This is a genomic window from Beggiatoa leptomitoformis (assembly GCF_001305575.3).
In the GTDB taxonomy this organism is placed as follows: domain Bacteria; phylum Pseudomonadota; class Gammaproteobacteria; order Beggiatoales; family Beggiatoaceae; genus Beggiatoa; species Beggiatoa leptomitoformis.
The window spans coordinates 2,422,204-2,537,546 of sequence record NZ_CP012373.2 but is presented as its reverse complement, the minus strand read 5'-3'; the positions used below and the strand labels follow the sequence as shown (position 1 = coordinate 2,537,546).

96 protein-coding genes, 1 tRNA gene and 1 other RNA gene (1 of these 98 running past the window's edge) are annotated in these 115,343 nt (G+C 40.9%); 40 read left to right on the top strand and 58 right to left on the bottom strand.

Features of this window, described 5'->3' with window-relative positions; genetic code table 11:
- The 3 genes in view from AL038_RS10590 to AL038_RS10580 are tightly spaced (at most 6 nt apart) and all read left to right on the top strand, a layout consistent with a single transcriptional unit that may run on beyond the window.
- Positions 1-35, top strand: partial view of a peptide chain release factor 3 gene (locus AL038_RS10590; RefSeq protein WP_062152614.1) — the 3' end only. It extends 1,549 nt beyond the left edge of the window; only the last 35 of its 1,584 coding nucleotides appear in the window; its start codon lies off the left edge, out of view; its stop codon occupies positions 33-35.
- A gap of 6 nt (positions 36-41) precedes the next feature.
- A complete protein-coding gene (locus tag AL038_RS10585; RefSeq protein ID WP_062152612.1) occupies positions 42-677 on the top strand; it encodes a DUF599 domain-containing protein in 636 nt (211 codons plus the stop codon).
- A 2-nt stretch (positions 678-679) separates the two neighbouring features.
- A complete protein-coding gene (locus tag AL038_RS10580; protein ID WP_083991498.1) occupies positions 680-1,426 on the top strand; it encodes an RNA methyltransferase in 747 nt (248 codons plus the stop codon).
- Positions 1,427-1,766: 340 nt separating this feature from the next.
- On the opposite strand, the gene AL038_RS10575 is transcribed toward AL038_RS10580, so the two are convergent.
- Both AL038_RS10575 and AL038_RS10570 read right to left on the bottom strand, forming a co-directional pair.
- Entirely contained in the window at positions 1,767-2,495 is a 729-nt protein-coding gene (locus AL038_RS10575) for a type I phosphoribosyltransferase (protein ID WP_062152610.1), read from the bottom strand.
- A 152-nt stretch (positions 2,496-2,647) separates the two neighbouring features.
- The gene (locus AL038_RS10570; RefSeq protein WP_145917092.1) at positions 2,648-3,292 is read right to left on the bottom strand and encodes a hypothetical protein; all 645 of its coding nucleotides are present in this window, start codon (positions 3,290-3,292) and stop codon (positions 2,648-2,650) included.
- Positions 3,293-3,317: 25 nt separating this feature from the next.
- On the opposite strand from AL038_RS10570, the gene AL038_RS10565 reads away from it, so the two are divergent.
- The 6 genes from AL038_RS10565 (at position 3,318) to AL038_RS10540 (ending at position 9,117) form a co-directional block, all read left to right on the top strand.
- Positions 3,318-4,400 (top strand): glycosyltransferase family 9 protein, encoded by a 1,083-nt coding sequence (locus AL038_RS10565; protein WP_062152606.1) that lies wholly within the window; start codon positions 3,318-3,320, stop codon positions 4,398-4,400.
- 239 nt (positions 4,401-4,639) lie between these two features.
- Positions 4,640-5,572, top strand: a complete 933-nt coding sequence (locus AL038_RS10560) for an ATP-binding cassette domain-containing protein (RefSeq protein WP_062152604.1) — start codon at positions 4,640-4,642, stop codon at positions 5,570-5,572.
- On the top strand, positions 5,565-6,356 hold the full coding sequence (locus AL038_RS10555; RefSeq protein ID WP_062152602.1) for an ABC transporter permease: 792 nt from the start codon (positions 5,565-5,567) through the stop codon (positions 6,354-6,356). The genes AL038_RS10560 and AL038_RS10555 overlap by 8 nt, the downstream gene beginning before the upstream one ends.
- Positions 6,357-6,540: 184 nt before the next feature.
- Positions 6,541-7,983: a M48 family metalloprotease gene (locus AL038_RS10550; protein ID WP_062152600.1), complete on the top strand. Its 1,443-nt coding sequence runs from the start codon at positions 6,541-6,543 to the stop codon at positions 7,981-7,983.
- Between the two features lie 137 nt (positions 7,984-8,120).
- Positions 8,121-8,615, top strand: coding sequence for a J domain-containing protein (locus AL038_RS10545; RefSeq protein ID WP_062152598.1), 495 nt, complete (start codon positions 8,121-8,123; stop codon positions 8,613-8,615).
- Between the two features lie 82 nt (positions 8,616-8,697).
- Positions 8,698-9,117 (top strand): hypothetical protein, encoded by a 420-nt coding sequence (locus tag AL038_RS10540; protein ID WP_062152596.1) that lies wholly within the window; start codon positions 8,698-8,700, stop codon positions 9,115-9,117.
- 119 nt (positions 9,118-9,236) lie between these two features.
- Here the strand turns inward: AL038_RS10540 and AL038_RS10535 are convergent, their stop codons facing one another.
- The 3 genes from AL038_RS10535 to AL038_RS10525 form a co-directional block, all read right to left on the bottom strand.
- Positions 9,237-9,647: a hypothetical protein gene (locus AL038_RS10535; RefSeq protein ID WP_062152594.1), complete on the bottom strand. Its 411-nt coding sequence runs from the start codon at positions 9,645-9,647 to the stop codon at positions 9,237-9,239.
- A gap of 33 nt (positions 9,648-9,680) precedes the next feature.
- Positions 9,681-11,825 (bottom strand): nitric oxide reductase activation protein NorD, encoded by a 2,145-nt coding sequence (locus tag AL038_RS10530; protein ID WP_062152592.1) that lies wholly within the window; start codon positions 11,823-11,825, stop codon positions 9,681-9,683.
- Between the two features lie 523 nt (positions 11,826-12,348).
- On the bottom strand, positions 12,349-12,807 hold the full coding sequence (locus AL038_RS10525) for a winged helix-turn-helix transcriptional regulator (protein WP_062152588.1): 459 nt from the start codon (positions 12,805-12,807) through the stop codon (positions 12,349-12,351).
- Positions 12,808-12,913: 106 nt separating this feature from the next.
- Here AL038_RS10525 and AL038_RS10520 point away from each other — a divergent pair, with 106 nt between their 5' ends.
- Positions 12,914-13,729, top strand: a complete 816-nt coding sequence (locus tag AL038_RS10520; protein ID WP_062152586.1) for an oxidoreductase — start codon at positions 12,914-12,916, stop codon at positions 13,727-13,729.
- An 800-nt stretch (positions 13,730-14,529) separates the two neighbouring features.
- Here the strand turns inward: AL038_RS10520 and AL038_RS10515 are convergent.
- Positions 14,530-15,372, bottom strand: coding sequence for an Npun_R2479 family HD domain-containing metalloprotein (locus tag AL038_RS10515; protein ID WP_062152584.1), 843 nt, complete (start codon positions 15,370-15,372; stop codon positions 14,530-14,532).
- A gap of 154 nt (positions 15,373-15,526) precedes the next feature.
- Positions 15,527-16,381, bottom strand: a complete 855-nt coding sequence (locus AL038_RS10510) for a pentapeptide repeat-containing protein (RefSeq protein ID WP_062152582.1) — start codon at positions 16,379-16,381, stop codon at positions 15,527-15,529.
- Between the two features lie 107 nt (positions 16,382-16,488).
- On the opposite strand from AL038_RS10510, the gene cyaY reads away from it, so the two are divergent.
- From cyaY to AL038_RS10495, 3 genes are read left to right on the top strand one after another with little or no spacing between them, the layout of a single operon-like run.
- Positions 16,489-16,818 (top strand): iron donor protein CyaY, encoded by a 330-nt coding sequence (gene cyaY, locus AL038_RS10505; protein WP_062152580.1) that lies wholly within the window; start codon positions 16,489-16,491, stop codon positions 16,816-16,818.
- A gap of 1 nt (position 16,819) precedes the next feature.
- Positions 16,820-17,578, top strand: coding sequence for a glycosyltransferase family 2 protein (locus AL038_RS10500; protein ID WP_062152578.1), 759 nt, complete (start codon positions 16,820-16,822; stop codon positions 17,576-17,578).
- The gene (locus AL038_RS10495; protein WP_062152576.1) at positions 17,559-18,407 is read left to right on the top strand and encodes a glycosyltransferase family 2 protein; all 849 of its coding nucleotides are present in this window, start codon (positions 17,559-17,561) and stop codon (positions 18,405-18,407) included. Before AL038_RS10500 ends, AL038_RS10495 begins: the two co-directional genes overlap by 20 nt.
- Here AL038_RS10495 and AL038_RS10490 read toward each other — a convergent pair.
- The 16 genes from AL038_RS10490 to sodB all read right to left on the bottom strand — a co-directional run bounded on the left by AL038_RS10490 (position 18,343) and on the right by sodB (position 34,553).
- Entirely contained in the window at positions 18,343-19,359 is a 1,017-nt protein-coding gene (locus AL038_RS10490) for a hypothetical protein (RefSeq protein ID WP_062152574.1), read from the bottom strand. The two genes, AL038_RS10495 and AL038_RS10490, sit on opposite strands and share 65 nt — an antisense overlap.
- A gap of 285 nt (positions 19,360-19,644) precedes the next feature.
- Positions 19,645-20,790 carry an MFS transporter gene (locus tag AL038_RS10485; protein ID WP_062152572.1) on the bottom strand — a complete coding sequence of 382 codons (1,146 nt, stop codon included), beginning with the start codon at positions 20,788-20,790 and terminating at the stop codon, positions 19,645-19,647.
- A 197-nt stretch (positions 20,791-20,987) separates the two neighbouring features.
- On the bottom strand, positions 20,988-23,594 hold the full coding sequence (gene alaS, locus AL038_RS10480) for an alanine--tRNA ligase (protein WP_062152570.1): 2,607 nt from the start codon (positions 23,592-23,594) through the stop codon (positions 20,988-20,990).
- 788 nt (positions 23,595-24,382) lie between these two features.
- Positions 24,383-24,715: a hypothetical protein gene (locus tag AL038_RS10475; protein WP_062152568.1), complete on the bottom strand. Its 333-nt coding sequence runs from the start codon at positions 24,713-24,715 to the stop codon at positions 24,383-24,385.
- Between the two features lie 24 nt (positions 24,716-24,739).
- Positions 24,740-25,021, bottom strand: coding sequence for a hypothetical protein (locus AL038_RS19005; protein ID WP_474117485.1), 282 nt, complete (start codon positions 25,019-25,021; stop codon positions 24,740-24,742).
- Between the two features lie 38 nt (positions 25,022-25,059).
- Positions 25,060-25,500 (bottom strand): pentapeptide repeat-containing protein, encoded by a 441-nt coding sequence (locus tag AL038_RS10470; protein WP_083991496.1) that lies wholly within the window; start codon positions 25,498-25,500, stop codon positions 25,060-25,062.
- 254 nt (positions 25,501-25,754) lie between these two features.
- Entirely contained in the window at positions 25,755-26,225 is a 471-nt protein-coding gene (locus AL038_RS18560; protein ID WP_106405025.1) for a transposase, read from the bottom strand.
- Between the two features lies 1 nt (position 26,226).
- On the bottom strand, positions 26,227-26,451 hold the full coding sequence (locus tag AL038_RS18555; protein ID WP_236839372.1) for an IS630 transposase-related protein: 225 nt from the start codon (positions 26,449-26,451) through the stop codon (positions 26,227-26,229).
- Positions 26,429-26,569 (bottom strand): hypothetical protein, encoded by a 141-nt coding sequence (locus tag AL038_RS18550; protein WP_236839371.1) that lies wholly within the window; start codon positions 26,567-26,569, stop codon positions 26,429-26,431. The genes AL038_RS18555 and AL038_RS18550 overlap by 23 nt, the downstream gene beginning before the upstream one ends.
- Before the next feature lie 53 nt (positions 26,570-26,622).
- Positions 26,623-27,093, bottom strand: a complete 471-nt coding sequence (locus AL038_RS18545) for an IS630 family transposase (RefSeq protein WP_106405021.1) — start codon at positions 27,091-27,093, stop codon at positions 26,623-26,625.
- Positions 27,080-27,445, bottom strand: coding sequence for an IS630 transposase-related protein (locus tag AL038_RS18540; protein ID WP_062152565.1), 366 nt, complete (start codon positions 27,443-27,445; stop codon positions 27,080-27,082). Before AL038_RS18540 ends, AL038_RS18545 begins: the two co-directional genes overlap by 14 nt.
- 262 nt (positions 27,446-27,707) lie before the next feature.
- A complete protein-coding gene (locus AL038_RS10445) occupies positions 27,708-28,271 on the bottom strand; it encodes a hypothetical protein (RefSeq protein ID WP_062152563.1) in 564 nt (187 codons plus the stop codon).
- 375 nt (positions 28,272-28,646) lie between these two features.
- Entirely contained in the window at positions 28,647-30,719 is a 2,073-nt protein-coding gene (gene gspD, locus AL038_RS10440; protein ID WP_236839370.1) for a type II secretion system secretin GspD, read from the bottom strand.
- Between the two features lie 213 nt (positions 30,720-30,932).
- The gene (locus AL038_RS10435) at positions 30,933-31,325 is read right to left on the bottom strand and encodes a c-type cytochrome (protein ID WP_066246128.1); all 393 of its coding nucleotides are present in this window, start codon (positions 31,323-31,325) and stop codon (positions 30,933-30,935) included.
- A 138-nt stretch (positions 31,326-31,463) separates the two neighbouring features.
- A complete protein-coding gene (locus tag AL038_RS10430) occupies positions 31,464-33,863 on the bottom strand; it encodes a CHAT domain-containing protein (protein ID WP_062152558.1) in 2,400 nt (799 codons plus the stop codon).
- A gap of 111 nt (positions 33,864-33,974) precedes the next feature.
- Positions 33,975-34,553, bottom strand: a complete 579-nt coding sequence (gene sodB / locus AL038_RS10425; protein ID WP_062152556.1) for a superoxide dismutase [Fe] — start codon at positions 34,551-34,553, stop codon at positions 33,975-33,977.
- A 129-nt stretch (positions 34,554-34,682) separates the two neighbouring features.
- Here sodB and argE point away from each other — a divergent pair, with 129 nt between their 5' ends.
- The 6 genes from argE (at position 34,683) to AL038_RS10395 (ending at position 40,604) form a co-directional block, all read left to right on the top strand.
- Complete coding sequence (gene argE, locus AL038_RS10420; RefSeq protein ID WP_062152554.1) at positions 34,683-35,834, top strand: acetylornithine deacetylase; 1,152 nt, start codon at positions 34,683-34,685, stop codon at positions 35,832-35,834.
- A gap of 9 nt (positions 35,835-35,843) precedes the next feature.
- Positions 35,844-36,377 carry a gamma carbonic anhydrase family protein gene (locus tag AL038_RS10415; RefSeq protein ID WP_101539192.1) on the top strand — a complete coding sequence of 178 codons (534 nt, stop codon included), beginning with the start codon at positions 35,844-35,846 and terminating at the stop codon, positions 36,375-36,377.
- 169 nt (positions 36,378-36,546) lie between these two features.
- Positions 36,547-36,637 (top strand) — tRNA-Ser (locus AL038_RS10410).
- A gap of 16 nt (positions 36,638-36,653) precedes the next feature.
- An RNA gene (ffs, locus tag AL038_RS10405) (signal recognition particle sRNA small type) lies at positions 36,654-36,749 on the top strand.
- A 120-nt stretch (positions 36,750-36,869) separates the two neighbouring features.
- Positions 36,870-38,510, top strand: coding sequence for a DNA polymerase III subunit gamma/tau (dnaX, locus tag AL038_RS10400; RefSeq protein ID WP_062152549.1), 1,641 nt, complete (start codon positions 36,870-36,872; stop codon positions 38,508-38,510).
- A 327-nt stretch (positions 38,511-38,837) separates the two neighbouring features.
- Complete coding sequence (locus tag AL038_RS10395; protein WP_062152547.1) at positions 38,838-40,604, top strand: BatD family protein; 1,767 nt, start codon at positions 38,838-38,840, stop codon at positions 40,602-40,604.
- A gap of 110 nt (positions 40,605-40,714) precedes the next feature.
- Here AL038_RS10395 and AL038_RS10390 read toward each other — a convergent pair whose 3' ends face one another.
- Positions 40,715-46,843, bottom strand: coding sequence for an AAA family ATPase (locus AL038_RS10390; RefSeq protein WP_062152545.1), 6,129 nt, complete (start codon positions 46,841-46,843; stop codon positions 40,715-40,717).
- 577 nt (positions 46,844-47,420) lie between these two features.
- Between AL038_RS10390 and AL038_RS10385 the strand changes: the two genes are divergently transcribed.
- Both AL038_RS10385 and AL038_RS10380 read left to right on the top strand, forming a co-directional pair.
- The gene (locus tag AL038_RS10385; RefSeq protein ID WP_062152543.1) at positions 47,421-49,316 is read left to right on the top strand and encodes a di-heme-cytochrome C peroxidase; all 1,896 of its coding nucleotides are present in this window, start codon (positions 47,421-47,423) and stop codon (positions 49,314-49,316) included.
- A complete protein-coding gene (locus tag AL038_RS10380) occupies positions 49,307-50,962 on the top strand; it encodes a lipoxygenase family protein (protein ID WP_062152541.1) in 1,656 nt (551 codons plus the stop codon). The genes AL038_RS10385 and AL038_RS10380 overlap by 10 nt, the downstream gene beginning before the upstream one ends.
- A 46-nt stretch (positions 50,963-51,008) precedes the next feature.
- On the opposite strand, the gene AL038_RS10375 is transcribed toward AL038_RS10380, so the two are convergent.
- Positions 51,009-52,031: an aminoglycoside phosphotransferase family protein gene (locus AL038_RS10375; protein WP_062152538.1), complete on the bottom strand. Its 1,023-nt coding sequence runs from the start codon at positions 52,029-52,031 to the stop codon at positions 51,009-51,011.
- Between the two features lie 69 nt (positions 52,032-52,100).
- Here AL038_RS10375 and AL038_RS10370 point away from each other — a divergent pair, with 69 nt between their 5' ends.
- Positions 52,101-52,868: an exodeoxyribonuclease III gene (locus AL038_RS10370; protein WP_062152536.1), complete on the top strand. Its 768-nt coding sequence runs from the start codon at positions 52,101-52,103 to the stop codon at positions 52,866-52,868.
- A 46-nt stretch (positions 52,869-52,914) separates the two neighbouring features.
- Here the strand turns inward: AL038_RS10370 and AL038_RS10365 are convergent, their stop codons facing one another.
- On the bottom strand, positions 52,915-53,745 hold the full coding sequence (locus tag AL038_RS10365) for an Rpn family recombination-promoting nuclease/putative transposase (RefSeq protein ID WP_062152534.1): 831 nt from the start codon (positions 53,743-53,745) through the stop codon (positions 52,915-52,917).
- Between the two features lie 10 nt (positions 53,746-53,755).
- Positions 53,756-54,559 carry a PD-(D/E)XK nuclease family transposase gene (locus AL038_RS10360; protein WP_062152532.1) on the bottom strand — a complete coding sequence of 268 codons (804 nt, stop codon included), beginning with the start codon at positions 54,557-54,559 and terminating at the stop codon, positions 53,756-53,758.
- A 467-nt stretch (positions 54,560-55,026) separates the two neighbouring features.
- Between AL038_RS10360 and hrcA the strand changes: the two genes are divergently transcribed.
- The 5 genes from hrcA (at position 55,027) to dapB (ending at position 61,314) form a co-directional block, all read left to right on the top strand.
- Entirely contained in the window at positions 55,027-56,082 is a 1,056-nt protein-coding gene (gene hrcA, locus AL038_RS10355; protein WP_062152530.1) for a heat-inducible transcriptional repressor HrcA, read from the top strand.
- 193 nt (positions 56,083-56,275) lie between these two features.
- A complete protein-coding gene (gene grpE, locus AL038_RS10350) occupies positions 56,276-56,896 on the top strand; it encodes a nucleotide exchange factor GrpE (protein ID WP_066246127.1) in 621 nt (206 codons plus the stop codon).
- A gap of 250 nt (positions 56,897-57,146) precedes the next feature.
- Positions 57,147-59,075 (top strand): molecular chaperone DnaK, encoded by a 1,929-nt coding sequence (dnaK, locus tag AL038_RS10345; RefSeq protein ID WP_062152527.1) that lies wholly within the window; start codon positions 57,147-57,149, stop codon positions 59,073-59,075.
- A gap of 202 nt (positions 59,076-59,277) precedes the next feature.
- On the top strand, positions 59,278-60,399 hold the full coding sequence (dnaJ, locus tag AL038_RS10340) for a molecular chaperone DnaJ (protein ID WP_062152525.1): 1,122 nt from the start codon (positions 59,278-59,280) through the stop codon (positions 60,397-60,399).
- A gap of 111 nt (positions 60,400-60,510) precedes the next feature.
- Positions 60,511-61,314: a 4-hydroxy-tetrahydrodipicolinate reductase gene (gene dapB, locus AL038_RS10335; RefSeq protein WP_062152523.1), complete on the top strand. Its 804-nt coding sequence runs from the start codon at positions 60,511-60,513 to the stop codon at positions 61,312-61,314.
- A gap of 98 nt (positions 61,315-61,412) precedes the next feature.
- Here dapB and queE read toward each other — a convergent pair whose 3' ends face one another.
- Positions 61,413-62,054, bottom strand: coding sequence for a 7-carboxy-7-deazaguanine synthase (gene queE, locus AL038_RS10330; RefSeq protein ID WP_062152521.1), 642 nt, complete (start codon positions 62,052-62,054; stop codon positions 61,413-61,415).
- A 92-nt stretch (positions 62,055-62,146) separates the two neighbouring features.
- Here queE and AL038_RS10325 point away from each other — a divergent pair, with 92 nt between their 5' ends.
- Complete coding sequence (locus tag AL038_RS10325) at positions 62,147-63,772, top strand: hypothetical protein (RefSeq protein ID WP_145917091.1); 1,626 nt, start codon at positions 62,147-62,149, stop codon at positions 63,770-63,772.
- A 7-nt stretch (positions 63,773-63,779) separates the two neighbouring features.
- Here the strand turns inward: AL038_RS10325 and AL038_RS10320 are convergent, their stop codons facing one another.
- The 3 genes from AL038_RS10320 to AL038_RS10310 are packed head-to-tail and all read right to left on the bottom strand — an operon-like array spanning position 63,780 to position 65,633.
- Positions 63,780-64,514 carry an ABC transporter ATP-binding protein gene (locus AL038_RS10320; RefSeq protein ID WP_062152517.1) on the bottom strand — a complete coding sequence of 245 codons (735 nt, stop codon included), beginning with the start codon at positions 64,512-64,514 and terminating at the stop codon, positions 63,780-63,782.
- A gap of 2 nt (positions 64,515-64,516) precedes the next feature.
- Positions 64,517-65,260 carry a hypothetical protein gene (locus tag AL038_RS10315; RefSeq protein WP_062152515.1) on the bottom strand — a complete coding sequence of 248 codons (744 nt, stop codon included), beginning with the start codon at positions 65,258-65,260 and terminating at the stop codon, positions 64,517-64,519.
- A gap of 31 nt (positions 65,261-65,291) precedes the next feature.
- Positions 65,292-65,633: a DMT family protein gene (locus AL038_RS10310; protein WP_101539194.1), complete on the bottom strand. Its 342-nt coding sequence runs from the start codon at positions 65,631-65,633 to the stop codon at positions 65,292-65,294.
- A gap of 470 nt (positions 65,634-66,103) precedes the next feature.
- On the opposite strand from AL038_RS10310, the gene rpmE reads away from it, so the two are divergent.
- The 3 genes from rpmE (at position 66,104) to AL038_RS10295 (ending at position 69,301) form a co-directional block, all read left to right on the top strand.
- A complete protein-coding gene (gene rpmE, locus AL038_RS10305) occupies positions 66,104-66,313 on the top strand; it encodes a 50S ribosomal protein L31 (protein ID WP_062152511.1) in 210 nt (69 codons plus the stop codon).
- Positions 66,314-66,476: 163 nt separating this feature from the next.
- Entirely contained in the window at positions 66,477-67,166 is a 690-nt protein-coding gene (trmB, locus tag AL038_RS10300; protein WP_062152509.1) for a tRNA (guanosine(46)-N7)-methyltransferase TrmB, read from the top strand.
- Between the two features lie 125 nt (positions 67,167-67,291).
- On the top strand, positions 67,292-69,301 hold the full coding sequence (locus tag AL038_RS10295) for a PhoX family protein (protein WP_083991495.1): 2,010 nt from the start codon (positions 67,292-67,294) through the stop codon (positions 69,299-69,301).
- A 268-nt stretch (positions 69,302-69,569) separates the two neighbouring features.
- Here AL038_RS10295 and metW read toward each other — a convergent pair whose 3' ends face one another.
- The 3 genes from metW to AL038_RS10280 all read right to left on the bottom strand — a co-directional run bounded on the left by metW (position 69,570) and on the right by AL038_RS10280 (position 72,500).
- A complete protein-coding gene (gene metW / locus AL038_RS10290) occupies positions 69,570-70,172 on the bottom strand; it encodes a methionine biosynthesis protein MetW (protein ID WP_062152507.1) in 603 nt (200 codons plus the stop codon).
- A gap of 14 nt (positions 70,173-70,186) precedes the next feature.
- Complete coding sequence (gene metX / locus AL038_RS10285; protein ID WP_062152505.1) at positions 70,187-71,323, bottom strand: homoserine O-succinyltransferase MetX; 1,137 nt, start codon at positions 71,321-71,323, stop codon at positions 70,187-70,189.
- Positions 71,324-71,705: 382 nt separating this feature from the next.
- The gene (locus AL038_RS10280; RefSeq protein ID WP_083991494.1) at positions 71,706-72,500 is read right to left on the bottom strand and encodes a dienelactone hydrolase family protein; all 795 of its coding nucleotides are present in this window, start codon (positions 72,498-72,500) and stop codon (positions 71,706-71,708) included.
- Positions 72,501-72,563: 63 nt separating this feature from the next.
- Here AL038_RS10280 and AL038_RS10275 point away from each other — a divergent pair, with 63 nt between their 5' ends.
- Positions 72,564-73,433, top strand: coding sequence for an NAD-dependent epimerase/dehydratase family protein (locus AL038_RS10275; RefSeq protein ID WP_062152503.1), 870 nt, complete (start codon positions 72,564-72,566; stop codon positions 73,431-73,433).
- Positions 73,434-73,563: 130 nt separating this feature from the next.
- Here the strand turns inward: AL038_RS10275 and hypD are convergent, their stop codons facing one another.
- The 5 genes from hypD to AL038_RS10250 all read right to left on the bottom strand — a co-directional run bounded on the left by hypD (position 73,564) and on the right by AL038_RS10250 (position 78,442).
- Entirely contained in the window at positions 73,564-74,658 is a 1,095-nt protein-coding gene (hypD, locus tag AL038_RS10270; protein WP_062152501.1) for a hydrogenase formation protein HypD, read from the bottom strand.
- A gap of 111 nt (positions 74,659-74,769) precedes the next feature.
- Positions 74,770-75,528 (bottom strand): pyridoxine 5'-phosphate synthase, encoded by a 759-nt coding sequence (gene pdxJ, locus AL038_RS10265; RefSeq protein ID WP_062152499.1) that lies wholly within the window; start codon positions 75,526-75,528, stop codon positions 74,770-74,772.
- Positions 75,529-75,751: 223 nt separating this feature from the next.
- Positions 75,752-77,143 carry a TolC family outer membrane protein gene (locus AL038_RS10260; protein WP_062152497.1) on the bottom strand — a complete coding sequence of 464 codons (1,392 nt, stop codon included), beginning with the start codon at positions 77,141-77,143 and terminating at the stop codon, positions 75,752-75,754.
- 241 nt (positions 77,144-77,384) lie between these two features.
- Positions 77,385-77,717: a rhodanese-like domain-containing protein gene (locus AL038_RS10255; protein ID WP_062152495.1), complete on the bottom strand. Its 333-nt coding sequence runs from the start codon at positions 77,715-77,717 to the stop codon at positions 77,385-77,387.
- 59 nt (positions 77,718-77,776) lie between these two features.
- A complete protein-coding gene (locus AL038_RS10250) occupies positions 77,777-78,442 on the bottom strand; it encodes a protein-L-isoaspartate O-methyltransferase family protein (protein ID WP_201800075.1) in 666 nt (221 codons plus the stop codon).
- 188 nt (positions 78,443-78,630) lie between these two features.
- Here AL038_RS10250 and AL038_RS10245 point away from each other — a divergent pair, with 188 nt between their 5' ends.
- From AL038_RS10245 to AL038_RS10235, 3 genes are all read left to right on the top strand, one after another.
- On the top strand, positions 78,631-79,311 hold the full coding sequence (locus AL038_RS10245) for a hypothetical protein (RefSeq protein ID WP_062152491.1): 681 nt from the start codon (positions 78,631-78,633) through the stop codon (positions 79,309-79,311).
- Positions 79,312-79,575: 264 nt separating this feature from the next.
- A complete protein-coding gene (locus AL038_RS10240) occupies positions 79,576-80,046 on the top strand; it encodes a bacteriohemerythrin (RefSeq protein ID WP_062152489.1) in 471 nt (156 codons plus the stop codon).
- A gap of 212 nt (positions 80,047-80,258) precedes the next feature.
- Positions 80,259-80,732, top strand: coding sequence for a MarR family winged helix-turn-helix transcriptional regulator (locus AL038_RS10235; protein WP_062152487.1), 474 nt, complete (start codon positions 80,259-80,261; stop codon positions 80,730-80,732).
- Between the two features lie 82 nt (positions 80,733-80,814).
- Here the strand turns inward: AL038_RS10235 and AL038_RS10230 are convergent, their stop codons facing one another.
- A complete protein-coding gene (locus AL038_RS10230) occupies positions 80,815-81,852 on the bottom strand; it encodes a CapA family protein (protein WP_062152485.1) in 1,038 nt (345 codons plus the stop codon).
- On the bottom strand, positions 81,853-83,721 hold the full coding sequence (locus tag AL038_RS10225; protein ID WP_062152483.1) for an NlpC/P60 family protein: 1,869 nt from the start codon (positions 83,719-83,721) through the stop codon (positions 81,853-81,855). It lies immediately after the preceding gene.
- Positions 83,722-84,068: 347 nt separating this feature from the next.
- Between AL038_RS10225 and AL038_RS10220 the strand changes: the two genes are divergently transcribed.
- Positions 84,069-84,503 carry a globin domain-containing protein gene (locus tag AL038_RS10220; RefSeq protein WP_062152481.1) on the top strand — a complete coding sequence of 145 codons (435 nt, stop codon included), beginning with the start codon at positions 84,069-84,071 and terminating at the stop codon, positions 84,501-84,503.
- Between the two features lie 65 nt (positions 84,504-84,568).
- On the opposite strand, the gene AL038_RS10215 is transcribed toward AL038_RS10220, so the two are convergent.
- Entirely contained in the window at positions 84,569-86,398 is a 1,830-nt protein-coding gene (locus AL038_RS10215) for an Hsp70 family protein (RefSeq protein WP_062152479.1), read from the bottom strand.
- Positions 86,395-86,937, bottom strand: coding sequence for a DUF2760 domain-containing protein (locus AL038_RS10210; RefSeq protein WP_062152477.1), 543 nt, complete (start codon positions 86,935-86,937; stop codon positions 86,395-86,397). The genes AL038_RS10215 and AL038_RS10210 overlap by 4 nt, the downstream gene beginning before the upstream one ends.
- Before the next feature lie 228 nt (positions 86,938-87,165).
- Between AL038_RS10210 and ubiH the strand changes: the two genes are divergently transcribed.
- The 4 genes from ubiH to AL038_RS10190 all read left to right on the top strand — a co-directional run bounded on the left by ubiH (position 87,166) and on the right by AL038_RS10190 (position 91,147).
- On the top strand, positions 87,166-88,395 hold the full coding sequence (ubiH, locus tag AL038_RS10205) for a 2-octaprenyl-6-methoxyphenyl hydroxylase (protein WP_062152475.1): 1,230 nt from the start codon (positions 87,166-87,168) through the stop codon (positions 88,393-88,395).
- Positions 88,396-88,864: 469 nt separating this feature from the next.
- Positions 88,865-90,058 carry a DUF481 domain-containing protein gene (locus tag AL038_RS10200; protein WP_062152473.1) on the top strand — a complete coding sequence of 398 codons (1,194 nt, stop codon included), beginning with the start codon at positions 88,865-88,867 and terminating at the stop codon, positions 90,056-90,058.
- A gap of 109 nt (positions 90,059-90,167) precedes the next feature.
- Positions 90,168-90,488 (top strand): (2Fe-2S) ferredoxin domain-containing protein, encoded by a 321-nt coding sequence (locus AL038_RS10195; protein ID WP_062152470.1) that lies wholly within the window; start codon positions 90,168-90,170, stop codon positions 90,486-90,488.
- Positions 90,485-91,147, top strand: a complete 663-nt coding sequence (locus tag AL038_RS10190; protein ID WP_062152468.1) for an alpha/beta hydrolase — start codon at positions 90,485-90,487, stop codon at positions 91,145-91,147. Before AL038_RS10195 ends, AL038_RS10190 begins: the two co-directional genes overlap by 4 nt.
- 27 nt (positions 91,148-91,174) lie before the next feature.
- On the opposite strand, the gene AL038_RS10185 is transcribed toward AL038_RS10190, so the two are convergent.
- From AL038_RS10185 to trpE, 15 genes are all read right to left on the bottom strand, one after another.
- Positions 91,175-91,666 (bottom strand): chemotaxis protein CheW, encoded by a 492-nt coding sequence (locus AL038_RS10185; protein ID WP_062152466.1) that lies wholly within the window; start codon positions 91,664-91,666, stop codon positions 91,175-91,177.
- A 15-nt stretch (positions 91,667-91,681) separates the two neighbouring features.
- A complete protein-coding gene (locus AL038_RS10180; protein WP_062152464.1) occupies positions 91,682-92,233 on the bottom strand; it encodes a hypothetical protein in 552 nt (183 codons plus the stop codon).
- Complete coding sequence (locus AL038_RS10175; RefSeq protein ID WP_062152462.1) at positions 92,233-101,241, bottom strand: response regulator; 9,009 nt, start codon at positions 101,239-101,241, stop codon at positions 92,233-92,235. The genes AL038_RS10180 and AL038_RS10175 overlap by 1 nt, the downstream gene beginning before the upstream one ends.
- A 146-nt stretch (positions 101,242-101,387) precedes the next feature.
- On the bottom strand, positions 101,388-103,934 hold the full coding sequence (locus tag AL038_RS10170; protein WP_062152460.1) for a methyl-accepting chemotaxis protein: 2,547 nt from the start codon (positions 103,932-103,934) through the stop codon (positions 101,388-101,390).
- An 84-nt stretch (positions 103,935-104,018) separates the two neighbouring features.
- Positions 104,019-104,543, bottom strand: a complete 525-nt coding sequence (locus AL038_RS10165; RefSeq protein WP_062152458.1) for a chemotaxis protein CheW — start codon at positions 104,541-104,543, stop codon at positions 104,019-104,021.
- Positions 104,544-104,556: 13 nt separating this feature from the next.
- Positions 104,557-105,675, bottom strand: coding sequence for an ABC transporter substrate-binding protein (locus tag AL038_RS10160; RefSeq protein ID WP_062152455.1), 1,119 nt, complete (start codon positions 105,673-105,675; stop codon positions 104,557-104,559).
- Between the two features lie 317 nt (positions 105,676-105,992).
- Positions 105,993-106,358 (bottom strand): response regulator, encoded by a 366-nt coding sequence (locus AL038_RS10155; RefSeq protein ID WP_002691300.1) that lies wholly within the window; start codon positions 106,356-106,358, stop codon positions 105,993-105,995.
- Positions 106,359-106,501: 143 nt separating this feature from the next.
- Entirely contained in the window at positions 106,502-107,320 is an 819-nt protein-coding gene (locus AL038_RS10150; RefSeq protein ID WP_062152453.1) for a response regulator, read from the bottom strand.
- Between the two features lie 112 nt (positions 107,321-107,432).
- Positions 107,433-108,212, bottom strand: a complete 780-nt coding sequence (zapD, locus tag AL038_RS10145) for a cell division protein ZapD (protein ID WP_062152451.1) — start codon at positions 108,210-108,212, stop codon at positions 107,433-107,435.
- 28 nt (positions 108,213-108,240) lie between these two features.
- On the bottom strand, positions 108,241-108,861 hold the full coding sequence (gene coaE, locus AL038_RS10140; RefSeq protein WP_062152449.1) for a dephospho-CoA kinase: 621 nt from the start codon (positions 108,859-108,861) through the stop codon (positions 108,241-108,243).
- Positions 108,858-109,757, bottom strand: coding sequence for a prepilin peptidase (locus tag AL038_RS10135; RefSeq protein WP_062152447.1), 900 nt, complete (start codon positions 109,755-109,757; stop codon positions 108,858-108,860). Before AL038_RS10135 ends, coaE begins: the two co-directional genes overlap by 4 nt.
- 5 nt (positions 109,758-109,762) lie before the next feature.
- Complete coding sequence (locus AL038_RS10130; protein ID WP_062152445.1) at positions 109,763-111,025, bottom strand: type II secretion system F family protein; 1,263 nt, start codon at positions 111,023-111,025, stop codon at positions 109,763-109,765.
- Positions 111,026-111,031: 6 nt separating this feature from the next.
- Positions 111,032-112,756 (bottom strand): type IV-A pilus assembly ATPase PilB, encoded by a 1,725-nt coding sequence (gene pilB / locus AL038_RS10125; protein WP_062152443.1) that lies wholly within the window; start codon positions 112,754-112,756, stop codon positions 111,032-111,034.
- Between the two features lie 328 nt (positions 112,757-113,084).
- Positions 113,085-113,669: an anthranilate synthase component II gene (locus AL038_RS10120; RefSeq protein WP_201800074.1), complete on the bottom strand. Its 585-nt coding sequence runs from the start codon at positions 113,667-113,669 to the stop codon at positions 113,085-113,087.
- Positions 113,670-113,688: 19 nt separating this feature from the next.
- Positions 113,689-115,173, bottom strand: coding sequence for an anthranilate synthase component I (gene trpE / locus AL038_RS10115; protein WP_062152441.1), 1,485 nt, complete (start codon positions 115,171-115,173; stop codon positions 113,689-113,691).
- Between the last annotated feature and the right edge of the window lie 170 nt (positions 115,174-115,343).

The following is a 115,343-nucleotide window of genomic DNA, read 5'->3' as shown; positions in this document are numbered from 1 at the left end:
AAGGGGTGCAATTTTTAGCAACGCGAGAACATTAACAATAGATGGACGGTTTAGACGTTTCTTTTACATTGCTCGCGTTTGTACTGGTAGTTGCGTATCACCTCTACTTGTACATCCGCATTAACCATACGCCGCATGTCGTTAGATTTAGTAAAATAAACATGTTACGGATTTTGTGGGTTGATAGCGTGTTGGGGGGGAAAAAAGACGTGATGGTTGTGCAAACCTTGCGCAATTGGATTATGTCTAGTTCTTTTCTTGCTTCCACCGCGATTATTATTGCCTTGGGCATTTTAAATATGGCCCTAACCGCAGAGCAACAAAAACATACGCCAGAAGCCTTATGGATTATGAAGTTATCTCTACTGGCGATTAATTTCTTTTTAGGGTTTTTGAATTTTGCCCTAGCGGTTAGGCTTTATAATCATCTGGCTTTTTTGCTCAATATTCCGCTCAATGACGCAACCTACACCGATTTCCGCCAATTTGTGATTAAAACACTTAACCGTACCGCTTATTATTACAACGTTGGAATGCGACATTATTACTTTTCCATTCCCTTAGCCTTATGGTTATTAGGTGGCTTCTGGCTACTGTTAGGAACGCTTGTTTTAGTTTTCACCCTTTACCGCCTAGATTTTGGTGGTAATGACATGCAATGGCTACAAACCGAATAACTATGCCTACTTCTTTAGATATTTTGCTCCGTCGTTTACACATCGTCATGGTTGGCACAACACACCCCGGTAATATAGGTTCTGCTGCCCGTGCCATGAAAACCATGAACGTTTCCCAATTAGTCTTGGTAGAACCGCTTAAATTTCCCTCTGCTGAAGCGACTGCATTAGCGTCAGGGGCAAGCGATATTTTGCAAAATGCGCAGGTGTGCGATTCTTTAGAAGCGGGATTAAAGGATTGTCGCTTGGTTTTTGGCTGTAGTGCGCGCCCGCGCAGTGTGGCATGGCCAACACTTAGCCCTGAAGCCTGTATCGAAAAAGCGTTAGAGTCGGGAGAAAATTGCGCGATAGTGTTTGGACGGGAGCATTCAGGTTTAAGCAATGCAGAATTAGACCGTTGTCATTATTTGGTACAAATCCCCTCTAATCCTGATTATGCGTCGTTAAACATTGCAAGTGCGGTACAAATTTTATGTTATGAAGCCCGCCGCCAAGCAAGCTTATTAACTGCAACACCCAGTATTGCCATTAAAAATGAAATTCCGCTAGCTTCTGCTGAGGAATTAGCACGGCTTTACGAGCATTTAGAGCAAACGTTGATAGATATAAATTTTTTAGACCCAGAAAAACCCAAGCGTTTAATGCGTAAATTGCAACGTTTTCTTAATAAGGCACAACCAAATCAATCTGAGGTTAATATTTTGCGTGGAATTTTGACAGCCGCGCAGGTACAGGGGAAAAAAAGCTAGGTTTTCTTTGGTAAAGGTTTTAAAAGTTGAAAAAGTGATAGCGAAAGGCTTAGGATATTTGCGGGGAACATTACGTTTTGCTACTGAATTTTATTTTTGAACATTTAAAAAAGAAAGGCCCACAAGAAGAATCTTATGAGCCTTTCTAAATTTCAAAACCTAATTTGTTAGCCGATACCTAACCAAAAACGATACTTAACCCTTATGGTTTGACCCGTTCACAGTGCTAGCTCGGACCCACTGAGGCGAACCTCAGCTTCATTTTTATAGACCACAGGGCATATATATGGTCTTAGGTTTTAATTAAACACTAAAAGATAATTTCTGTCAATGAAGAGGATTATAACTTGCTGAACAAACAGATACCCTCAATGTGAGCGTTAGGATACAACTCTCTTAAAAGGTTGACTGCTGCACTTAAAGTACTACCTGATGCAACTAAATCATCTACAACAATGATTCGTAAAAGAGTCATGGATATTTCTGGCGAATGTAAACTAAGTTTTAGTGGGTTAATATACGCCCGAGATTTTATATCAACATTTTTCATAGAAAACATCTTGCCTTTAACTTTTCCCAAGCGAGCTATCAATTGCTCAATGGAGCGACATTCTTTCTTAGAAAGCAAAGAGTTTTGGAGTAAATCTTCAAGCTCTGATGAAACTTCATCAATTGTTTTTTTCTGAAATAAATTATTCAAAATAAGTACTTGATTATTCATTCTACGTGCTATTCTCCTTGCTATAATTAACGCTATGGGATGCGATGAAGGCATTGGCACGATAATATCGGCTGATTTTTGTCCAAGAATCTTTTCAAGCAATACATAAAAACTTCCCAAAAACTTAGTAAGTTCTCTCCTTGAGATAGAATATCCATCTTTCCCCTTTAAAGCGTAAATTAATGGGTTTCCATCCCCTGATGATGATTTTCTGCGTTGGAATATACATGAAATTTTACACCCAGTAATTTCATGCTCCATAGGAATTTGTTCTATATTAGTATTTACTAAACGATTGTGCGTGGCATTAAAAGTAACAACTTTATTTGGTGAAACATCAATTCCCATAGAAAACCTTTATAAATTAAGCCACTGACGATATAATTTGATTTACATAATGTTGTAGCCATATCCCTGACTAACTCAGGCTTGCTGTACAACTCACAGAAACCCTTAGCAAGCACAAGCTATTATTAATGTGGGCGAATGATGGCGATGAGCTACGGTTGTATCTGTTTTAACGCATTCATGGCTTCCTGTTTTTCCCAATCATCTGTTAAACGGGTAAGCATTTTTTCATAATATTTTACGGGGTTCGTTAAGTCTTTATCATCAGTGCTATATTCGCCTGTTGTGACATTCAAGCGAAATTGCACATATTTTTCCTCAAATAATGGCGTGTTATACGGTAACCAACGGTCAGTAGTGATGCGTAAATGCTCGGCATCTTCCCAACGTTCCATATCAATGCTACCGGGATAGGGATTAATACTATAACGGGCTTCTACTGCTTGGTTTTCTAATAAGGGCTGAAGCGGAAAAACATCAAGCGCGGGATGCCCTTCACCTGCGGAAGCGATTGCTATCCAGTGTTCCGTTGGCGAAATTTCAAACGCCGTTACACCGTAAAAAGACGCAGGAATATCTAGCTTGACTGTGAAAGATTGCGCGCTGAATAAAAACCAGTGCGATTCTTGGTCAGTTCGTAACACGCATAATTGTTTACAAGTGTTTTCGTGTGTGACCGCTCGACAAGTCAGGCTTGAAAAAGGCGCGGGTAAAGTAGCGGTTTCGCATGTTGCATAAACCGCAGTAGAGAGAAAAAAGCATAAACTAAAACAGAGTTGTGATATAAGAGGCATCATTTTTCCCTTCATAGATATGTGAGTTATGAAGTTTTCTGCACAAAAAATTCTATTAATCGCCACACGCCAAATTGGTGATGTGTTGCTGGTCACGCCCTTGCTACGGTCATTACGACTCGCCTATCCGACTGCGCAGATTGATGTGTTAGTTTTTCGGGGGAAGGAGGGCATTTTAAACGGTAATCCTGATTATCAAACTTTATTAACCATTGCCGAGCGTCCATCATGGCGCGAACATTTGGCATTGTTAGCCCGTATTACCCGTCGTTATGATTTGGCAGTTTCTACGTTAGCGGGTGATAGACCTATATTTTATAGTTTGCTCGCTGCCCCTTGTCGAGTATCCATTGTGCCACCGTTAGATAAAAAATCAGCATGGAAACGTTGGATAACACAGGGCTGGACAGTATTAGACGACGAGCAAACTCACACCGTCACCCAAAACTTACGCCTAACTGATGTGTTGGCAATCCCGCGTCAGTATGCGGTGGTCGCGCCTACTTTGCCTAGTGATACGGCAACATTAAGCCGTTGTTTACCCTTTGCATGGCAAGCTGAAGCCTACGCTGTTTTACATTTATTGCCGATGTGGCGTTATAAACGCTGGACATTAACAGGTTGGGCAGCATTGGCGGAATATCTAACACAGCGCGGTTTACGGGTTGTGTTGACAGGTGGCGGGGGAAAGGCAGAATTGGACTATTTACAAACTGCTTTGCAAACCATGCCCGCAACGGTTGTTAATCTCGCAGGACAATTGCAATTTTCTGAAGTAGCAACATTGTTACGTCATGCCTGCATTTATGTAGGACCTGATACCGCTGTTACCCACTTAGCTGCCGCTGTTGGTGTGCCAACTGTAGCATTATATGGGGCGACAAATCCTGTTAAATGGTCGCCTTTTCCAGCAGAATATCAAGCAGATGTGCCACCTTTTGCAAAAAAAGGTTCACAACGATGTGGTAATGTATTTCTAGTACAAGGGGCGGGCGAGTGTGTTCCTTGCCATCAAGAAGGTTGTGAACGACATCGTGAGAGTTATAGCCGTTGTTTAGATACTTTAGAACCTGCAACCGTGATTCAAGCTGTACAAACAATGCTTGTTTGAGATTGCCTAAGTTCTATTACAGATGGGCTTTAGTTTTCATGGATAACACTGTTTACAACTGGGGTATCCGTCCTACTTTTACAAAATGGTTGCAGGATTTCTATAACTAACCGCATTAATTTTTTTACTTTTATACGCTGTTAATTCCGTCGCTTTTGATTTAGTCAGGCTTTTTTAAATGAATAGCCGCGTCGGAAAATACACTTATCCTCTTATTACTTTTATGATTTACATTCACTATGTCTGAATATCCCGTCGTTGTCGCTGCCGAGCAGTTAAGCAAGATGTATGGACAACAATCTGTTGTAAAATCTATTAATTTTAATGTTTATCAAGGCGAATGTTGTGGCATTTTAGGCCCTAATGGCGCGGGGAAAACAACAACGTTACGCATGTTAATCGGTAGTACGCCCCCGAGTGGTGGACGTTTAACAGTATTAGGCGCGACAATTCCCGACCAAGCGCGCGAAATGCGCGCCCGTATTGGCGTTGTACCGCAACAAGATAATCTTGACCCCGATTTTAGCGTGACCCGTAATTTAGAAATTTATGGCAGTTATTTCGGCTTGAGTCAGGCAATGTTACAAGCCAGAATTCCCGAAATTTTAGAATTTGCCTCGCTGCAACATAAAGCTAATGCACTGATTAATATGCTCTCTGGTGGAATGCAGCGGCGATTATCCCTTGCCCGTGCCTTGATTAATCAGCCCGAATTATTAGTGTTGGACGAACCCACGACAGGGCTAGACCCACAAGCACGGCAATTAATCTGGCAACGCCTACGCCGTTTAAAAAATGATGGGCTAACGATTATCTTAACCACACACTATATGGAAGAAGCAGAAAGGCTGTGTGATAGATTGATTATTATGGATAATGGTAAAATTCTTGACCAAGGTTCACCACGTGATTTAATTGAACGCTATATAGAACCGCAAGTGGTAGAAGTTCATGGCGTGGATGTGCAACAGTGGCACGACCAAGTTGGTAAAACTGCACCATTGCGTAGTGAACAAGTGGGCGACACGTGGTTTTATTATGGACGTGGGCAAGCCATCACGCAGTTATTACAAACCCTAGAAAATCGGCAAGCCTTGCGTTACTTGCATCGTCCAGCCAGTTTAGAAGATGTTTTTTTAAAATTAACGGGGCGGGAGTTGCGCGATGATTAGTGCATTAATACGATTATGGTTCAGTTTTCTTCAAGGGCGTTGGCGTGCTATCTGGTCACGACACACGCGCGTATGGCTAAAACTATTTTTACCGTCATTACTGGCAAATTTTGGCGAACCGTTGTTTTACCTTGTCGCACTGGGTTATGGATTAGGGCATTTCGTTGGAAAAATTGGTGATTTACCCTACGTGGTTTTTCTTGCGTCGGGCATGGTATGTAGTAGCGGTATGCAAACAGCGACATTTGAAGGTTTATACTCTGCATATACCCGTATGGCGGTACAACGCACATGGGAAGGCATGTTAGCCACGCCATTGGATATTGAAGATATTATTCTAGGTGAAGCGGCATGGGCAGCAACAAAAGGCCTACTTGGCGTTAGCTCAATCCTGCTGGTTGCGACGTTACTGGGGATGGTCAGCAGTTGGCAAGCCTTGTGGATTTTACCCTTAATGATACTGGTAGGCGCGTGTTTTGGTGCAATGGCGTTAATTGTAACCACACTAGCAAAGAGCTACGATTTTTTTCTGTATTACGTGACCTTGCTGTTAACCCCAATGACATTATTAAGTGGTATTTTCTTTCCATTTAACAGCTTACCGCCAATTATCCAAACGGGTGCATATTATTTCCCTTTAGTCCACGCGGTTGAATTGGTACGGCCGTTAATGACAGGGCAAGCGGTAACACATATTATTTTGCACTTATTCGTTATTGTTTTTTACTGTATTTGTGCCTTGTGGATAGCCAGTTATTTATTGCGGAAACGTTTATATAGTTAATCGGTTAGTGGCAGAAAATAGGATGGAAAATGACAACAGATTACAAAAGAAGTCTTTTTCATCCTGTTTGACACGCTCAAAAACACCATACCCGCCCCTACACTTTTTCCGCACTATTGAAAAGCCTACTCCGCATAATTATTGATATTCAATTAATCATTCATTTCTTGGGTTTTTATCCTCTATGCAACGGCAAACCTTATTTGCATTTCTACTCACAGTTCTCTCACTGCCACTATATGCAATTGATTTACCTGATATAGGTGCATCAACAGATACGGCATTATCCCCAATAGAAGAACAACGTTTAGGGGATAGTGCCATGCGTCAGTTACGGCGAGAAGTTGAAGTGATAGATGATTTAGAAATCAACAACTATATTAATGCGTTGGGTAATAATCTCGCAGCAGTTAGCGATATGCCAGAACAACGGTTTACTTTTTTTGTGGTTAAGTCCCCCATTATCAATGCGTTTGCAATTCCGGGCGGATATATAGGCATACACAGTGGCTTGATTTTACAAACGCAAGATGAGGGTGAATTAGCGTCTGTCATCGGACACGAAATCGCGCATGTGACGCAACGGCATATTGCACGAAGCATTGAAACTGCGGGTAAATTTTCATTACCTGCAATGGCTGCCATGATTGCAGGAATGATTGTTGCGACGAAAAACCCTGAAATTGGACAAGCGGCTGTTGCAACGATTGCAGCGGGAAATATTCAAATGCAAATCAATTTTACCCGTGTACATGAGCAAGAAGCCGACCGCGTTGGTATGCAGATTTTATCCGCCGCAGGGTTTGACCCGCGCAGTATGCCTGCATTTTTTGAGCAATTACAAAATTCTAGCCGTTATTATGGTACTGAAGTACCCGAATTTTTACGGACACATCCTGTAACAACCTCACGGATAGCCGAATCACGCGACCGTGCAGAGCAATATCCAAAACACGTAGTCACTAATAATCCGTTATATCACCTCATGCGTGCAAAACTCTTAGTAGTTACCGACAATAACCCACGTGACTTATTGAAAAAACTGCAAAAAAATCTTACTGAAGGGCGTTTTCGTGATGAGCGTGCGGTGCATTATGCACTTGCCTTAACCCTATTAAAAAGCCAACAAATAGAGGGAATACAAGCGCATATTGATTGGCTGCTTAAGCATGATACTGACCGCGTTGCTTACCATTTATTACAAGCGGATTTAGCTTTATTACAAAACAAACCTGCAGTTGCCTTGCAACTCTATGAACAAGCACTGACTATTTACCCCGCTGACCAATTGTTAGGCATTCGCTTTGCAGAAACCCTACTCCGTCAAGGACAAGCCGCCAAAGCAAAAACGATTTTATTAACCTTATCATCAACGGGGAATAATCCCTATTATTACCGTTTATTAGCACAAGCCTATCAAGATACAGGCTCCCCCGCAGAAGCAGGATTAACCCTTGCGGAAAACCTCTATTTGCAAGGTAAAACCCAACTTGCTTTAGCGCAATTAAAACAAGTGAGTCGTTTACCCGATTTATCACCCTATTTAAATGCAAGAATTACAGAACGTTATAGCGAATTAGAAACAGAGTTTGAAGCAGAAAAGGAAGCAGAAAAAGAAGCACACTGATTTTTTTATAAATTAAGGTGTTGTGACGCATTTGAAACAGGTTATTGTCCCCACTTTGAAATAACTAACGTCAATGATTTTATAGTATCATATAGAATTAATATCGTTAGGATGCGTGGCAATACTGGGGTAACTGAATGGACAAAAATTACTATGAAATACTCGGCATTAGCCCTGACACTGACCAATCTCTCATTAAAGCGGCTGCGCAATTAAAAGCTAACACCATTAACGAGGCTTTTCGCCAATTAAACGATACTGAAAAACAGCATAATCAGGCAAGTATTCAAGCACAAGTTAATGAAATTAATGAAGCATTTCGGGTGTTAAATGATGTTGAACAACGTAAGATGTATGATGCACAACGCATTAACAAACAATATGGTTCAGTATCAAAGCGACAGTTGCCTGATGCCAAGCAAACGGTAAAACAACAGACGACACAAACGGGTGTATTGAGCCATCTTTTAGAAAGAATGACCATTACCCCGCCTGCATTCAAAGATGTTGTTATCTTTGCCATTGCGTTATTATTCTTCTTATATATGCTCAGCGGTTTATTTGTAAACCCGCAAGGTCCCAACGAACCCAGTGAATTAAACTTGGGTGCTATGCAGAAAAAAAGACCGTAATACCTTAATTTTTTAACGTGACTCAAAAAATAGCCATTATTATTGTCAATGACTTTCTAACCTGTAAGGAAACATAGTTGTTATGCAAAACGCCCGTTTAATTATGTACCATAAACAGTCAACCAGTGCTAAGACACTGTTTTTAAATGTTAATGGCACGGTGTGCGCTTTTGATGGCTTACCCCCATTAGCCGAGCTGATTGACAATGGAAAAACGGCACCGCAAGTCTTAGTACATCCTGCACAATTATTAACTGATGCAGAAAAACAACTGGGTATGCCCGCAGGTAGTTTAGTTATCGATAGCGAATTCCATGCGTATGTTGATGTTCCTAATGGACCATTCAGCATTTTCTTAGCCCGTTTTACCGCAACCGACCCCCCACGCGACGCAGTTGCACCGCATAACGCGCGTTTTATCAGCATTATGGAAGCACGCAATTTACCGCCCGCAGAATTGGAGTTGTTAAGAAAAGCCTACTCGACAATTATGGAAGGTTAAAAAAGTACGTTTGTGTCGGGTGAGTTAGGCATGTATTACACCTTGTTTTAAATAAACTTGCGTTAGTAGTGCGTTTAGCGATGCTAACGCACCCTACCATAGCGAGTGTTGTAGCCGATTTATTCCTCTTCGTCCTGCATGGTTCTTTCTATTTCTTCTTGAATCCAATAACGAATTTTTGCTTCCTCTTTACGTGAAAGCCGTTCTACGCCCAACATCCAACGATACGTTGCAGAAAAAGGTAACATGGGCAAACAAACTAATACACCAAAAAATGCAATAAGCCCTGCAATTGTATAAATAGCCGTTGTATCAGGTTGTTCTGGTAGGCTTAAATGTAAAACTTTTAAAATTCCCACATCTTGTAATAAACTGCTCGCTTCAGGATAAAAAGCAGGAATATTATAAGCAATCACCGCGCAGACAAGCGCAACGCCTGCAATATAAATATCGGCAAATAACCGAATCAGTAAAAAAAATACATAAATGCTGACAATAACCAGCAAGGCAACAATCATCGGTTCATCCACTATATAATCCTCTATGAGCAGTCCGTTAATTTTTTAAGTCGTTAATCTTCTATAAACATCAGCAACTTTCATCGGTAATTGTTCTACTTTATCTATCACTGCATAATTAACAACCCCATACATATAAGGCAAATACGTTTTTGCTTGGCTGTCAATCGTGATACAAAAAGGATGTATGCCGATTTTTTTGGCTTCTAACAAGGCTTGGCGTGTGTCTTCTAACCCATAAACACCCCGATAATTTTCGCCTTCATCGTCGGGTCTGCCATCAGACAGGGTAATTAATAAACGTATATGTGCGTCAACTTCTGATAAACAATGGGTTAAATGACGAATAGCAACACCCATACGTGTATATTCCTGCGCGCTGATTCCGCTAATGCGTTGCTGTACGGTTGTATTATACGGTTCATCAAACCGTTTGATGGGGAAAATTTCACACCGTTTGCGGGTTGCACCCGAAAAACCATAAATTGCATAACGGTCGCCCAATAATTCCAAGACATCGCACAATAACACCAAACTTTCACGCTCTGCCAAATTAATCCAACCCTTGGTTGAACCACTCATATCTATCATTAACATTACCGCAATATCACGCTCTACACGCCGTAAATGTGTAAAAACCCGCTGGCTCATTTCATGCCCTGCTTGCGCGTCGGTATAGGCGGTTATTAAGGCTTCTAAATCAATATCTTCACCATAAGATTGTCGACGTTGCCATTGATTACCACCGCGTAACGCCTCAAAAGTTCGACGTAAATTTGCCAATAATCCCTTATATTTACAACGGGTTTCTTGAATAAAATTGTCTTGTTTTAAGGCAACATCAACCTCGCGTAAACTGCACCAATCCTTATGATAACGCTGGCGTTGATAATTCCATTCGGGATAAGAAAAAATCTGTTGTGCGGTATCGGCTAAATCACGATGTTTTTTCTCAGGATTTAAAAAATCAGGTTCTCCCTGTCCCGCACCTGCAGGAATTAGCCAGTAATCGGGTGGAATTTCACCATAATCCTGTTTAATTGAAGCAATAATATCTTGTAATTCTGGAATATTTGGCGCGCCTTCTCCTTGCATGGTCAACAAATTTTGCAAAGTGCGCTCCGTTAGCGTCGGTTGTTGTTCAATCATTGGTTGCGCGTTTAATTGTGCGCCATCATCCGTATTTTGTGGCTGCTCAGGGTGTTTATGTAACAATTCAGCCAGCGCATTTTGCAAGGCTTTTTTCTCATGCACCTTGCGCAAATTTATAACCCGTTCAACTTGCTCAGGCAATAACACACCTTGATAAGCAACGGGTTCAGGAACTGCCCATGTGTGAATCTCATTTAAAATAAAATAGCTATCTTCTACTGTCGCATTCGGTTCAGCCAACCGTGCTGCAATGGTTTCCCACCCTGTTGGAATGACAGGCTCATTCAATAACTGTAGTAAGCGTTGCATATCACGATGTAAGCCTGAGAGTTCCCTTGCAATACAAGCATCTAATCGTAACCGTTCTAGTGTATGAAACAAGCGGATAGCTTTTTCACGGTGTGGAAATTGTTCACTTGCCGTGATTAAACTTAATTGCCATGTACCAAACCATGTTTGCGCCCATAAATGCGCAGCCGTCGCTTTATAAAGCAGGAAATTGAGGGTTTTATCATCAAAACGATGGATAGAAGCGGGTAAAAACAAGGTTTCTGTGTCAGTAAAGGCAACATCGCCATGTTCCATTTTTAAAGCACGCCCATCCAAACCGATAATAAAATGTTGTAACACACTTTGTATTTGTACTAACGGCAAACCCATATTATTTAAGCGGTATTGTTGCGCAAATTGTCCCAACGCATTGAGTTGGTCTAGGGCTTTATTCAAACCTTCTTTATCGTAGGTTTCGATAACAGCGGTAATCCATTCCTCTACCCCGTTTTCATCCATTAATGTCAGCGCATACGCCACTTGATGAATAAATTCATACGCTAACTCCATATTTTGCCGACTGACCACACGCACCCATTCCACCACCCAATCTTGTTGTGGACGTGGCAAGTTGGCTAATACTTTAACCGCATCATCTAGTTGACGGTGTGCCATGAGAATCAAACCGACGTATTCATTCAAGATTTCTTGCAACTGTTTTGCGGTAAGCGGGTGATGTAAACCGTGCATGACATCCAACCAGTTCATTAAGTGATGAATAATGCTTCTTAAGATAACGTATTTTACAGGGTCTTTAAATCAAACAGGATAACGAAACGTCTGAATCAGAATTTAGCGTATTGATAAGGCAAAATAGGATAATGATGCAAAATATTTCCCTCTCAAACCCGCATAAAGGGGAGATATTTTATTTGATGGAGAGATGTTATAGAACCGATTTGAAGTCTAAGATAAAACGTAACTCAAGTAGCCTAACTGATGCAGAATGGGCAGTGATTGAACCACTCTTAAATGCGTCATTGCCCAAGAAAAAACTTACCTGTCCTCATAAATGGCTGTCATTGGGTTGACCTTTCTAAAGACTTCCATTCAATCATTTATTGGCATTATAAACAATGGAGGACTTCGGGGGTTATCGATAAACCGATGACAGGCATTAATGCTAAACTGAAACTGTGTTTTATCAGACTGATGATTAAACGAATCGTTTCTTCTTAAGCATTTCAAATCGGTTCTATACAAGACACCCAAGTTAGCGCATCGATCGTGTTCAGTCTTTTGTCAACTCATCACAATCTGGTATGACAATACGTATCGGGCGAGTTCCGATTTTTTTCCCCGTCATTTCATCGATGACAACGGGTTTAATCCTTACCCCTGTTTCGGCATCTAAAAGCTGTATCAACTTGCCCTCTCCCCGATATTGGTCGCCCCACGCACCAATCATAATAAGCACTGGTAAAAAATCGCGTCCTGCGACCGTCAGTAGATATTCCTCACGCGGCGGGTGTTCTGAATAAAGCCGTTTTTCCAACAATCCTTCCTCCGTCAGTGTCGTCAGCCGTTTGGTTAAAATCGTGGGGGCGATGCCTAAATTTTTCCGAAATTGGTCAAAACGCGTAAGACCAAAATGGGCATCTCGCAGAATTAACATGCTCCAAGCATCACCGATTAGAGCTAGGCAACGGGCAATTGGGCAGGGGTTTTCACAACTATTTTTACTGTTCATATCATTTTAGTAGTGACTTGGTTTCAAATTAATAGTAACATGGCTTTTGTTACTTTTAAATTGATAGTAACACTTCAACTGTAAACAATCCACACTGAGATTTAACATGAACAATAACACTATGAAAGTTGCTCTCGTCACAGGTGCATCAACAGGCATTGGACTAGCAACCGCTAAAGCACTTAAACAAGCAGGATACCGAGTATTTGGCACCAGTCGCAGGTCGTTTGCCGAAAATTCCGACGGCATTACGATGTTGGTTTGCGATGTGACCAGCGAAACGTCTGTGCAAAACATGGTTGCTGAAGTTTTACAGCAAACAGGACGCATCGACTTGTTGGTTAATAATGCAGGTGTTGGTTTGCTGGCGGGGGCAGAAGAATCCTCTACTGCACAGGCTCAAGCCTTATTTGAGGTGAACGTTTTTGGCATTACCCGCGTGACGAATGCGGTGTTGCCCACAATGCGTCAGCAAAAGAAAGGTAGAATCATCAATATGAGTTCCGTTTTGGGATTGATACCAGCTCCTTATAGTGCCTTGTACAGTGCAACGAAACATGCAGTCGAAGGCTATTCTGAATCGCTAGACCATGAACTGCGAACTTTTGGCATTCGGGTGGTATTGGTTGAGCCTGCAATGACGCGAACTGCGTTTGAAGAAAATATCACCAGACCTGACCAACCGCTTCCCATCTATAACGCAGCGCGTACTGTCATGGAAGCCGTCATACGGGACGGGGTGAATACAGGAGATTCCCCAGAGATTGTGGCAAAGACCATTGTAAAAGCAGCGACAGCGATAACACCTAAAAGACGCTATACCGCTGGAAAACTTGCCTACCAACTTCGCTTTTTCCGCCGCTTTTTGCCCGAAGGGATATTCGACAAAAACCTGCGGAAGGCTTTCAAACTGCCTGTCTGAAGTGCATCCTCAACATAACACAACGGTTAGTTATGGCTGGTATAAAGCAAGTGCTTCCAGCCAATACCTCATGTAAGCGACTGAACATCAATGCAGTTCTAAATCCCCGCACTTTAGAACTTGTCTATCATAACCTGAGTTCGGAATAAGGAAGGCAAACCCGCTAATATCTGAGAAAATATAAAACCGCTACATTCCATATTTTTCAACGAGCTTGCCTACCATGAATTTAACACGATTGTTTTCCTCGTTCCCACGCTCTAGCGTGGGAATGCCTACCGCGTCGCTCCAGCGGCGTGGATTGCTGAACTAGTCGATACAAATCGATTACTAACACAACTTATTGCTTTTCATGATTTATCACAACACGCTGAGGAATAAAATTCATTTGAGAATTCTTTTGCTCGTTACCAAGCTCTGCTTGGCTGGTACTTGAACGCCCCATGCTTAAGTCCGCTTGTACTCGGCAAGCAGAGCTGGTAAGACAGGCTTTGTACCCGTGAAAGCAAGATGGGTAGTAGAACGTTCTAATGCTTGGGCGTTGTAAGTCATTGGTTAAGAATCTTGAATGGACTCTTGAGAATGCTAAATTGAAACCGTGTTTTATCAGACTGATGATTAAATGAATCGTCTCTTTTTAAACATTTCAAATGGGTTCTATATCACTATGTTTATATTGAATAGAATGCTTGACTTTCCCCCGTAAAGGGGGGAAATAAGAGGGAATCTTTTTTATTTGTTTTTTGGCACTACTGAAAAAGCGGTTAAAGTTCTAAAAACATAGACGCTGACGATTTTAATCACCGTACATCAAATTCTGCATGTTCTGAAGAAAAAACATGCGAATATAGATTTGCAATCCATTGTTTTCCTTCCTGTGTTACACGTAAATAGCGTAATCCGTCTTGAATATAATGGCTAACCATATCCCAGTAAAATGCAGGGTAACTGGTGCGTAAATCGTTAGGGGATGTGTAATTTAATTTTTCGTTAATGCCTGTTTCTTGAAATTCATAAAATAAAGCAGGTAATTTACGTAAATAATTCGGGTCGGCTAATTGTCCAATTAAATCCGCTGCCCGCACTAATCCGGGGTAGGAACTGGTGTTTTGATGGTCGGTATCGTTTGGCACGGGAAAGCGGGTTAATTCAATATTTGCCGCGATAACTTCAGCATCTATAACAGAATTTCCTCCAAAGCGTTCACGAATAAATAATTTACCTCTGTCAACGTGATAAGGTGACATGGCGGCATCTGTTGAGCCTGCGGGTAATTGTGCCATTTCGTTACGAATACCCGTTGTGTAATAGCCGTCTTTATCATCTCGACAAATACCACGTACATGTCCAATATCATGACATAAGAGGGAAATAATAAAGTTAAGCCAATCACGATGGGATACACCACCATCTCTAATATGTTTACCGCGTAAAATCTCTTGTCCGACCAGCGTTACCATTATGGTATGTTCCATATTGTGATAAAGCGCGTCACTGTTAGCAAAATGCTCTAGTGCCATACGTCCTGCCCACGCAATAATAGAACCGTTACCAGATTCTAAACTGCCATAATTCCGACGATAAGCAACCTCAAGTTTTTCAACAAAGGCATCAATAACAAGTTCTGTGGGATTAAACAGCATAATGGTTAAGTCCCTATGTTTGTGGTTTGGCGTGAAAAATGGCTGGTAAATAATAGGGTTAAGTATAAATGCGGACGGATAGATATTACTGTTTATTATAAGACACTATAGAAAAAACGGTAGGTTAGTAATATACCTTTCTGTATCGTCAATCTCAACGGATGCAACTCCATTGTGGTTTATCCGCAACAGTTATCGCAAAGCAAGCCCCTTGTAGATTTGCCCCTTGTAAACGGGCTTTTTGTATATCACTTTCACGGCTGAATAACGCGTCTTGTAAATTGGTTTTGTTTAAATTTGCGTCCGTTAAATCCGCCTCGCGTAAATCCGCTTTTTGCAAGTCTGCACCGCGTAAATCTGCTTCACGTAAATTAGCCCGACGTAAATCTGCGTTGGTGAGAAATGCACCGCGTAAGTCCGCTTTTTGTAAAATCGCCCAACTTAATTGCGTATTTTCTAAATTGGACTCACTCATTTTTGCTTGTGTAAAATTTGCACCGCGTAAATCGGCTTTTGTTAATAAGGCATTCCGTAAATCAGCCGCAGTAAAAATGGCTAGACTGGCTTTTATATTTTCTAGTTGTGCATTTTTTAAATCAGCTTGTTGTAAATTGGCTTTGGTTAAAACGGCAGCGGTTAAATCCGCATCGCTTAAATCGGCTTGCATCAGTTGCGCATGGGATAATTGGGCGTTGCTTAATTCAACACGACGTAAATCCGCATGGGTTAAAATCGCAGCGGTTAAAACGGCACGGCTTAAATCGGCTCCGCGTAAGTCCGCACGGCTCAAATTCGCTTGGGTTAAATTGGCTTGATGCAAGTTGCTGGTCATCAACACCGTTTCTTGCAGATTGGCATGTGCTAAATTGAGTTGTTGAAAATCCTTGCCTTGCAAATCGCAACGCACGCATTCATACCCATGTTGCAAACCCGTTTCTGCTGCTTGTAACGTAGATGAATGGTGCGTTATCACGATAAATACAATGTAGGAAAATAGCGTTTTCCACATAAATATTTTCCTCATACTTAAAGAATACAGAATGGTAAAATTGTAATCAGCAAAATTTATACCATAGCATGAATAATTTTTTCCAATGATTCTGAGAGGATATTCCCATGACAAGTTCAGCGTATGAACAGCTTGCTGAAGAAACTTTATTCGCCATAGAAGAAGCCGTTGAATCTTGCGGTGTAGAAATTGATTATGAAAACAATGGCGGTATTCTCACTTTAACCTTCCTCAATGGTTCTAAAATTATTATTAATCGTCAGCCGCCCGTTCAACAATTGTGGGTCGCTGCGAAAGCGGGCGGATTTCATTTCAATTATTCCGCAGACGCTCAACATTGGATAACTGATGATGGGCAAGCACAAGAATTATTTAGTTTTTTAAGCCAACTTTGTTCAGCACAAGCGGGCGAGCCTGTTACGTTGGTTTGTGAGTAAAATGCTCTCCGTTATTCTGATTACTAAAAATGCTGCACCACATATTGATAGATGCTTAACGGCGGTGCGTTGGGCGGACGAAATTATTGTTGTTGATAGCGGCAGTACTGATGACACACTTATTCGTTGCTCGGCTTACACTAAGCACGTTTTTATTCATACGGATTGGCAAGGCTTTGGTGTACAAAAAAATCGGGCATTGCAGTATGCAACGGGAGATTGGGTATTATCCGTAGATGCGGATGAAGAGGTAACACCAATATTGCAACAAGCAATATTAGAAGCTATGCAAAATCAATCTTATAGTGCATGGCAACTGCCGCGTTTGTCTCGCTATTGTGGGCGATGGATGCGACATGGCGGTTGGTATCCTGATTATGTCACTCGTCTGTTTAAACGAGGCACTGCACAATTTTCTAATGATTTAGTGCATGAAAAGTTAATGGTTTCTCAAGGAAAAATCGGTCAGTTGACTACACCGTTATTGCATTATTCTTTTGCAAACCTAGAAGAAGTCTTGCAAAAAATAAATGCGTATTCTAGTGCGAGTGCGCAAATGCAGTTTGCGCGTGGTAAACAGGGGGGGTTGGGTAAGGCGATTTTACACGCGCTATGGACGTTTATTCGTACTTATATCATCAGATTAGGCTTTTTAGAGGGACGCGAGGGCTTTATGTTAGCGGTCTCTAATGCGGAAGGCACTTATTACCGTTATTTAAAACTATATTATTATCAGCATAATGTATCCGATAAAACCTAGTATCATCATCACGACTTACAATCGTCCCGATGCGTTGCAACAAGTTTTACATGCCTGTGCGCAACAACAAGGGGTTGATGTAAGGCATTTAGAAATCATCATTGCGGATGATGGTTCTCATATAGCAACAACAGAATTAATCAATAGCTTACGTCCTCGCTTGCCTTATCAACTAAAACACAGTTGGCAAGCAGATAACGGCTTTCGCGCGGGGATGGCGCGCAATCGTGCTGTCGCTTTAGCAACGGGAAATTATTTAATTTTTTTAGATGGTGATTGTCTTCCGCGTTCAGATTTTGTTGCACAACATCTTCAATTAGCCGAACAAAACTGGTTTGTTGCGGGTAATCGTGTATTGCTTAACCCAGTGTTTACAGAAGCTATTTTGCAGCAAGCAATTCAATTACCCGATAATTTATGGCAATGGTGGCGGGTTTATTTACAGGGTGCAATGAATCGTTTTTTACCCTTATTGACACTGCCATTACCAAATGCGTGGCGTAAATGGCACTGCAAGCGTTGGCAAGGAGCAAAAACTTGTAATCTGGCGATGTGGCGCGCAGATTTTTTTGCGGTTAATGGTTTTGATGAGCTATTTCAAGGCTGGGGACATGAGGATGCTGATTTAGTTGTGCGTTTGATTCGTGCAGGGGTGCAACGTAAAGAAGGACGGTTTGCAGTGCCTGTATTCCATTTGTGGCATCCAGAACAGGATAGAAGTCAAGAACCTGCAAATATTGCTCGTTTGCAAGCCATTCTAACAGCTACGACGACGGTGGCGACGGTGGGCGTAAATCAGTATCTGTCTCCTCCTTCGTCAATGGCTTAGCAGGTTTTTCACCAAATTGGTTTTTTAACGCCTCATTTGCACTAACAAAGGGAATAATCGGGCTTTCAATAATGGGCGAGCGTCGTAAACGGCGTTGTTTTAATTTTGCCCATTTGGTTAATATAGTGTTTTTAATGTATATTCCTGCTTTTTTAAGGCTGTCATAGAATAATTGCCAGCGACTAATGCCCATCATTTCATTAAATTGTGCTTCCCACTTTTTTGTGCGTTCTGTAATGTTTAAATGTTTGTCTTGACGCACAGAAAACTTACGCGCGAAATATTCAAGTAGGGCGTAAGGTCGGGTATGATTTTGAATAGTTTGAATTAATGCCATCGTTTCCGCAACGGTTAAACTCAGTTTCTGTCGTTTAACCAATTCAGTGATGATGTCGTTACGGGTTAAGCTCGGTAACGTCATTTCTTGCAGATTAAGCCATGATTGGCGGTAAAACTCGCCTTCTAAAAAAATATTGCCTAAGTGATGCGGTTGTTGGGTGACACAAATTAACATCATATTATTGTGTTGGCGCATGGTATTTAAATTATCAAAAAACTTTAATTTATATTTTTTATCTAATGTAGGGTTATTTAATAACTGGTCAAAATTGGCTAGTAAGATAATCAAGTAATGATTGGTTTTTTCGAATAAGCGAATGATGTCCCATAATTCTGTGGCAACAGGTTTATCCGCTTTATAATGATTGTCGACTTGTTGCCAAAGATTTGCGATTAATTTGTCATAATTTTCTTTATATACCGCCATATCGGCTAATAAAACTTGTGTCTCTTCTGGACGACAGCGTTTTATGTCTGCTAATAAACGTCTTTTTCCTTGTCCCACTTCACCGATTAAATTAATTGCAATGCCATTTTTACCTTTACGTTGAAACGTATTAAGGAGTTGTTCTGTAAAGTGTGGGCGTAAACAGTGTACATAGCGGTCTGTCATGGTAATTAGTTAGCAGTCGTAAAAAGTGTGCAATTAATAGGATTTACAGTGTAACAAAGAATCCATCATGATTGAGTGATTGCAATATTTTTCTGTATAAAAGGATGGATTGCAAGAAGGATACCAGTATAAATAATCGTAGGGAAAACCGAATAATGGATGCAAGCCTAGCCAGTGTTATTTTATCTTCTCGTTAAAACGGCAAAACGTGCCGAATCAGAATTTACTAAATTATTAGGAGATTAAAAATATCTAACGCTAAAAAATCCTGATGCAAACCGTCTTTTAAATTTCTTCTAACCCCCAAAAACACAGTAAAACCGCAATACAACAGAGCAACGCAGCCAATGTAAAGCTAGTTTGCGCACCCAGTAATGACCAACTGTAACCGCTTAACCATGTTCCTACCGCGCCACCCGCGCCAAACCCTAAACCACTATAGAGTGCTTGCCCCCGACTGCGGGTATTGCCGATAAAGTAATGGTGCATAAATTGAACGGCAACCCCATGATAAATCCCAAAACTAGCTGCGTGGAAAAGTTGCGTAAAAAGAATAATCATTATGCTATCAACATAATATCCCATTAATAACCAACGAATAGCCGTTAAAATAAAACAGAAAATAAACAGGCTTTTTAAACGAAAACGTTGTAGTAAATGATGCATTACCCAAAAAACTAATACTTCTGCAAAGACACTTAACGCCCATAAATAACCAATTATTTCACGGGTATAATAATGCTCCTCTAAGTAAATAGTAAAAAAGGTGTAGTACGGTGCATGACTTGCCTGCATCAGAAAAAACGCGATGATTAAGACAATAATCGGTCTTTTTTTTAAGATGTGACGAAATAAAGTTGGTATTGTTGATGATGTTACTGAGGGCAAGCTATTCGCGGGCGGGGCGGGAACAAAAAGGCTGGCCAGAAAAATGATAGCAAATAATCCTGTGAGAATATAAGGCAATAATGCAATACCGTATTGTTTTAACAAATAGCCCGTTAATATGACAGTGATAATAAACCCAATTGAACCCCATAAACGAATTCGTGTGTATTGATGGCTTTGGTTGCCTAAATGCGCAAGTGTTGTGACTTCCATTTGTGGAATACTGGCATTCCAGAAAAAGCTAAATACAGTCATGATAAAAACCAACCAAGCATAACTTTGCGCGTAAAAAACCCCTGTAAAACAGAGCAGGGCGCAAAATGTTCCTAAGCGAATCAAACGGACATGTTGTCCTGTATGGTCAGCAATCCAACTCCATAAAGTGGGCGCAACAATTTTAGTCGCCATTGGAATAGCCATGAGTTGTCCAATGGTTTGTGCGTCAAATGCTAGGGTGTGTAAATACAAGCTCCAGTAAGGCATTAACGCCCCTAAACTGGCAAAATAAAATAGGTAAAAACTGGATAATCGCCAGTAAAGCATGAGTATCTCACACAAGATAAAAAATTAAGGGGATTAGAAAGAATTTGAGGGGAAACGCGGATTCAGACCATCTATAAGAAAACAGATAACACCGCTCAACGCGGTGGTATCCTTGCTAATTTAACCTATTATCATCATCTTTAGGATGCTGAAAATCTTCTCAATCCTGATTCAAACAGGCTTTAAATAGACCGTTTTTACAGTCTTTCCTGTACCCAACCCACGACGCTATTCAACGCCGCTGGTAAATGGCTGGGGTCACTTCCGCCTGCTTGTGCCATGTCAGGACGACCGCCACCTTTTCCACCCACTTGTTGCGCGACATGGTTTACTAATTCGCCTGCTTTAACCTTATTCATTACATCTGCCGTAACACCCGCAACTAACGAGACTTTATCATCCTTTACGGAGGCTAATACAATAACCGCAGAAGCCAATTTATTTTTTAACTGGTCTAAGGTATCACGTAATTGTTTAACATCTACGTTATCTAAACGGTGCGCTAAAACATGCACGCCATTAATTTCTGTCGCTTGTCCTGCTAAATCATCACCTTGACTACTGGCGAGTTTACTTTGTAAGCGAGAAAGTTCTTTTTCACCCTGACGCACTTGCTCCAATAATTGTTGCAAGCGGGTTTCTAAGCTATCACGCCCCGTTTTTAACGTGCTTAATACATGATTTAAATGGTTTTCAGTTTCCGTAACCCATGCCAGCGTTTGCGTGCCTGTAATCGCCTCAATCCGTCGCACACCTGCCGCAACACCCGATTCAGACAGAATTTTAAACAGTCCAATATCACCAACACGTTGCACATGTGTTCCACCACAGAGTTCTACAGAAAAATTATCCGCCATTGACAACACACGTACATCATCCTCATATTTTTCACCAAATAACGCCATCGCGCCACTTTTTACAGCATCATCCAAATTCATAACCTGTGTTTGTACACTGGTATTATTTAAGATTTTTTCATTAACGATATGCTCTATCGTGGCGAGCTGTTTGGCTGTAATCGGTTCAAAATGCGCGAAGTCAAAGCGCAGACGGTCAGTATCAACCGATGAACCCTTTTGTTTAACATGCTCACCTAAAACTTGGCGCAATGCGGCATGTAATAAATGGGTTGCGGAATGATTACGCGCAGTGGATTGACGCGCTGTTACGTCGATTTGTGCGTGTAATTTATCCCCTTTATGCACAATACCTGTTTTGAGCGTGCCAATGTGTGCATTAGCATGTCCGATTTTTTGGGTATCTGTGACAATAAACAGCGCAGTTGCGTTATTTAACTGTCCTTTATCCCCCACTTGACCGCCAGATTCAGCATAAAAGGGTGTACTGTCTAAGATAATTTGCCCTGTTTGTCCCGCGCTCAACTGTTCAACTTCATGTCCTTCAAAGAATAACGCCGTTATCGTGCTATCCCCTGCAACGCTGTTGTAGCCTATAAAAACACTTTGACAATCAGCAGTAAGAGCGACATTAGACAAATCAACTTTAAAATGTCCTGCCTCGCGCGCACGGGTGCGTTGCTCAGTCATGCACCGTTCAAAACCTTCCATGTCGATGCTCAACTCATGTTCACGAGCGACATCAGCCGTTAAATCGGTAGGAAAACCATAAGTATCATACAGTTTAAAAACAACATCACCTGCAATGATGGTTTTACCATTCAAATGCTGCATGGCCTCATTGAGTAACACCATGCCATGGCTTAAGGTTTCAGCGAAGCGTTCTTCTTCTTGTTTTAATAAACGACCGACTAAATCCGTCGCTTTACGTAATTCAGGATATGCCGCGCCCATTTCTGTATCCAATGCAGGCACAAGGCGATAAAAAAACGGTTCGTGTAATCCTAATTTATAACCGTGTCGTACAGCGCGACGAATAATCCGCCGCAACACATAACCGCGCCCCTCATTAGAAGGGATAACCCCATCCACGATTAAAAAAGCGCAGGCACGAATATGGTCAGCAATGACACGCAGAGAACTATTTTCATAATCCACCCGATTTGCGACCGTGCCAACGGCTTTTAATAAAGACTGGAATAAATCAATTTCATAATTAGAATGAACATGTTGCAGAACTGCGGCAAGACGTTCTAAGCCCATACCCGTATCAACTGAAGGATGTGGCAAAGGGGTTAATGCGCCGCTAGTGTCGCGGTTAAACTGCATAAAAACCAAATTCCAAATTTCGATATAACGGTCGCCATCTTCATCAGGGCTACCGGGGGGGCCGCCGAAAATGCCTTCACCATGATCATAGAAAATCTCACTACAAGGCCCACAAGGTCCAGTATCGCCCATCATCCAAAAATTAGAATGTTTACCACAGCGTGAAAAGCGCGTCGGGTCAACTTTCATTTCTTTCAACCAAATATCTTCGGCTTCCCTATCCTCTTCATAAACCGTTACCCAGAGTTTTTCAGGCGGTAAACCCAATTCCTTAGTTAAAAACTCCCAAGCAAATTGAATTGCTTCACGTTTAAAATAATCGCCAAAGCTAAAATTACCCAACATTTCAAAAAACGTATGATGCCGCGCGGTATAACCAACATTTTCTAAATCATTATGCTTGCCCCCTGCACGCACACACCGCTGACAAGTAACCGCCCGCTTATAATCACGCTTTTCTAAACCTAAGAACGTATCTTTAAATTGCACCATGCCTGCATTGGTGAATAACAAAGTAGGGTCGTTACCGGGGACTAAAGGACTACTAGAAACAATGGTATGTCCTTTAGAAGCAAAATAATTGAGAAATTGTTGGCGTAATTCGATGACACTAATCATGGTTATTGAAATCTTAGTTTGTTGGGTAAAGTAGCAATATTACCTTAAAATACTGAATTTGTGATTCTGGATATACAAGTAGGTACGAAATTCATCTAAAACAGACCGCTTGTAACCACCAAGTAGGGTAAGCATCGCCCATTATTCACATGCCAAATGCCCAAATTTTGATGGGCAATGTCCACCCTATCTTGTAACAGGGATAGAATAAACACTTTTAGCGAGCGCGTGGAGTGGATGGAAAATCAACAGTAATGTTTTAGACATTTCTAATCCTAAATATGTGGATAAGTGAGATAATTGTATTTAACTCAATTAGCTACTTGATAAGGAAGTACAAGCATATTATCAGCAATTGTAACAGATTAAATTTCTTGCTTCACGGGAGGATATTTTAAAAGAAAGCGGATAACGGCAAGATTTTAGCCTTGTGAAAGACGGAAAAACCCGCTCAGGGACACAAGACTATAAATGTCGATAATGCGGTAGGTGTTACCATTTTTAAGAATATAATCAGGAATATTCGCTTTTGAGGCATAGACAAATCTGGCAACAATTTCTCCATTATCATCTAATTGCGCAACAGGTTTGAGTTTACCTTGATAGATAAACCCTTGTGTTAATACGCCATTGACTTTTTTACCAACACGACGGTTTTTCGCGTCGATGACGTATTCGATGGTTTTTGTGGGGAGTATGTAAGGTGGGCATTGCTAACGCTACTTGTAAGTGGTTGGAGATAACACAGTAGCCAGCATAGAATGCGTTACGCGGTGTAAACACACACCTTATGCTTGAGCATTTCTATTGACATGTTCTAGTAGGAAAATAATATCAATTTTTAGCCCATCTGTTGCATCAGCTAACATCAAGAAAAACTCTTCATCTGGTACTCTTACAACCTTATTGCGGGCTAGTTCTAGTTGGAAATTAGCAATCCTATGCAATAATTCATTGTATCTCCTAAGTTTACTTGGTTCATCAACAAGGTTTGTGCCTGCCCTATAAGTACCTCTGGCAAACATTGAGACAAAAACTAAAAGGCTGCTTAACCACACAACTTTTTGATATTGAGATTTTTTTATAAAAGAGGCAAACTCTACCTCCCAATATTTAGTCATGGATAATCTCACAAGGTAACGTATTTATATCAATCCCCCTTTATTTAGGCATTGTGCAATTGCACCTGTTTGTGCATCGATGATTAAGCACGGACTGCCTAAATGGTCGGAAATGACGCGGTAGGTATTGCCGTTTTTGAGAATGTAATCAGGAATATTCGCTTTTGAGGCATAGACAAATCTGGCAACAATTTCTCCATGACCATCTAATTGCGCAACAGGTTTTAACTTACCTTGATAGATAAAATCTTGTGTTAGAACACCATTGACTTTTTTACCGACTCGACGGTTTTTGGCATCGATGATGTATTCAATGGTTTTGGTGGAAAGTCCACCCTACTAGGCTATAGCTTATATCCATTGGGTAGGGTGGTGTGTTTATCAAACATCACATTGTCTAATATTACCTTATCAAAGGTAGCCGTAGAAAAATCTACAGAGCTAATGTCTGTTTTATGCAACACGTTATCTCGTAAAAACAAGGTTTCTCTTAAAGTTGCTTGAAAAAACTTAGTTTCTTTCAAATCCACACCATAAAAACGAGATTTATCCCATTTTGTTAAAGAAAAGTCTGTACGGAAAAGAATCACATCATAAAACTCAACATTAATAAAGATTGCATTTCTAAAATTTATTTCTAGCATTATACACCCTTCAAAAATAACATTTTCTATCCGAATATTTTCTAAATTAAGGCTGTCAATTTCCCCGCCCTCAAATATACAGTTGCACAAATTCAACCCATATAGATTGATTTCGCATAAATTAGTTTGATAGTACATCATATTTTTCCTGAGTTATGTACACTAATAGTGAATAAAAAAATCATGAGGATATTTAATTATCCATGCTCTATAATTCATGCAACTGTTAAAATGTTTTATCCTAATAACTTTCGTACTAAACTATCTAACTTGTTGTCTATCTTAAACCAGCCACTCCGATAATGAGCGTTGGTATACATACTTCAGGAAGTAAAGCACATGCTCCTACAGCAACGATTCCCGTTCCAACATATAGAAACAGTACTATAAAAAGATTAAATAGAATTCAGTAAAAAGAGCTCATCAATAGAACAATATTGTTGTTTACGGAGAGTCTTAGCCTGAACCCATTTATGCTCAATAGGATTTAAATCCGGCGAATAAGGCGGTAAATATTCCAAGAGATGCCCCGCGTCTAAAATAGCTTGCTGAATGTCGCTACGTTTATGAAAAGTGGCGTTATCCATCACAATCACAGAATTCTGAGGGAGTTTAGGAAGTAAGTCTTGGGTTATCCAAGCGAAAAAGACATCGGAATTAATCGCCCCAGAAACTAAAGAGACGGTTAATAAACAAAAATTGAGCAAAGCCCCGATGACATTGGTACGTCCCTTTGCATTCCAGTCTTGCGTGCCAAAGCAACGTTTGCCGATAGGTGCATAACCAAAACGGCGTGGCATATCATGAGCAAAACCACTTTCATCGATGAAAACAATTTGCCTATCAGATTGTTTATAACGATTCATTTTATCTTGAAAGACTTGCCGTGCTTCGGGGTTGGCTTTGGGATGTTTGAGGGTTTTTTTTACGGCTAATCCCTAGACGTTTTAATGCATGGCGAATCCCGCCTTCCGTAATCCCAAAACGGGCTGCGCGTTCATAATGGTAAGCATTGGGATATAATGCAACATCTTGTTTTAGGGCTTCCATGTCTATTTTAGTTGGTCTGTTACGTGTTCCTTTGGCTTCCAATACTTTGCTCCACCTGACGAATGGCTATTTGAAAGCGTTTCGCTACCGCTGCTAGGGTCAGATTTTCTTCTTGTTTCACTTTTAATACTTTACAACGGAAATCTGTTGAATAGGTCATTTCTTATTCTCTTTTTAAGGGACGGTTACTATAGCAACAGTACTATAAAAAGATTAAATAGAATTCAGTAAAAAGAGCTCATCAATAGAACAATGTTGTTGTTTACGGAGAGTCTTAGCCTGAGCCCATTTATGCTCAATAGGATTTAAATCAGGCGAATAAGGCGGTAAATATTCCAAGAGATGCCCAGCGTCTAAAATAGCCTGCTGAATGTCACTACGTTTATGAAAAGTGGCGTTATCCATCACAATCACAGAATTCTGAGGGAGTTTAGGAAGTAAGTCTTGGGTTATCCAAGCGAAAAAGACATCGGAATTAATCGCCCCAGAAACTAAAGAGACCGTTAATAAACAAAAATTGAGCAAAGCCCCGATGACATTAGTACGTCCCTTTGCATTCCAATCTTGCGTGCCAGAGCAACGTTTGCCGATAGGGGCATAACCAAAACGGCGTGGCATATCATGAGCAAAACCACTTTCATCGATAAAAACAATTTGCCTATCAGATTGTTTATAACGGTTCATTTTGTTTTGAAAGACTTGCCGTGCTTCGGGGTTGGCTTTGGGATGTTTGAGGGTTTTTTTTACGGCTAATCCCTAGACGTTTTAACGCATGGCGAATTCCTCCCTCAGTTATTCCAAACCGTACTGCGCGTTCATAATGGTAAGCATCTGGATATAACTCTACATCTTGTTTTAGGGCTTCCATGTCTATTTTAGTTGGTCTGTTACGTGTCCCTTTGGCTTCTAATACTTTGCTCCACCTGACGACGCTTGCGATGGCTATCTGAAAGCGTTTCGCTACCGCTGCTAGGGTGAGATTTTCTTCTTGTTTCACTTTTAATACTTTTCTACGGAAATCTATTGAATAGGTCATTTCTTATCCTCTTTTTAAAATACGGTTACTATATAGTTTTTGAGACATAAACGAATCTAGCAATTAAATTGCTTTGTCCATCGAGTTACGTAACAGGTTTGAGTTTGTCTTAATAGATAAAACCTTGTATTAGTATGCCTTGTTTGACTTCAATTAAGCGTCTTGTGGGGTCGTAGCTAATGGTGACGTATATTAAAAATCATCAAAAAGAGGAGATCAAAGAAGGATGTGATTTTCTAATTTCTTTAATATTATTTAATATTCAATGACTTTCCAACGATTTCGTTTTTAGCTTTACAATTTGTTCAATCTGCAAATAATTTTCTGCGGTACAAAACAGGGCGATATTTTCTGTCCAAGCACCACGCAATAAAATCGTGTGTCGTTGCGGTTGATAGGATACTTTACGAATCCGTTGCCAGTTGAGAAAAACAGATTGTCTTGATTGTGCTAGTAATCCTGCTCCCACAACAGTAGGTTTGCCAGATAATAAGCCAAAAATAACCGTAATCGTATTAATCAGGTGATTCTTCTTCGTTTGTTGTGTTTGTGTATAACATCTCACGCCTTTGTCATCTAAGGTGAATTCAACCGCATATTGTCCGCGATATACCATTATTAAAAACAGCCATGTTAAAAAAAATAATGTGCCTATCAGCCCCAGTGCGTACAGGGTATAAATACTATTTCCTGAAACTATTAGAACCATAAGAATCAATAAGCTAAAAGGAATACCAATGGCTATCCCTAATTGTTGGATGATGACAGGATGACGAAAAATAGGTACGTCAATTCGCCACATCTGTTTTTCTGTTTTTCTGTTCATCGTTTTTGCCTTTTGTTTTGTTTGAACGTTTAATGCGTAAACGATTTTACTTTTTAGCTATTTTTAGTAATTATCCGAGTCGGTTTGTGTTAAATCAATTTTATGGGTTGCCGTTTTGCCCTTTTTGAATTTGCCGTTGTACGGGAAGATAGTTTATTTTTTGGTAGTTGAGGGTGATAAGTTTGCCCCGTTTATGATTATATTGAATCAGTTATCAGTGTTGCTAGCTATTTGTCAATCATGGATATTAATCTTGTTGCGAACCATGGCAGATTGATGCAAAAAGACCTGACAGGTTTTTAAAACTTGTCAGGTCTTTGTTTTATTTATGTCATTTATTTGTAAGATTTTGCCAAATTCAGGTTAGTTTGTAGCTTATTGCAGTAATTGATGTGCAGGAAATACTTGTTGTGTGCCTTCTGCTGTGCCAGGTAGGATGGTTAAAAACTCGTTCATGTCGGGTAAAACGGGAACTTCTTTTGGGGAAATAAGGTGGTTGTTTGCTTCTTTTTCCCGTTGTTCTAGTTGTTGTGTCCGCATGTACGCATATTTTCCTCCGCTGACCATCGCGCCTTTTTCATCATTGCGTATGATAACAGGGCGTAAAAAAACCATAAGGTTTTTTCTGACTTTTTGTGTGCTTTGAGAGCGGAATAGCGCGCCAACAAGGGGTAAATCACCTAAACCGGGTACTTTTTGCATTGTTTGTTGCAGGTTTTCGTCAATTAATCCACCAAGAACTATCATGTTGCCATCTTCAACCATTACGGTTGTTTTAATTGTGCGTTTATTGGTCACAATATCGGCCGTTGTTACGGAGCTACGGGTAATACTGGAGACTTCTTGTTCAATATCTAACTTAACAGCATTACCTTCATTTATTTGGGGTTTAACTTTGAGTTTTAGGCCAACATCTTCGCGTTGAATGGTTTGAAAAGGATTGGAAACACTGCTGGAACTGCCTGTATTGCTGTATTGTCCTGTAATAAAAGGGACATTTTGTCCTACAACAATTTCTGCTTCTTGGTTGTCTAAGGTTAGTAATGAGGGGGTGGATAAGACATTGCTGTCAGTATCTGTGGATAATGCGCGAACTAATAGGCCTATGTTAAATGTGTTGCTATTGAATATGCCGAGTCCTAAAAATGAGCCTGTTAAGTCAACACTGCTTAAGCTTGAACTGCTGCCATTTTGATAGCTATCTACGGCTGATGCGAGGGAGCTTAAGCTAGGGCCTGCATTGCTGAAGTTGGATAATCCAATGGGGCCGTTTTCTTTACCGTACATGAACCATTGTACGCCTAGTTCGTTTGAAATATCGGCAGAAACTTCTGCAATGATGGCTTCTACTAGTACTTGAGCGCGACGCACGTCTAGTTGACGAATAACGGCTTGTAAATTTAGTAACACTGAGGGGGCGGCTGTAATCACTAAGCTATTTGTGCTGGGGTCTGCTTGGATACTGGTTTTTATGGTTTGCCCTGTGTTGTTGCCATTGTTATTGTTGTTGCTGTTGGTATTGGCGAGTAGGTTTGTAGAAACAGGTGTGGTTGAGGGTTGTCCTTGTCCTGTTTGCGTTGTGGTTGCAATAATACCGTCACTCATGCCTTGTAATACTTTGGCTAGTTCTTCTGCTCGGGCATAGTGTAAATATACAACTTGTGTATTTCCAACGGTTTCTATGGATGTATCTAAATGTGCAACTAATGTTCTTATGCGTAGGCGAGTTGCACTGTCGCCGCTAATTAGTAGGCTGTTTGTGCGTTCGTCAGCAATAATGCTGGTGGTGTCTGGCGTACCTGCGGCGGTTGAGGCGGCGGAGTTTTTTTGTTCTAGGGATGTAATGACTCGCGCTGTTTCTGCTGCTGATGCGTGTTGTAAGACGATGATATCAACGTCTTGTTGGGGGGATGTGTCTATACGTTCCACAATGTGTAGTAATCGATTTACATTGTCTGCACGGTCGGACACGATAATTGTGTTGTTGCTAGGATAAGCAACTAGATGTCCTTGTTGTGGAATAAGCGGGCGCAGTAATGGAATTAATTGTGCGGCTGAGACATGTTTTAGGGAAATAACTTTAGTAATTAAGGTATCCCCTTGAATATCGTCTAACCCTGAGACAACAGGGGTATTTTCGGACTTTGCCAGTGAGTCGGGTAAGATTTTAGTCACTTTTCCTGATTCTACGGCTGCGTATCCATGCACGCTTAGAATAGATAGAAATACTTGATAAACTTGTTCACTATTCATAGGGCTATTAGATACGACTGTAACGTTGGCTTTAACCCGAGGGTCAACGATAAATGTTTTACCTGTAATTTCTGCAACAGTATCAATTAGCACGTTAATATCCATATCTCGAAAATTTAACGTGACTTGTTGCGCGGTAAGCGGCAGGGAAAAACAAATTAACAAGCAGAATAAATAATAATGGATGAGGCGCATGTTCACAGGTACACACAAGAACGGATAAAAATCCGTATTTGTAGGTCAGAGATAAGCAAGATGTTACAAGCAGGTGAGTTATCGTTCACTGTTGTACATATATAAGGGTGACAGCAAGTCGTAAAACCTGCGTGAAAGCGTTAGTAAAACGTTCTTTCACGCAGTCTAACAAAAAAATTGGCCCGACTTGTTTAAAAAATGTTAATCAGTTATTTATTTTTTGACTTCTGCACCTTTAGCGTCAGCAGCTGCTAAAGATAAAATCCAATGCACAATGGTTGCGGCATCTTCATCGGTTAAAGTCGGGTTAGGGGGCATAGGTACTTGACCCCAAACTAAATCAGCGGCTTTGCCTTCTTTGGCTTGTTTCATTAAGCGGGCAACAGTTGCTTCATCAGCTCCTTTGTATTTTTCAGCTACTTCTTTGTAAGCAGGCCCTAATACTTTGGTGTCCACTTGATGACAGGTTAAGCAAATATAGCCCTTGTCTTGGATTAATTTGGTTGCTTCCTCTGTGGTTGCGACTTTGGCGGTGTCTGCGGCAATCACAGACCCTGTGCTAAACATCGCTAAACTTAAACAAGTCGCTGTAAAAATAGAACGCATTAGATTTATTCTCCTGTAATCATTATTGTCTAAAACAGCATAGTAACAGTTCTCGTGCAATGATTGAGAACAATAGAATTATAGACATTTCACTTGCATTGGGAAACATGCGGTTTATTGAATAGTTTAATTCAGTTTTTACAGCCATCCTCCAATCAATAAAAAGGCTGCCCAATAGTATGGATGATGATAATAACGATATTTTTTATCGGTTATCATCCGTTTTTGTGCTAACTGTAGGGCTTTTGCTTTAGTAATATGAGGGGGTTGTAATTGTGTGTAAAATTCAATTAACACGAGTGGTGTTGCTTCATCGTCCACTTTCCACAAACTGGCTAATGCACTTTTCACACCTGCTTTTAAAGCGACACCAGCTAAACCCAATGCTGCGCGGTCATCACCCATTGCGGTTTCACAAGCACTTAAGGTCAATAGCTCTATTGGTGTATTGTTGACCCGTGCTAATGTCATTAAGTCATTTAATTGGCTTAAGTTTAATCTGTCATCATAAGTTAAAATAAAAGTATTGTTTAACTGTTTGTTAAATTGTCCATGCGAAGCAATATGTACAATGGAGTAGTCTCCTGCACTTAATGCACTACGTAACTTAGGAATAGAAAAGTCTTTATTTAAGAGTGGGGGTGGGCTGCTATAAAGCTGTTGAATGGTTTCTACTTCATACTTGGTACAGGGTAACGCCGAAAAATTTTGTACACTGTCAGATAATCCACTGAGTAATATTTTATTTTTAACCCGATGTTCTTGTGCATTATTCAAACATAAACTGGGCGTAATACCTAACGCAAATTGTTCTACTAAATAATTTTTTCCATCGTGCAACGCGGCAAAAGGTAAGGTTCTTAAAATACCTTCAGGAACAATAATTAATGTATCTATATTGTGCAGTTCTTGTGTAAAGGGTGCAATTAACCATTGATGTAAACGTTGTGCATATTCAAAAAAGCTAGCAGGTGGGGAGGAAATCATCGTATCTTCAACAAGAAGGCGCAAAGGTTCACAACGGCTTGAGTTGGCTTCTTCCATCCCACGAATACGTTGTTTTGCTTGGGGATTATCACGCAGGGGGCTAGAAAAATAACTAACGGTGTCGTGTAGATTTTTTTCGGTGACGGCAACAGTTGCTTGATGAATACCCGTTGTTGTGGTTAGTAATAATTCTAAACGGTCAACTAGTGGGATTAAATATAAAATAGCGGTGTGTGAGTCAATTAATTGGTCGGCTGAGGTGCATTCTGTCTGTTGTGTAATACAACTATCTTGATAATAATCTTGTAATTCAAAGTTTTTATAAGTTTCTATCGCTTGACGCGCTTCAATCAAAGTGGTTTGGCGTTGTGTGTCTGTTTCCTGCTTTGCCTGTTTTAACAATAAATCCGCTAATTCAAAATAAACGGGCGCGACTCGTTCGCGAATACTATCGGTAATCGCGCAATACCCTTTTGTTGCAATTTGTTGTTGTACAGGGGTAAATTCAGCAATTGCCGCTCGATAAATATCTATCGCTTCTTTGTACAGCTCTTGCTGACGTAATAAGTGTCCTAATTTCCATAACCATAAGTATAGTAATGTATTTTCTTGTGTTTGTTGCGCGTGAAAAACGGCTTGTCGAAACAGTTGTAAGGCTTCGGTATTTTGGGCAACTGACTGATAAAGTTCACCTAATGAACCGTCAGCATAGGCTTGAGCGTAGGCATTATGCAGTGTATTTGCTAATTGTTGAGCGCGATATAAGGCTTGATAGGCTTGTTGTAACAAGTGTTTAGCTGCGACAGACTCGGCAGGAAATTCTTGACGTAATGCTTGCGCGAGTTTTCCTAAAGAGATTAGCGCGAAGATTTCACTATATTGGTCTTGCCAATGATTGGTTTGTTGTAAAGCCGTTTCTAAAAGCTGCAAACTGTGTTGCAAGGCTTCTTCTGTGGTATCAAATTGGTCTATGGTTTCCTTCTCTAATAAAAATTGTTTTTGGGCTTTATTAATTAAAATTTTTGTCTGCATCTCTTGTAAAACACGAGAATCACCACCTTTATTACGTAATAATTCAATCGCTTCTGTATAATTTTTTAACGCTGTTTCAAAATCTAAATTAGCACTAAACAAATTAGCAGACTGATTTAGGACTTCTGCTAATAAGTCCACATCGTTCAACTGTCGCGCTAAAACCAATGCTTGTGTATTGTACTGCGATGCTTTTTTAAAATAATCAATGCCTTGTGCTAGATTTAATTTACTGATTTCATTATATAAATTAATTTTTAACGGAATATCAAATAATTCACTGCCTTGCTTTAAGGCTTGTTCAACTAATTCAATGGCTTGATTGTAATTACCTAGCTGTCGATAAGCCTTTATCAGTTGTATCATGATGGCAACTTGTTCGTGGTTATCAGAACTTATGTCTAACGCGCTTTTCCACTGTTGAATTGCCTCAGCATATTGTCCTTGTTGAAAGGCTTGTTGACCGATGACAAAAGGGGACAATGCTGTATTAACAATCAAAATGAATGCAAATATCATAATAATCACCGTTAGTGCAAGCAGTTAGGATAACTAGCCTTGTTCCATAAAAAAAACCCTTAGACTTTATTATCGCCTAAAGGTTCTATATCCTGCGTTAAAACAATAAATTTACTTTAAATTGCTTGCTACAAAATCCCAATTCACGAGATTCCAAAAGGATTCTACATATTTAGGACGTGCGTTGCGATAATCTACATAATACGCATGTTCCCACACATCACAGGTTAATAATGCGGTATCGCCCGCAGTCATTGGGGTTGCCGCGTTGCTGGTGCTGACAAGGGCTAAACTGCCATCGGCTTTTTGTACTAACCATGCCCAACCAGAACCAAAGGTTGTAATTGCCGTTTGGGTGAACTTTTCTTTAAATTCGGCAAAAGAATTAAATTGTTTATTAATCGCTTCAGCCAATTTGCCAGTGGGTTCGTTACCGCCTTTAGGGCTTAAGCAATGCCAATAAAATGTGTGATTCCACACTTGCGCGGCATTATTAAACAGACCACCTGACGATTTTTTGATAATCTCTTCAAGGCTTAAGTTTTCAAACTCAGTACCACGAATCAGATTATTCAGATTGGTAACGTAAGTTTGGTGATGTTTACCATAATGAAACTCTAACGTTTCCTTAGAAATATGTGGCGCGAGTGCGTCCATTGCATAGGGGAGTTCGGGCAGTTTATGTTCCATGTGTGAATCCTTTACCAGTGAATGGAAAATCCGATGTAAAAACTTGTTTCAGGATGTAGCTTAAGCCACAATCAACAGTGTAAACAATCATTCAGTATTGGTCTATTTCTTACCGTTTTCAAGGTTCTCATGTCATTCATCCTCCCGTCGCTCTTTTCGCTTACTCATCAACTGGTTGCCTTACCTTCTGTCAGTTCCGCTAGTCCGCAATTTGACCAAAGTAATCGGGCGGTTATTGAGCTGTTAGCCAGTTGGTGTGCGTCTTTAGGGTTTCGCTGCGAAATATTGCCCGTTAATCCTGCATTAGATAAATACAATCTCGTTGCAACGTTGGGTACGGGCGCGGGCGGTTTAGTTCTCGCAGGGCATACTGACACCGTACCGTATGACTTGGGACGTTGGCAAACAGACCCGTTTCAATTGGTTGAGAAAGATAATCGTTGGTATGGTTTAGGCACAACCGATATGAAGGCGTTTTTTGCGATGGTGTTGCAAGCGGTGCAAGATTTATCGCTAAAACAACCTAAAAATCCATTAATTCTGATTGCTACCGCTGATGAAGAGTCGACAATGGCAGGTGCGCGGGCTTTAGCGAAAGCAGGTTATCCGAAAGCCCGTTATGCACTCATCGGTGAGCCGACAGGTTTGCGCCCTGTTCGTTTACATAAAGGCATTTTTATGGAATCGATACGTCTTATCGGTTCATCAGGACATTCCAGCAATCCTGCTTTAGGTAACAATGCGTTAGAAGGTATGTATCGAGTGTTAGGCGAGTTAATTCGCTGGCGCGAAACGTTACAAGCGACTTATCAGAATCCAAATTTTCTCGTTCCTGTGCCGACCTTGAATTTAGGGCATATACACGGGGGCGATAATCCCAATCGAATTTGTGCCGATTGCGAATTACATATCGATTTACGTCCTTTACCAACGATGAAACTCAATGAATTACGGCAAGAACTTCATGCACGGGTTCGGTCAGTCATTGCGGATACAGGATTAACAGTTGAGTTTAAAGCCTTATTTGAAGGTATTGCCGCAATGGAAACACCCGCAACCGCAGACATTGTGCGTTTGGCAGAAAAATTAACCCATCACAGCGCGACAGGAGTCGCTTTTGGCACAGAAGCCCCGTATTTGCAACAACTGGGAATGGAAACGATTATTTTAGGTGCGGGGGATATTGAACAAGCGCATCAACCTGATGAATATTTAGGCACAGACCGTATAGTGCCTATGCTCAATATTTTAAAACAAACCATTCAACATTTTTGCTTGTAGGAGGAAATCATGCTTTACACCCTAGAAGAGCGACACGTGCAATTAATCGGCAACAGTCATTTTATTGCGGATAATGCAACGGTTATTGGCTCAGTTATTTTACATAATCAGGTTAGTATTTGGTTTAACGTGGTGATTCGCGGCGATAATGACCCTATTGTGATTGGTGAAGATACGAATATTCAAGACGGTTCAGTTTTACACACGGACAAAGGCGTACCACTGACAATAGGTAAAGGCGTGACAGTAGGACATTTAGCGATGTTACATGGCTGTACAATAGGCGATAACAGTTTAATTGGTATTAATGCTGTCATTTTGAATCATGCGAATATTGGTAAAAACTGCATTATTGGTGCGAATGCGTTAATTCCTGAAGGGAAAGTTATCCCTGATAATTCACTAGTGGTTGGCAGTCCGGGACAAGTTAAACGTCAATTAACGGATGCAGAGCTTGTTGGTTTACAACAATCAGCTAAACATTATGTTGAAAACTTTAAACGGTATTTATCGGGGTTACGGCTGGAAGGGGATAAAAGTTAAAAATAAGTCTATATCAGGGTGCATTTAGCTACGTCTTTTGTGCTGTCATGCACTTTCATCTTTGTCTGATGGACATAAAATAGTATCTTTACAATTGTGCTGGTGAACTGCTATACTTCTTCGCTCAATTCGTTTAAGCAATTGTCTTAGCTAATTGATATTCCAATTAGGAGAGGTGTCCGAGCGGTTTAAGGAGCACGCCTGGAAAGTGTGTGTACGTTTATCGCGTACCGAGGGTTCGAATCCCTCTCTCTCCGCCAGTTTCTATGGTGACCATGTTGGTTCCCTCGCATCATGAAGTTATAAACCCTGTCAGGTCCGGAAGGAAGCAGCAGTAGTAATCGAGTGAGTGCCGTGGTGTAGCTGGCGTGGTTGCCACCCCCCGTTTTATCCTTGTCTTTGTTCCCCTCAACACTTATTCTGTAACAATTCATGGCGTGTTGTTTGCCTGTTGCACAACACGGATTCCTGATTTTGTTTAAAGGATAAATAATGGCTTATCAAGTTCTTGCACGTAAGTGGCGACCGCATAAATTCCCCGAAATGGTAGGACAAACCCATGTAGTCAGGGCTTTGACAAATGCGCTTGATAATGACCGGTTACACCATGCTTATTTGTTTACAGGCACACGTGGTGTAGGGAAAACCACCATTGCACGTATTTTTGCAAAATCGCTCAATTGCGAAACGCATGGGGTTAGCTCTCATCCGTGTGGCACTTGTAATACCTGTAGAGAAGTGGATGAAGGACGATTTGTTGATTTAATTGAAGTTGATGCCGCTTCACGCACCCGTGTAGAAGATACGCGCGACATTTTAGAAAATGTCCAATACGCGCCTACTCGTGGACGTTACAAAGTTTATTTAATAGATGAAGTCCACATGCTCAGCACGGGCAGTTTTAACGCACTGTTAAAAACCCTAGAAGAACCCCCACCCCACGTTAAATTTTTACTCGCAACAACCGACCCGCAAAAACTACCCGCGACGGTTTTATCACGTTGTTTACAGTTTAATCTTAAACGCCTAGCTGCTGAACATATTGCTCAACATTTAGAAAATATTCTAACAACAGAAGCCATTCCTTTTGAAATACCTGCTTTGCAATTATTAGCGGTTGCGGCAGATGGCAGTTTACGCGACGCACTCAGTTTGCTAGACCAATCGATAGCCTACAGTGGTGGTAGTGTTAATACAGACGATATACGGACTATGTTAGGTACATTAGACCAACATATTGTTGTTGCTATTGTACAAGCTTTAGCTGATAACGATGCCGCAGGGTTATTACAACAAATTGCACAAGTTGCTGAACAAAACCCTGACTTTATGCACTTATTAGCAGATTTGCTCTCGTTTTTACAACGAATTGCGATTGCGCAAGTTGTCCCAGAAACGGTAGATATGATGCAAAGTGACAGCCCAGCAATCGTTGCACTCGCAAAACAACTTAGCCCCGAAGATGTACAATTATTTTATCAAATTGCGTTGTTAGGACGGCGCGATTTACCGCTTGCCCCTGAGGCACGCAGTGGTTTTGAAATGATAGCCTTACGCATGATAGCCTTTCGTCCTGAAGGATTTGGCAGTTTGCCTGCTACGCGTACCAGCACACCACCCCGTCCACAACCAACAACGCCTACACCTGTTCAATCCTCACCCGTACAATCCACACCCGCATCATCAGCGAGTTCTAACCTATCCGCTGTACAGCCTCCAAATAACGCGGTTGCTGTATTAACTGAACCTGTTGCATTGACGAATGCCGAAGAATGGACACAAATTTTACAAACATTGGCTATTCAGGGGTTTGTTAAACAATTAGCCGTTAATTGTGCTTTTGAGAAACGTGACGGTAATTTAATTCATTTAGTCTTAGCTAACTCTAATCAAGCGTTGGCTAATCAATCAAGTAAGTTAGAACAGGCATTACAACAACATTGTGATGCTAATATTCATTTACGCATTCGAGTTGGTGAATTATCAGGCGATACGCCTGCACTACAGCAAAAACGTCAACAAGCTGAAAACGAAAAACAAATACATGAAGATATTCATAACGACCCTTTTGTACAAGCTGTGCAAGAACATTTTAGCGGCCAAGTGCGTCGTATTACTAAGCATGTGAGCTAATTTGATTTTATGATTAAATAATGCAAAATAAATCAAACTAATCATTGCAATATCCTACGGAAGTTTAAGAAATTCTTAATTTTTCATCTTAAAAATAGTGTTAGTTTTAATGCAGATAATCCTACCAAAACACTATTTTTTGCAATAACACACTATTTCCCCTTGTAATGACTGATTAACGAAGTTTAATCTTGCATTCATCCCGCTGACAACCAAATACTTGTAAAATTTACTGAACTTTTCCACTAAATGAGAATATTTTATTCATTTAAGTAAAGAAAATAACAGGTTTAAGATTTTGTCTTGTTCAACAAGTGGGTATTAATAATGTTTATAACAGCAAATAAAGGGATTATGTTCAAACAAATAGGCTGGCTTTGGATATTGTTTTTCTATAGTGCTTATGGCTTTGCTGAGGGGATTGATGTCGACATTAACCGCCAACAAATTCAGGAAAATGAATCGTTTGAGGTAACATTTACGGCAACAGGAAATGTTGGCACACCTGATTTTAAACCACTTAGTCAAGACTTTGAGATTTTAAGCCAAGCACAAAGCAATCAAGTCACTATGATTAATCGCGATTATACCAACCAGATGATATGGCGATTAACACTCATGCCAAAACATAAAGGGGTATTAACCATTCCTGAAATTGATTTTGGTAACACCCATAGTTCTGCCACGCAAATTACCGTAACCGCAGAAGCTGCTAGTAATAGCAATGACGATAAAAATCAAACCTTGTTTTTAGAGGTAGATGTCGAACCAAAAACAGCCTATGTACAATCACAAATTATTTATACTTTACGCCTATTTCGCTCGATTGATATTGCCAATGCCAGTTTAACTGATTTAAAAATTGGTGAGGGTGATGCCGTTGTACAACGCTTAGGGGAAGATATTACCTATCGTACGCAACGAAATAATAAACAATATGCTGTTGTAGAGCGCAAATATGCTATTTTTCCACAAAAAAGTGGTACGTTACATATTGAACCTTTAACACTACAAGCACAGTTATTAGATGCTAACCGCTATTCGCGTTCTACGTTTGATAGTTTTTTTACACAAACAACAGGGACAACGAAAAAAATTACGTCGGATGCGGTGGATGTGACGGTGCAACCCATACCCAGCGATTTTACAGGGCAACAATGGCTACCTGCAAAACAATTGGTATTACAAGAAGATTGGTCGCCTAATCCCCCAAAATTTAAAGTGGGCGAACCCGTTACACGCACGATTACTTTAAACGCGAATGGTCTAACCGCAGGGCAATTACCAACATTAATGAATACGGGACATTTACCCGTCGAGTTAAAAGCCTATCCTGATCAGGCAAAACCTAATGAACAGATGACAAGTAGCGGTGTTATTAGCTCTCGCCAAGAAAAAATAGCAATGATTCCCTCTAAAGCAGGTAGTTATACACTACCCGCGATTTCAATCCCTTGGTGGAATACCAACACAAATCAATTAGAAACCGCTACATTACCCGCTCAAACCATTGAAGTAGCACCTAGTGCAGAAGCGACAACAAATCCTGCACCGATTGTGCAACCGACATCCGTTAACGCGACCCCTCAAGCAACGCCCGTTGCACCCACACCTGCACCCGTGATTGCGCCATCCTCAACACCTGCGCTAACAACGGTTACAGTTGAATCTTCTTTCTGGCAATGGGTGAGTGGGTGTTTAGCCCTTGGTTGGTTCTTAACTTTGTTGGTATGGGCATGGACACGTCATCAAGCGCAACAAGTCCGTCAAACAAACGGGCAGAAAAAACCGCTTTATTTGCTACAACAAGCCTGTCGTTTTAATGATGCCATTCAAGCTAAAACGGCATTGTTAGCATGGGCAAAAACGCATTGGCAAGACCGCCCCCCCGTGAGTTTAGGCGATATTGGGGTGCGTTGTGGCGAACCTATTCAGCATGAAGTGCAAACGTTAAATCGCTTGTTATATAGCCAACAAATCACTGAATGGCAAGGAAATACGCTATGGGAGGCAGTACAAGCCTATTTAAGAACACAAACGCAACGAAAATCTGTCCAAACAACAGAAACGTTAGCCCCTTTATTTAAATTATAGCGTTAGCTAGCATTCTGTTATTTATTAGAAATTGAGGAGGTTAGCCCTCCTCAATTTTTATCTATCTAAAAATCCTGTAAATCCTGACTCAAACAACGGGAGTGTTTATTCTATCTTTTTGCACGGAATTCTTTCGCTTTTTTTAGTGCCGCTTCTAAGTCAACGGGTAACACCGGTTTAGCAATATAATCTTGCATACCCGCAGCAAAACACTTTTCACGGTCTTCCTTCATAGCATTCGCGGTCATTGCAATAATCCATGGACGTTCTGCAACTTTCCATGTGTCATTAATTATTTTGGTTGCTTCTAATCCATCCATTTTAGGCATTTGCATATCCATGAAGATAATATCATAGAGTTTTTTATGTAAAGCCTCTATCGCATCAAACCCATCCACCGCCTCATCAGCACGATAGCCTAATTTTTTTAGTTGTAACATCCCCACTTTACGATTCACAACATTATCGTCCACCAGTAAAATTTCTAATGACTCTGTTGGTGATTGTATTGTGGGTAAAATAGATTTCGCTATTGGTACAGGATTTTCCTGCATTGTAGTCTGCTCCATCAATTGTAAACAGAGGTCTAATAAGCGTTTAGGACGGATGGGTTTCGTCAAACAAGCCGCAAACGCTGCTTGGCGTTGTTGTTTGCTACACAAATTGGCTAGGGCAATCCGTGGGCAATTTGGTAATACCTGTATTGGTGTTGAGACATTGTTAATATCCATTATGGCAAGGTCTATTGAAGTTTCAGGCGTAGGAACCGCCGTCAAAACGTGCATTCCCCAGCGTTGTGCCTGCGCCTGTAATAAATGTTGATTACTGGGCAACATATCCAGCAATAACAAGGTTTTTCCCGCTAACTGTGGATGCGGTTCATAAAGGATTTGCTGTGGCTGATTATTTGTGACGGGAACGCGAATGGTAAAATGAAACGATGAGCCGACATTCTCCTTGCTTTCTACCCAAATACGCCCTTGCATTAATTCACTCAGGTGTTTACTAATCGTTAGTCCTAACCCTGTTCCACCATATTTGCGTGTAGTAGATTCATCAGCTTGATTAAATGATTGAAATAATCTAGCTATCTTGTCTTTTGAAATACCGATGCCCGTATCTTGTACCGTAAATTGAATTTGTTGCAGTTTGTCATCTATGCGTTGTGCTTGCACATAAATGTTAATTTCCCCCTGTTCTGTAAATTTAAAGGCATTACTCAATAAATTAACAAGAATCTGTTGTAGTCTTGTGCTGTCTCCAATGATACTTTGAGGAACAGTATCTGCGAAAAAATAGATTAAATTCAGTGGTTTTTCAACTATTTTACCACTGGTTAAATTCAGCGCATTTTCTACACAGTCACGCAAATCAAACTCGCGTTGTTCTAAAACAAGTTTTTTGGCTTCAATTTTAGAAAAGTCTAAAATATCGTTAATTAACGTTAATAAAGTATTGCTACTGGTGCGTATCGTACTTAAATATTCTTGTTGTTCTTCATCCAGTTGTGTTCCTTCTAAAATATTAGCCATGCCAATAATAGCATTCATGGGGGTACGAATTTCATGGCTCATATTCGCTAAAAATGCAGATTTAGATTCTGTCGCGGTGAGGGCTTCTTGACGTGCAATGGCTAATTTCTGGTTTTCTATTTCTAATTGCTGGTTTAGATTTTGAATGGCTTGATTAGCATGTGCTAATTTTTCTGTACGTTGATTTACTTTTTCTTCAAGACTGGCGTATAAACGCGCGTTTTCTATAGAAATTGCTAACTGATTAGCCAGTAACTGCACTAATGCTAAACGGTCAGCCGTAAAGACGGCATTACTAAGATTATTTTCTAAGTAAATAATGGCAACTAATTTTCCTTGATTTAAGACAGGACTACATAAGATAGATTTTATTTTTTGGGCTTTTATATAGCTATCGGTATTATAAAGATTATCCTCGCAAGCATTGTCTAAAATTTTCGCTTGGCGTGTGTGGATAACTTGTTGAATAAGGGTAACAGGGACGACGGGAATTTCTCCATCCGTGGTTTTTTTTAGTGGATGAGAAGCGGTAATAGCCAGACTTTGCGTATTACTGTGTGCTTCTATAAACCATTGTGCGTTTTTTTCTAGTAATAACATGCCATGTTGCGCGCCCGCGTTTTCCATCACGATGGTAATGAGTTTTTTTAGTAAGCGGTCAAGTTGAATTTCTTCTGATAAACTGCGGGAGGCTTTGATAATAGAGCTTAAATCTAAGCTATCTGATGCACTACTCCGTCGAGTATTGTTCGTATTAACCGTTGTGCGTGTTTGTGAAATCGTGAGCGATTTTACAGAAACCCCTAAACTTAATTCAGGATAGCGACTTTTTAATAAATCTAACTTAGCCGTTGCGCCCCAAAGTTGGTATAGATAAAACGCCTCTTTGATATAGGTTGAGGCAATATTATTGTCTGCTTTAGTCTGCCAAAAATAGGCATAACGTTCACAAATTAACCCTTCTTCTTGGCGATAATGATGCTTTTTAGCCAACTCTATCGCTTGTTTATAGTAACGCATCGCCTTTAGCTCATCCCCCTTCAATCTTGCTTGTTCTGCTTGAATAAAAGCATAGCGATGCGCATTATTGCTGGGCGCGTGTTTTGCCCATTTTTTTATTTTTTTAATATCTTGTTCTAGCCCTTTAAGCTGTTGGGCAGTGGGTTTTTTGCCTATTTGCAGTAATGCTAAGCGTGACAACGCGCCATAAAAGTGAAACACGGTGCTGTGAAACATGGAGGCAATCCCCATCGTATTGACTTTTTCTGCATAGCTTACCGCTAATTCATATTGTTCAAACCAATAGCACAATATCATTTTATGCACATACAAAAAGGCTAATGCTGTAATATCATTAGCTTGTGTGTGTATAGGTAACATACGGGTTTCATCATAAACATCACCAACCAGTAACCAAGGTTGATGTGGATTAGCACCGCGAAAATTTGAAATGGTTTGTAAAACAATTTGATTGTAATACAAAGGTGTTTGTTGTTGAATTTGGTCAATGGCCGTAACATATTTTGCGGTTTCTTGAAAAAGTTCTTCTAAAGGCAGTCCTGCAAAAAAACTGTAATTGCAGTACATAAAAATGGAATAGCCCGCAAATTCTAATTCTCCCGTATCAACGCCTACTTGATAGGCTTCTAGTAAAGGCGCGAGCGTTTCTCTAAGTGGGGCTTCCCAGTGCCAAACGAAGTTGTAAACCATAAAATAAGTACGACATTTCAATTCATTCGCATTAAAATCATCCAAGACTTGTAACGCCAGTTTACCAAAACGATGCCCTGTACTAATTTCTCCCACTACCCCGCATAAAATCAGCCCATAGCTCGCATACGCAAAGGCAGAAATTGGGCTGTTTCCCCGTTGTACAGAAAAACTCATTAATTTGATGGAGGTCAAAATCATTTGTTTTGTATCTGCAATATACGCGGCGGAATAAATGCGATTCATAATGCGCATAACAGCTAAGTCATGCGGATTTGTTGTGACAGGCAGACGGCTTAATTTTTCAATTTTTTTGCCCAATAACATAAAACGGGCGCGATAAACATCATGTAATACATGAAACATCGTTGGTTTTTTTGGAAAAGAAACGCCCAGCATTTGCAAGACATCTAATGCTAACTCAATGGCTTTTAACGGCTGATTTTGTGCCATAAAGGCTTGAATCTGAATTTCATAGATTCGCACGCGGTCTAACAAATTATGTGATTGTTGTAAAACCAACTGCGCCCACTGATTCATTCGGGAATAGTCGCCGTTTAAAAAAGCTACCTCTGTTACTTCTACATATAAATCAAGACTTAAATGATAATGTGTATCCCAGCTATTGGGGGGTAAAAGGGTTAATCCATGTTGTAAATAGGAGAGTGCGGGTTCATAAGCGGCGGCACTTTTTGCAGTTTTCCCTGCATTAAGATTTAATTCGGCTAAATGATGGCGTTCTTCTACAGAGTCAATCAGTTTTTCGGCAATATTCAGATGATTAACAATTTCAAATAAATGTTCTTCTAATTCTATTTTTGAACTGTTTGCTAATAGTAATCGCCCAACCTGTAAATGGGTTGCTACTTTTTGTGTGTCATCAATTAACGAGTAGGCGGCTTGTTGTACACGGTCGTGAATAAAGCGATAGAGCGGAATCAACATTTCTATGGGTTGTTCGTCCGCTATTTCTGTTGCAGTTTGAGTATATTTTGTTTGATTAACAAATTTATAAATATTTCCTAATGGAAGTATTAATTCTTCTCTCAATGCCAGCCATAATTCTTCTGCGGTCTCCATGAGAGATTTTTGATTGACAATCGCAAGTGTTTTTAAATCAAATTGATTACCAATACAAGCCGCCAATTCTAAAACAGCTTGACTATTTGCAGGTTGTTGTTGGATTTTTTTAACCATTAAATCAATGACATTATCGCTAATAGCGGCTTGTTGCATTTGTTCTATATGCCATTGCCAAATCCCTTGTTGTTTGTCAAAAGTAATCGCCCCGCTTTGATGAAAAGCATGGAGTAATTGATTTAAAAAGAAAGGATTACCTAATGTTTTTTCCCAACACAGTTGTGCAAAGGGAATGACTTCTATAGGCGTAGATTTTAGGCTATCGGCAACCAGTTGCATGACATGTGGTAACGCCAGTGGTTTCAGGGTGATAAAGTTTACAGTAGCTTGTTGTTGTTCAATATTTTTTAGCGTGAGCATCAAGGGATGAAACTCATCGACTTCGTTATCTCGATAAGCACCAATAATAAAGAGGTGTCGCTGTTTATTATCATCCATGAGGAGTTCTAATAATTGCAGCGTTGCTGTATCAGCCCATTGCAAGTCATCAAAAAAAATCACAAAGGGATGTACTGAAGAAAAGGCACGGATAAAATTTTGTAAAACGAGATTAAAGCGGTTGCGCGTTGCACTGGGTGATAGCTCAGGGACGGGTGCTTGTTTGCCGATAATTTGTTCAATTTCGGGTACAACATCGATTAATATTTGTCCGTTAGGCCCTAGATAAATAGATAATTTTTCTCGCCATGTTTCAAGCTGACTATCGCTTTCTGTCAGTAATTGGCGGACTAATCCTCGAAAGGCTTGGAATAAAGAATCATAAGGAATATTCCGTTTAAATTGGTCAAATTTACCACTGATAAAATAGCCGTGTTTTTTGACAAACGGTTTATGCACTTCACGAACGAGTGCAGATTTACCAATTCCTGAATAACCCGCAATCAACATCAATTCTTTCTGACCATTACTGACACAGTCGAAACTATTTAATAACATTTCAATTTCTGTTTCACGTCCATATAGTTTTTCAGGAATTTGAAAGTAACTGGATGCGTCTTTAGTGCCGATGGTAAAGGTTTCAATACGTCCTGTGGTTTGGAGTTGTGTTAAGCATTGTTGTAAATCGACTTGTAAGCCAAAAGCACTTTGATATCGATTTTCTGCCGTTTTTTCCAATAATCGCATAATTATTGATGATAAAACGTAAGGAATATGCGGATTTATCTCAATAGGGGCTTGTGGTAATTTGGCAATATGGCAATGCACCCATTCCATTGCATCGTTTGCTTTAAAAGGTAAACATCCAGTCAACACTTCATACCATGTTATTCCTAAAGAATATAAGTCAGTACGATAGTCAACACTGCGATTCATGCGTCCTGTTTGTTCGGGCGAGATGTAGCAAAGATTGCCTTCTAAGGTATCTAAATTACAAATTTCTTGAGTTTCACGGGATAATTCGGTTGCAATTTCAAAATCAATTAGTTGTACTTGTTCGGTTTTAGGATTAATGATGATATTAGAAGGGTTAATATCCTTGTGCATAATATTTCGTTGATGTAATTCACCGATAATATCTGTTAGTTGAATAGCAAACTGTAAGAATTTATGAATATCTGTTTTATAGTTTGTTGATAACTGACTTAATGCACAACCGCCAATATCTTCTAATATCATTGCCCAACTATTTTTATAGGGTTGTAATTCATAGGCGCGAATAAAACCGGGGTAATTAAGACTAAGTGTTAAATGATATTCACGTTGAAATTGTGCAGTTTCTCTGGGGGAAGGATGTGGATTGCTCAATACTTTACAAATAATGGGCAATTGGTCGGTATTACGGTATCCGCGATAAATTTGTGTGTAAATGCTATCAGATAATTTTTCAAGCAAAGTATAACCCGCTATTGAAAGCATAATTTCCCCAATACAACATTAAAAATAATTAGTTAAGAATGGAAATAAGTAACTCGTTCCACCATGTTTATCAAATTCTGTACCAACGAAGCATATTTTTTAAAACTAATCAATTTAGTAATTAGCCATGAGATGATAATTGAGATGTGTTTCTAGTCGTTATTGTTTGGTTTAATTTTTTATTACCCTACAAACAATCATAATTAGTAAAAAGACTGTTTGCAAAGAATTTTTCATGTTTTAAGAGAATTCTAAAAATAAAGCGTTATTCATCCTATAAATATATATTTATATTGAAATTTGTTTTATTTTTATTTAATATAATGATTCCATTTATATTTATTGTAATGGTAAAGTTTACTTTCCTAAAAACAAGCAGAATAAAAAATACTTGTAATTTAGCCACAATAAATATTTTTTTTAAAAGTAAGGAGGGCGTTATTTGGCGTGATTATTATCTTGGCATGACTTAATTAATTTTTTATGAATTAACGCAGTATCAAGGCTTTATTGGAAAACGGTATGAGATTGGGGTATTAATCTATTTTTATTAACGGTGTACTGTGGAGAGGTCTATATGCGTTTATCTTGTCGACGATTATTGTTGTTTTTATTATTGATTGCGTTAGTTATTGGTTTTTATTGGGCTAAGTCTTGGTATGAAAGTGAAGTGGGTGTCCCTGCTTACCAAGCGGTTGATAAAATTGTTTCTTTAGAACAAGGTTGGTCAGCAGAAAATATTGATTGGTATCACTATTCAACACAGGGCAGTACTTTTTTTCTAAAAGATAGTTGGTTTCTTGCATTAGAACAACCTGTTCCTTCTTTATTTTTTTCCGCCGCGCCTTTCCGTGATAAAGCCTATTTAGGTTCTTATGGTTTTTTGTTTGATCCTGAGAAAACACCGTACAATAAAGAGGGCTTACCTATTGGTTTTACAATAGATAATAATTTTGTTGACCCACTGACACAAGAGAAAATGCGGGTTGTTGGTTTGAGTTGTGCCGCTTGTCATACAGGACAACTGAACTATAAAGGAACGGGTGTCCGAATTGAGGGTGGACAAAGCATGGCGAACTTTTCTAAGTTTCAAAATGCGTTAGGTTTTGCAATGTTATTAAATTACTATGACCCGTTTCGTTTTGATCGCTTTGCTAAAAATGTTTTAGGCGCGGATTACAGTAAAGAAAATAAGACGAAACTCAAAGAAGAATTTTATGTACGGCTACAAAGCATTTTGAAGCAAGGTAAGTTAGACAAACAATATGCTTCAACCACTATTGAGGGATTTGGACGCTTAGATGCGTTAAACCGTATTGGTAATTTTGTTTTTGGATTTGAATTATATGAAGGTAATTACCGCACTGTTGATGCCCCTGTTACGTTTCCTTTTTTATGGGGAATTTCTTGGTTTGATTGGGTGCAGTATAACGGTTCAGTAATGCAACCCATGACCCGCAATGCAGGGGAAGCCTTAGGTGTTTTTGCGCCAATTAATTTAAAAGATGCCAAGCAGGGTTTTTTTCAATCAACATTGGCTGTTGAAAATTTATATCAATTTGAAAAGCTGATTGGTGGGGAAAAACCTTTCGAAGGTCTAAAAGCCCCTGTTTGGCCCGAAAATGTTTTCGGCGCGATTGACCAAACCAAAGCCAGTAAAGGTGCAACTTTATATCGTGAAAAATGTATGAGTTGTCATTTACCACCTGTTACATCAGATGAAATTTGCCAAGCAAAATATTGGACTGCGCCAAATAAATGGGGCTTACGCTTCCTAAAACTGACTATGGTTAATGTGGATTTATTAGGCACTGATAGCCAAGTTGTTACCGATTGGGCGCAACGGTTTGTAGAAACCAAGCAATTGGGTTTAGGGGTGGTAAAAGCAGAACAAGGCTTACCCCTCACTGTTGAAAATGCAGTGAATATAAAATACCAAGCCCTTGGATTAACTCAAGCGCAACAGGATGAATACAATGGTAAACGTGAAAATAAAGTACGTTCTCCCTTGTGTTATAAAGCGCGTCCACTGGAAGGTGTTTGGGCAACGCCGCCATTTTTACACAATGGCTCTGTGCCTAATTTGTATCAATTACTTTCTCCCGTTGCAGAAAGAGCAAAAACTTTCTATCTGAGTAGTCAAGAATTTGACCCGCAGTCTATCGGCTACAATACAGATTATGTTGCTAAGGGATTTCAATTAGATACAACATTAGTTGGTAATCATAATACAGGGCATGAATTCCGTTCTTTAAGCAAAGAAGAGCAGCAAGGTTGGAATGGGCAGTATCCGTATAACGGCGTTTTAGGCGCGGAATTGACTGAGCAGGAACGCTGGGAATTAATTGAATATTTAAAAACGCTCAAATCCCGTGATTTAAATCAACAAACTGCCGCATGTCCTACGCCAATAGATGACACGGTTGTTGTCAACAGCTATGCAAACACAGGAGTTGTAGATACATGTCAATAGTAGCCAGTTTACCGACCCCAGCCGAGACGGCAAAACGTCAAACGTATTTGGAAAAAATGCGCGAAGCCTATGCGTATCAATATAGTTATAACAATACGTTTGCAACCATCATCAAATTGCCTGATGCGGAAAAACCTGATTGTGCCTATCAATTCGGTACGTTTAAAAATCTCAGTGGTTTGATTCCTAGTTTACCGCGTATTTTAGCAACTCAATTAAAACAATGGTTTAAACGTCCAATTACAAGCTATGAGGATTATCTGTTTTTTGGGCGTTCCTCGTTTCCTGATACCCGTTTTATTGATAATTTTCAAAGTGATGAGTATTTCGGGTTGCAGCGTGTTATTGGCATTAATCATGTAGTTTTACAAGGGGCATCAGCAACAAACCCTTTGCCTGATAATCTGGCGTTGACACGGATTAAACAAGTTTTTCCCCAAATAACGGCAGGCGATATATTTGAAAATGCCCTTGCTAATCGGCGGTTATATTATGCTAACTATGCGATGTTACAGGGTTTAGTTGATAATCCCGGTGAATATGCAGGACGTAAACAATATGTTACCGCGCCCATTGTTCTTTTATATCGTCAAGCAACGGGTGCATTACATCCCATTGCCATTCAATTAAATCAAATTCCCAGTGAAAACAATCCTGTTTTCACGCCTTTAGATAAACTTGCATGGGTTGCAGCAAAACTATACGCCCAAGTTGCTGATGTGAATTATCAAGAATTAGTCACACACGCAACGCGCATTCACTACCTTGTAGAAAGTTTTATTCTCGCAACACATCGCGAGTTATATAAAACCCATCCTGTGTTTTTACTGCTCAAACCACACCTTACTTACACGCTAAGTGTTAATAATCATCATTTGTTTTTAAAAGACAAAAAAGGTGTCCCCGGTGATTTTGGTGCGCAACTCGCGGGTAATTATGATGCAATGGTTGAACTAATGGCGAATGCCTTTAAAACATACGACTTTAGCGAACATGCCTTGCCCGTTGATATTGCAAAACGTGAGGTAGATACACCCGATTTATTTTATCCCTATGCCGCTGAAGGGCGAAAAATTTGGGATATAATACAAGCCTTTGTTCTTGATTACTTAAATCTGTACTATCCTAATGCCAAAATATTGGCAGAAGATAGCGAGATTCAAACGTGGGCGCGGGTGATGTCAGACGATGACGGCATGAGAATCAAAGGTTTTCCTGCACACTTTGACACAGTAGAAGCCCTTGCCCAAGCGGTAGGACAAATTATTTTCACCACGACTGCGCATCACTCAAGTGTTCATTATCCACAGTATTTATTTTCGGGGTTTACACCAGCAATGCCTTTTGCAGCTTACGCGCCTGCGCCAACCAGCTTGCATTGCGATTTAATCAATCAGGAATACTTACTAGAAGCACTCCCACTGCGTCAACCCTCTATGATACAAGCGTTTATTTTTTACCTAACGAATTTTAGAATAGGGCGTATAGGACAATACAAACTAGAGGCGAAAGCACAAACGTTGGTCACGCATTATCAACAAGAACTTGCCACGTTATCCGCTCAACTGACAACTGAGGATACGCGTAGAACTTATCCATACATTTATCTCAATCCAGCGTATATTCCTAATTCTGTAATGGTTTAACGTATATTTTAACGAGTAGGTGCGAATTTATTCGCACCTAACGCATTTATTCCCCCAGCCGCAATAATGCCAAAAAATTCGGATTTGAACCTAAATTTTCATCTATACCATGCTGTTCTAGCCAGCTTTTTAACGATTGCAATACGGGTGCAGACAACCCGCTTGTCAATAAACGCAGTAAACGCGGTAAATGCTGTAAATACTGTTTTTTCCCATCACGTTTAAACAAACGCACAAAAATTCCCAATACTTTACAATGTCGTTGCACCCCTAACACGCGATACCAGCTATCAAATACAACACGGTCTAATTGTGGAAAGGCTTGATAATAACGCTCACGCAACAATTGGCTTAGATTATCAGGGACATCTCGGCGGGCATCCTCCAATAAAGACACTAAATCATAAGGACTTGCACCTAATAAAGCATCCTGAAAATCTAACAAACCGCAACATTGCACGCCCTTGCGTTCTGCTAACTGCATCAAATTATCCACATGATAATCTCGCAATACTAGGGTGATAGGTGGCGGGGGTAATGCCTCTAAAATCGTCTGCCAACATTGCAAATAACTTTCCTGTATTGCTGTTGTTGTTTCTCGCCCCAACACCGCAGGCAAGAACCAATCAGCCAACAACGCTGCCTCCGCTAATAAGCGTTGCGTATCATACGCGGGCAATGCAATCGCCTTTGCTTGCGGATGTTGATGTAATGCAATCAACGCATCCACTGCATTTGTATAAAGCGGTAGTGGTGCAACCCCCTGATTTAATAAGCAGGTAAACGTCGCATCACCAAAATCTTCAAGCAATAAAAAACCCTGTTCACTGTCTGCGTGTAATACCTGTGGCGCGCTTAACTGCAAAGCACACAAATGTTGCGCAATCTGCACAAACGGGCGCACATCCTCACGTTCTGGTGGCGCATCCATGAGCAACACACGGCTGTTGCCTTGTTGTAAGCGGAAGTAACGACGAAACGACGCATCAAATGGCAACGCTATTATTTGCGCATGTTCCCATCCATGTTGTGCTAAAAAAGAGAGACGTTGTTGTGTGCGAATATCCATGCTTGATAGCCTTCATAAGAGGTGATGTAATGCGAATAATAATTTTCCAAGGTAACAAACAATCAGACAATGCGTATTATTACTTTAAATTTGAATGGTATCCGCGCTGCGGCAAAAAAAGGTTTTTTTGACTGGTTAGCCCTGCAACAAGCCGATATAGTCTGCTTACAGGAAATCAAAGCCCAACCCGAACAACTCACCGACAGCCTTTTTCACCCACAAGGGTATTATTGCTACTACCATGCAGCAGAGAAAAAGGGCTATAGCGGGGTTGCATTATATGCACGTCGCCGACCTGATGCAGTACAAACAGGTATAGGCTGGGCAGATATAGACATAGAAGGGCGTTATTTAGAAGCGCGTTTTGGTGATTTGCGTGTCATTTCACTCTACATGCACTCAGGCTCATCAGGGGAAGCACGGCAGGCGTTAAAATTCAGCTTTATGGCGCGTTTTCTCCCTCACTTAGAAACCCTACGCCAAGAAAATCAATCTACAATTATTTGTGGTGACTGGAATATTGCGCATAAACCAATAGATTTAAAAAACTGGAAAGGTAACATAAAAAACTCAGGATTTTTACCTGAAGAACGCGCATGGATGGATAAACTCCTCACTGAAACAGGCTATACAGACGCATTTCGTGTAGTCAATCCTGATGCAGAACAATATACATGGTGGTCAAATCGCGGACAAGCATGGGCAAAAAATGTTGGTTGGCGGATTGATTATCACGTCATTAGCGACAGCCTAAAAAACAGCGTACAAACCGCAAAAATTTACACAGAACAGCGTTTTTCCGACCATGCTCCTGTGATTATTGATTATAGTATTTGAAAAAACACAAACAGATTTGCCAGATTGTATTAATTGGATACAAGCATTAATGCAACGCTGACAAGTCTGTAGCGGTTAACCCTGTATATCTTAATACGGTTTCAACAAGCATTCCGTCCGCTAACATAGCGCGTGCGGTTTCCAAACGAGCTTGTTTATCACCCTCTTCTTTTCCTATTTGTAAGCCCTCTTCCATACCTTCCTCCTTAAACCGCTGTTTTGCCTTTTCCCATGCAGCTTCATCCTTAATTTGCGCAAGCATGTCTCTATCAATATTCAGTTTACGAATAATGTCTAAAATCGCTTGGAACATCTTTTCTGAATAATTATTTTCTTCTAGTTTGCCGTCTAATGAATCTTCTATCAGCTCTAACCACCGTTTGATTTTTGGCGGGGTTTTATCATTCACCAAGCGCGGACAAAGAAAGACTAAACGATGTGGATAAATGGATAATTTACGTCCACGTTCATCCGTTGGGTTCATATCACTGACGGCACAACTAAAGTCGACACTGCCGTCACGCGGAACACTGGTTAAAACAACGATGGTGTAAACGGTTCGTTCAAAATTATATTCTTGAAAACTGCCTATCTGTTCGACCAAACTCACCAGATGGTAGTATAAAAAACGGTCAAAAAAGTCTTCTTCTTTGATATGTTGAATTTCAACAACAATCCGTTGTTCTATGTCCTCAGCGAATAAATCATATTTGCTACGCACAAACCCGACGGGATTAGGATATTCATATTCGGCATGAACTTTATCAATATGAATATTAATGTCTAATACATCATTAACAAATTGGGTAAAGGTTTCAGGTTGACCAAAAGCTTGCTTAAATATCGCACCGTATTTTAGGGGGACAACTTCTATCACAAGGAAACTCCTATGGTATTTTGAACAAAGCGGATAAATCAGCCACGGCTAATCCTGTTAATTCTGCGGTTTCTTCCAGACTGAAGCCTTTTTCGCGTAGTTTTCGTGCGGTTTCTAAGCGGGCTTCTTCCATACCTTCTTCCTTAAACCGCTGTTTTGCCTTTTCCCATGCAGCTTCATCCTTAATTTGCGCAAGTATGTCTCTATCGATATTCAGTTTACGAATAATGTCTAAAATTGCTTGAAACATCTTTTCTGAATAATTATTTTCTTCTAATTTGCCATCTAATGAATCTTCTATTAACTCTAACCACCGTTTGATTTTTGGCGGCGTTTTATCATTCACCAAGCGAGGACAAAGAAAGACTAAACGATGTGGATAAATAGATAATTTGCGTCCACGTTCATCCGTTGGATTCATATCACTGACGGCACAACTAAAGTCGACACTGCCATCACGTGGAACACTGGTTAAAACAACGATGGTGTAAACGGTTCGTTCAAAATTATATTCTTGAAAACTGCCTATCTGTTCGACCAAACTCACCAGATGGTAGTATAAAAAACGGTCAAAAAAGTCTTCTTCTTTGATATGTTGAATTTCAACGACAATCCGTTGTTCTATATCCTCAGCAAATAAATCATATTTGCTACGCACAAATCCGACGGGATTAGGATATTCATATTCGGTATGAACTTTATCAATATGAATATTAATATCTAATACATCATTAACAAATTGGGTAAAGGTTTCAGGTTGACCAAAAGCTTGCTTAAATATCGCGCCGTATTTTAGGGGGACAACTTCTATCATTTTGGAGTCTCTTCGGTGGTTTTTTTCTGTGTGTCATGTTTGGAAGCAATAACGGAATTCATACTTTTATCTTTGATGTAGCGTCGCAGAATTTCTAGTTTGAGGTGCTTTTTTTCGTTTCTCCAATGAGTTTCGATTTTTCCTGTTCATAATAATCTATCGTATTGTTTAGCGTCACCGCCCCAGCAATCATCACATACAAACCTGTCCGCAATGTAAATCGTTTATGGGATAAATATAATATTATTTTAATCAATAGGTTAAATTTTTTTAGCAAAATAAAAAAACAGCCTTGATAACCTTGATTCAGACAGTCTCGTATTATGACGATAATTACTTGCCTATTGAACCTGTAACCTTTACCCTTACTTTATATAGTCATAATGTCATCGCGTGGGTGTTTCCTCCCCATAAAAAACATCCTCATTTAGCAACAAACAGACTTGATAAACCATTTACTTCATACCATGCCGAAGGTTACGCATGAGCAGATTAACGACCGCGCTCAACGACTTTTAAAAATCCTAATTGACCGCTATATTCGTGATGGTCAACCCGTAGGTTCTCGCACGCTGTCTAAAGACAGTGATTTAGATTTAAGTCCTGCAACCATCCGTAATGTGATGGCTGATTTGGAGGAAATGGGCTTGGTGTTTTCGCCACATACTTCAGCAGGACGGATTCCGACCGTGCGCGGTTATCGTGTTTTTGTCGATAGCCTATTGCAAGTTAAGCAGCTCAGTAATGACGAAGAAAGCCAGTTAAGGCGCATGTTTAAAAATGATGCTCGTGGTTTTGACAGTCAACGCTTATTCGAAAAGGCTTCCCATTTACTTTCTGAAGTCACACACCTGACTAGCGTTATCATGCTGCCGCGTCGTCAGACTAAAGCCCTACGGCATGTTGAATTTTTATCCCTTTCTAAACAACGAGTTTTAGCAATTTTAGTTATCAATGAACATGAAGTGCAAAACCGTATTATCCACACCAGTCGCCCTTATAGCGCGGCAGAATTAGAAAGTGCTGCCAATTATTTGAATGCCGCTTTTGCAGGTAAAGACATAAACCGCGTGCGCCAAGACCTTGTTGGTGAAATGCGTAAAGCGCGGCAAGATTTAGATAATCTGATGGAAACCGCCATTGAAATGGCAGATAAAACCTTTTCTAATCAAGAAGAAGATAAACCCGATTTTGTGGTAGCAGGGCAAACACATTTGATGGACATTGCCGAGTTATCCACAAATATCGATAAACTTCGCCATTTATTTACCGCGTTTAACCAAAAATGCGACATCCTCCACCTGCTTGACCAAGCCATTAATGCGCAAGGCATACAAATTTTTATTGGTGAAGAATCGGGCTATGACGTATTTGACGACTGTAGCGTGATTACCTCGCCTTACAAGGTCGACGGCTCGGTAATAGGCGTATTAGGGGTGATAGGACCTACTCGCATGGCATACGAGCGCGTTATACCCATTGTTGACTTAACTGCAAAACTCCTTAGCTCTGCCTTGAAGTAAACGAATTTATCCCTACTTATTGCGGTTAATCACATTTTATTAAATAAAGCACACGCTGGTGCAAATACCTGCACACATTTACGTTTTTTTTAAATTTTTTTTGCGAATAACCTCGCACCCGCGTTTTATCCCTTCACAAAGGGATATTTAAAATGACAACGTAATTAAGACTAGCTAATACTTGGAGTAACGAATGACAACCACAGTAAATGACAAGACAATCCCGTCAGAAAACCAAGATGCACTGGTTACCGAATCGGCAACTGTCATTGAAAACGATGCCCCAGCATTAGACATTGATGCACAACCGACTAATACTGACTCAGCCCCTCCTTTAACGGTTGAAGAATTAAACCGTCAACTTATCGAAGCAACTCGCAAAGCAGAAGAAAACTGGGATGCACTGCTTAGACAAAAGGCAGAGTTTGATAACATGCGGAAACGGATGGAACGCGACATCGACAACGCCCGCAAATACGCCTTAGAAAAGTTTGCTACCGAATTATTGCCGATTAAAGACAGTATGGAATTAGGCATAGAAGCCACACAAAATACTGATGCGACACTCAATGCTATTGCAGAAGGGATGGAGCTGACGCTAAAAATGTTAGCGGGCGCATTAGAAAAGGCAGGCATTCAAGAAATTCACCCCCAAAATGAAAAATTCAATCCGCAATTTCATGAAGCAATGGCAATGCAACCTGTGCCAAATGTAGAAGATAACACCGTTATTTTCGTTCATCAAAAAGGCTACCAATTGAATGATCGTTTATTAAGACCTGCAAGAGTCGTTGTTGCTAAAGCCGCAAAATAAATAATTGTCTGCATCAGAATTCACAGAATTGACCAAGCAGTTGAGATTAAATAACTTATTTTTAAGTCATTATCTTAAAATAACGCGCTTGAATATTGATGCAGACAATAAACCAAGATTTAACCGAAAAACCACTAATAGGGCATTTTATAAAAATACTTTTTTCTTGAAAAAAATATCCTTGCCCTTATATCGTCTAACAGAAAAAAACTAATTATACTCAAATAATTAAACAGGAGATTACAGAATCATGGGTAAAATTATTGGTATCGACTTAGGTACGACCAATTCATGCGTTGCCGTTATGGAAGGTAAAAGCGTACGTGTTATTGAAAACAGCGAAGGTGCGAGAACCACACCCTCTATCATTGCTTATGCGGATGATAATGAAGTTTTAGTGGGACAATCAGCCAAACGCCAAGCTGTCACCAATCCACAAAATACCTTGTATGCGGTAAAACGCTTAATTGGACGCAAATTTAAAGACAAAGTCGTCCAACGTGATTTAGATATTGTCCCTTACAAAATCATGGAAGCCGACAATGGCGATGCATGGATTGAAGTAAAAGGCAAAAAAATGGCACCGCCTGAAATTTCTGCCCGTGTTCTCATGAAGATGAAGAAAACCGCAGAAGACTATTTAGGCGAAACCGTTAAAGAAGCCGTTATCACGGTACCCGCTTATTTTAACGACTCCCAACGTCAAGCAACCAAAGATGCAGGACGAATTGCTGGTTTAGAAGTTAAGCGAATTATTAACGAACCCACTGCGGCGGCCCTTGCTTATGGCATGGACAAAAAACGCGGTGATGCCAAAATTGCTGTTTACGACTTGGGCGGAGGTACATTTGATATTTCCATCATCGAAATTGCCGAGGTCGATGGCGAACAACAATTTGAAGTGTTATCCACCAATGGCGACACTTTCTTAGGCGGTGAAGATTTCGACTTACGTATCATTGACTTTTTAGTTGATGAATTTAAAAAAGACACGGGCATTAACCTGAAAAATGACCCCTTAGCATTGCAACGGTTAAAAGAATCCGCTGAGAAGGCAAAAATTGAATTGTCTTCTAGCCAACAAACTGATGTAAATTTGCCCTACATTACGGCAGATGCTTCAGGTCCTAAACACATGAATTTGAAACTGACTCGCGCGAAGTTAGAATCTTTAGTAGAAGATTTAATCGAGCGGACAGTCGAACCCTGCAAAATCGCGCTGAAAGACTCAGGTTTAAGCACCAGCCAAATCGACGAAGTCATTCTCGTTGGCGGTCAAACCCGTATGCCCAAAGTGCAAGACCGTGTTAAAGACCTGTTTGGCAAAGAAGCCCGTAAAGATGTCAACCCTGATGAAGCGGTTGCTGTTGGTGCGGCAGTACAAGGTGCTGTTTTATCAGGTGAAGTGAAAGACGTGTTACTGTTAGATGTCACGCCTTTATCATTAGGGATTGAAACCATGGGCGGTGTGATGACCAAAATCATCCCCAAAAACACCACCATTCCAACCAAAGCATCACAAGTATTCTCAACCGCTGACGACAATCAACCTGCGGTGACTGTGCATGTGTTGCAAGGTGAACGGGAAATGGCATCAGCCAACAAATCCCTAGAAAAATTTGACTTAAAGGACATTCCGTTAGCACCACGCGGCGTTCCTCAAATTGAAGTCGCTTTTGATATTGATGCGAATGGGATTTTACACGTCTCTGCTAAAGACAAAGCCACAGGCAAGGCACAATCTATCCAAATCAAAGCTTCTAGCGGATTAGATGAGAACGAAATTCAACGCATGGTAAAAGATGCAGAAGCCCATGCCGCAGAAGACCAAAGATTTCACGAGTTAGTCAATGCCCGTAACCAAGCAGATAATATGGTTCATTCCATTAGCAAGACTTTGAAAGACCTTGAGGGCAAAGTTGACACGAATGAAAAGACAGCCATTGAAGCGGCAATGGAATCCTTAAAAGAAGCCATGAAAGGCGACAATAAGGATGATATTGAAGCCAAAACGCAAACACTTGCAGAATTATCGGGTAAACTGGCAGAAAAAGCCTACCAACAAACAGGTGGTGCAGAAGGGGGCGATGGCTTTACCGACGCGGCCAAAAAAGCCTCAGCAAATAATGACGGTGTTGTTGATGCTGAGTTTGAAGAAGTCAAAGGCGACAAGAAATAAATTGTGTCGGTAAACTGACGACGAAGCGCATTACTTACCTCCAAAAGTTAAGTAGTGCGCTTTATTATTTTCACTGTAATGTGATTTTAAGAGAATCATTGTCGATGCGGATTTATCCGCACCCGAGAACCTAAACCCCCTTTAATTCGTGCGAATTCATTCGCGCCTATTTAACCCCACCTAGCCGAACACACTCGCTACCATGTCAAAACGAGATTATTACGAAGTTCTGGGCGTACAAAAAAACGCCAGTGAAGACGAACTCAAAAAAGCCTATCGCCGTTTGGCGATGAAATTTCACCCCGACCGCAATCCTGATAGTGCTGATGCGGAAGACAAATTTAAAGAAGCGAAAGAGGCCTATGAGATTTTATCCGACCCTCAAAAACGCGCAGCTTACAACCAATTTGGACATGCAGGCGTTGATGCTTCTATGGGCGGTGGTGGTGGCAGTGGATTTGGTGGCGGTTTTGATTTTGGCGATATTTTTGAAAGTGTTTTTGGTGGAAATGGTAACCGTGGTGGCAGTCGTGCCTTTCGTGGGTCTGACTTACGCTATGACTTAACCATCACCTTAGAAGAAGCGGTTAATGGAACTGATGTTAAAATTCGTATTCCGACACTCGTAGAATGCGATACCTGTCATGGTTCAGGGGCAAAACCCGGTACAAGCCCTGTTACTTGTAGCCATTGCGGTGGTGCAGGACAAGTCCGCATGACTTCTGGGTTTTTCTCCGTACAACAAACATGTCCCTATTGTCGCGGAGTAGGCAAAATTATTGAAACGCCTTGTTCTACCTGTCACGGTGCGGGACGCATTAAAGATACTAAAACGTTATCTGTTAAAGTGCCTGCTGGTGTGGACACAGGTGACCGCATTCGTTTATCGGGTGAAGGGGAATCTGGTGTTAATGATGGGGCTGCAGGAGACTTGTATGTACAAATTAATGTCCGTCCGCACTCTATTTTTACCCGTGAAAACAGTAGTTTATTTTGTGAAGTACCGATTAGTATAGTGACGGCTGCACTGGGGGGGGAATTAGAAGCCCCAACATTGGATGGTCGTGTAACCCTCAAAATTCCTTCAGGAACACAAACAGGACAAACTTTCCGCATTCGTGGCAAAGGGGTTAAACCCGTTCGTGGTGGAAGTGTTGGAGATTTGCATTGCCGTGTTGTGGTAGAAACCCCTGTTAGTCTCACCAGTCGACAAAAAGAATTGTTAGAGGAATTCGGCAACACGTTGGAATCAACTCATCATCGTCCGCAAGAAACTTCATGGCTAGGTCGCGTCAAACAGTTTTTTGAAGATATGAAGCTGTAAATACCCCTTAATCTCAATTAAATTAGTGTTTAGCAGTTAATGACTAGAAATATTGAGATTAAGCTTAGGAATCAGTTAAATAACAATGTCTGAAGATAGCGAGAAACGGAAATGATCAAGATAGCCATTGCAGGCGCAGCGGGGCGCATGGGTAAAAACCTGATTGAAGCAACGCAACAGCACCCTGAAACCATTTTAGCCGCTGCACTTGAGCATCCCGCCAGCACTTTATTGGGCGCAGATGCGGGGGAATTGGCTGGCGTTGGAAAATTGAGTGTTACAATCAAGAGTGAGTTACCACAAGTACTTGACCAATTTGATGTATTAATTGATTTTACGCGCCCCGAGGTCACATTGGCAAATTTGGCTTATTGTCGCCAAGCAAAAAAACGTATCGTTATTGGAACGACGGGTTTTTCCGCCGAACAAAAAGCCTTAATTACTGAAGCTGCACAAGATATTGCGATTGTTTTCGCTCCGAATATGAGTATTGGTGTTAATTTAAGCCTGAAACTGTTGGAAATGGCGGCGAAAGTTTTAGGTGATAGCGTGGATATTGAAGTAATAGAAGCTCATCACCGCCATAAAATCGATGCACCTTCTGGTACTGCCTTACGGATGGGTGAAGTTGTCGCCCAAACCTTAGGACGGGATTTAAAAACTTGTGCAGTATATGCCCGCGAAGGCATTACAGGGGAGCGCGACCGTCAAACCATCGGTTTTCAAACTATCCGTGCGGGGGATATTGTTGGCGAGCATACGGTTATGTTTGCTGATGTTGGTGAGCGGATTGAAATCACTCATAAAGCGTCTAGTCGTATGACCTTTGCAAAAGGTGCTGTACGTGCTGCTGCATGGTTGACACAGAAAGAACAAGGTCTATTTGATATGCAGGATGTGTTAGGCTTTAAATAACCTAAGTTTAGGGTGTGTTAGGGATTTTTTTGTGCCGTAACACACCGTAGCCTTCCTGTTAAAGGCGTGTACACTAATGTCGTTTGCCATTAGTTACCTTATGGAATCCCAATTAATTTATGGGTTTGTAAACATAATCGCCATTGTGGATGGTCTAAACAATATTGAATAGCAAGTTGGGTGTTGTGATGGTGGGCATTGCCGTCCATGGGCTGTAGAAAAAAGTGTTGAAAGTCTAGGTCGATAAATTGTTCTGGTAGCGCATCTTCTTGTGGGTAAACAAGTTTTAGCTCGTGTCCTGCAGTTAAAATTAACGGGGCGCGTGCTTTAGGACTGACACAAATCCAATCTATGCCTGTGGGTGCGGTTTGAGTGCCATTGGTTTCTATTGCAATATTAAAGTTTGCTTGATGTAAAGCGGTTATTAATGCGTTATCTATTTGTAATAAGGGTTCTCCGCCCGTGCAAACGACATAAGGCTGTGCGTGAATGTTATTTTTTGCTTGCCATGTTTGTGTAATGGCGGTTACTAGGTCTTCAGCCGTTGTGAATTTCCCCCCACCCGTTCCCGTTGTGCCATTAAAATCGGTATCACAAAATTGACAAAGTGCTGTCGCTCTATCTGCTTCATTACCCGACCATAAATTACATCCCGCAAAGCGACAAAAAACAGCGGCTCTGCCTGTTTGTGCCCCTTCCCCTTGTAAAGTATAAAAAATTTCTTTTACATGATAAGTCATGGTGATTCTTACATCTCAGTTTAGGTCGCTTGTTTTTCAAAGCGGTTTTTGATTATGCTTGTTACCCTTCTTTTTCGCTTATTGCGCCACTTATGCCCGCTATTTTACGTTCCCCACTTGTTCAAGTCTGTTGCTTAATCACCCTTTTTTGTGTCGTGTGGATGAGTGGATGGTTGCCAGCCGTTACCCTCACTTTTCATGATGATGATGCACATGTTATGCGAGTCGCTTTAAGTTATGCGTGGCATACATTTTTAACCAATCCTGCCGCGTATCAAGAGTTATCTACAGCACATTATATGCCTTGGGTATTATGGAGTTATCAGATAGATTTGTGGTTAGCAGGCGATGCAAATCCGCTGGTTTTTTTGATTCATCAAGCACTGTCATTAAGTATTCTTATCAGTTTAATCAGTGTATTAGCATGGCGTGTTGCAGAACGGTATTCTGCGGGCATGATTGCCTTATTATTATTGCTAACCCACCCCACACTGTTTCAGTTGTTGACGGAAAATTACACCCGCCATTATGTTGAAGGGGGAATTAGTATCACCTTGTCAACCTTAGGATTATTGCAGTGGTGGCAAACAGCGCGGGCGCGGTGGTGGTGGTTATGCTTAGGATTTTATGCCTTAGCCGTCTTAGCAAAGGAAATTTATTTAATTGTTCCGCTGCTGTATTTCTGGTTACCACAATTTAGTTTTTCGTGGACAAATATCAAGCGTATTTCAGGGCTGATGTTTGGCTATTTTTGTGTTGCTGTAGCCTATTTATTTTTACGACAAATGATGTTGAGTACGGTTGGCGGTGGTATGGAAGGGATTGCACTGCTGCCATTACTAGTGGAAGTATGGCAAGGTTTAGCGCAGGTAACACAGTGGTTTGTTGAACAGAATGTAGCGGTTTTAGTGGCAGTGGTCTGCGCGGTGGTATTTGGAAAGTCGCGCTTTGCTGTCGTCTTATGGTTAATTATTACCTTGATTTTTCTCATGTTCCCTGCGGTTTTTGCCCCGCATTTGTGGCGTAGTCCTAGCGAACATGCTGCCCGAATTTTGTTGTTAAGCTATCTATTTTTAACGCTTTTTTCTGCGGTGCAATTGGCAAAAAGTCCTATTATTCATAGGGTAAGTTTTATTTATTCAGGAATTATCCTGCTTTTTCTTTGGGGCGTGTTTGTTGCGGTACAAAATCATACCTATGCGCAAAAAGCGGAAAACTCAACGAATCAGTTGATTGTTAATGCTTTATTAGCGTCACCACCTGTTTATGACGCACTTGTCGCACCTAAAGGTTTTGTGATGGGAGAATTGCATTGGACGGTACGTTATTTTCGTGGCAGTAGCCCCGAATTATTGTGGCTTGAACAAGATACGATACAACGCCTTCAGACGGGCAAGACGGTTGGGTATATTGATGAGGGCTGTCATTGTTTAAAACGCTTAGAAACCACGCCACAACAGTGTCGTGTGTATTTACCTAGCGATGCAATTCAAGCCATTTTTCGTTATGAACCCTCAGGACAATTAATGTGGGATATTCAGTTAAATGGGCGTAAGGGAGAGGCTGGAGTATTTTTTCTTGACCGTCAGCATGTAGCTCCCTTGCGGGCGTTTACAGCGCGTGTGAGTCGGGCGCGACAGGGAGAAGAATATCGGTTTTATTTTACAGGGGATAATGGTGAATGTTGGGTCAGTCCTATTCAAAAAATAGTTTTTTAACCTAGCGTTAGGTAATAGCATTTAAATAGGCTTGTTCTATGTCGGTGCTGTTAAAACGGGCGCAACATTCCGCAGGTGTACCAATAAAGCGCAATTGTCCCGCGTGTAGTATTGCCATACGGTCGCACAAATTTTCTACATCAACGAGTAAATGGGTGCTAAAAAAAAGAGTTGTGCCTTGTGCTTTTAGGTTGAGTAAATAGCGTTTTAGATAAGCACGGGCTTTAGGGTCTAGACCGCTCATCGGCTCATCCATGACAAGCAATTTTTTGTCGGCTGAAAAACAAGCGGCTAGTCCTAATTTTTGTGCCATGCCTTTGGAATAGCTTTTAATGGGTTGTTGTAGGGCGATACTGTTTAGGTCTAGTGCTTGACAGAGCTTTTCTATCTTATTTTTATCATATAGCTGCCCGTGTAGGCGTGCCATATAGTGTAAAAAACCTTGTCCTGTTAGAAAGACGGGTGGCGCGAAATGTTCAGGAAAAAAGGCAAGATGTTGACGAGCAATCGGTTTAGTGTGGGTGTGATTAAATAAGCGAATAGTGCCATGATTAATTGCACAAAAATCTAATAGACTTTTGATGAGCGTTGTTTTTCCCGCACCATTAACGCCTACTAATCCAAAAAACTCACCTTGCTTGACTTGTAAGTTAATATCTGTAAACACGGGTTGTGTTGGGGAATATTGTTTACAAACCTCTTTAAATTCAAGAATAAATGTGTCAGCCGTTGAAACTGTCATGATTATTTAGCGACATCGACTTGTAGCACACACATGGAGTCTCCAGCCGCGACACATTTGCTACGACGAACACATATTTTCGGCAACGTAGCACTTTGATTAAGTAAGCCTTGTACTATGCCGCTAATCACATAACAACGTTCTTGGTCTAAGCCCAATAACAATTTGAGTTTACCACGCGGTGCATTGACAAAATCGGAGCGAATGAGATATAAGGCATTGTTTTTTATTTCTGTTTCGACAAAATTACCTAATGCGGGGACAACAACCTGACGTAAAGCGTCATCAATTGATGTTTGTGTAAATAGTATGTCGGTATATTCTTCTGAGAGTAAACAGCCAATTTGTTCGCCAAACTGGGTGGATTTTTGTTCACGTTCTTTGCTTTTCAAGCCACTTTCAAACTGTTGAATCAGTTCAATAGCTCTGGGGGTTTGCCAAAATTTAACAATGTTATCAACACTGGGTGATTCTGGTTGCAAGATGTTTTCGGGGTTTTTCACCACAGAGGATTCAATTTTAACAACGGCATGTACACCCGGTATGGTGATGAGATGCGTTTGTAATTCGGGTGAAACTTCTCCCGTTGCTTCTAACGTTAATATATTTTCGCTTTGGTCAGCATTACTAACTAAACGGTGTTTCTGATATTTAAGTCCTGATTCTAGCAAAAGGGCGACCGTATGTCCTAATACACCGGGATTTGCATCAACGCTGAGGGTAATGGCAACTTTGGGTTTATTCATTGTTTTTCTCCTCCACTCTAAACTTATTGTTTTAACTGCGAAAAATAAAATATACCGCACCAATTAAACATAATGCTGCCCATAAATAGTCTAATTTTAAGGGTTGTTGCATATAAAACAGGGAAAACGGCACAAAAACTGTTAGTGTAATAAATTCTTGTAATATTTTTAACTGTGATAAATTAAATTCTGTATAACCAATGCGATTAGCAGGCACTTGTAGTAAATATTCAAATAATGCCACCCCCCAACTTAATAATGCCGCGATATACCAAGGATGACTATTCAAGTGTTTTAAATGGGCGTACCACGCAAATGTCATGAATACATTGGATAAACTAAGTAGGATAACGGTTTGAAAAATAACGGGCATATTAATACTATTTAGTATGTGACACTAGGAATGATTAAGACTAGCCATGATACGCATGGTCGGAAACATAAATTTTTCCAACCAGTTACATAATAAAGTAAGGGTCGTCCATCAATGGAAATGCGATATGTTGGTATCGTTTTAAATATTGAACTTCATAATGCGTCGCTGAGTTGCACCAGAGACGTGGAACAGTAGCAGAAAGCGATATTGATTATATAACGTATTCCGCGCTTGATTGCTAGTTTAGTGCAGTCTATATTCAATCATCGTGAAACGATAAAAGCTTAAAATATTAACCGTTCATCCAGTTGGGACATTGTAAAATCACAGTTTAATCATACAAACAGACTATTTTTATTCACCGATAAATAACTTGCTGTTTACGGGTAATATCATTAGAATATATTGCCGTTTTGTTTACCCATTAAAACCACACCCAGCGATAAAAATTGAGGTTTTTAGTTATTATGAAGCCCGAGATTCATCCCACCTACACAGAAATCAATGTCACGTGTAGCTGTGGTAATACTTTTAAAACCCGTTCTACTACTAAAAAAGATTTGCACCTTGACGTGTGTTCTGCTTGCCATCCCTTTTACACTGGTAAGCAAAAGATTTTAGATACGGGCGGTCGTGTTGATAAATTCCGTCGCAAATATGGTAATAAAGCCGCTTAATCAGCACATGTATGTGCCTATAACGGCTGTTAATTCCTGCCATTGTGTTTTTCCCGGTTGTCGTTCCTTATTGCTAATGGATATTATTGAACATTTCCAGTGAGCCGGGAAAAATCCTACACAGTTTTTATACTGTGTCACTTCACGCTACATTGTTTAAGTCATGCAACCGCTCACCAATATCCGTAGTTTTGTCCGCCGTAATGGGCGCATGACTCCCTCACAACAACTTGCTTATACTAACTTATGGTCACGCTACGGTGTTGACCCTGTTGGTGTACTCGATTTAAACGACTTATTTGCACGCTCCCAACCCAAACATTTAGAAATTGGGTTCGGTATGGGCGATGCCTTACTAGAAATGGCGCAACAACATCCTGAAAATGACTATTTAGGAATTGATGTACATTTACCCGGTTTTGGCAAAGTGTTAAAACAAATCGAGGCGGAGAATATCACTAATATCCGTCTTTTTAATGGCGATGCCGTTTTACTACTGCAAAATCATATCGCTTTAGCCAGTTTGGACACCGTTTATCTTTTTTTCCCCGACCCTTGGCATAAAAAACGCCATAATAAACGTCGTTTAGTACAAGCTGCTTTTGTCGAACTGTTAGCCAGTCGCCTAACAACAGAAGGTATTTTTCATTTGGCAACGGATTGGCAAGATTACGCTGAACAAATGTTACAAGTGATGGAAGCAAGCCCACAATTTCAGAATATGACCGCACCAAACAGCTACGCGCCCCGCCCTGCTGACCGTCCCTTAACCAAATTCGAACAACGTGGACATCGTCACGGACATGGTGTTTGGGATTTGCTCTACAAAAAAACAACCCCATCAATATTCTAACGAATAGAAAATACTGATTATTTTTCTTTTTGTCATGTTACTGTCATCAGACTGTCAACGTTATTTCATACGCCTGTGCTAGCTTAAGCCGTCCTTAAGAACCCCGTTTAGCACGAGCAAACACTATGAAAGATAAACAATTTGATGATTTACCCGCAGAAATTGGCAACCCTCATCCTAATAATCCCCATTTTAACGATATATTAGAAATTCGCTTATCCCGTCGCCAAGTATTACAAGGTGGTTTAGGATTTGCGATGGTTTCCATGTTTGGCATGAGCCTCGCGGGTTGTAACGATGATAATGACGAAGAAGATTTACCCAGTTTAGGCTTTAAATCCGTTCCTATTAGCACAGAAGATAAACATGTTGTTCCTGACGGTTACACTGCAAAAGTTCTATACCGTTGGGGTGACCCTGTGTCCGATGGTGCAGCTTTCCGTATAGATGCCTCCAATACTGCGGCTGAACAAATGGTACAAGCGGGCGCGCATCACGATGGTATGCACTATTTCCCCATAGACCAACTGACAGGCGGTAACTCCTCCTCTCAAGGACTATTGGTTATGAATCATGAGTATATAGATGATGCAATCCTCCACACAACAGGTGGCTATCGAGATGACAAAGCAGGCTATACAATAGAAAAAACTAATAAAGAAATGGCCGCACATGGCGTTAGCGTCATTGAAGTGCGTAAAAGTGGCAGTGATTGGAGCGTTGTACGTCCCTCTTCCTATGGTCGTCGGATTACCACCCACACACCAATGACCATAAGTGGCGCGGCAGCAGGGTCACGCCTACTACAAACCAGTGCAGACCCAACAGGGCGAGAAGTGATAGGCACACTAAATAACTGCGCTAATGGCACAACTCCTTGGGGTACTTATTTAACCTGCGAAGAAAACTATCAAAACTATTTTATTATCCCCAATGCCAGCGAATTGACTGCAGAAATGCAAGCCATTGTTAGCCGTGACCGCGTCAGCAGTAGCGGAACAAATTACTCATGGGAAGTACACTACGACCGCTTTAACATCAACAAAGAACCCCATGAAGTTAATCGTTTCGGCTGGGTAGTCGAAATAGACCCTTTTGACCCAACTTCCAAACCTATCAAACGCACCGCTTTAGGACGTTTCAGCCACGAAAACGCCGCACATGTACTGGCTAATGACAATCGCGTTGTTGTCTATTTAGGTGACGATAAAACCAACGAATTTATCTACAAATTCATCAGTAATCGTGCTTATGACAAAAATAACCGTGCCGCTAATATGGCAGTGGGTACAGGTATTTTAGACGACGGCATTCTATACGTTGCCCAATACAAGGCTGACGGTACAGGCGTTTGGTTACCCCTGATTTACGGACAAAACGGCTTAACGGCTGAAAATGGCTTTGCTGACCAAGCTGAAGTGTTAATCAAAGCCCGTGCGGCAGCAACACTAGTCGGCGCAACCCCAATGGATAGACCAGAATGGGTTGCCATTAACCCCAAAAACAAACAAGTTTACGTTACCCTTACCAACAATTCTGGACGCGGTACAACCAACAATCCCGCAACCGATGCCGCGAATCCACGTGCAAAAAACATCATGGGACATATTTTACGTTGGTCAGAAACCAACAATGACCCAGCTGCTTTAACCCTGAAATGGGATATATACGTATTAGCAGGCAATCCCGCCAGTACCGTTGCTGAAAATCAAGGCAACATCAAAGGCGATATTTTTGCCTGTCCTGATGGCTTATGGTTTGATAACAGCGGACGCTTATGGATTGAAACAGACATGAGTGATACTGTCATGTTAGATGGGGAAATGGCAGCATTTGGCAATAATCAAATGTTAGCCTCAGACCCAACAACAGGCGAAATTCGTCGTTTCTTCACAGGTCCTATTGGTTGCGAAGTCACAGGAATAATTAGCACCCCCGACCAAAAAACACTGTTTATTAATGTGCAACATCCCGGTGATGTGCCAAAAGGGCTACAAGCACAATTAGGCACAACCCGTCCCACCCCCGCAAATCCACACGTTGCAAGTAACTGGCCCGATTTTGACCCTAATGGTCGTCCACGTTCTTCTACCATTGTGATTACAAAGGGGAATGGCGGGAAGATTGGGACTTAAGGGATTTGATTGGTTTTATGATAGGTGATAGGTACGAATAAAAACTCGTACCTATAATATCTCTTTGATTAACAGTCCTATTAGAACAGTTGGGGCGATGATAGCTTATTCATCCACTATGTGTTTTACATAAGATGAAGAGTTCGAACTCTATCAGTAAATCGATAAAATTGCTTATCCAAATAAAATTAAAGAGATTATTGAACTAATGAAAAATAAATTTTTCATTTTATAGATAACACTCAAAAAAAGCAGTGTTATCCATTTTTTAGCGTTGCCGACAAAACCGATACAAGGCAATTTCTGCAAATAAATTCGGCAATATCCGCATTCCTGTTCGTGGGCGATGATAACGGTCAACCGCAGCGCGTTGTAAAATGGTTACGCCTAGTTCTTCACATAATTTTTCAAAGTCATACAGTGTACATAAATGAATGTTTTCTGTGTTATACCAAGGGTTTGGTAATGCTTCAGAAACGGGCATTCGTCCGCCAAAAAATAAGGATAGGCGACATTCCCAATGACCAAAATTGGGAAAGGCTATAATTCCTTCCCGTCCTACCCGTAACATTTCCTGTAATAGCAAATCAGGGCGATGTATTGCCTGCAACGTTTCTGACATGATGACATAATCAAAGCTGTTATCGGTAAAATCCGATAGACCTTGATTTAAATCGGTATGGATGACATTCACCCCTTTTTCTATGCAATGGACAATTTTATTGTCGTCAATTTCCAAGCCATAGCCCGTTACTTGTCGCTCTTCATGCAGTTGTGCTAGTAAAGTACCGTCGCCACAACCTAAGTCTAAAACATGGGAATTGGGTTTAATCCATTGACCAATTAATGCTAAATCTGTACGTAACTCCATTTTATTCTCCCCCTTTATATTTCAATACGTTGCATATAAGCACGGAAGATTTGTTGGTAGAGGGGGATAGGCATTAAAAACGCATCATGCCCATCATCAGCTTTGATTTCGGCATAGCTGACTTGTTTTTTATTATCGAGTAAGGCTTTAACAATTTCGCGGGAACGGGCGGGTGAAAAACGCCAATCACTGGTAAACGCCGCAATTAAAAATTGGGCTTTTACATTGGCGAAGGCTTGGGCTAAATCGTGGTTGTGTTCACTGGCGGGGTCAAAATAGTCTAGGGCTTTTGTCATTAATAAATAGGTGTTTGCATCAAAACGGTCGACGAATGAATGTCCTTGGTAGCGTAGGTAGCTTTCAATTTGAAATTCAACATCAAAGCTAAAATTTAGTTTTCCTTCGCGCAGTTCGCGTCCGAATTTTGCCCGCATGGAGTCATCGGATAAATAGGTGATATGTCCTAGCATCCGCGCTAACATTAGTCCTTGACGTGGAATAACATTTTTTTCGTAATAATGCCCTGCATGAAAATCGGGGTCGGTCATGATGGCTTGGCGAGCAACTTCATTAAACGCGATATTTTGCGCGGACAGTTTTGGCGCGGCGGCAATGGCAACGCAATGGCGCACACGGTCTGGATAATCAATTGTCCATTGTAGTGCTTGCATACCGCCTAAACTGCCACCAACCACAGCAGCCCATTGGTGAATGCCTAGTACGTCGCTTAATTGGGCTTGTGCATTAACCCAATCGCGTACGGTTATGATTGGAAAATCAGGGCCAAACGGTTTTCCTGTCTCGGGATTGAGACTTGTTGGTCCTGTTGAGCCTTTACAACCACCTAAATTATTTAAGCAAACGACAAAAAAGCGTGTCGTATCTATGGGTTTACCTATGCCTATCGCGCTATCCCACCAGCCCGGTTTTTTATCTTGTGTGCTGTGATAACCCGCAGCATGGTGGTCGCCACTCAGTGCATGGCAAATTAGTACGGCATTGGAGCGGTTTGCATTGAGTTGTCCATAGGTCTCATAAATAATATCGTAACGTGGCAAAGTACGCCCACAGTCTAACGTTAAAGGCGCGTCAAAATGGAGCGTTTGCGGCGTTACTAACCCAATGGAGTCAGATGGAAAAGTGTCTGCCATTTAGCCAAAAGTCCTGTTTTTGTCGGTAGTGGTGGATTAAAGTCAGCAATGGGCTGACCGTTTCACTTACCATTATAAACGCACCGCGACGGACTATCTTAGAAAAATGATGACAAAAGCATGACAGTGAGATGTTGTAGAGCGGACTGGGCTTGGGTGTGAAAGAACATTAAGGTGTTGCTAATAGGGGGCTGGGTTAGCTCTTTTTGCAATGCGTTTCTTTGGTCAATAAGTGGGACGGATAACACTGTTTGAAGTGGTGTTATCCGTATTACTTTTTATTTTTTAATGCGAAGAATTTTGCTTTAGATAGTCTCCCATTGGGGAAATGACTTGTCTTTGCTTCTTTGGCATTAGTAAATTTTTATTGACGATACTCGGGTTATTTAGGAAAAATTTCGGCGAAGAAGTTATCCATCATGAGGTAAGCACGGGTTGCAACTTTTTCGTTGTAATGTGCGCCTTCCATATTTGCGAGTGGGTCAGAAAAGGAGTGAACCGCGCCGCCAAAACTGACTAGTTGCCAATCGGTTTTCGCATCACGCATTTCTTTGGTGAATGTATCTACTTGTTCGGGGGGAACATAGGGGTCATTCGCGCCATGTAGGACTAATATTTTTGCCTTAATTTGTTTTGCATCTGCCAGATTGGGGGTGTCTAGGTTGCCATGAAATGAGACGACACCTGCGATGTCAGCCCCGCTGCGTGCTAGTTCTAAGACTGTTCCACCGCCAAAACAATAGCCAACTGCCGCGAGTTTGTTAATATCAAGCGGACTTGTGTCAGCTTGTGCTTTTAGCATTGTTAGGGCTTGGTTTATCCGCTCGCGCATCATGTGTCGATCGTCACGAACCGTTTTTGCCGCTACACCCGCTTCGTCCATGTTTTTTGGGCGAATATCAACACCATACATGTCTGTCATAAGAACAACATAGCCTTTGGCGGCGATTTTTTTCGCGTCAGCTAATGCGGCTTCTGTAGGGCCTAACCAGTTGGGAACCATCACAACCCCCGGACGTTTTGTGGTATCCGTTGCTTCATAAACGAGGGTGCTTTCAAATTGTTTGTCGCCTATTTTATATTGCACCGTTTTTGTTAATAATTCTGCCATCACGTTCTGCATGAGTAATGCAGATAGTAGTATGGTAAGTAATCCTACAGTTTGTTTTATACGCATGTAATGACTCCCTTGTTATGAATAATAATATAGCCTCAATAACCTTAATCGAATATGCACACTATGTCTATTAATCCAACACATGCGCTTGTTACTGGTGCAACTAATCAAATCGGTCATTTTTTGTTACCACGTTTGCAGCAGGCGGGATGGGAGATAACCGCGATTAGTCGTCATCCGCCATTGCATAGTACACATTGGCAACAGCTAGATTTACGGGGGGCGCATTTATCTATTTTAAAACCAACGGTGTTGTTTCACATCGCGCCATTGGGGTTATTGCCCGATTTATTAGTTCAATTACCTGATGATGCGCCGTTGCTTCGAGTTATTACATTTAGTTCTACGAGCCGTTTTACAAAATTGAATTCGCCTAATCCAAAAGAGCAGCAGGTTGTTACCGAGCTAACACAAGCAGAAGAGAACATCATTGAACAATGCCAGCGTCGTCAGCTCCCTTATACATTATTTCGTCCAACATTGGTTTATGGGTGTGGATTAGATAAGAACATTTCGTTTATTGTACAATTTATTCAACGGTTTGGTTTTTTTCCATTGGTAGGGAAAGGGAATGGATTGCGTCAGCCTGTTCATGCGGATGATTTGGCATTAGCTTGTTTACAGGTTGTTAATAATAAGGCTACTTTTGATAAAAGTTATAATCTTAGCGGTGGACAGACATTAAGTTATCGAGCAATGGTTGAGCATATTTTTTATGTGTTGCACAAAAAACCGCGAATTATAACGATTCCTGAAAGGCTATTTAGTTTTTTAGCGAATAGCATACGGATTTTTCCTGCTTTTCGTCATTTATCAGGCACGATGGTGACGCGGATGAAGCAGGATTTATGTTTTTCATACACGGAGGCAAGCGATGATTTTGCTTATCAGCCACGGGCTTTTGTGGGTAGTCAGTTTTTAACTGAGGCATGATATTTGTTTGAGTTAGGATTCATCGCTTCTACGTGTGATTATCGTCGGTGCGTTAGTGTTGTGTAACACGTTGTTGATGCACTAACACACTTTATTAAACTGACAATAAACTTTGATATTGAAACAGTTTTCACACGGTTGCAGGTTGGCGAACACCACCAGACCACCAAATACGACATGCCCCTTCATCAGAGACCATGCAAGGCCCGATGGGATGGCGTGGTGCGCAGGCAGTGCCATACAAACGACATTGATTTGGGTATATCTTGCCTAAAACAACGCTTGCGCAATCACAGCCTGCAGGCATTTGTCCTGCACGTAGTCGGGATTCATTGGCGTAGTTTGGAAAGTGTAGGCGGGCATCGTGTTGGCTGTCTTTTAGGGCAAATCCTGAGTGCGGTATGATGCCTATACCCCGCCAATTAGCATCGACAATGTCCATTGTTTCGATGAGATAGCGTTGTGCTGTTTGATTGCCTGTAGGAGTGACTAATTGTGGATAACAATTGTCTAAAAAGTAATGATGACTGCTGTATTGACGTAAGGTAGAGTAAAACGCAGCAAGTAAACTTTCAGGGGTAAAACCCGCAATTGCACAGGGTAGTTGATGTTGTGTAACGATAAATGCCCATTCTTGCGCACCCATAATTGTTGCAACATGTCCGGGGGCAACCAGTGCATGAAAAACGGCTTGTTTTGTTTCCAATAACATGGCAACAGCAGGATAAGTCAAGCGTCCAGAAAGTAGGATGTATAAATTATCAGGAATTCCTTGTGCAAGTAGTGCAGCAACAGGGGCCATTGTCGTTTCAAAGCCTGCGGCGAAGAAAACAACTGGTTTTTCCCTATTTTGTTGGGCAATGTGTAGGGCTTCCATTGGCGAGGCTATCGGGCGAATATCACCACCAAGTGCTTTCGCTTGTTCTAGTGAGCGGGCTTCGGTTTTGCTCACATTAATAGGCACTCGTAGCATGTCACCAAAAGCGACTAAAATGACTTTATCGCGTAATGCTAATTGAATAGCGGCATAAATATCTTCTTCAGGACAGATACAGACAGGACAACCCGGACCGGGGATGAGTTCTATTTGTGGCGGTAGTGCGCCCCGAATGCCCGCTGCGGTAATTGAGCGTTCATGTCCACCACAGATATTCATGATTTTTAAAGGGGTGGAAATGGGGAGCGCGCGGATTTTTTCTAACCATTGTTGGGCAGTGAGTGACATAGAAGAGTCTGCAAGGTATCTAGGGAAAAGAGAGGGCGTATCCATTCGCCACGACATCAATAGCGTAGTACTAAATGTAATGTTTAGCACTGCCCATCATTATTAAGGCACTTATTGGGAACGGGCTTCTATCATCAACCGTTTCATCTCGCGCACCGCTTCGCTAAATCCAGAAAAAATCGCGCGCGCAACAATGGCATGTCCAATATTCAACTCTGATAATGCAGGAATCGCCGCAATGGCTCGGACATTGTGATAGTGCAACCCATGCCCCGCATTAACTTGTAAACCCAATGCTATTCCCCGTTCAGTGGCAATTTTAATCCGTTCAAGTTCTTGCTGTTGCGCGTAAGTTGTGGGTGCATCCGCATACGCACCTGTATGCAGTTCGATAACGGGTGCACCTGCTTCGGCGGCGGCTTCTACTTGTGTGATGTCGGGGTCTATGAAGAGGGAGACTTTTGCACCTGAACGATGCAGTTGTTGACAGGCTTCTTGTACTCGTGACAATTGTCCGCGAATATCTAGGCCGCCTTCTGTGGTCAATTCGGTTCTTTTCTCGGGGACTAAGCAGACATCTTGAGGGCGTACTTGTTCCGCAAAATCTAGCATTATGGTAGTTATTGCCATTTCTAAATTAATGTGTGTTGTCGTTACTTCTTTTAAAATAAGGACATCACGCTCTTTAATATGCCGACGGTCTTCACGTAAATGGAGCGTAATAAAATCCGCGCCTGCTTGTTCCGCCAATAATGCGGCTTGAATAGGATCGGGATAAATAGTGCCACGTGCTTGGCGTAGCGTTGCAACGTGGTCAATATTCACGCCTAAATAAATGGGTTGCCTTGGAGTGGGTAAAACAGCGTTCATAACCTGTAAATTCCAATAAATTTTAAAATGAATAGTTTAAGTTGACAGGGTAAATAATATTGGTTTGATAGACATCAAGTATAAAATCAAAAAACCCATCAGATACGTCTATCTGATAGGTCTTATGGTTACATGATTAGGTTAAGATTTTACCTGTTAAACCATTATGATAAGCAAATTCATACCATTTAGGCGTTATGCCAGTTTGCAGGTAAAATAATAACTATTTTTTCGCAGATGACTTTTTAGTTGTTTCTTTCTCGGTCTTTTTCTCTGTGGTTGCAGGTTCTGCCACTTGAGAGGGGGTTGTCAACCAATTGTTAATCGCGACTAAATCTTCTAAGCGCAGTAAACCTGCGGATTGTTTTAATGTAACCGTGCTTAAAACATATTGATAACGTGACTGTGAGTAATTGCGTTGTGCGTCTAATAAGTCACGTCGTGCATTGAGGACATCTACGGATGTTCTTGTTCCAACATCAAAACCTGTTTCAATGGCTTCTAATGCAGTAAGTGCAGATTCAACCGCTTGACGGCTGGCTTTAACCCGACTAATGCCTGATAGGACGTTTAAATAATTGGTGTGGGTTTGGTTTTGAATAGAACGGCGTACTTGTTCTAAACGGTCTAATTCTTGAACGTAGCGTTGTTGGGCTTCACGAATTTTGGAACGTATTGCTCCGCCTTCGTACAAGGAATAACTCAGGGAAACACCAATGGAATTATTTGTGCGCATACCATTAGATTCATCACCACGAACTGTATCGTTATAAGCATGTTGTGCGGTTAAATCTACGGTTGGCAAATTACCTGCTCGTTGCCGTTCTACTTCTTGGCGTGCATTTTCTATGGTTGCGAGTTGTACGATGACTTGTGGATTTTGCTCTAATGCAGTTTTTGTCCACGCATCAATGTCTTGTGGGTCTGGTGGTAATAAGGGCGTGTCTGCCTTCAGTGTCGCCAATAGTTTATGATAGCTACCTGTAATTTCTCTCAGGGATTCATAGGATTGGTCAACTGTATTTTGTGCCGTAATTTCATCAGAAACAGCTTGGTCAAAGCCTGATTGTGCTTCTTTTACGTCAGTAATCGCGATTAAACCTACATCAAAACGTTGTTGCGTTTGGTCTAATTGACGACGAAAGGCTTCTCGCGCACTACGGGTAAAACGTAAATTATCTTCTGCATTAAGAATGGTAAAGTAGGCAGAAGATAAGCGTTGAATCAAGGCTTGCTGTTGACTGGCAAAGGATTCTTCGGCAATTTTAACGCCAATATCAGCTTGTTCTAACAGAATTTGACGGTCACGACGGTACAGTGGATAGCTGAGAGAAACCGAATAGCCTAATGCAGTTCTTTCAGTGTCGCTTCCGCTCATCCAATTTTCTGTATTCCAGCTTTCGGTTGCATCTGCACCTAATACCACTTGTGGTAATAAGCTGGCTTGAGCTTGTGGTTTTGCTTCTAAGGCAATTAAGCGGTCAGAACCAGATACTTTAAGTTGTGCATCATTTTCTTTGGCTAAAGCATATAAATCTAAAAGGGTTTCTGCCTGTATCGCAGGGACGACCAAACAACTGGTAAGCAGTAAATAGCTGAGTCGTTTATACATCATTATCGACACTCCATATTAAAAATTGCGAATATTCTTGAATAGCTTGTCATAAGATATTTGCATTTACAGGGCAATTCAATGGATATTAGCATTGTTATGCCATCATCAAATCTTGTAAAACGTAAACAGTACTTATGCGGACATGACTAGCATAAATAAAATTTGACGATTCGTCAAAATACTTCAAAAAGTCAATATATGACAAGATGCCATACAGGTCATAAATAATATCTCGTCTGTTCTAGTAAGTTGGCATGTTGTGGTCGACTTCTTGTGCCCAAGCGGCAACGCCCCCAACGAGGTTGATAATATCTTTAAATCCAACACGTTCTAAAAACCAACCTACTTGTTGGCTACGTACGCCATGATGACAAATAACGACAATTTCTTGTTGGCGGTCTAATGTACTCAATTGATTGGGCAATGTCCCCATAGGGATTAATACCGCATTGTCTAAATGACAAATTTGATATTCCCAAGGTTCTCGGACATCAAGCAACAAAGGTAAAGGACTGTTTTCAATTACCTGTTGTTCTAAGTAGGCTTTTAATTGTGGGGGACTTAACTGGCGCATTATGGTGTATGTAAAACAGGCAACACAAAAGCGGTTTCATGTTGCCTTATGATGAAGATTTATAGAACAAAACGGCTGGGTTGGGGAGCATTGAGCAACGCAGGAATGTCAGTTTCAAAAATATAATCTGTCATCCACTCTTTATCGCTTAAGCGGGTAATAACGCGCGCTTGCATAATTGGGGATTCGCCAACAATGGCAAATAACCGCCCACCAATTTTTAATTGTTCTTGCCAATAAGGTTTTAATAACGGTAAAGACCCTGTTAAGGCAATGACATCATAGCGTTTATCTTGTTTCCAACCATTGGCCGCATCACCTGTTTCTAACGTGACATTGTTTAATCCTAATGCGTGCAATTTCTCAGCGGTGGTTTTGGTAAATTCTTCAAAAATATCAACGCTATCTACTTTATCAGCTAACTTTGCTAATAGAGCTGTTAAATACCCATTTCCTGTGCCGATTTCTAACACAGTATCATTGCTATCTAAAAGTAAGGATTGTGCGATACGTCCTTGAACTTTAGGGGATAACATGACTTGTTCATGTGCAAGGGGGATGGATATATCTGCAAAAGCTAACACGCTATAAGTAGCGGGGACAAATAATTCGCGCGGGGTTTGTGTCATCGCGTCGAGTACACGCGGGTCTAACACATCCCAAGGACGAACTTGTTGCTCTATCATATTAAAGCGAGCTTGTTCAACATTCATTGATGACATCATACCGTTCCTGTCTAAAAGTGCCTCGTCAAACTGTTGTGTATTATATAGCGTTATCAAAAGTGCAGGTAGAAAAAGATATACTTTATCTGGTAAGCCCCAAAAAATTTTTGCTCACGACGGATTTTAAATTATTCAGCCGTATAAAAAAGTACATTTCCCTTAAAATTACAATTGAGGAGCATTAAATCATGCACTTGCAATACGTGAAAAATCTATTATTCGTCTGCTTATTAGTCTGGCAAAGCAGTAGTTTTGCTGCAATTAATGGTGTCTGGATAGACAATAACAGTAACTATTGGTTACTCATGCAAGATACCAAAAATCAGGTCATTGGTGTACAAATAGAGTCTGATTTATCAGGAACAACCACTTTTTTAGGTTTGCTGGATAATCAACAATTGTCTTTGCAAAGCCTTACTAGTGATGATGTAGTCACCGCAACGCTCAATGATACAGAAACGCATTTTTCTGGCACGGTCACAGAGCCTAATAATAGCTATCCGATTGAAGCCGATTTAATTTTAGCCTACGAAGGTGGGCAATATGATGGGGTTTGGCAAACCAGCTTAGACCATTATCTTGCTTATGTAACGGTTAATTCAAATAATACCACCGTGGCAATGGTCATTGATGTGCTGATTGATCCTGATGGTACGCTCACCAGCGATATATTTGTAGGAAACGTTCGTGAGGGAAGTTTTACAGGAACTTCTTTAAAAGAGTTGACTAAAACACTGCGTTTAGTTTTTACAAATACTCCTGTAACAGGTAGTTATATTATCCTCACTAACGAACGCCCTCCTAAAACAGAGACACAGGATTTTACAGCAACCCAAATTTTTACCATTCAACAATCATCGGTGAATTAAATAGATGGTCGTGGTAAATGATACCTCCCTCTTTGAAAAAAGAGGGATATCTTGAAAAAAATAGACCTCTTCAATGCCCTTTTTTAAAGGGAGAATCTTTTTCATCCTGCATTTTTTATTACGACCTAGTCATTATTTTTGTGTTTTTTGCTGGCATAATAACTGCACAGATTCAGGAAATTGCGTTTTTTCCCTTAAGGTAAAGTGCAATTTCCTGATTTTATTTATGGTTACTTAAGCTGAATGAGCAAGGAGAACAATAATATGAAGCCATTGGTGGAGTGGACAGACGAACTTAGTGTTGGCGTTCAAGAAATTGACGAGCAACATAAAATTCTCGTTGGTCTGGTTAATCGCATGTATGAAGCGATTGTAAAACGCACGGATAAAGATGAAATCAAACGGGTATTAGATGAACTTGCCCAATACACGGTTATCCATTTTGCCGTAGAAGAAAGCCTGATGCGGATTTTTGATTATCCTGAATACGAAAATCACAAAAAGCATCATGAAGAACTGACAAAGCAAGTTTTTGACTTACAAAAAAAAGTTGCGACAGGAGAAGGAACGGTCAGTATAGAAGTATTACACTTTCTGCGTCATTGGCTTACCCATCATATTTTACAAGATGATAAAAAATATGGTCCATTCTTATTAGGCAAGGGTTTAAAACCCTCTTGGTCAGAAAAAACGTGGGTTGGCAAAATTTGGGAATATATTCACCCGCATAAATAATTCGACTATTTTCAACGCAATATTTAGGTGCGAATGGATGCGCACTTAATCTTCTTTTCATTCTCCGCTGTAATAATTTTATTTTATAATTAATATATTAGTAAGTTCCCTCACTTTCACTGTTTCCACTGCTTAGTGAAAAACTTGCCAAATCACAAAATCGTGTTAAGGTATTACCTTAATCCAGTACAGTTTTAACTAGAACTAATAAAATGAAAAACCCAGATACTACACAATCCGCTTATACCAGCAAAATGGCGGCTGGAGAACGCTTTTTGGACGTTATGCGCGAGTTAGTTTATACTTATCAGGCGATTACATCAAATGCAGCAAAACATATTGCAGCGTTTGATTTAACACCTGCTCAATTTGATATCATCGCAACCTTGGGAAATACCAATGGGATGACATTCAAAGAGTTAGGCGAGAAAACGTTAATTACGAAAGGAACATTGACGGGCGTTATCGACCGTTTAGAACAAAAAGGATTGGTAAAACGCATTGCGGGGACAGCAGACAGGCGCACTTTATATGCGGTACTAACCCCTGAAGGGGAAGCAGTTTTTGAAAAGGCATTTCCCGCACACATTGCCTATATAAAACAGTTTTTCGAAAAACAGACGTGTGCAGAACAACAAATATTAATCCAGCATTTAAAACAACTACGGACTTTTTTTGTTGACTAATCTGTAGGAAAAACAGAAACATTTGTTCAGTCGTACCCAAGAAATCAATATAAACAATGCTTGTGTAGCACGACTCAGCACATTATGGTTGGGTAATTATTCCCGTTGAACTGAAATTCAAACGGCTTTCAGGAAAATCTGTTTTTGTAAGCGATTGAATTAACTTGTAAGCAGTTTGCTCTGAATCCAATGTAACGGGACTACGTTTAGTTTGTTGAGTAGAAACGACTTTTGCTTGAATAAATTGCCCGTTTTTATCAACATCAACTTTAATCAACGGGGAAACACCATTGACACCTTTGACATTAAAAGGGCCATAAGTACAAAAATTCCCCAAACTATAAGCAATAAAACGGTTTTTATACACTTCAACCGCACGGGTTACATGAGGGCCTTGCCCGAAAACCACATCTGCACCCGCATCAACCACGGCATGTGCAAACGCATACACATTGCCCCGATTTTCACTATAAAACGTTTCTGATTGACGGGTTACATGTTGATGCGCACTGCCTTCTGCACCGCCATGAAAAGAGATAATCACAATATCATTATCCTGTGCTAATTGTGCAACCAGTCGTTTAGCCGCAGGAATATCGCGTAAATCCATGACGTTATTATTAGGTGCAAAGGCAGCAAAACCATAACGTACCCCATTCCTTGTAAAACTGGTAGAGGGGACAGATTCAAAACCAGCCGCATTAATTCCCTTTTGTTTTAACACTTTTAGGGTATTTTGCATTCCTAACGTGCCAAAATCACCAACATGATTGTTAGCAATGCTAACGACATCAAAACCCGCAGTGACGAGATTATCAATCAAATATTCGGGCATCCGAAAAGAGAAACAGTTATTACAACTGACTTTGCCCGTCGCGCCACCCTCATTTAAAACGACCCCTTCTAAATTTCCAAACGTCACATCAGCGTTACTTAATAAGGTTTGAACATTGGCTAACAATTCCTTGCCATTATTGGGTGGGAGGTCATCTTGTGGATAATTTGTCCCGAGCATCATATCCCCTACACCAATAATACTAACTGTATCTTGTGCGTTACTTTGTGGGCTAATACAAATAGATAAGCAGAGTATGAGGGTTTGTAGGGGTTTTTGAAACATTTAGTTGCGTCCTCCACCGATAAAATAACGGCTGTAGTATTTGTCGCTTAAGCTGGTAATCGTAACAGGTTTATTAGTCGCTTCTGCATGGATAAATTTATCCCCTCCCATGTAAATGCCAACGTGGTCAACACGGCTACCACTGCGGACACGGAAAAAGACTAAATCCCCCGGTTTCAAGTTAGACTTACCCACAGGACGACTGCTTTGATACTGCTCATGTGCTGTACGAGGAACACGAATGCCCACTTTATGGTAGTTGTAATAAACAAAACCACTACAATCAAATCCAGAAGGCGTTGTACCGCCGTAACGATAAGGCGTACCCAATAAACCTTGTGCATTTTTTAGGGCTGTTTTAAGGCGTAAATCACCAGTTGGATAGTTTTCTACATAGTTATCAACAATAGGTGTTTTGGGTGCAACGGTCGCAGGCTTTAACAAATAGGTATTATTTGCTTTTACTTCAGCCTGTTTTTTCGCTTGTTGCTGATTGGTATTCAGGTTTAATTTTGCTGTCAACAATGAAGGTTGTTTAGGAACGGGAATAGGCTTAGGTTTTATCAGCGGTTCACCCGCTTTGAACCAACTGAGAATGCTATTCTCATCCTCTTGTTGTAATGCCCATGCAGAACTATTAGCAACCCGTTGCCAGACTAGCGATTTTTTGTTAATCGTTGTGTTTCTTTCTGTGGTTTGTGCAGCGAGTTGTGAGGATTTACCGTGACAGGTTTTTTCCCCTAATTGTTGTAACAACGCGCTAAATTGTGTAACGCTTTCATTTGTCGGTTTGTAATAAACGGCTTCGCCTGTGCGACTGAGTTGGCGGACGGCGTACAGTGGTTTTCCTTGTGTGACAAACTCAACAGCGAGAATATCCCCTTCTTCGGTGGACTCCCCCGCAACATATTGGGTATAAAATACTTTAAACGTATCACCTTGCTTAATTTCTTTAACATTCAATTGTTCAGGAAATACCTGTTTTACCAATTGTAAAAGCAGACGATTGGACAATCCTGCTTGTTTACCCGCATCAAACAAGGTGTTATTACCGATACAACCCTGTGTAAAAACCACTTGAGTATTAATATCGCGTTTAATCACGGTTTTCGTAAAGCCTTCTTCACCTCGGGAAATATGTAACTCACTGCTAAAATCTAAATCAACAATTAAATCTTCAACATTACCATTAACATCACGGCGGATTCGTACTTCTTGCCCCGGTTGTAAAGCGTTGAGTTTGCCTGCTTGCTCACCTAAATCTAGAATTTCATGCAATTGACCGCGATTGAGTTGATAACGCACAAAAATTGTTGATAGCGTGTCGCCTTCACTGATATTCAAGTCTAGCCAAGGCGATTCAGGGGCTTCTGCAATTTCTAAGTTGTGCGTGTCTTCCTCTTCACCATCATCATCTGTGCTGGGTGCTGCATTTTGATAATCCCAATCAGTGGGTAAAACGGTCAAAGCGGGAATAAATAAATCAGCAAGTTCGGTGGGTATTGGCTCATTGAGTAGAGCGGTTTCTTCATCGGTGGGTGTTGCGTGTTCTGGCGTTTTTGTTGAAAAAATGTCATTTTGTAACGACTTGGCGAATTGATGAATGCTACTATTCGGTTCGTATAACGCGCCTGTACTCGTTAGCCACCATCCCATAGAAACTAACATGCTAACCGTTAAAATAGCGGTCTTAGGGCGTTTAAATTTACGTTTACGGACACCCTTTTCAAGGCTAAATTCATACCCTGCGAGGGAGATAGGTAATTCTGGTTGATCATGAAAATGTTGTCGCCACCATTGGGCAAATCGACCAGATAACGTATGACGTGTTTTAAACAAGTCCTTTGAATTGACTTTTAAACCATTCATTGGCTTAACCTCTGATCCTAGTGATTGTTTATAACCCATTTTCTTGTACACCATAAGTTCCGAAAGCAATACAGGAAAATAACGAAAACGTTCACGTTAGTCAATATAGAAATACAGGAACGTCCTCATTGACAGGTTTGTTTTTTGGTCTGTCAAAATCTACAGCATTTTCTATGCACAGTTTAACCATTTATGATTCAATAGGATAATCTTTTTCTTTCCCTTATGAGAAATAAGGGTTTTAAACTTGAGCTAACATTATAAAATACAATAAGTAGGGATAAATATTTTTAATAAACGTGACGCGATTCGTTTTGTTAATGTTGCAGTCATTTTGAGGAGGAAACATGTTAAACGCATCATGTGTTCGATTAGTTTGTCAGTCTTGGGAAAAACTCTCCCCAACGCCGACAGAGGGAGTGGCATTAGGCAAACAATTTTATACTAATTTGTTCAAACTCGACCCTAGTTTACAAGAGATGTTTAGAGGGAGCATGACGGAGCAAAATCTGCGCTTTATTCACATCATGGATACTATTGTTAATGCAATTGATAAAGTAGATGCGTTGGTTGCTGTGGTTGAACGGTTAGGTGTGCGTCATGTGGGTTATGGCGTACAAGAGGAAGATTATATCGTGTTTGGTAACGCACTGTTAACGACTATTGAACAGGGCTTAGGGGATGATTGCACGCCTGAAATAATAGATGCTTGGTCTGTGACGTATAAAACACTGGCGGATTTAATGAAAAAAGGGGCTGAAGCAGCCTCTAGCGTCGTTTAAAGCCAACCTGACAGGTTTTAGAAACCTGTCGGGATTATCTAAAAAATTTAGAAAATTTCGTATTTTTACCTTTCTCTTATACTTAACTCTACTTGCCAACGTTCATTCCCTGTACGTGGCATGGCTTCTAAACATAAGATACCCAATTCATTAACACTCGCTCTTAAACGGATAGGGACAACTTCACCCGTTTTGCGCCCTTCTGCAGGTAAATTGGCTTCAATTTCAGCTAATTCAAGCAACTCTTCCGCGCCCCATGTTTCCAATAATGTGCCAACGGCATCCTCACGGCGCACGGATGAACCAAAAAAGCGAAACCGCACGGCTTCTCCTACCACTAAACCAAATTCTTGAGGCGGTAAGTCTGCACTTGTTCCCTCTTCCATGCCAAAAGGAGCAACACATAATGCTTGTATTGGTGGTTCTAATCCCGGCACAGCGGGCATAGAACCTTCAATTCCCACATAATACGCATTTGCCAATCCACCGCGAATCCGCACGCCATGCCCTTGACGTACATAGCTATAGTAGGCAGCACCCTGTCCAACCGCTAAATCTAAATCACTACCCGTTAAAACCCGCACAGGCTCGGCATTTTCTCCTGCTAACCATGTATTTAACACCTGCAACAACCGTTCTGTCAGTGTATTTGCTTTAAATACGCCACCGTTCAATAAAATGGCGGTTGGATGTAAAAAACTGGCTGCCTCATGGGTTGGAAAACCTGTTAATTCCGCCGTTGCATGGGTTTGGCGGCTTAAGAAACTGGCTAAATGTCGTGTAACGCTTGCATCTTGTGCATACGGCAAGCCTAATGTTGTTAATGCGGCGCGTGGACGAGAAACAGGACGTGCAGAAGCAGGAACTTCAGGGAAAAAACCATTGATAAGGGTTTGTGTTACCTCGGCGCGGGTTAATTCTGTTCGTAATGTTCCGCCGATTAAACGTGAGCCACGACTCGGCACAATCACGGGTACATTGTCTAAATTCGCATCCGCTAAAATACGTTCTTTTGCCACTCGACAGCCATGCATTAAGGCTTGAATTTGCCAGTTTTCTAAAGTTTTTCCTTCGGTTGCCAATTTCGCTTTTAACACGTAGGCAAGGGCTAAGTCCATGTTATCCCCGCCTAGTAAAATGTGGTCACCAACAGCAATGCGGTTTAAAACTAAGTTTCCCTCGCTCTCTGTCACCGCAATTAACGAAAAGTCTGTTGTACCGCCACCCATGTCAACTACAAGAATAATATCGCCAACTTTAATCTGTTTACGCCATTCTCCTTGTGTCGCTTGAATCCAGTTATATAATGCCGCTTGCGGTTCTTCTAACAAGACCGCATGACTCATGCCTGCTAATTGTGTCGCTTCTGAGGTTAATTCCCGCGCGGCGGGGTCAAAAGAGGCTGGAATTGTAATGGTGAGGGTTTGTGTCTCTAAAGGGGCATCAGGATGGGTAAAATCCCACACTTGGCGCAAATACTGAAGATAATGTACGCTAGCCTGTAAAGGCGAAAATTTAGCGACTTCTTCAGGTGCATCTAGGGGTAAAAAAGGGGCGTGGCAATCTACACCTGTATGACATAACCAGCTTTTCGCACTAGAAACAAGGCGAATGGGGGTCGTAATGCCTAATTGTCGCGCAAACTCTCCTGTAATCACGGTTGTTTGTGCATTCCAAGGCAAGGTTAATTCCTGCGGATTCATTTCATCAGGATGTGGAAGATAGATAAAAGAAGGCAACATCGAGCGATTATCCACCGTTCCAGCACTGACTAGCTGCGGAATGGTTAAAACCTGCTGAATCACTTGTTCACCATCGGACAGGCTCAAGTCAACCGCTGATATAATACAGTGCGTTGTTCCCAAATCGATACCAACAGCATAACGCGGATTCATAATTCAACCTCTGCAGGAACGATAATATTTAAATCATGACCTTCAATGACTTTCGGTAAATTGACAGCACTAACTTCCCACCCACGATGAATCAATTCTCCCGTAAAAGGGGGACTGCCAACGACATTTCCGACTAAACGCATACGACGGGTATCGAAACCTGCTTGTAAAGTAATGCGACTTTCTTCATTTTCTGGACGAATGGCTTGAATTGTGAAGTATTTATGCAAGACTTTACGACTGCCTTCATGAATCACCCGTGCAGCGGCACCAATATCGGCATCGGAGTAGTTAGCAATATTTTCCTCAATAAAATCAATAAAGCGTGCGTCTGCTTGCAGTAGTCCAAGTAATTGCAGTGCTGCATCGGGATTAGATTCTTTTAATATTGTCGTCGGTGTAACGGATTGCAGGGGGGGTTCTGTGGGTAAAGTGGGATTTACTAAAAACTGTTGTGCTTGTTGCGCAAATTTATCATCAGTAGCCGTTTGAAAAAACAGTTTGATAGCTAACGATAAACGATGAATAAACGAAGCCATTTCTTGTCCCTGTTTTGTGGTTTATACGGAGTTTTATAACATGTTATCGGGCTTATTATACTGTGAATTAGGGAAGGCTTAAAAAGTGTCGAGGGGCATAACGGCTGAGTTTTTTAGTGCTGATAAAGATAACTTATATAAGATACAATGGGGTAAAACCGTATTTGAGTATTAAGTTAATAAATATTCGAAAACGGCAAATTTTATGATAAAAATCACGGAGGCGTAATGACAACTTTATATGATTTAGTAATTATCGGCGGTGGTTTAGTGGGGACGAGCCTCGCCTGTGCGTTACGCCACACGCCCTTAAAAATTGCACTTGTTGAAGCCAATGAATGGATAACGACATCAGGCAAATCTCATTATGATGACCGTGTATTAGCCTTGACACATACATCACAACGGATTTTACAAGGGTTACAAGTTTGGCAAACCATTGCACCCGCCATAACACCCATTCAACAAATTCATGTCTCCGAACAGGGCGGTTTTGGGATGACGCGCCTAAATGCTAAAACAGCCCAATTGCCTGCGCTAGGTTATACCATTCGTGCCAAACAATTAAGCCAAGCATTACAACAAGCAGTGAGTCAAACATCGCAGACAGTTTTCGCGCCCGCGCAGGTTACGCAGGTCTGTTTTAATGAACAATACATTGAATTACAACTACAACATCAAGCCCAAACCCAGCTTTTACAAACTCGATTGCTAGTCATTGCTGAGGGTGGGCAGTCTAAGATACGTGATTATGTAGGAATTGAAGCACATGAGTCTGCGTATGGGCAAACCGCGATTACTTGCAATGTTACCTTGTCACAAGCGCATCATCATATCGCCTATGAACGATTTACGCCAACAGGCCCTTTAGCCTTATTACCCTTAGAAAATAGAGATTGCTCGTTAATTTGGACGGTTAGTAGTGACGATACCGTGCGCGCTTTAGCGTTAAACGATGCTGATTTTTTACAGGTAATACAACAGGCTTTTGGTTGGCGGGCGGGGCAATTTATTCACACAGGGCAACGTGTAGCATATCCATTGCGTTTAGTTCGTACTGAATCTAGCGACTATCCACGTTTGACCGTTATCGGTAATGCAGCACATACTTTACATCCTATTGCAGGACAAGGATTTAATTTAGGATTACGTGATGTTGCCAGTTTAGCACAAGCCATTATTGAGACATTGCAAGCAGGAAATGTAGATATTGGTGATATAACGACGTTAGACTGCTACCAGCAGTATCAACAACCCGACCAAAATCGTGTAACTACACTGACTAATCAAATGGTTAAAGTTTTTTCTAATGATTTTTTCCCATTACAAGTTGCACGTAATTTAGGAATCTTAACGGTTGATGCTATTCCACTGTTAAAACAAATTGTTATTCAGCAAATGACGGGGTTAAATGGGCATCCATCGCGTTTATTAATGGGAATGCCGCTAACCATGTGAAACAATATAGTTTGTTTAATCACTTAAAAAATATAATAATAGTTTTATTAAAAATAAAAAGGCTATCTATTTGGATAGCTTTTTTTATGCCAAAAATATGATATATAAACGCATATAAAATGAAATTATCAAAGAAATAGCTAAAAATAAAAATTTATATAAATTATGTATTGTTTTATCTTGAATTATTACATTTAAGCGAATTAAAAGAAACGAAAGCTAAAAACTCAGGTATAATTGCCCAATGTATCTATGATGATAAATAAGCATATTTTAGTGTTTTTATTTTTAACTTATTATTTAATAAGCTATTTATTAAAAACTGAGATTAAATAGTGGAAGCATTTGTCTTTATTATAAATATAAATGACTGAATGGTAGGGCGACGACTATTGCGTAATATCATGATGAATACTAAAAAAACATGACCTATCTACTTTTTTATCTGAACTTTTTTGAGAATGTACTAATGAAAATAAAAACTTTTACGCGGATGACAACGGTTGCACTACTCATTAGTAGTTCTGTTGCTTCCGCTATTGAGCTAACGGATTACGTGTCTCCAGACAGTTTTTTTCAACAATCTTATTTAAGTGGTAGTTTTAACTTAAATAGCGGTAATCAAGACCAAACCAGCTATAACGGCACATTCGCTGGTTCTTATGACATGACTTACAGTACCTTACCTTTTGTTTGGAATGTTGCTGCTGATGCTCGGACAGACTTTAGTCGTGGTAAAGAAAGTGATGCCTCCACGGAAAAAGGTTATGATGTTTTTGCCAGTACGACTGCGGATAAATACTTTAATAACAACAGCTTATTATTTGGATTTGGTTCTGCTGACTTAGGCTATCGTCGTTTGTTTGGTTCAGATGAGGCAGATGACCCTTTTGCAAAATTGGGCGTTGGGGTTGGTTATGGTCGTATTTACAATGCAACCCCGTTGGCTAAAGCCATTCGTATTGTTGAAGACCTTGTTAAATATAAGGTATTAGCCAGTGAACCCTCTACAAAAGGTTACATGGAATTAGCGGGTGTGATTGATCGCGAATCCGAGTTTATCAGCAAATACAGTTTGAAAGAGTACAAAAAATACTGGGTTGAAGCGATGGAAGAAGTATTGCATCGTGACGGGGTTTTAAAAACCGAGTCACTTGGTGCATTAGGCGTTATTCGTATTCAAGAAATTCTGTTCGATGAACGGATTAATCAGCGTAAACATGGTTGGGTTGTGAGAGGCGGGGTTGGTTATATTGCATCTAACTATGATGGTAGCGATTCTGACCCCTCTTTAGATGTGATATTCGAGTATGGTTTGCCTATCGGTTTGCAATGGCAGTTAATCGAGAGGGCGGAATACTCCACTATTCTGAGTGGTGATATAGGGCATAGAATTCGTAACGTTCTGAGTCTGACTTATGAAATCACAGATGCGATTGACTGGGAAAATGAATGGGAATTGGATTATTTAAAACCAACCGATACTCCACCAGACCAGATTGTGTCTAATACACTGTCTTCTACACTCCGTTATTATTTATCTAATCGGTTAAGTGCTGATTTAACCCTTGAATTACGTAGAATTGATGATGACATCGATGATAATGGTAATGATAAAACTGACAAAGCATTGCTGTTTGGCATTTCTTATCGATTAAATTAATCCATTTACGCATTAAAATGGGTTGATTAAGGCGCGCTAGTGAGGCAAATTAGACTGGCGCGCCTTTATTTTTGTGTTATTTTCTATTTTTTTGTAAGGATTTCACATAATGAGTGAAGATTATTTTCGTTACCATGTTTTTTTCTGTACGAATCAACGTGAGCAGGGTAAAGAGTGTTGTCAGAATCATAACGCAACTGCTATGCGTGATTATATGAAGCAGAAAGTAAAAACCTTAGGTCTTGCAGGCAAAGAAAATGTACGGGTTAATGCGGCTGGCTGTTTAGACCGTTGTGAGTTAGGCCCTGTGTTGGTTATATATCCTCAAGGTGTGTGGTACACCTTTGTTGATAGCTCAGATATAGATGAAATTATTGAAGAACATTTGCAAAATGGACGTATTGTTGAACGCTTGAGATTATCTGTATGACACACCATCTTCATCATCATTGTAAACCCCAACAATTATTAATCCCCGCGCCAGCAGGTCAGTTAGAAGTGCAAATGAGCTGTCCTAAGCATCCACAAGACCCAAGTCATACGCCGTATATCGTTGTGTGTCATCCTAACCCTGTACAGGGGGGGGCGATGACAAATAAAGTTGTTTATATGTTGGCTAGTACATTTAATGCGATGGGATTGGGGGTAGTACGGTTTAACTTTCGCGGTGTAGGTAAAAGTACAGGTACTTATGATCATGGCGATGGTGAAACCGATGATTTGCGGGCGGTTGTGCAGTGGTTAAAAACAGAATATGCGCCAACAGAATTATGGCTTGCAGGATTTTCTTTTGGTAGTTATGTTGCCTTACGCGCCCATGAAGAATTAGGTGCGAAACGGCTATTGTTGGTCGCGCCTGCGGTTGGACGGTTTAATTTTGAGAATTTGAAGTTAAGCAATATCCCCACGATGATTATTCAAGGGGGACAAGATGAGGTAATTGTGCCTGATGATGTTTTACGGTGGATGCGTAGCCAATCTTATCAACCACAGCTACATTGGATGGATGAAGCCGACCATTTCTTTCATAGTCGTTTAAATGAGTTGCGTGATGCTATTATTGATAAATGGGGACGGCATCTCGTTTAGAATTAACTGTTTAAGATTAATAATGGGCTATTGCGGTGTTATCTTTGGGAATGTTAGGTGTCGAACAGTGGGTGAAAACAAGCGCGCCAAATCAATAATAGGGATAATGGTGTGATCTATATTAAAACAGGCAATGGCTAATGGTTGCCAATGTTGTAAGTGTTGCGGTAATGCGCAGGCTTGTTCATCCGTCACAAAAATGCCTATCGGTAAACTGGCGAGGTGAACCCCAGCATAACCAATATTCGCCAAGTTTTTTTGATAAACAGCGATACCCACAATCTCTTGTTGTGCGCGAAAAATTTTCTGTCCTTCCAATAAACTCGGCACATCTAAGACGGGTAATAAACGGTTTTGCCAGACTAACACTTCATCACAGTAGTGTGGGGTATAGGGAACTTCAAAAATCGGCGGGGACAGTGCGACTTGTGACATTTCATGCAAACCAACAGCCGCTTGTAAGCCTCTGCCAAAATCTAGTATCCATGCACGGCTGGTTTTTTCTATTGTATCCGCCATGTTTAAGCCCTGTGGTTAGCGTTTGATTTCATTCTCAGCAATAAACTGTGCTGATTGTAATGTTAAATATTGCCATAGCGTATCACCGGGACAAATATACGTCAGTTTATCGTGATAAATCACCAGTTGACTGATAGGCGACTGGGGAAGTTTCATGATATCAGGCAAGGGTTGCGGATAGAGATTTTCTTTTTGAAAATTAATTGTTTCTACTTCGTTACAGACAACACCTAATAATGTGTTGTCTGCTGTTCCTGCTTGTATAGCTGCTTGTACGTCAGCGGGTGGCTTTAGTAGGAAAAAGTATTCTCGATCTTCAGGTACATCTGTAATAAGGGACAAGTCTTCTGCTAAACAAAAAACATAGGATTCTTGTCCGTGTCCACCAAATCGCCCAATAAATCCTTGTTCGGTCCGTATGGGATGTAAATCTGCAATAATTTCCACTGTTTCCACATCTTTTTGTGGAATAAATAAGTGTGTGCCATCTAAAACAACAAAGACGTACAAATTGGGGTTGTAACCCAACGCGCTAGAATAGGCATCGAACGATGTTGCTCTTGACACTAGACTTGCCCCGCTAAACCTTTGTCTATCCAATCCAATAATTCAGTATCTTGATAGGGCTTGGTGAGATAAGCACTCACCCCTGCAGTACGCGCCTGCTCGCGGTGTTTTTCTGTGGTTCGGGAGGTAATCATAAAAATGGGGAGTTTTTGTGTCGCAGGATTGGCACGAACGTGAGCAGTCAGTTCTAAACCATTCATGCGTGGCATTTCCATATCAACTAACATGACATTTGGACGGGTTTGGTTCATGACTTCAATCGCTTCTACGCCATCTTTTGCCAGCAACACTTCAAACCCTGCATCTTCTACCAGTGTCGATAATGACTTCCGCACGCTGAGTGAGTCATCAACAATTAAGACTTTTGGCACGCTTGCTACCGCGCCTGTGTCGGCTGCTTCTTGTTGTCCCATGTAGTTACTTAACGCCATCTGCATGGGGGAACGCAATAATTCTGGCACATCTAGCAAAGGAACTAAGCTACCATCCCCAAGAATGGCTGCACCCGATACACCACGCACTTTAACCACATATTTACCCATACTTTTCATCACGAGGTCATGGGTATCCAGTAGTTCATCAACAATAACCGCAGTCACCCCTGTTTCTTCATGAACCAATAAAATTGGCTTGGTATGGTATTCATTTGCGGCAATACCATCACCTTGTACGTTGAGTAAAGAAGCCATACTTTTCAGCGCAAAGACTTTTTTACCCATTTTGAAGGTGATTTCATTTCCTATTTGATGAAACTCGCCAGACTCAGGTGCTAAGGCTTGTTCTAGGGCATTGGTTGGAATCCCGTAGCGATTTTGTCCCATGCGAATAACCAGCACATGCACCGTTACCAAAGACATGGGCAGTTTAATGACAATATTCGTGCCTTTTCCTGTCTCTGAGACTAAATCTAACGTGCCTTTCATTTGGCGTACGTTGGTATAAACCACGTCCATTCCTACACCACGCCCAGATACTTGGGTTACGCCTGATTTGGTGGAGAAACCTGACATAAGAATTAAACGGGCTAATTCAGGTTCTGCTATTTCTTGGGCTTCCGTAATTAAGCCACGTTGAATAGCTGTGTAGCGAATGTTGGTATAGTTCAAGCCTTGCCCGTCATCTTTACAACTCATGACAATGCTATTGCCTTCGCGATAGAAGCGTAGCAGAATCGTTCCTGATTCAGGTTTACCCAAGAGTTTACGGTCTTCTACAGGTTCAATCCCGTGGTCAATCGAGTTACGTAAAATGTGCATCAAGGGGTCAGCGAGGTTGTTTAGTACGTCGCTGTCTATCATGATGTCTGTGCCAATAACTTCTAACTCTGCTTGTTTGCCTGTCATACGGCAAGTTTGGCGCACATTTCGTTGTAATTTAGAAATAACCGTACTGACAGGCACCATGCGGGTGGTCATGATGTTAGCTTGGAATTCTTTATTCAAGCGTTCATGCTGAACGAGCATGGTTTCTAATTCGGATAAGTCATTACGAATTGACATGCCTAATTCACGCGCGTCAGCAATAGATTCAATAAAGCTGTGAGCAACGCTGTGCAATTCGTTATATTCTTCAAATTCTAAGGGGTCAAATTCCTCTTCATCTTGTGCCATTTTGTTATAGCGACTTTCAACCCCCGTAATCCCACGAATATCAACGATATTTTCTAATTCAAACGTTTTTCGCTGTAAAACCATGCCTTGGTCAGTCAGTAAGCGAGTATTTCCCAACACATGGCGTAACCGTTCATGAATTTGTCCGATAGAAATAGATAACTCACCGACGAGACGCATTAAGTTATCAACAGTGCTGGTTGGTACACGTAAAACTTGTTCAGGCGAACCTTGTTCTACAGGCGCACCGCCAGCGGCTTTTTTCGGCTCAGTTTTTTCGCCACCTTCGCCTGCCTCAGTCGCAGGCGCGGCTTGAACGGCTTTACGAGGTGCGGAGGGCGCATCCAAATTGCCTTTGTCAATCTTATTCGCCCAGTCCAAGACATCTTGTAAAACTTGCAAGGCTTGTGGGGGTGGGTCGTCTTGCCCTGTGAGCGAATCCACCATGATTTCTAGGCAGTCTGCCGCCTCGGTCATGGTGTCAGTTAAGGCTTTAGGTGGAGAAACTTGATTTTGCGCAAGGTATTCTAAAATATCTTCCAAATGATGGGCGATATTGGCAATACCCTTAATTCCAATAATATTGGAAGAACCTTTCAGCGTGTGAGCAATCCGTTGCGCCCGTTCAATTTCTGGAATCGTTGGTTCTTGGATAATATGTTGAATACATTGGGTGAAATCAGACGCATTTTGTGGAACTTCTTGCAAGTATGCGTCATATAAATCACGGTTAATGTCTTCAGGCGGGGTGATTAAGACATCTTCAGGGCTTGCCGTCGTCTGCCGATTATAAGCAGCGGCTTCTTCAGCACTTTCTTCAACTGTTGACCCCTTCATTAGTTTTTGCAACAGCATGTAGGCTTGTTGGTCGTCTAATGGCGTTGCCCATTGTGGCTCACGGAAGTGATTAACTAATTTGACAACATTGTCCGCGGGCGATTGTAGATAAGAAAGGACTAAATCTGACCATGTTTCTAGTAGTTTTTTAGCTTTTTGCCGTGCGGCAAGGTCTTTTTCGGCGAGTGCTTTAACATTTTCTGCAATAAACATTGATACTTCTTGCAGACCTTCTAAGCCCATCATTTCTGCCGCAGCGTACAAGCGCATCACTTGGTCAGCATAATTCTCAGCAGATTCGTTAAAGCCCTCCGCATCATTTGCTAAGCTCGTGTATTTAGCTAAATTATCGGTTAATTCTTCTTTCGCGGATTCTAATTCGCTTTGCAGAATTTCTAAAACTTCGGCATTACCGAGAGAAATTTCACCACCTTCTCCCTCTGCAACTTCTAATTCGGCTAGTTCTTCTGCACTTTCCTCTTCTTCGCTCTCTTCTTCGGGCAACGTGGTATCAGCAAATTCTTCTTGATATGCACTGACTTGGTCGGCTGCGGTTGAGGGTTGTGTCAGTAGTTGATGTAATTCAATCGCCCGTTCATCATCCAAAGGCATAGACCAAACAGGGGCTTGTAAAAGTGTTATAAGTTTTTGCGCGCCATCTAATGGGTTATGCAGGTACTCTAAGACGACAATAGGCCATTGTTCAATATAAGGTTTAACAGCTAGCTTTTCTGCTGGCTCTTGGGTACCAAATGCCATGAGGTTATCATTAACAAATGTGCAGACTTCTTGTAAGCCTTGCAGACCTGCCATTTCTGCTGCGTCCCAAATGGCTTGTACTTGATTAGTATAGTTTTCTATTGCCTCTAATAGGGCTGGATTATCATTTTCCATGGAGACACATTCCTCAAGAGCGGTTGACAAGCCCGCGATAACATCTTGTATTTGGTTTTGGAGCAGTTCGATAATATCAGGTGAGGCAATCACTAACGGAATAGTGTTTGTTGGCGTAACACTGCTTGTTGGCAATAGTTGTTGCCGTAGTGCAGTAACACGCTCCTCTTCTAAGGGTTGCGCCCATGCAGAATTTTGGAGTATTTCTAGTAAACTCTCAACGCCTACACGTGGATTTTCTAAATAAGCAATGCTGGTATCAAGCCAATCCGTTAAAACAGGTTGTGCGGATAGTCGAGTTGCTTGTTCCGCCATGCCTAATTGCATGACGTTATCATTGACGAAAGTACATATTTCTTGCATACCATGAAGTTGCGCCATTTCTGCCGCATCCCACACGCTTTGCACATTTTCGGTATAACTCCCGACTGCCATTAGGAGTTCTTCACTGCCATCTTCTGCGTTTGTAATCGCTTGCGTGATGTCAATGAGTTGTTCTTTTGCATCATGTAATTGCCCAATTAAGAGCATTAATATATCAGGGTCGGCTAAGTAAATTTCACTCAGTTCTTCTGGTATCTCAGCAACAGCAGGTGCGTCAATGGATTCCGCAGATGTCGCACTTTGCACTAGCTTTTCTAATAATTCTGCGGCTTGCTCATCGCTTAAGGGGTTTACCCATGTCGATTGTTGTAAATAGTTGGTTAGACGATTTGCTTGATTTGCTGGGTCTTGTAAATAATCAATCGAATGAGGTATCCATTGGCTAAAGACATCCATTGCCGCTTGACGCTCATTTAACGCCTGCGCACTTAAACCCATGACATTATCATTGATAAAGGTGCAAACTTCTTGCAGACCATGCAGTTTTGCCATGTCTGCGGCATCCCACAGTGCTTGTACTTGTTCAGTATAGTTTTCTACGGCTGTTAGCAGTTCTTCACTGCCATCATCTGCCATCGTCAGCGATTGTAAGGGTTCAAGCAGTGCGTCAGCAGTGTCTGTAAATTGTCCAATGAGTAAATCAATTATTTCAGGGTCTGCAATAACGAGTGATGGTATTGTGGCTGCAAGCGTTTCGTTTTCATCTTGTTCTGTTTGAATAAGAAGTTCTGTTTCTTCTTCAGACGCATCAATATCCATTTTGGGTAAAACTGGGGAGGCTTCTTCAATATCATTAATATCATTAATATCATCAATAGATTCTATTGATTCTATTGATTCTATCAATTCGCTAGATTCGGTAAGTTCAGGTTCAACTTGCTCTGTTTCAAGTTGTTCTGTTTGAACGGCTGGTGCGAGTAATCTTGTATATAACTCATCAGCTCGTTCGGAATCTAAAGGATAAGCCCATTCTTTTTGTTGAAGAAAATTGACGAGTGTGGATGCACCACTGCTTGGATATTGCAAGTATTCAATAGCCAATGTTACCCAATCAGTAAATAGTGGTTTTGCAATCAATCGGTTGGCGTTATCTTGGCTACTCAATGCCATTATATTATCATTAACGAAAGTGCAGACTTCTTGCAATCCTGTTAATTGAGCCTGTTCTGTTATATCCCAGATATTTTGCACAGACTCGCTGTAATCACTAATCGCATTGAGCAACTCTTCGCTACTGTCCTCAGCCTGCATCACTTCAGCATAGCCATTCGTTAATAACAAATCAGTTTCTGCTAATTGAGTTATTAATAAATCCAACATATCTGCTGACATCAGTGAAATATCTGTGTCTCCAGTAATTGAATTATCTTCTACAATATCAACGGGTTCTTCTGTAAATTCTTCAATAGGCGATATGTCTTCCACGACAGTGATAGATTCTGGCGTATCATCCACAAAGTCATTTAAATCAGTTTGTTCTGCCTGTTCGTTGTTTTCTACTTCTAACGCACCATGTGTTAATTGCAACAACAAGGTATCTGCTTGCATTGCATCCAATGGTGTTGTCCAAATAGGATTTTGTAAGTATTCAATTAAAGTTGGGGCATTTTGTAACGGATTTTGGAGATATGCCAACACATGCGGTACATAAGTTTCCAACACGGGTTTACTTGCCATGCGCGCTGTTTGCGATTGTTCACCTAATTCCATAACGTGACTCATCATCACATCACAAACGGTTTGCAATCCTTCTAACTCCGCCAGTCCTGCTACATCATAAATAGCCTGAATATGGTTGGTAAATGCCTCTATTGCCTCAAATAACGCTGAACTTTCCTCATCAGCCGTCGCTAAATTGGTAATAGCCTTGTTTGATTCTTCCTGTATCGCTTCAATTTCTGCAATTAGCGTATCTAGCGTATCGTTGCCTACTGAAGAAGATGCAGATTCTTCAGCCGTTAGCGTGGATATTTCATCTTGTTCATTCAGTGATATATCAGTTTCAGAAGTGTCTAATATTTCCGCGTCTGCAAACGAATTTTCTTCCGAGTTTTCCTCATCCATCAGCGGTAAAGCATCCACCGTATCAAACTCTGTGGAGTTTGTTAAATCTACTTCATTATCATCAACTTCTGATGCTAATAGCACGTCATCGTCAATAAATGCGCCACCCCAATCAGGCTTATCTATTTCAATGTCAAGTGAGGGAGATTCTTCCTCAGGAATAGATAACTGCAATGGTTGCACAATGACAGTCTCGACAACTGGCGCAACGGGTTTAACGATTTTCTCATCTAACAACAGCAGTTTTTCTTTTTCTACAGGTGGCGTTGCTGGCTGGCTTGGCTCATTAACAACAGGTTTTGTGGAAACAACCGTGGTGACAGGAATAGGTTTATTGACAGAACGCTTGGCGTAACTGGTTTCGATAGCGGGTACAAATCCTTCCCGTGTGAGCTTGCCTAACAATGTTTTGGCGGTATTCTTGCCCATTGGTGATAGCCATTGATTATCCTGCAAATAGGTTAATAATAATGGTCCACCTTGTTGTGGATTGCGTAAATACTCTAAAACAAATTCTGTCCAATGAGAGAGATGCTCATACGATGCTAACCGCTCGGTTTGCGGATGTGTACTGAGTTCAAAAATATTGTCATTGATAAAAGTATAAACTTCTTGCAACCCTGATAGACCATCAACTTCTGCTTTTTCCCATAAAGACTGTATCGTATTGGTATAACCTTCAATGGCTTCTAAAAAAGCATCACTATCGTCTTCTGCCGTAACAAAGTTGTGCAAGGTTTCCGATAAAATATCTGTAACCGCGACGATTTCATTAGCGGCCGTTTCTAACTTACTGGAGCGAGAAAATTCAGGAATAGCAGGACTGCTAATCGTAGGAACAGAAGCTGGTTGAGCAGATGTTTTAATTGTTGTGTCATGTGTAACAGGCAATACATCTGTAAAATCGGTATCATCCATGTCATCGGAAATTAACATATCCATGTCTGCTTTTGCTACATTATCAGACATATATTCAGATTCTGTCGTTTCCACAAAAACACTAGGAACAGAAACTGTTTCGGCTAAAGATTCTATATTGGGTAAGTCATCATCGATAAAATCATCTGTTGCATCACGCAATGCGGTTTCTTCGGCTGCCAGTGACATTTCGTCAAAAACAGGTAGTTCGGTATCATCTACGCTTTCATCATCAGTGTCTTCGACAATATCCACATCAGCACGTGTCATGATTTCACATGCGATATCTTCCTCACTCAATACTGGCTCATCAGAAAATAAGACATTTTCATCTTCTGTTACGTCAGGCGATTCATCAGCAATGAAAGCGGTTTCATCAATGTCTGCATTTTCATCGGCTAATAATTCTGTTTCCGTTTCGTCAGGCAATTCATCAGCAATGAAAGCGGTTTCATCAATGTCTGCATTTTCATCGGCTAATAATTCTGTTTCCGTTTCGTCAGGCAATTCATCAGCAATGAAAGCGGTTTCATCAATGTCTGCATTTTCATCGGCTAATAATTCTGTTTCCGTTTCGTCAGGCAATTCATCAGCAATGAAAGCGGTTTCATCAATGTCTGCATTTTCATCAGCTAACAATTCGGTTTCTGTTTCGTCAGGCAATTCATCAGCAATGAAAGCGGTTTCATCAATGTCTGCATTTTCATCAGCTAACAATTCTGTTTCTGTTAAGTCAGGCGATTCATCAGCAATGAAAGCAGTTTCATCAATATCTGCATTTTCATTGGCTAATAATTCGGCTTCTGTTTCGTCAGGCGATTCATCCGCAATGAAAGCGGTTTCATCAATGTCTGTATTTTCATCAGCTAATAATTCGGCTTCTGTTTCGTCAGGCAATTCATCAGCAATGAAAGCAGTTTCATCAATGTCTGCATTTTCATTGGCTAATAATTCGGCTTCTGTTTCGTCAGGCAATTCATCAGCAATGAAAGCAGTTTCATCAATGTCTGCATTTTCATTGGCTAATAATTCAGCTTCTGTTACGTCAGGCGATTCATCCGCAATAAAAGCAGTTTCATCAATATCTGCATTTTCATTGGCTAATAATTCAGCTTCTGTTACGTCAGGTAATTCATCAGCAATGAAAGCGGTTTCATCAATGTCTGCATTTTCATCAGCTAACAATTCCGTTTCTGTTTCGTCAGGCGATTCATCCGCAATGAAAGCGGTTTCATCAATGTCTGCATTTTCATCGGCTAATAATTCTGTTTCTGTTATGTCAGGCGATTCATCCGCGATGAAAGTAGTTTCATCAATATCTGCATTTTCATCAGCTAACAATTCTGTTTCTGTTACGTCAGGCGATTCATCTGCAATGAAAGCGGTTTCATCAACGTCTGCATTTTCATCAGCTAATAATTCAGCTTCTGTTATGTCAGGCAATTCATCCGCAATGAAAGCGGTTTCATCAATGTCTGCATTTTCATCAGCTAACAATTCTGTTTCTGTTAAGTCAGGCGATTCATCAGCAATGAAAGCGGTTTCATCAATGTCTGCATTTTCATTGGCTAATAATTCAGCTTCTGTTACGTCAGGCGATTCATCCGCAATAAAAGCAGTTTCATCAATATCTGCATTTTCATCAGCTAATAATTCTGTTTCTGTTACGTCAGGCAATTCATCCGCAATGAAAGCAGTTTCATCAATGTCTGCATTTTCATCAGCTAATAATTCCGTTTCTGGTGATAATGTTATTAATTCATGTTCATCTGTAGCAGTTACTGTAACATCTGTTAAATCTTGAATATCTGTTGTGAAAAAAATCTCTTCTGGCAATGTTTGATTGCTTGCTTCTTCAGTCGCATTAAAATCTTGCGCGAGCAAGGTATTTAAGTAGTTAATTTGTTCTTCAGCTAATGGCACAGCCCATACTTGATCTTGTAATAACGTAATAAGTTTCTGTTGTGCTGTTTCATTTGTAGGTGCATAAAGATAATTAGACACCAGACGCGGCCAGCGTTCTATGACTTCGCACAATTGTTGTTGATGATCTTCATCAGTTTGCAGTTCTCGCAGACGTTGACAGGTCAGCTCACAAATGCGCCGTAAACCTGTTAAATTTGCTTGTGTTGCAACATGTTCAATATGCTCAACATAATCAATACATTGTTTTATTGCTGTGGGTGCATAACCATTCGTATGCCCATCAGCAAACGCGGCTAAGGCTTCATATAGAAGATAAGCGTCGTTAGCAACTTTGGCATGAAGATCGTCTAATGCAGATTGAAGTATGGCGGACATGGCTGGCTACCTGATGAACAGTGTGGCGTAGGCGTAGCACCTTGCGTCATTGGTGATAGGCGGGAATAACAGAACTAAACTCAAACATCCAGCATCGAGTTAGGAAGTCTGGGATAAAACAGGTTTTATCCCAGATAAATAACACGTTAGCTGGTTGGCAGTTTGAATACTCGAATGGACTCAATCAACTGTTTGGAGAAGTCCACCAAACGGTCTGTTTGAATCAACTGTTCTTCCAACTGTTTACCTGTTTCTTGTGTACTCATTTGAATGGTTTGGGCGCGTTCACGCAATTCGTTAGAAATTTGCGCTTGTTGCCGTGATGCCATGGCGATTTGTTCAACCACTTGCACAAGGTTAGAAATTGTATTCTGGGTTTCTTTCATCTGTTCCCCAGACCGTTCTGCAAGGCGTGACCCTTCAATCACCTGTTGAATGGTTTTATCCATCGTGGCAATCGTATCGTTGGTTTCTAACTGAATATTTTTCACCAACGCGGAGATTTGGGAGGTTGCGTTCCGTGAGCTTTCAGCGAGTCGTTGCACTTCGTCCGCAACGACGGAGAAGCCGCGACCTGCTTCCCCTGCTGCGGCTGCTTGCATGGATGCGTTTAACGCAAGCACGTGTGTCCGTTCTGCGATGTTGTTGATGATGTCAACGATGGAGCTAATTTCTTGCGAACGTTCACCCAAGCGTTTAATCCGTTTTTCTGTTTCATGGATGGTTTCACGAATTTCCGCCATCCCGTCCACGGTGCTGGTTACGGTTGCCAACGCGGTTTGTGTAGAGCGTGTTGCTTGGGTTGCGATTTCGTTACATGATTGCGCAACTTCTGCAATTTTGTTCATGGCTTCTGCCGCTGCGGCGAGTTCTGCCATGGTGGTATCCACCACTGCCCGTTCTGCTTCTGCCACTTTGGAGACGTTGCTTGCTTGCACCCGCACTTGTTGGGATGCGGTTTCTACTTCGTCAGTGATTCGGCGAACGTTGAGCAACACTTTACTGGTTTCAGTCGCCATCTGGTTGATAGCGTCAGCTAACGGACCTGTCACGTCTTCAGTCACAGGGACTTGAACGGTTAGATCTCTTTGTGAGAGTTGGAAGGAGGCTTTCAACAATTCAATGATTGAGTTGTTGAGCATTTCATTTTCTTTCTCAGCTTTAGCGAGTGCAGATAAGCGGTCATCCAGCAAACCGTTAAAGGCATTTGCCAGTGTTTCCAGTTCGTCCCCTGTGCGAATGTCTGCGCGTGCGGTGAAGTCCCCTTCGGCAACTTTAGACACGGTTTGTTCTAGTACGCCAATGGGTTTTGCAATTCGACCGAAAATTAAGAACCCTGCAAGTCCCCCGAACACTAGCGCGATAACGGCGATAGGGATAGAACCCGTTAAGATTTCGTCACGTAATGCAATCAAGCGTTCTAGTGATTCGGTTTCTGTGAGGTTGGAGAAGATAGCCCATTGTAAACCGGGTACGTTAATAGGTGCGTAGGCGGAGAGTACGAAGTCACCTTTGTAGTCGTCAAACATGTCAAATCCTGTTACGCCTGAAAAAGCCGCTCGCGTTCCGGGATTATCCACTTTTTGTAAACCGACTGAGGTATCTTTTAGTTCTATGTTGTTAATGGCTTCAGGGCTTGTGCCATATTGTTCAACCGATTGTAAATAACCTTCTTTATCTTCCACTAATGCCCGACTGTCATTTCGCATTGTGCCATCCGCAGACACAATAAAAGTTTCGCCAGAGCGTCCTGATTCATCTAACCGCCAAGCGCGGTCGTAGGTCATGATGTTGTTAATGCTGTCGATGGGGAGCTGGAAGATGAGAACACCGATTTTGAGGTTACCATCAAAAATAGGGGCTGCAATAAAGGCTGCTTGTGCATCGTAAGAGGGTAGATATTGAGCAAAGTCGATGATGGCAAATTGGTCGGGGGTTGTAGCCCGATTAGCTTGTTCAAAGACATTTGCAATCCCCGTTTTGGCAAAAGGACCATCTAGCAGGGAGGTGGAAAAATCAATGCCTTTTACAACGGAGTAAACAACGTTACCTGTATCTGAATCAACAAGGAAAATGTCATCAAATATGAAACGGTTCATGTACTCACGAATACCAGGATGATAAAGCTGGTGTAGTTGTGTGTAGGTTGAACCATCTTTTGCGGCAAATAGTTCTTCTTTCGTCCCTAATGGATTAGGATTATTGGCGATATAGAAATATTGCAACGCAATGCTATTGTCATTTAGTTGTTGAATCATTTCCTCCATTTTTGGCGTTTCATTAACGTTTAATGTGCCATATTCTTGGGCGAAATCATTTTCGTAATATCGTTTAACTGCATCACGATATTCGTTGATAGGTAAGGTTTGTGGAATAGGGGGCCCTTCATCTGCTTGTAAGCCCGCCTCGTATTGAAAGCGAGGAAATGCTTCTTTAAACCCGCGCATCGCATCTATGGTGGTACGGGAACCTGCATAAGACTGAATCTGGTTAATCACAAGATTAAAATATTCTTCTACTTGAGATTTTTTAGTATCTCGGATAGAGCTGATTTTTTCTTGTGCTGCATCCGTTAGGGCTTGTTGCCCTAAGTTTGAGGCAATATCACCCGTAAAGTATGCAGTGACCACCACAGATACCACCGCAAGGAACGCTGAGCCGAAGAACATTTTTTGCTTAAGCTTCAGTTTCATGTTGTTAGTCTCCGTAACGACGGGTATGGCGTGCTACCCAGCATGATTCGTATTAAGTGCATAGTAACCCTTTTTAGCACGTAGTTAAGCGGCAACCCTTCCCGCTAATGATTCAAAAAAACCTTGATGATCAAAGTTAAACCAAACCTCACCATTCTTTTCGTAACCATTGGTGGCAAAAGGTTTTAGTACAGCAGGTAGTGGAGGGAGGCTATCCAGTTTGTCACTGTTGACAAACGTGACATGTTGAGGAAGTTTATCAAGAATGATAGCTCCCGCAGTCTCACCTCGTCCTAAAATCAATAACATATTTTTTTTACTAACTCGATTTTCTAGTCCCAACAGTAAATTTAAATCAAAAATTGGAACGAGATTACCGCGAAGATTAATTAGCCCTAATAGCCAGCTTGCAGTGTTGGGTATAGGGCAAATTGAGGAGACTTCTATTAGTTCACTGGTCGCATTTTGTGCGATAAGTAAACCGATATTGCCTACATGGAATCCCAAACGTCGAAGAACTTCCAGTTGTCCTGTTATTTGTGTCGTTTCTTGTTGACGTGTTAGTGGACGATTGAGTGCTTCGCTTGGAGGTAACCATGTTGTTTTCATAGCTGTTTCTCGCTTAAATATTACCTTTAGGTGGTGCCACGAAGTCTTGTAACGCTTGACCATTGTAATGGAGGAGTGCGGGTGTACGTCCGGGGAAAGAAACCCATTCAGTATAGGATTCTGCTTCTTTTCCAATTAGGTCATGTCGTTGTATAAAGTAACGAATATGTCGCATGGCTCTGGTCATTGAACGTCGGTCGCGCATTGCCGAGAGGGCTTTTGTTGGGGTATCGTTGAGCAATACAGTTTGCATTTGTCTGTCGTATTCTTCACGCGATAGCCCTGCTAGTTGCGCTAATTTGTCCAGTGTGGGTCCGCGTCTATTCCCTTGTAGCCGTTCCATTGTTGTAAACCAAATAGCTAATAAGGCTTGTGCGAAACCTGGTTGTTTAATTAGTTTTTCACGGCGAATGACGATAAGGTCAAGGATTTCATTGGAAATTTGACGGCTATCGAAGAGTACATTGGCTTGTTGGGCGCGGACTAGACGTTCAACATTAGGGTTGCTGGTAACAATGCCATAAACCTCACCATTTAATAGGGCGTTAGGCAGGTTAGCTTCGGCCATGTTTGAGAGTTTGACATCGTTAAAATCAATTTGGTATCTAACAAGGTAACGGTCTAACAGGTAGTGACGTGAGGAGAATTCTACAAACCCAATGGTTTTTCCACGTATGTTTGTGTTGGCATTCGCGGGCAGGAGAATAGCATCATTGCCGTTACTAGCACTCATGATGAGGACAACATCGGATTCTACATCTTCTTTTACCAATTTTGCGATAGCATCTATATTTGTAATAGCAACGGCATCGACTGTGCCACTGATATATTGTTCAATCGTATCCGCATAGTCGCTGGTGACGAAGTTAATATTGACGCGATATTTATCTTGATATGTTGTGTAGGTTTCTTCTTCTTTTGCCAAAAACCAAGGCATCCATGCAGTATAAGGTGCTGCCGCAAAGCTTAATTCTTCAATGGGTTGTTCTTCTGTTTTCGTTTTTGTCGTGTCTGTTGTGCTTGTCTTTGCGGCATTGGTTAAATTATTAATAAAATCACAAGCTGCCAGAGGCATTAAGAGGAGGAAAATCAGAAGGGTACGAGTGATTTGCATCAGTTGATAAGATGGCATTGTTCATCATTCCTCTATACACAGTTAATGAGTTGTTATCGTTGTCAACTGACTGATTAGAGTAGAGTAGCATCCCCTCGCAAATAGCATGATTTGGATAACAATCGCTTGCTGTAAATTACTGGGTGACTAGTCAGTCAACCTGACATGTTAAATTCTGGCTTGAGTGAGTGCTAGAATAGTAAAAAAAAACATAAATAACAAGTTATACCGCTATTCTAGCGCGTAACTTTAAGTATTATGTTTATTTATCTGATACTCAAAAGAAAATACACAACAGATTATAGTCTATTGTGTATTTTTTAATCAAAAGCCCATTATTTAAAATTATTGATTTGCTCGATAATTTGGTCTGGCGTATAGGGTTTTTGTACTAAGGATTTTCCCCCTTGCATTTCTGCCCACATACGGTCTGCTTTTTGTCCTTTACTGGTGACAAAAATAATGGGGATGTCTTTGGTGGATTCATCGTGAGTGATTTCTCGACATGCCTGATATCCATCCATTTGTTGCATAACCACGTCCATAAAAATTAAATCAGGCTTTTCAGATTTCGCCTTTTCAATGGCTTCCTGTCCAGAGGCTGCTGCAATAACTTGGTAGCCTGCATCAGCAACAATATTTTGAATATTCATGCGATCAACGGTAGAGTCGTCAACAACAAGAATTTTGTGAATAGGCATTTGTATAACTCCTCACTTAAATTAAAAGCCAGTTTCCCTTTATTAATGGGACAAGCATTATTAGATTCTCACGTCATTTGCTTTTATCGCATCAAAGTGGATTGTGTATTTTATTACCACTTTTGTGCTTATTGTACTACCTATTAACCACCCGCTTCTGCATTGGGTAGGAACTGTTTGATGACTTCTCTCAGTTTTGCTTGTTCTACAGGTTTGGTTAAATACACACTTGCACCAGCCATTGTGCCACGCAATTTATCAAACCGTGAGCCTTTCCCTGTCAACATGACAACGGGAGTATTTTTAGAAATTTTCTCTGATTTGATCACTTTACAAACTTTATAACCATCAATACCTGGTAGCATCAAATCCAAAAAAATAATGTCATAGACTTTTTGTTTAGCAAACTCTAAGGCTTCTTCTCCTGTCTCAGCAAAGTCAATTTCCATACCGTATAAGCCTAGTTGGATTTCCATTGATTTGCGGACAGGTAGGCTGTCATCAACAACCAATGCTTTAATCCCTGTGCGAGTTGTTTGTTGCGCACTGTGGGCAGCACCTTGTAATGCGGCACTGGTTGCTTCATCTAAGGGGGTATCACCACCAACAACTAATTCAGGTACAAACTTGTGTACATCAATCGTCACTTTGTCTAAAACTTCTAAAACTCTTTTTAGGGTCAAGGGACGGCGTAAATAGGTTTCTTGGGCAGGTTCAGGGGGTGTTGCTTTGGTCACTTTAACAATGGGAATATTGTTGTGATGAACGCTGAAACTTTTCCATTCACTTATTGCATTAGCACTATCCACATCAACCAGCAGAATTTCCGCACTTGCCCGTTCTGCCGAACTGACCATGACATATTTACGACTTCGAGTAGCGGCTAATTTAAAAATACTACCCAGTGTATTGACTTCATTAGGTGCTAAACCAAACACACCCACCTTAAACGTTTTATCCATAGTGATAGCTTCCTATAATATCTATCAGTCTATCTAGTATAGCGTGAGTTCGCTTGTATCCGTAAGAGGATACCACGCTGCAACACGCTCTTTTAAACTGAGTTGCAATTTGTTACATCATACAACAGCAGAGATCAAAGTTGACATCCTGTTCTGTTGGAATGGGTTTTTCGTTGACATCTGGTTGTTCAAAAAAACGTATTGTAAAGCGTTGTTTACCCCCACTAATTTCAACAAAACAGCTATGTTCTGGCGGTAAACTAACCCGCACAAGTTGATAATTCGCCTGATTGTCAAAAGCCGCTTGAAAATAACCTGTCATTGCAGTTTCTTGAGAGGTCTTCGCACTATTTCGTATCATGTAGAGGTCTAATTCAATCGCTTCACGAATTGACTCTAACGGAGCTAACCATTCGTTTATATCATGTAAGCGTTGTTTAGGATTTTTTTGTAACCAAAAATGATAAGCAGGAACATCAAAACGACATAATCCTCCCGCGATATTGCTACGTTGTTTAATCAAGTTAATTAGGGGTAATTGGCTAATTAATTGATTGGGAGGACCACTTAATGCACGTAATCTGTCTAATAGATGTTGTGCTTGTAATATTAACTGATTAACACGTTCAGCATCTGCATTAGGAATGCGTCGCCACCGTTCCAAACCCAATAAGTGATGTTCTAGGTCTTGAATTAAATCTTCACGTAAATCCAGTCTTTCCATCACATCTAGCACTTTTACAATATAATCAACAACAGTACGACTGTCCCAAGCAGAAGGACCTTTGATATGGTAATTCAACCCGCCAAAGAGGTATTCTAACCGCAACATATTTTTGATACGGTCATTCAGCGGCTGTTCGTAGGTGACTCTTTTTTTTGCGAAACTCATTGTTAATTAACTTTTTAGTAGAATTAAGTCAAGGTTTAGTGGAGATTTCACAAGCTAACTGCTGGTAGTAATGGTGAAAGCGCAAAACTTGTTCAATCAAATGTGTCGGTGACGTGTCATTGTGAATAACATCATCAGCTTGTGCAAGACGGGCTGAACGACTTGCCTGAGCAGCGAGTATTTGCGCAATTTCGTTTGCATTAAAACCATTTCGTGAGACTAATCGTTGATGTTGTAATGTGGTCGGACAATCTACCACTAAAACGCGATCAACATAATTAGTTTGTCTTGTTTCAACTAATAAAGGAATGCTAAAAACACAATAAGGGAAGGTCACCGCAGTTGCCTGCTTGTGCATTTCTGCCCGAATCAGTGGATGTAATATTGCTTCTAATTGTTTACGTTTACCTTTGTCTTGAAAGACGTATTGACGTAGTTTTTGACGATTTAAACTGCCATCCGTTTGTAACATCGCCTGTCCAAAAACCTCGGCAATTGTAATAACGGCGGTTTGCCCTGCCTGTGTTAAGGCATGTGCAATAACATCTGCATCGATAATGGGAACGCCCCATGTCGCAAAGTGCGTAGAAACGGTGGTTTTACCACTGGCTATGCCCCCTGTTAAGCCGATTGTTAACGTCTTACTCAACCAATACTTACTCCCATCATTGTTTGATACCAATGAATCAGCATATCTCCCCATAACAGGTGAATCCATCCTGCCATCGCAAGATAGGGTCCAAAGGAAATGGGGATGCTTTTATCCTGTCCACGTACCACAATCATTAAAATACCAAAGGTTGCACCAACTAGAGAAGATAATATGACGATAACAGGTAGGGCTTGCCATCCCATCCATGCACCAAGCATTGCAAGCAATTTAAAATCACCAGCCCCCATCCCTTCCTTGCCTGTTACTAATTTAAAGAGAATATAAACCGACCATAAACTCATATAACCCGCCATGACACCAATAATACTGTTATACAGTCCCACGGACGGATAAAAACCTAATAGATTTAATAAAACACCTAACCATAAAAAAGGCAGGGTAATATCATCAGGTAATAATTGATGGTCTATATCTATCATGCTCAAGGCGAGTAATGCCCATGTGAGAATGACAACGCCCAAAAGAGGTAAACCAAATCCAAGAAACGACCATGCTTGCCAAACCGTTATCATAGCAAGCAATGCACTAACCCCTTCAATAATCGGGTAGCGCGAAGAGATGGACGCATGACAGCCCGTACACTGTCCCCGTTGCCAAAGATAACTTAAAATAGGAATATTTTCTAAGGCAGTAATTTGATGTCCACAATGTGGACACCGTGAGGGCGGATAAGCGATATTAAAAACAGGTTCTGTAACAGAAGATGTTGGTTGCTGTAGAATCTCCTCACACTGCTTGCGCCAATCTCGCTCCATCATAACGGGTAAGCGATAAATAATAACATTTAAAAAGCTTCCCACAATTAAACCTAATATTCCAATAAGGAAAACAGCTAAAAGCGGATTTGTTGCAATATAAGCCAATGTTTCCATGCTGATTAGACGACCGACCCCATTTTGAAAATTGGTAAGTACATTGCCACGACCAAACCACCAATGACAATCCCTAAGAACGCCATAATCATGGGTTCTAATAAGCTACTCATTGCGTCAACCAATGCATCAACTTCTTCTTCGTAGAAATCGGCAACTTTACTAAGCATGGTTTCTAATGCACCCGATTCTTCACCAATTTGTACCATTTGTATCATCATATTTGGCCAAATTTTGCCTTGATTTCGCATACTGGTTGCAAGGGCTGTCCCTGTTGAAACATCATCTTTAATTTGCATAACTGCGTCAAAATAAACAATATTACCTGTTGCGCCTGCAACAGAGTCCATTGCTTCCACCATCGGTGTACCTGCTGCAAACATGGTTGCCATTGTTCGTGCAAAGCGCGCAACGGCTGATTTACCAATCAAATCACCAAAAATGGGCATTTTTAAAGACAGTCGCTGTAAAAAATGATCAAATGCTAGGATTCGTTTTTTTGCTTGGCTAAAGGCAATAACGCCTCCGATGGCTACCCCAAAGATAATGTACCAGTATGTGACGAATAAATTAGATAAATCCACTACAAATTGAGTCAGTGCGGGCAAATCAGCACCAAAGCCTTTAAATAAGTCAGCAAAGACGGGTACGACGAAAATCATCAAAATAGCGGTAATAATAAATGCAACCACTACGACTGCGATAGGATAAGTCAGTGCTTTTTTGATTTTTTTCTTAATACCTTCGGTTTTTTCTTTATACGTTGCAACCTTATCTAGTAACGATTCTAATGCCCCTGCTTGTTCCCCTGCTTCTACAAGGTTACAAAAGAGTGCATCAAATTCGTTGGGATGTTGCCGTAAGCCGTCGGCTAACGTGCCACCTGCTTCGACGGTTGTTTTAATTTCTAACAACATTTTTTGCATACGAGGATTTTCTTGCCCTTGCGCAACAATATCAAAGGCTTGAATTAAAGGCACACCTGCACCCATCATGGTGGTCAATTGGCGCGCGAATACGGCAATATCTGATGCCGTGATAGGTTTACCTCCCCCACCCCCGCCCAGTAAAGGCTTAGGCTTCTTACGTACTCGTGTGGGGTTTACGCCTTGCTTACGTAAAATGGCTTTTACCAAAATCTCACTGGTGCCTGTTTGTTCACCTTTGATTTTTTTACCTTGTTTGTCCTTACCTTCCCAAACAAAAATCTCGGTTTTAGGGGATTTAACCCCACCCTTATCAGCGGTTTTCTTTGCAATTTCTGCCATGGCACATTATTCCTTAAGAACTACGCGATTGATTTCTTCTAGGGAAGTCAATCCGTCTTTTACCTTTTTTAAACCAGATTGACGCAAGTCAGGGATGCCCTCTTTTTGCGCTTGGTCTGCTAAATCCACCGCATTTTTACCTTCCATAATCATACGGCGCATTGCATCTGAAATAGGCATTACTTGATAAATCCCGACCCGCCCTTTATAGCCAGAGTTGGTACATTTTTCACAACCATCAGGACGCGGACCATAAACTTTGAAGTTTGGATCATTGACTTCTTGTTCTTTAAATCCTTCTTCTAACAGTGCTTTTTTAGGAATATCTACTTCAACTTTACACGAACATAGACGGCGGCAGAGTCGTTGCGCCATCACTAGGTTGACTGAGGTAGCAATTGCGAATGGTGCAATTCCCATGTCAATCATACGGGTTAGCGTTTGGGGGGCATCATTGGTATGTAAAGTGGACATAACCATGTGTCCTGTGGATGCGGCTTTAATCGCAATCCCACCCGTTTCTAAATCCCGAATTTCTCCTACCAAAATAATATCAGGGTCTTGTCGTAAAAAGGCTTTTAGTGCTTTCGCGAAGCTCATACCCGTGCGCTCATCCACTTGAACTTGATTCACACCGGGTAAGTTAATTTCCACAGGGTCTTCTGCGGTGGAGATATTTACATCTTCTTTATTAAGAATATTCACCCCTGTATATAAGGATACGGTTTTACCGCTTCCTGTTGGTCCTGTAACCAGCACCATGCCATAAGGGTTTGATAAGGCTTGAAGGTATTGTTCTTTTTGTTCAGGTTCATAGCCTAGTTGGTCAATATTTAACTTTGCCGCTGAGGAGTCCAAAATACGCATAACGATTTTTTCGCCAAATAGCGTAGGGCAAGTGCTGACACGAAAATCCATAGATTTACTGGCTGAAATTTTGAGTTTGATACGTCCATCTTGTGGAACACGTCGTTCAGATACGTCAAGACGGGACATAACCTTAATACGTGCAGCCAGTTTACGGTTTAGCCCAACAGGGGGATTAGAAACCGAGCGAAGCATACCATCAACTCGAAAACGGACACGATAGAATTTTTCGTAGGGTTCAAAATGTAAGTCAGAAGCCCCTAATTTGATTGCGTCAAGTAACATTTTATTAACGAATTTAACAATAGGCGCGTCTTCTGAATCGCTTTTTTCCTCTTCTTTTACACCATTTTCGGCATCTTCATCAGCTAAGTCTAAATCACCTAACTCGCCATCTAGCTTCATGCCCGTATCAAAAAGCTCGGCGACTTTTTCCATGAGTTTTAAAATCTTATCTTCTTCTACCAAGATAGCTTCTGTATTCATCTTGGTTTGGAATTTAATCTCATCTAACGCAGGAAAATTCGTAGGATCAGACATCGCAACAAACAGACGATTACCCCGTTTAAACAAGGGTAATGCACGATGTTTTTTGAGTAACTTTTCATCAATCAGCTTAATAACATCAGGATTTAAATCAATATTTTCAATATCAACTAAGGGAACGCCTAGCTCTTCAGAAGCGGCATGTGCAACTTCTTTGCTGCCGAGTAGTTTTTTTTCAACAAGATACGCAACGAATGAGCTACGTGTTTTAATGGCTTCTTCAAAAGCCTGTTCTGCTACAGCTTCTGTAAGGAGGTTTTCGCTAACCAACTTACGCGCTAATCCAGTGAGAATGACTTTAGATTTGGTGACGGACATAGGCTTTAACCTGTGATTACTTTCTTGGAATACTAAGTTATATCAGTCCAACACGCCAACTTTTTTCGCAGGCGATAAGGACGTAAGTCATAATACGTGACGCATACCCACTCAAAGAATATCTGGACGGGTAGTACCAAACTTCTCCCTTATACTCCCTATTTATGGGGGGAAACCTTTATTTATCATTGTATCCCTCTCCATAATGTGGAAATGGTTAGGGAAAGGTGAAGCTCAGCCATTATCCTTACTACTTTAGTACTACCCTTGAACGCAGTATCTTATGCTACCCGCATGATTACCTACCGCCCTCATGCCTCGCAATAACTCAGCGCATTCCAATAAAGTTTTGTAATAACGTATGCCCATATTCGGTCAATATGGATTCGGGATGAAATTGTACCCCTTCTAAGGCATTGAGCGTTTTATGGCGCACGCCCATGATTTCATCAACTTGTCCATCAGGTGTTTCTGTCCACGCAGTCATTTCTAAACAATCGGGTAAACTGTGTTTTTCAATTACTAACGAGTGGTAGCGTGTTGCCTGATAAGGGGTTTTAAGCCCTTGAAAAACCCCAATCCCTTTATGATGAATCAGCGATGTCTTGCCGTGCATAATGGCTTTTGCGCGAATGATGTTGCCACCAAAGGCTTGCCCAATGCTTTGATGCCCTAGGCAAACACCTAATAATGGAATTTTACCCGCAAAGGTTTGAATCGCGGCAATAGAAATACCTGCTTCATTCGGGGTGCAAGGACCCGGTGAAACCACAATGTGTTGTGGTGCAAGTGCGGTAATGTCTTCTATTGTAATTTGGTCATTCCGAAAAACACGTACATCTGCACCCAGTTCACCAAAATATTGTACAAGATTGTAGGTGAAGGAATCATAATTGTCTATCATCAATAACATATAGCAACTCCTTAACCCTTTAGTTGAACTGGTAAACACCAGATGCTGCCATTGCAACCGCCTTAAACATCGCACGTCCTTTATTCATGGTTTCATTCCATTCGTTCTCAGGGACAGAATCGGCGACAATGCCTGCACCCACTTGAATATGTAAAATACCGTTTTTAATGACCGCTGTACGAATTGCTATAGCGGTATCCATATCGCCATGCCATGATAAATATCCCACAGCCCCCGCATAGACGCAGCGTTTCATGGGTTCAAGTTCATCGATGATTTCCATTGCACGCACTTTCGGCGCGCCACTTAAAGTTCCCGCAGGAAAGACAGCACGTAACACATCAATTGCATCCAATTCAGGTTTTAATTCTCCCGTCACGTTAGAAACGATGTGCATGACGTGTGAATAACGTTCTACAATCATCTTATCAGTAACACGCACGCTACCAACTTTTGCAACCCGTCCAACATCATTGCGACCTAAATCAATCAGCATTAGATGTTCAGCACATTCTTTAGGGTCAGCTAATAACTCTGCTTCTAAAGCTTTATCTTCCGCAACCGTTGCACCACGTGGACGTGTGCCAGCAATTGGGCGTACAGTGATTTCTCCCTGAGACAATCGTACTAAAATCTCAGGTGATGAACCAACAACATGAAAATCATCTAAATCCAGATAAAACATGTAGGGTGATGGGTTTAAATAACGCAATGCCCGATAAACATTTAAGGGTAAAACAGGACAAGGAATACTCATGCGTTGTGACAAGACAACTTGCATAATATCGCCATTGAGCGCGTAATTTTTAATTTGCTCAACTGCTTGTTTGTAGGCTTCCTTTCCAAATCCTGTTACGAAGTCACTCTCGCTAACGGTATAAGGCGGTGTGTTATCGACGAGGGTTGGGCGATTTTCGCGTAATTGCTGCACTAAATAATCTAAACGTTGTTCTGCCTGTGCCAATGCGTCAGGAAAATCGGTATTAGCATGAACGATTAAATACAGTTTATCCTGCAAGCTATCAAATACTAACACCTCATCAGAGACCATTAATAAAATATCGGGGGTTTGTAATGTATCAGGATGCTGTACATTTGCTAATCGTGGTTCAATATAACGGATAGTGTCATAACCAAAATAGCCAACCAATCCACCCACAAAGGGTAATGGATAAGATAATTCGGGTACTTTAAATCGTTGTTTAAACGCCGTAATCCATACTAATGGGTCACTCACTTGTAATCGTTCAACAACTGTCCCCTCTCGCCAGACCTCTATTGCTGTTCCCCAAACACGCACAATGACTTTTGCAGGCAAGCCGATAAATGAATAACGTCCCCATTTCTCACTACCATGAACTGATTCAAATAAGTAAGAATACGCCCCTTTAGCCAATTTTAAGTAAGCACTTAATGGCGTATCTAAATCAGCTAAGACTTCACGTAAGATGGGGATGCGGTTATAACCCGCTTGGACGAGTTCAGAATATTGCGCTGGGGTCATGCTAAATCCATTTAAGTCAAATGAAAGGAGAAAACAACGGCATAAATATTTCCAGATAAGGAAAAGGAAAGGGTAGGCATACAGCAAGCGAATTCTAACAGAGCTGCAGTGAATTTTCCGCCTAGATTATCGCAATTAAACACGACTTTCTTAACGAGAATAGCTTTCTT

Excerpts from the sequence above, each read along its gene's own strand:
- AL038_RS10575 (WP_062152610.1), bottom strand. The coding sequence starts at position 2,495 with ATGGGAATTGATGTTTCACCAAATAAAGTTGTTACTTTTAATGCCACG.
- AL038_RS10310 (WP_101539194.1), bottom strand. The coding sequence starts at position 65,633 with ATGCCCGTTATTTTTCAAACCGTTATCCTACTTAGTTTATCCAATGTA.
- AL038_RS10545 (WP_062152598.1), top strand. The coding sequence starts at position 8,121 with ATGGACAAAAATTACTATGAAATACTCGGCATTAGCCCTGACACTGAC.
- AL038_RS10170 (WP_062152460.1), bottom strand. The coding sequence starts at position 103,934 with ATGAAACTGAAGCTTAAGCAAAAAATGTTCTTCGGCTCAGCGTTCCTT.
- AL038_RS10430 (WP_062152558.1), bottom strand. The coding sequence starts at position 33,863 with ATGATATTTGCATTCATTTTGATTGTTAATACAGCATTGTCCCCTTTT.
- AL038_RS10120 (WP_201800074.1), bottom strand. The coding sequence starts at position 113,669 with ATGTTATTGATGATAGACAATTATGATTCCTTCACCTACAATCTTGTA.
- AL038_RS10260 (WP_062152497.1), bottom strand. The coding sequence starts at position 77,143 with ATGATGTATAAACGACTCAGCTATTTACTGCTTACCAGTTGTTTGGTC.
- AL038_RS18560 (WP_106405025.1), bottom strand. The coding sequence starts at position 26,225 with ATGAATCGTTATAAACAATCTGATAGGCAAATTGTTTTCATCGATGAA.
- dapB (WP_062152523.1), top strand. The coding sequence starts at position 60,511 with ATGATCAAGATAGCCATTGCAGGCGCAGCGGGGCGCATGGGTAAAAAC.
- metW (WP_062152507.1), bottom strand. The coding sequence starts at position 70,172 with ATGGAGTTACGTACAGATTTAGCATTAATTGGTCAATGGATTAAACCC.
- pilB (WP_062152443.1), bottom strand. The coding sequence starts at position 112,756 with ATGTCCGTCACCAAATCTAAAGTCATTCTCACTGGATTAGCGCGTAAG.
- AL038_RS10370 (WP_062152536.1), top strand. The coding sequence starts at position 52,101 with ATGCGTATTATTACTTTAAATTTGAATGGTATCCGCGCTGCGGCAAAA.
- AL038_RS18540 (WP_062152565.1), bottom strand. The coding sequence starts at position 27,445 with ATGACCTATTCAATAGATTTCCGTAGAAAAGTATTAAAAGTGAAACAA.
- AL038_RS10565 (WP_062152606.1), top strand. The coding sequence starts at position 3,318 with ATGAAGTTTTCTGCACAAAAAATTCTATTAATCGCCACACGCCAAATT.
- dnaK (WP_062152527.1), top strand. The coding sequence starts at position 57,147 with ATGGGTAAAATTATTGGTATCGACTTAGGTACGACCAATTCATGCGTT.
- AL038_RS10520 (WP_062152586.1), top strand. The coding sequence starts at position 12,914 with ATGAACAATAACACTATGAAAGTTGCTCTCGTCACAGGTGCATCAACA.
- dnaX (WP_062152549.1), top strand. The coding sequence starts at position 36,870 with ATGGCTTATCAAGTTCTTGCACGTAAGTGGCGACCGCATAAATTCCCC.
- AL038_RS10435 (WP_066246128.1), bottom strand. The coding sequence starts at position 31,325 with ATGCGTTCTATTTTTACAGCGACTTGTTTAAGTTTAGCGATGTTTAGC.
- AL038_RS10470 (WP_083991496.1), bottom strand. The coding sequence starts at position 25,500 with ATGATGTACTATCAAACTAATTTATGCGAAATCAATCTATATGGGTTG.
- AL038_RS10275 (WP_062152503.1), top strand. The coding sequence starts at position 72,564 with ATGTCTATTAATCCAACACATGCGCTTGTTACTGGTGCAACTAATCAA.
- alaS (WP_062152570.1), bottom strand. The coding sequence starts at position 23,594 with ATGATTAGTGTCATCGAATTACGCCAACAATTTCTCAATTATTTTGCT.
- AL038_RS10485 (WP_062152572.1), bottom strand. The coding sequence starts at position 20,790 with ATGCTTTACTGGCGATTATCCAGTTTTTACCTATTTTATTTTGCCAGT.
- AL038_RS10230 (WP_062152485.1), bottom strand. The coding sequence starts at position 81,852 with ATGTTTCAAAAACCCCTACAAACCCTCATACTCTGCTTATCTATTTGT.
- hrcA (WP_062152530.1), top strand. The coding sequence starts at position 55,027 with ATGCCGAAGGTTACGCATGAGCAGATTAACGACCGCGCTCAACGACTT.
- cyaY (WP_062152580.1), top strand. The coding sequence starts at position 16,489 with ATGACAAGTTCAGCGTATGAACAGCTTGCTGAAGAAACTTTATTCGCC.
- AL038_RS10560 (WP_062152604.1), top strand. The coding sequence starts at position 4,640 with ATGTCTGAATATCCCGTCGTTGTCGCTGCCGAGCAGTTAAGCAAGATG.
- AL038_RS10530 (WP_062152592.1), bottom strand. The coding sequence starts at position 11,825 with ATGAACTGGTTGGATGTCATGCACGGTTTACATCACCCGCTTACCGCA.
- AL038_RS10280 (WP_083991494.1), bottom strand. The coding sequence starts at position 72,500 with ATGCGTATAAAACAAACTGTAGGATTACTTACCATACTACTATCTGCA.
- AL038_RS10160 (WP_062152455.1), bottom strand. The coding sequence starts at position 105,675 with ATGCCATCTTATCAACTGATGCAAATCACTCGTACCCTTCTGATTTTC.
- trpE (WP_062152441.1), bottom strand. The coding sequence starts at position 115,173 with ATGACCCCAGCGCAATATTCTGAACTCGTCCAAGCGGGTTATAACCGC.
- trmB (WP_062152509.1), top strand. The coding sequence starts at position 66,477 with ATGCAACCGCTCACCAATATCCGTAGTTTTGTCCGCCGTAATGGGCGC.
- AL038_RS10250 (WP_201800075.1), bottom strand. The coding sequence starts at position 78,442 with ATGATGTCATCAATGAATGTTGAACAAGCTCGCTTTAATATGATAGAG.
- AL038_RS10580 (WP_083991498.1), top strand. The coding sequence starts at position 680 with ATGCCTACTTCTTTAGATATTTTGCTCCGTCGTTTACACATCGTCATG.
- AL038_RS10315 (WP_062152515.1), bottom strand. The coding sequence starts at position 65,260 with ATGAATAAACCCAAAGTTGCCATTACCCTCAGCGTTGATGCAAATCCC.
- AL038_RS10490 (WP_062152574.1), bottom strand. The coding sequence starts at position 19,359 with ATGACAGACCGCTATGTACACTGTTTACGCCCACACTTTACAGAACAA.
- AL038_RS10525 (WP_062152588.1), bottom strand. The coding sequence starts at position 12,807 with ATGAACAGTAAAAATAGTTGTGAAAACCCCTGCCCAATTGCCCGTTGC.
- AL038_RS10495 (WP_062152576.1), top strand. The coding sequence starts at position 17,559 with ATGTATCCGATAAAACCTAGTATCATCATCACGACTTACAATCGTCCC.
- argE (WP_062152554.1), top strand. The coding sequence starts at position 34,683 with ATGTCATTCATCCTCCCGTCGCTCTTTTCGCTTACTCATCAACTGGTT.
- gspD (WP_236839370.1), bottom strand. The coding sequence starts at position 30,719 with ATGCGCCTCATCCATTATTATTTATTCTGCTTGTTAATTTGTTTTTCC.
- AL038_RS18545 (WP_106405021.1), bottom strand. The coding sequence starts at position 27,093 with ATGAACCGTTATAAACAATCTGATAGGCAAATTGTTTTTATCGATGAA.
- AL038_RS10220 (WP_062152481.1), top strand. The coding sequence starts at position 84,069 with ATGTTAAACGCATCATGTGTTCGATTAGTTTGTCAGTCTTGGGAAAAA.
- hypD (WP_062152501.1), bottom strand. The coding sequence starts at position 74,658 with ATGTCACTCACTGCCCAACAATGGTTAGAAAAAATCCGCGCGCTCCCC.
- AL038_RS10550 (WP_062152600.1), top strand. The coding sequence starts at position 6,541 with ATGCAACGGCAAACCTTATTTGCATTTCTACTCACAGTTCTCTCACTG.
- metX (WP_062152505.1), bottom strand. The coding sequence starts at position 71,323 with ATGGCAGACACTTTTCCATCTGACTCCATTGGGTTAGTAACGCCGCAA.
- zapD (WP_062152451.1), bottom strand. The coding sequence starts at position 108,212 with ATGAGTTTCGCAAAAAAAAGAGTCACCTACGAACAGCCGCTGAATGAC.
- AL038_RS18550 (WP_236839371.1), bottom strand. The coding sequence starts at position 26,569 with ATGACCTATTCAACAGATTTCCGTTGTAAAGTATTAAAAGTGAAACAA.
- AL038_RS10165 (WP_062152458.1), bottom strand. The coding sequence starts at position 104,543 with ATGAAAACAACATGGTTACCTCCAAGCGAAGCACTCAATCGTCCACTA.
- AL038_RS10200 (WP_062152473.1), top strand. The coding sequence starts at position 88,865 with ATGAAAATAAAAACTTTTACGCGGATGACAACGGTTGCACTACTCATT.
- AL038_RS10385 (WP_062152543.1), top strand. The coding sequence starts at position 47,421 with ATGCGTTTATCTTGTCGACGATTATTGTTGTTTTTATTATTGATTGCG.
- AL038_RS10150 (WP_062152453.1), bottom strand. The coding sequence starts at position 107,320 with ATGGATAAAACGTTTAAGGTGGGTGTGTTTGGTTTAGCACCTAATGAA.
- queE (WP_062152521.1), bottom strand. The coding sequence starts at position 62,054 with ATGACTTATCATGTAAAAGAAATTTTTTATACTTTACAAGGGGAAGGG.
- AL038_RS10380 (WP_062152541.1), top strand. The coding sequence starts at position 49,307 with ATGTCAATAGTAGCCAGTTTACCGACCCCAGCCGAGACGGCAAAACGT.
- AL038_RS10500 (WP_062152578.1), top strand. The coding sequence starts at position 16,820 with ATGCTCTCCGTTATTCTGATTACTAAAAATGCTGCACCACATATTGAT.
- AL038_RS10445 (WP_062152563.1), bottom strand. The coding sequence starts at position 28,271 with ATGAACAGAAAAACAGAAAAACAGATGTGGCGAATTGACGTACCTATT.
- AL038_RS10475 (WP_062152568.1), bottom strand. The coding sequence starts at position 24,715 with ATGACTAAATATTGGGAGGTAGAGTTTGCCTCTTTTATAAAAAAATCT.
- AL038_RS10540 (WP_062152596.1), top strand. The coding sequence starts at position 8,698 with ATGCAAAACGCCCGTTTAATTATGTACCATAAACAGTCAACCAGTGCT.
- AL038_RS10245 (WP_062152491.1), top strand. The coding sequence starts at position 78,631 with ATGCACTTGCAATACGTGAAAAATCTATTATTCGTCTGCTTATTAGTC.
- AL038_RS10325 (WP_145917091.1), top strand. The coding sequence starts at position 62,147 with ATGCCCGCTATTTTACGTTCCCCACTTGTTCAAGTCTGTTGCTTAATC.
- grpE (WP_066246127.1), top strand. The coding sequence starts at position 56,276 with ATGACAACCACAGTAAATGACAAGACAATCCCGTCAGAAAACCAAGAT.
- AL038_RS10415 (WP_101539192.1), top strand. The coding sequence starts at position 35,844 with ATGCTTTACACCCTAGAAGAGCGACACGTGCAATTAATCGGCAACAGT.
- pdxJ (WP_062152499.1), bottom strand. The coding sequence starts at position 75,528 with ATGAACGCTGTTTTACCCACTCCAAGGCAACCCATTTATTTAGGCGTG.
- rpmE (WP_062152511.1), top strand. The coding sequence starts at position 66,104 with ATGAAGCCCGAGATTCATCCCACCTACACAGAAATCAATGTCACGTGT.
- sodB (WP_062152556.1), bottom strand. The coding sequence starts at position 34,553 with ATGGAACATAAACTGCCCGAACTCCCCTATGCAATGGACGCACTCGCG.
- AL038_RS10390 (WP_062152545.1), bottom strand. The coding sequence starts at position 46,843 with ATGCTTTCAATAGCGGGTTATACTTTGCTTGAAAAATTATCTGATAGC.
- AL038_RS10240 (WP_062152489.1), top strand. The coding sequence starts at position 79,576 with ATGAAGCCATTGGTGGAGTGGACAGACGAACTTAGTGTTGGCGTTCAA.
- AL038_RS10210 (WP_062152477.1), bottom strand. The coding sequence starts at position 86,937 with ATGGCTTCGTTTATTCATCGTTTATCGTTAGCTATCAAACTGTTTTTT.
- AL038_RS10185 (WP_062152466.1), bottom strand. The coding sequence starts at position 91,666 with ATGGCGGATACAATAGAAAAAACCAGCCGTGCATGGATACTAGATTTT.
- AL038_RS10515 (WP_062152584.1), bottom strand. The coding sequence starts at position 15,372 with ATGCTGTTTAATCCCACAGAACTTGTTATTGATGCCTTTGTTGAAAAA.
- AL038_RS10295 (WP_083991495.1), top strand. The coding sequence starts at position 67,292 with ATGAAAGATAAACAATTTGATGATTTACCCGCAGAAATTGGCAACCCT.
- AL038_RS10135 (WP_062152447.1), bottom strand. The coding sequence starts at position 109,757 with ATGGAAACATTGGCTTATATTGCAACAAATCCGCTTTTAGCTGTTTTC.
- ubiH (WP_062152475.1), top strand. The coding sequence starts at position 87,166 with ATGACAACTTTATATGATTTAGTAATTATCGGCGGTGGTTTAGTGGGG.
- AL038_RS10395 (WP_062152547.1), top strand. The coding sequence starts at position 38,838 with ATGTTTATAACAGCAAATAAAGGGATTATGTTCAAACAAATAGGCTGG.
- AL038_RS10555 (WP_062152602.1), top strand. The coding sequence starts at position 5,565 with ATGATTAGTGCATTAATACGATTATGGTTCAGTTTTCTTCAAGGGCGT.
- AL038_RS10375 (WP_062152538.1), bottom strand. The coding sequence starts at position 52,031 with ATGGATATTCGCACACAACAACGTCTCTCTTTTTTAGCACAACATGGA.
- dnaJ (WP_062152525.1), top strand. The coding sequence starts at position 59,278 with ATGTCAAAACGAGATTATTACGAAGTTCTGGGCGTACAAAAAAACGCC.
- AL038_RS10215 (WP_062152479.1), bottom strand. The coding sequence starts at position 86,398 with ATGAATCCGCGTTATGCTGTTGGTATCGATTTGGGAACAACGCACTGT.
- AL038_RS10225 (WP_062152483.1), bottom strand. The coding sequence starts at position 83,721 with ATGAATGGTTTAAAAGTCAATTCAAAGGACTTGTTTAAAACACGTCAT.
- AL038_RS10570 (WP_145917092.1), bottom strand. The coding sequence starts at position 3,292 with ATGATGCCTCTTATATCACAACTCTGTTTTAGTTTATGCTTTTTTCTC.
- AL038_RS10585 (WP_062152612.1), top strand. The coding sequence starts at position 42 with ATGGACGGTTTAGACGTTTCTTTTACATTGCTCGCGTTTGTACTGGTA.
- AL038_RS10255 (WP_062152495.1), bottom strand. The coding sequence starts at position 77,717 with ATGCGCCAGTTAAGTCCCCCACAATTAAAAGCCTACTTAGAACAACAG.
- AL038_RS10155 (WP_002691300.1), bottom strand. The coding sequence starts at position 106,358 with ATGCCTATTCACAAAATTCTTGTTGTTGACGACTCTACCGTTGATCGC.
- AL038_RS10360 (WP_062152532.1), bottom strand. The coding sequence starts at position 54,559 with ATGATAGAAGTTGTCCCCCTAAAATACGGCGCGATATTTAAGCAAGCT.
- AL038_RS10190 (WP_062152468.1), top strand. The coding sequence starts at position 90,485 with ATGACACACCATCTTCATCATCATTGTAAACCCCAACAATTATTAATC.
- AL038_RS10175 (WP_062152462.1), bottom strand. The coding sequence starts at position 101,241 with ATGTCCGCCATACTTCAATCTGCATTAGACGATCTTCATGCCAAAGTT.
- AL038_RS10235 (WP_062152487.1), top strand. The coding sequence starts at position 80,259 with ATGAAAAACCCAGATACTACACAATCCGCTTATACCAGCAAAATGGCG.
- AL038_RS10510 (WP_062152582.1), bottom strand. The coding sequence starts at position 16,381 with ATGTGGAAAACGCTATTTTCCTACATTGTATTTATCGTGATAACGCAC.
- AL038_RS10130 (WP_062152445.1), bottom strand. The coding sequence starts at position 111,025 with ATGGCAGAAATTGCAAAGAAAACCGCTGATAAGGGTGGGGTTAAATCC.
- AL038_RS10320 (WP_062152517.1), bottom strand. The coding sequence starts at position 64,514 with ATGACAGTTTCAACGGCTGACACATTTATTCTTGAATTTAAAGAGGTT.
- AL038_RS10195 (WP_062152470.1), top strand. The coding sequence starts at position 90,168 with ATGAGTGAAGATTATTTTCGTTACCATGTTTTTTTCTGTACGAATCAA.